Source organism: Streptomyces sp. Pv4-95 (assembly GCF_045782725.1).
GTDB lineage: Bacteria > Actinomycetota > Actinomycetes > Streptomycetales > Streptomycetaceae > Streptomyces.
Genome location: NZ_CP127172.1, coordinates 4,351,812 through 4,467,154 on the forward strand (window position 1 = coordinate 4,351,812; position 115,343 = coordinate 4,467,154).

Here is a 115,343-nt window from a genome sequence, read left to right on the forward strand (position 1 = left end):
CGACGAGGTCACCGAGCGGACCGCGCTGGCGCTGGTCAACCACGTCGACTACCGCACCGGCCGGCTCAACGACCTGCCCGGCATCACCGCCGCCCTGCACTCCGCGGGTGCGCTGGCGGTCTGGGACCTGTGCCATTCCGCCGGTGCGCTGCCGGTCGGCCTGGACGCGCACGGCGTCGACCTCGCCGTCGGCTGCACGTACAAGTACCTCAACGGCGGGCCGGGTTCGCCCGCGTATCTCTACGTACGCGAAAGCCTCCAGGAGCGGTTCGACTCGCCGCTGCCCGGCTGGAATTCGCACGCCGAGCCGTTCGGGATGGACCCCGACTACGCCCCGGCCGACGGCATCGTCCGCGGCCGGGTCGGCACCCCTGACATCCTGTCGCTGCTCGCGCTGGAGGCGGCGCTGGTGGCCTGGGACGGCGTCACCATCGAGGACGTCCGCGCCAAGAGCCTGGCGCTGACGGACTTCTTCCTCGACTGCGTGGCGGCGTACGCACCGCAGGGCCGGGTCCGCTCGGTCACCCCCGCCGAGCACCAGCGGCGGGGCAGCCAGGTGTCGCTGGCGTGCGCGGACGCGGGCGAGGTGATGGCGGGGCTGATCCGGCGGGGAGTGGTCGGCGACTTCCGCCACCCCGACGTCCTGCGCTTCGGTTTCACCCCGCTCTACACCTCCTTCGCGGACGCCGAACAGGCCGCCTGGGTGCTCGGCGAGGTGCTGCGGGCGCAGCCCGAGGTGGAGGCGGGGGCGACCGGGGGCCGCGGGTGAGCGCACCGGACGAGGAGACGGCGCTGCTGGGGCTCGCCCCGGTGGCGCCGGACCGGACGGTCGCGTACGGCCCGCATCCGGACCAGATCGTCGACTTCTACGCACCGCCGCCCGCCGCGGTCACCGCCCGGGCGGCGCGCTGCGGGCCGGTCGTGCTGCTGCACGGCGGGTTCTGGCGGGCCGCCTACGACCGGCGGCATCTCTCGCCGCTCGCCGCCGAACTGGCCCGGCAAGGGCTGCGGGTCGCCCTCGCCGAGTACCGCAGGGTCGGGGCGGGCGGTGGGGCGCCGCGCACCTTCGAGGACGTGGCGGCGGCCATCGGGACGGTCGTGGCCGAGACGGCCGGGCCGGGCACCGCGGACGCCGGCGGCCTCGTCCTGGTCGGGCACTCCGCGGGCGGCCATCTCGCGCTGCTCGCCGCCGCCCGCCCCGGCATCCCCGTGGGCCGGGTCATCGCGGTCTCCCCGGTCGCCGACCTCGCCCGCGCGCACGAGCTCGGCCTGAGCGATGGCGCGGTCGCCGAGCTGGTCGCGCCGCCGCCGGGGCAGGACGGCGAGGCTCCCGCGCTCGCGGAGCGGATCGCCGCGGCCGACCCCGCACGCCGCCCGCCGGCGGGCCTGCCCGTCACGATCCTGCACGGCACCGACGACCCCGACGTCCCGCTGGACATCTCGCGCCGTTATCTCGCCGCGGCCACGGCAGCGGCGGCGGACGGCGGTGCGGCCACCACGACGCTGCGCGAGCTGCCCGGCGTCGGCCACTACGCCCCCGTGACGCCCGGCACGACGGCGTACGGCATGCTGCTCGACGCGCTTCTCGGCGGGTCCGGCGCACCCTCCGACCTGCGCGGCGGCGTTCTCCCGCCGCGTAGTACCTGAGGGGGACGCCGAGAGATCCCCATTGGTGAGGACGCACGCACGGCCGGCACTGCCTACCGTTGTCCCGTGAACGAGACGACCCAGACGCAGGGCACCCTGCGCTCAGAGGCCCGGATAGCCCGTGGCGCCCTGCACCGACTGCGCCAGGACCTGTTCGTCGGGGCCTTCGCCTTCCGCCCGATGCCGCCGCTGGAGGACGCCAAGGTGGCCCGCTGGGTTCCCTGGCTGCCGCGGAAGATGCGGGGCTGGGCACGCTGGCTGCCGCACTCCGCCATCGGGTTCTTCTCGGCCTGCGTCTTCCTGGGGACGTTCGGCATGGTGTACGGCGGCCCGCTGCGCGGCGTGATCACCGTCGGCCTGTGCGCGCTGATCGCCGCCACGCCGATGCTCACCCTCTTCCGGCCGGTCGGCGCGTACTGGCTGTCGCTGGGCGCGTTCGTCGTCACGCTGATCGGCGCCTCGTACTTCGACACCTACGGCTTGGACCCGTGGGGGGCGGTGTTCCCCACGCACCTCGCGGTGATGACGCTGGTCGTGCTGCGCACCCGGCCGCGGCTCGCGGTGGAGATGTGGGTGGTCACCTTCGGCCTGGGGGCCGTGGTGTCGCTGTTCGACGGGTTCGAGTCGTCGAACTGGCCGCCGGTCGCGGTGTTCTCCGCGGTGGTGCTGGTCTCGGCCGCCGCGGTGCGGGCCTGGCGCGAGGAGCGCCGGCAGGTCGTCGAGACGCAGACCGTCACGCAGGAGGAGCGCTCCCGGCGCACGCTGCTGGAGGAGCGCGCCACCATCGCCCGCGAGCTGCACGACGTCGTCGCGCACCACATGTCCGTCATCGCCATCCAGGCGGAGGCCGCCCCGTACCGCGTCGAGAACACCCCGCCCGAGCTCGCCACGTCCTTCGCGACGATCCGTGAGAACGCCGTCGCCGCGCTCACCGAGCTGCGCCGCATCCTGGGCGTGGTCCGCTCCGAGGACCCGGACGCCTTCGTGGAGAGCGACCCCGAAGCCCCGCAGCCGACCCTCGCCACCCTCGACGCGCTGCTCACCAGCGTCCGGGGCGCGGGGCTGACCGTCGAGGCGGTGATCACCGGCGCCGCACGGCCGCTGCCGCAGGGCGTCGAGCTGTCGGCGTACCGCATCGTCCAGGAGGCGCTGAGCAACGCGTTGCGGCACTCGCCCGGAGCCGAGGCGCGGGTCGAGATCTCCTACGTCCTGGGCGGCATCGGCCTGCGCATCGTCAACGGCGTGCCGAGCCGGCTCGCCAAGCCGTCCCCGGGGGCGGGGCACGGCATGCTGGGGATGCGCGAGCGGGTGCAGATGCTGGGTGGCGAGATGACGGCCGACCACACCGCGGAGGGCGGCTTCGAGGTCGCCGCGTTCCTCCCGGTGACGAGCACGGCGGCAGGGGAGGGCACGGCATGATCCGGGTACTGATCGTCGACGACCAGGTCATGGTCCGCGAGGGCTTCTCGGTCCTGCTGAACGCCATGCCGGACATCGAGGTCGTCGGCGAGGCCGTAGACGGCCGCCAGGCGGTGCGCGAGGTGGCGCTGCGCAAGCCCGATGTGGTCCTGATGGACATCCGGATGCCGGTGATGAACGGCCTGGAGGCGACCCGGGAGATCGTCGCCGCCGACGCGGACGCCAAGGTGCTGGTGCTGACCACCTTCGACCTGGACGAGTACGTCTACCAGGCGCTGCGCTCCGGAGCCAGCGGCTTCCTCCTCAAGGACGCCTCGGCCGGCCAGCTCGCCGAGGGCGTACGGATCGTCGCCTCCGGCGAGGCGCTGCTCGCGCCGACCGTCACCAAGCGGCTGATTTCGGAGTTCTCCCGGCTGGGCACGCCCCGCGCGCCCGCCCAGGAACGCATCGGGGATCTGACGGAGCGGGAGACGGAGGTCCTGGTGCTGGTGGCGCAGGGGCTGTCGAACGGCGAGATCGCCGAGCATCTGGTCGTCGCGGAGTCGACGGTGAAGACGCACGTCAGCCGGATCCTGGTGAAGCTCGGGCTGCGGGACCGCACGCAGGCGGCGGTGTTCGCGTACGAGGCCCGGCTGGTCACGCCGGGCGGCTGAATTGTTTGTCCACAGCCTGTGGACAGTGATGCGGGTGCGACGCCTGCCGGTCACCGGCGCCGGCGCCGACCCCGCCCACTCCGGCGGCGCACAGCGGAAAGTGCGCCGCCGGAGTCCGCCACAGCTCCGGCGGCGCACGAGGAGGGGCGGCCGGCACGGTCCCGGCCGCCGGGTGTCAGCCCAGGTCGCGACGGCGGAAGCCGGTGAGCCCCGCGGCGGCGAAGAGCACGGCCAGGGCCGTCAGCCAGAGGAACGGGGCAGCGGTGGCCTCGGCGCCGGGCAGCTTGGGCAGATGGCCGAACGGCGAGAGGTCCATCACCAGCTGCGGGAACTCCAGGGTCGGTCCGATCCAGCCGATCGCGAGGCAGCCGCCCACCAAGGCCCAGACGGCGGTGGTCGCCTTCGGCAGCAGACCGAACAGCAGCACCGCCAGGCCGGCGAGCGTCCAGACCGCCGGGACCTGGGCGAGGGCCGCGCCGAGCACCGGAGCGACCCGGCCGCCGAGGCCGCCGGCCGTGACGCCGTAGCTGACGCCCAGTGCCAGGCCGCCGAAGGCCAGCACCACGACCGGGCCGAGGAACGCGACGACCAGGTGGCTGCACGCCCAGCGCAGGCGGCCGACGGCGGCGGCCAGCACCGGCTCGGCGCGGTCGTCGGTCTCCTCACCGCGCAGCCGGAGCACCGCGCCGGTCGCGAAGATCGCCGCGATCATGCCGAGCAGGCCGGTCATCGTGGCCAGGAAGGCGTCGGTCAGGCCCGCCTGGCCGCCCATCCGTTCGAAGATCTCGCGGGTCCGCGGGTTGTCGCCCACCATGTCGGCGGCGCCGTTCGCGATCCCGCCGAACACGGCGCCCGCACACACGAAGCCGAGCGTCCAGCCCAGCAGGGTGGTGCGTTGCAGCCGCCAGGCCAGGCCGAAGGGGCCGGCGAGGGACGCGGGTGCGTGGGCCCTGCCGGGACGGGCCGGCAGGAAGCTCATCCCGAGGTCGCGGCGGGCCGTCAGGGCGTACGCGGCGCAGACGGTGAGCGCCGTGCCCGCCAGGAAGAGCAGCGCCGTCCCCCAGCGCTCGCCCGCGTACGGGCGGACGTGCTCGGCCCAGCCGAGCGGCGAGATCCAGGTGAGGGGCGAGGAGGCATCGGTGGTGGCGACGTCCCCCGCGGCGCGCAGGGCGAAGAAGAGGCCCAGGACGGCGCCCGTCAGGCCCTTGGCCAGCCGGGCGCTCTCGGTGAACTGGGCGGCGATGGCGGCGAGTCCGGCGAAGAGCATGCCGGTGCCGCCGACGGTGAGGCCGAGGGCCAGGGAGCCGGCCACCGGGCGCCCGGTCCCGGCCAGCCCGCCGGTGATCAGCACGGCCAGGCCGGTGTTGGCGATCAGGGCGGTGAGCAGGGCCGCGGTCAGCGGCGCGCGGCGGCCCACCATCGCGGCCGAGAGCAGCTCCTGACGCCCCGTCTCCTCCTCCTCGCGGGTGTGCCGTACGACGATCAGCAGGCTCATCACCGCCGCGAGGACGGCGCCGAGGCCGGTCATCCGCCAGGCGACCAGCCCGCCGACGGAGTCGCTGAGGACCGGCCCGTACATCGCGCGCATCGACGCGTTGGCGGTCATCGAGGCCGCCAGGCCGGCGCGCTCGGCGGCGCCGTCGTAGAGCTTCTCGATGGACGACCCGGTGCCGGCGACGGTGAGGCCGAGCACCAGCACCCAGGCCGGGATCATCAGCCGGTCGCGGCGCAGCGCGAGGCGCAACAGGGCTCCGGTGCCCGCCAGATGGCGGGAGGGGCCGGGGGCGGCGGCCGCGGAGACGGTGGCGGTGGCGGTGGTCATCAGGCGCTCGCCTCTTCGGTGCGGACCTCGTCCTGGTAGTGGCGCAGGAAGAGTTCCTCCAGGGTGGGCGGGGTGCTGGTCAGGCTGCGGACGCCGGACGCGCTGAGCGACTGCAGCACGGCGTCGAGCTTGTCGGTGTCGGCCTGGAACCTGACGCGGTGGCTGCGGCCGCCGGCGAGCGGCTGGTGCGCGAGGCCGTGGACGCCGGGGAGGTGGGCGAGGCCGTTGGGCGCGCCCGTGAGTTCGGCGACGACGGAGGTGCGGGTGAGGTGGCGCAGCTCGCCGAGCGAACCGGACTCCACGGTGCGGCCCTTGCGGATGATGCTGACGCGGTCGCACAGCGCCTCGACCTCGGACAGCACGTGGCTGGAGAGCAGCACCGTACGGCCGCGGTCGCGTTCCTCGGCGACGCAGCTCTGGAAGACCTCCTCCATGAGCGGGTCGAGGCCGGAGGTCGGCTCGTCGAGGATGAGCAGGTCGACGTCGGAGGCGAAGGCGGCGACGAGGGCGACCTTTTGACGGTTTCCCTTGGAGTAGGTGCGTCCCTTCTTGGTGGGGTCGAGTTCGAAGCGCTCCAGGAGCTCGGCCCGGCGGGCGGTGTTCAGGCGCCCGCCGCGCAGCCGGCCGTAGAGGTCGATGACCTCGCCGCCGGAGAGGTTGCGCCACAGGGTGACGTCGCCGGGCACATAGGCGACGCGGCGGTGCAGCTCGACCGCGTCGCGCCAGGGGTCCTTGCCCAGGAGTTGTGCGCTGCCGCCGTCGGCGCGCAGCAGTCCGAGCAGGACCCGGATCGTCGTGGACTTCCCCGCGCCGTTGGGCCCGAGGAAGCCGTGCACCTCGCCGGCTTGGACGTCGAGGTCGAGGCCGTCCAGCGCGTGGGTGCGGCCGAACGACTTGTGCAGGCCGGCCACCCGGATCGCGGGAGAGTGGCACGAGGGGAACGTTGCCTTCGTCATGTTTTTGAAGCTACGCTCATTTCACAAATTTGTGAAGTTAAGAAAGCGTATAAAGTCGGGAGGGGCGGCTCTGATCAGGGGAGATGATGCGGACATGAGTGAGCAGCGACAGCCGGGCGCCGACGACCGGGACGACGAGGCGGTCTCGCAGTTCGTCGAGCGCTTCGCCGCCCAGCTGGTCGAGGCCGGGATGCAGCGGATGTCCGCCCGTGTCTTCGCCTGCCTGCTGGCCTCCGACTCCGGTGTGCTGACCTCCGCCGAACTCGGCGAGCGCCTCCAGGTCAGTCCCGCCGCCGTCTCCGGTGCGATCCGCTACCTCTCCCAGGTCGACCTGGTCAGCCGGGAGCGGGAACCGGGCTCCCGCCGCGACCGCTACCGGGTGCACAGCGACCAGTGGTACGAGGCGCTGGCCCGCCGGGACAGCGTCCTCAGCCGCTGGGAGACCACCCTCCGCGAGGGCGTCGGCAGCCTCGGTGAGGATTCCCCCGCCGGCCGGCGGATCCACGAGACGCTGGCCTTCTTCGAGTTCATCCAGCAGGAACTCGGCGGGATGATGGAGCGCTGGCGCGACCACCGGGACAAGGTGCGCGCCGAGTCGGGCGGCTAGGCCGTGTCCGAGGGCCTCGCGTCCGGATCTTGCCGGGCCCGCGCGCCCGGGGTTTCTACGGCCGAGGCAGCGTCAGCCGCCAGGCCGCCGGCTGCACCGTCCAGGTACGGGTCCTGACCGGGCCGCCCACCACCGCGTCCGCCCGGTAGTGGAAGTCCGCACCGGACACCGTCACCGCTCGCGCCTGTGCCCGTACGGGACGGTCCGAGCCGGGCCAGTGCACCACGACCTCGGCCAGCCCGCCCGCGTGGGCGACGCGGCGCTCGAAGACATCACCGTCGGGCCCCGTCCGGGCCGGTCCGGACGCCCCGCCCTGGCCGCCGGGCATCACCGAGACGCCCCGCACCGGGCGGTCCAGATCGGCCAGCATGATGCCGTCCGCCTCGATCCGCAGCCGCTGGGCCGGCACCCGCCCGCGCCGCCCGCCGATCCCGCAGGCAGGCGACGACAGCAGTGACAGTGCCGAACGCGCCGTCCGCGCCGCCGGCTCCCACCACGGCCGGTGCCCGCCCGCGGCCGCGCCGCCGGGCCGGCCGTCCCACGCGTCGGCCGGCGTGGCCGCGGGCGGCACATAGCGGCCGTTCCCGGCCCGCACCCCGGCCTCCCCGCCGGGGATGCGCAGCCCGCCCAGCACGATTCCGTCACTGTCGTCGGTCAGCAGGTCCATCGGCCGCTCGGCGCCGTCCAGGACGGCCCGCGCCGCGGCCACCGTGTCCGAGGGGACGCCCAGCGCACGGCTCAGCGCCACCGCCGCAGGGGCCCCCACCGGGACCATCGAGACCGTGACCCCCGCCAGCTCGCGCTCCTTGTGGAGCAGGCCCACGACCCGTAGCAGGGCGCGGTCGTCCCCGATGACCACCGGCCGCCGGTGGCCGCGGCGGGCCAGCGCCCGGGCGAATTCCTCCGGGTCCTGCGGCAGGCAGATTTTCGCTCCCGCGCGAGCGCACAGGACATCCTTCGCGATGCGTACGGATTCGCCGTCCGTACTGCGGGCGACCGGGTCGATGACCACGAGCAGGGGGTACCCCCGAACGGAGTCTGCGGGAGAGTGCCCAGAAGGCTGCGCCGACACCTCGGTCCTTCCTCAGGTAGCATCTCGGTGCAAGAGCCCCTTGCGCTATTGCGCCAGGGGCTTCGTCTATTCCGGGGCACCGGTCCAACGGATCCAGCGATGACGTGCGCGTGAACACGCATACGGACGTCATCCACGCACGTTGGTCCTGCCCCGCCCGGAAGGGGTGTACGCCTGTGCCCGCACTTGTGCTGCTCGGTGCTCAGTGGGGTGATGAAGGCAAGGGAAAGGCCACCGATCTGCTCGGTGGGTCTGTTGACTACGTGGTGCGCTACCAGGGCGGCAACAACGCCGGCCACACGGTCGTCGTCGGCGACCAGAAGTACGCGCTGCACCTTCTCCCTTCCGGAATCCTTTCGCCGGGGTGTACCCCGGTCATCGGCAACGGCGTCGTCGTCGACCCTGCGGTCCTGCTCTCCGAGCTGAGCGGACTCAACGAGCGCGGTGTCGACACGTCCAAGCTGCTGATCAGCGGTAACGCGCATCTGATCACGCCGTACAACATCACCGTCGACAAGGTGACGGAACGCTTCCTCGGAAAGCGCAAGATCGGCACCACCGGCCGTGGCATCGGCCCGACCTACGCCGACAAGATCAACCGCACCGGCATCCGCGTGCAGGACCTCTTCGACGAGTCGATCCTGCACCAGAAGGTCGAGGCGGCCCTCGACTTCAAGAACCAGGTGCTGGCCAAGCTCTACAACCACCGCGCCATCGTCGCGGACCAGGTTGTCGAGGAGATGCTGAGCTACGCGGACCAGCTCAGGGGCTTCGTCGCCGACACCACGCTGCTGCTGAACAACGCCATCGACGACGGCAAGGTCGTGCTGTTCGAGGGCGGTCAGGGCACGCTCCTGGATGTCGACCACGGCACGTATCCCTTCGTCACGTCCTCGAACCCGACCGCGGGCGGCGCCTGCACCGGTGCGGGCGTCGGACCGACGAAGATCAACCGCGTGATCGGCATCCTCAAGGCCTATACGACGCGTGTCGGCGCCGGTCCGTTCCCGACCGAGCTGTTCGACGACGACGGCGAGGCGCTGCGCCGGATCGGCGGCGAGCGCGGTGTCACCACCGGCCGTGACCGCCGCTGCGGCTGGTTCGACGCGGTCATCGCCCGCTACGCGACCCGCGTGAACGGCCTGACGGACTTCTTCCTCACCAAGCTCGACGTGCTCACCGGCTGGGAGCAGATCCCGGTCTGCGTGGCGTACGAGATCGACGGCAAGCGCGTCGAGGAGCTGCCCTACAGCCAGAGCGACTTCCACCACGCGAAGCCGATCTACGAGAACCTGCCGGGCTGGTCCGAGGACATCACCAAGGCGAAGACGTTCTCCGACCTGCCGAAGAACGCGCAGGCGTACGTCAAGGCGCTGGAGGACATGTCCGGCGCCCCGATCTCCGCGATCGGCGTCGGCCCCGGCCGCGACGAGACGATCGAGATCAACTCGTTCCTGTCGTAGCGCCTCGGGGGCCGCTGCCCCTCCCGCCCGGAAGGGCGCCTTCGCACCACCGGCCGTGGGCCTACTCCGCTCTGGAGTAGGTCCGCGGCTGTTTGTCGTCGCCCAGGAACTCGCGGCGCAGCGTGCCGTCGCCGTTGACCTGGAGGACCGAGGTGCTGCTCGGCGCGCAGCCGGGCGCCGCCCGGTCGATGACGGACGGCCCGACGGTCAGCCTGCCGTCGGCGGAGTAGAGGTCGGCGTGCGCGGTGCACCGCCCGCCGCTGCCCACGACGACGGTGGTGAGCACCGGGCTGCCGACGGGCGCCCGCTTGATGGTCAGCCGCTGCGTGCCGAAGCCGTCGGCGTTCGGCCGCTGCCAGGTGCCGAGGAAGGCGGCCGGTACCTGCTCGGCGGCGGGGGCGGTCCGGCGCAGCGTCGCGGTCCGGCCGGCCGCCGCCCAGGTGAGCGTGCCGGCGCCGCCCGGGCGCAGGGTGTGCTCGCCGAGCGCGGAGCAGCGGCCGGGCGGGACCGACTTCACGACCTTGGTGTCCAGCCGCAGCCCCGGGCTCCCGTCGCCGGCCGTGGCGGCGACCAGCTTGGCGTCGCTGCGGCATTCGTAGCTCGCGCCGAGGCTGGTGCTGTTCGCGACCACCTCGCCGACCTTGCCGTGCGAGATCACGAACCGGCGCTGCTGCCCGGTGGGGGTGCCGTCGCGCTGGACCGCGCCCGTCCAGGTGCCCACGTAGCGGGACGGGATGTCCGAGGGGCGGTCGTCGGGCCCGGCGCCACCGGTCAGCAGGGGTACGGCCACCGCGGTCGCGACGGCCGCGGTGACGGCCGTGGCCAGAAGGGGGAGCCACCGGCGCCGCGGGGGCGGAGCCTGCCGCGGGTCCGCCGGAGCCGCCTGCGGGGTGCCTTCGCCGCCGTCCGGCCGCGCCGTCAAGAGGGTCGTCGCGGTCTCGCCCGGCGGCCGGCCGTCCGTGCGACGGCGCGGCGGGGACCCGCCGGGCGGGGTGTCGGTGTCCAGCAGGCGTACGGCGTGCCGGCCCAGGCGCGCGATCAGCTCGGCCGGCAGCCAGGGGGACGCCGCCGCGCCACTGTTCACCGGGCCGAGCCGGGAGGCGATCTCCTCCGGCGCGGGCCGGGCCGCCGGGTCCTTGGCCAGGCAGTCGGCGATCAGCTCCCGCACGCCGTCGGGGATGTCGCCGAGATCGGGCTCCTCCTGGGCGATCCGGAACATCACGGCGTGCACGCCCGAGGCGACGCTGCCGAACGGCATCCTCCCGGTGGCCGCGTACGCCAGTACCGACCCGACGCAGAAGACATCGCTCGCGGGCCCGACGCGGTGGCCCTGGACCTGCTCGGGCGACATGAAGCTGGGCGAGCCGACCACCGTGCCCGTACGGGTCTGGGTCTGGTCGCCGACCGCGTCCAGGGCGCGGGCGATGCCGAAGTCGATGACGCGGGGGCCGTCGATGGTCAGCAGTACGTTGGACGGCTTGAGGTCGCGGTGCACCAGGCCCACGCCGTGGATGTCGAGCAGCGCGCAGGACAGGCCGTAGGCCAGGCGCCGCAGCGAGTACTCCGGCAGCGGGCCGTAGGTGCCGGACCGGCCGTAGGAGCCGCCGACGACCTCGCTGAGCGCCGGGCCCGCGATATAGCCGGTGGCGACCCAGGGCACGTCGGCCTCGGTGTCGGCGTCGAGCACCGGCGCCGTCCAGTGGCCGCCCACCCGGCGCGCGGCGGCCACCTCGGCGCGGAAGCGGTCCCGGAACTCCTCCTCGGCCGCCAGCTCGGTCTTCACCAGCTTCACGGCGACGGTCCTGCCGCCCTCGGAACGGGCGAGGTAGACCCGGCCCATCCCGCCGCTGCCGAGGCGGCTGAGCAGCCGGTAGTCCCCGATCCACTCCGGATCGCCGTCCGTCAGCCCGCGCAGGCCCTCCATCGGAGCCCTCCCCCGTGTCGTCCCGTGCCCGTCGTGCGGGTGACCGGTCTGCTCCCGCCGGCCGTGTGGCGTGCCGTTCCCTGATCGTCTTCGACGAGCCTAGGCTTCCGCCGGTCGCGCGACGGCAGAGGGATCGTCACGACGGGAGAACGATCGCCGGGCCGTTCGCGTACCGGACGCGGGCTCCCGCCGCGCGGGCGCGTCACCCGGCCCTGTCGTAGGTCAGGGGCGCCTTGCCGTCGTCGAAGGTGCGCCGCAGTTTGCCGTCCACCATCTCCAAGGTGCTCCGGGTGCCGGGCCGGCAGCTCGCGGCGGGGCCGGACGTCACGGTGGACGGACCCAGACGCACCGGCGGTCCGGCGCCGTCCAAAGTGGCAGCGAACTCGCAGTGGTAGGCGGGGCCGGTGGCCGTCATGGTGAGCACGGTGTCCCCGGTGCCGCCCTGGGTGAGCCGGAAGCGCCGGACGTCCGCGCTGCTGCCGCCGACCGTCGTCTCCCAGGTGCCGAGGTAGTCCGCGGGGATGCCGCCGTCCCCGGCCGGCTCCGGCGAACCCTGCTTTCCGCCGGCCGGTCCCTGCCCCTCCTCGCCCGTCCCGCCCTTGCCCGAGGGCCGGTCGTCCTTCGCCGACCGCACGCCGCCGCTCCCGCCCTCCAGCAGGACGTACGCGGTGGCCGCGCCCGCCCCGGCCAGGACGAGCGCCATCGCGACCATCAGGGCGGTGCCGGAGCCACGGCGGCGCGGCGCGTGTGCGGCCGTCGGGGTCGCCGGCCGGCCGGGTCCGTAGGGGCCGTGGCCCGGGTGAGCCGGGGAGGGTGTGCCCTGGCCGCCTACCGCGTAGGGATATCCGTACGCCGACGCGGGGGCCTGACCGGACGCCGGGCCCTGCGGCACCGGTGAGGGTGGTGGCGTGGCAGCGGCGGCGGACGGTGAGACCGTGGTGGGCAGGCCGTGCACCCCAGGGGCCGCCCCCACCTCCGGGGCCCCCGCCCGCGGCGGTTCCGGCGGCGCGAGCCGCGAACCGGCGCCGTCCGTACCGCCCTTGGGGTTCTCCGCCTCCAGCAGCTCCACGGCATGCCGCCCCAACTGCGCCACCAGCGCACCCGGAAGCCATGGCTCGTCCGCTGCCTCGTCCTCGCCGCCGCTGCCGTCCGCGGCCTCCGTCAGTGCCAACAGCTCGCTCGGCGTGGGACGTTGCGCGGGGTCCTTGGCCAGACACGCCGCGACCAGGTCGTGCAGACCCGGGGGGAGCGCCGTCAGATCGGGCTCCTCCTGCGCGATGCGGTACAGCATCGCGTGCACGCCGCTGTCCGCCGTCCCGAACGGCTGCCGGCCGGTGGCCGCGTACGCGAGGACCGAGCCGAGGCAGAAGACGTCGCAGGCCGGCGTGAGCGCTTCGCCCCGGACCTGCTCGGGCGCCATGAAGCCCGGTGAGCCGACCGCGGCGCCGGTGCGGGTCAGGCCGTTGCCCGTCACGGCTTCCAGCGCCCTGGCGATGCCGAAGTCGATGACCCGGGGGCCGTCGATGGTCAGCAGCACATTGGACGGCTTGAGGTCGCGGTGGATGATCCCGGCGGCGTGGATCGCCTGGAGCGCGCGGGCCAGTCCGGCCGCCAGGATCCGTACCGTCCGCTCGGGCAGCGGTGCGGCGCTCGCGGCGACGACCTGCTGGAGCGAGGGGCCCGCGATGTAGCCGGTGGCGACCCAGGGGGTCGCGGCCTCGGTGTCCGCGTCCAGCACCGGCGCGGTCCACTCGCCGCCGACCCGCAGTGCGGCCCGTACCTCCTGGCGGAAGCGCGCGCGGAACTCCTCCTGGTCGGCGAGTTCGGCGCGCACCAGCTTGACCGCGACGGTGCGCCCGCGGTCCGAACGGGCCAGGAAGACCTGCCCCATGCCGCCTTCCCCGAGCCGCCCGATCAGGCGGTACTCCCCGATGCGCTGCGGATCACGCTCCCGCAGTGGGGCGATCCCCCCGGACCGCCCCGTCCGTCCCTGCTGCCCAGCACGTCCCGGCTGTTGCACGATGCGCCGCCTTTCCCCCGGAATCCGCCTGCGGGAGAGTAGGCGCAGGCACGAACACTCGGGACGACGTCGGCCGTTCCGTTCCGGGTTCCCCGGCACGCTGCTCTTCCGTCGCGAGGATACCGAGGTCCGCTCAGCTCGCGGAGGGTCGCGGCAGCGTCTCCAGCGCGTCGGCCAGATCCTCCAGCGCCGTCATCACACGGTGGAAGTCGTCCGTGCCGCCGAGCCGTTCGCGCAGCAGATCGGCGAACTCCGCGTGTCCGGGGGTGATGCGGGCGATCGCGGCGCGGCCTTCCTCTGTGGGGGCGAGGAGTTTGGCGCGGCGGTGCGCCGGGTTGGAGTGGTAGGCGGCCAGACCGCGCTCCACCAGCAGATCGGCGATGCGCTGCACGCTCTGGCGGGTGATGCCCATGGCGCGGGCGATGCCGGCGACCGGCAGCGGCTCGTGCAGTACGGCGCCGAGCACCTGCCACCAGGCGGCGGTCATCCCGGCCGGCTTCGCCAGACCCTCCGCGACGGAGAGGAACCGGCCGTTGAGCCGGAAGACGGCGAGGGCCGTACGGCTGAGGAGTTCGGGGGCCGGTGGCGCCTCGGACGGCCGCGGGCCGTTGCCGGGCGCCGTCATGCGTCCTCGGCCCGTGAGCCCGCGCTGCCCGCCGTCATCAGGACGGGGAAGGCGGACGCGTCGGAGTGGGCGAACAGGCGGTACCAGGCGTCGAGGATCTGCGGCTCCATGACGTCCAGTTCGGCGAAGATCTCGCGGGCGAACGCCACCGCGTCCGTCGGCCCCGCCGTGATCAGGCCGTCGGCGCGGACGGCGTCGCTGTCGCGGTAGTGCTCGCCACCGCGGTAGCCGGGCTGGGCGGCGAGGTACGGGGCCGCGCCGCTGGTGTGCGGCCGGTCGTCGAGCAGGCCCTCCCGGGCGAGGCCGGCGGTCGCCCCGCAGATGGCGGCGACCGGCACGCCGGCGTCGAGGAACTCACGGGCCTTGCGGGCGAAGGGGGCCAACTCCTCGCCGGAGTCCCAGAGGTGGGCTCCGGGGAGGACCAGCAGCGCGCTGTCCTCGGGGCGCAGGGCGTCGAGCGCCAGGTCGGCGGGGACCCGCAGGCCGGCCATCGTCGTCGCCGGGCGGTCCGTCGAGGTGGCGACGGTGACCACGTCGTGGGCGGGGCGGTCGGCGCGGAAGTAGGCGCCCTGGCGGAGGTGGGCGGCGGCGTGGCCGAACTCCCAGTCCGCGAGCGTGTCGTAGACGGCGAGGTGGACGGTGCGGGGGCGGCTGCTGCGGGTCATGGCGTCTCCTCGGTCGGCTGAGCCACGATGCGTGTGACAGTATTCTGTCTTCTCGACAGGATGCTGTCAATGCTCTTCCGCGGCCTCGGTGAGCCGCGAAAAAGTGTCCGAGATGCATCTCTTGGCGGATATTCGATTCCGCTTTCCGGAACTTTCCCCGAGCGTGGGGCACAGGACGCGACGCACCGCCCCACGCGCCCCGGCCCCGCACGCTCGCCCGCCCCGACCGTCCGCCGAGGAGACCGAGTGATTCCCGCCGTACGAGCCATCGCCCGCGCCGCCATGGCGGCCCGCCCCGTGCCGCTCGCCGACGTCCAGGCCCGCGCGGAACTGCTGACCCGCGTCGACCGCGGCTACCTCGTCCCGGTCGAGGTCTTCGCCGCCCTCGCCGCCGAACTCACCGACCGCGGCCGGCCCGGCGGCCCCTTCGCGGCCCTGTGCGTCAACGGCCGCCGCTGGTTTCGCTACCGCAGCGTCCACTACGACACCTCCGACCTGCGCACCTTCCACGACCACCGGCGGCGCCGCCGACCCCGCTTCGCGGTCCGCGAGCGGCTCTACGAGGACACCGGCGAGCGGCAGTTGGAGATCGTGCTCCACGGGCGGCGCGCGGAGACCGTCAAGCGCCGGCGCCCGCTGCTGCCGGGCGAAGCGGCCTTCGGCCCGGCCGCGCGCCGCTTCCTCGCCACCGAGCTCGCCCGCTCCCACGGCATCGACGCCCCCGCCGCCCTGCGCCCCGTCCTCGCGGCCCACCATCAGCGCACCACCCTCGTCGCCGACGGCGAGCGGATCACCTGCGACGCCGCCCTGGTGTGCCACGACCCGGCGACCGGGCGGACCGTACACGCCGACGGCGGCCTCGTCCTCGTCGGGACAAGGAGCGCCGGCGGGCAGACCGCGGCGGACCTGCTGTTGCGTGGCCACGGGCTGCACGCCGCGGAATTCACCGCGTACAGCGCGGCGTTGGCGGCCCTTCGCCCGGACCTCGCGGCCGGCCGGTGGCGGCGCACGGTGCGGACGGCCTTCCCCTCGGCCGGCTGAGGGCCGCTGAAGAGGGGCGCTCCCCGGAGGAGGCGTCGCGCCCCGCCGCCACGTGCTGGAGCTTCCTACAGGACCGTCGACATTCTGTCCGTGCGGGTGGTGAGTGCCATACACACTGTCGGTACCGGTCAGCGGATCGTGATCCTTACGCTTGAGGCGTTCGCCGCGCCTGTCCCCGGCGGACCCGAGCGACCCGATCCGAGGTACTGACCGTGACCACGACGCATTCCGCCTCCGCCGCCGACCCTGCCGCCGGAGCGGCGGTCAAGGCCGACGACCGCGCGCATGTCTTCCATTCCTGGTCCGCGCAGGGCCTCATCGACCCGCTCCCGGTCGCCGGCGCCGAGGGTTCCTATTTCTGGGACTACGACGGCAACCGCTACCTCGACTTCTCCTCCCAGCTGGTCAACACCAACATCGGCCACCAGCACCCCAAGGTCGTCGCGGCCATCCAGGAGCAGGCCGCGAAGCTGTGCACCATCGCACCGGGCTTCGCCGTGGACGTGCGCTCCGAGGCCGCCCGGCTGATCGCCGAGCGCACCCCCGGTGACCTCGACAAGATCTTCTTCACCAACGGCGGCGCGGAGGCCGTGGAGAACGCGGTCCGCATGGCCCGGCTGCACACCGGCCGCGCGAAGGTGCTGTCCGCCTACCGCTCGTACCACGGCGCCACCGCCGCCGCGATCAACCTGACCGGCGACCCCCGCCGCTGGCCCTCCGACACCGCCTCGGCCGGCGTCGTGCACTTCTGGGGCCCGTTCCTCTACCGCTCCCCGTTCCACTCCGAGAACGAGGCGCAGGAGTGCGAGCGCGCCCTGGCGCACCTCGAACAGACCATCGCCTTCGAAGGCCCGCAGTCGATCGCCGGGATCATCCTGGAGACCGTCCCCGGCACCGCCGGGATCATGGTCCCGCCGCCCGGCTACCTCGCCGGCGTCCGCGAGATCTGCGACCGCCACGGCATCGTCTTCATCCTCGACGAGGTGATGGCGGGCTTCGGCCGCACCGGCCGCTGGTTCGCTGCCGACCACTTCGACGTCACCCCCGACCTGCTGACCTTCGCCAAGGGCGTCAACTCCGGCTACGTCCCGCTGGGCGGCGTCGCGATCAGCGCCGAGATCGCCGCCACCTTCGACCAGCGGCCCTTCCCCGGCGGTCTGACCTACTCCGGCCACCCGCTGGCCTGTGCCTCCGCCGTCGCCACGATCAACGCGATGGCCGAGGAGCGCATCGTGGAGAACGCCGCCGAGATCGGCGAGAGGGTCATCGGACCCGCGCTGCGCGAGATCGCCGAACGCCACCCCTCGGTCGGCGAGGTCCGCGGCATGGGCGTCTTCTGGGCCCTTGAGCTGGTCAGGAACAAGCAGACCCGCGAGCCCCTCGTGCCGTACAACGCCTCCGGTGCCGCCAACGCCCCGATGGCCGCCTTCGCCGCGGCCTGCAAGCGCGGCGGCCTGTGGCCCTTCGTGAACATGAACCGCACGCATGTCGTGCCGGCCTGCACGGTCACCGAGGCCGAGGCCAAGGAGGGCCTCACCGCCCTCGACGAGGCCCTGACCGCGGCGGACGCGCACACCGTCTGACGCCTTCGGCCGGGTGCCGCACCCGCGGGTGCGGCACCCGGTCCGCCGGGCCTCCCGGACGGACGCGCGGGGAGTGGCCGCGGCGGCCCTCGCCTATCGTGGGCGGGGGCCGCTTCCACCTGCGCGGTCATGGAGTCGTCGAAGGAGACGCACACGATGGCCGCCGGCGCAGACAACGGGTTCATACGGCGCAGCACGCTGCGTCAGCAGATCGCCGACGCGCTGCGCGACGAACTGCTGGCCGGCCGGCTGCCGTCCGGCCACCCGTTCACCGTCAAGGAGATCGCCGAGCAGTACGGCGTCTCGGCGACCCCGGTGCGCGAGGCGCTGCTCGACCTGTGCGCGCAGGGCCTCCTCGACGTCGAACAGCACCGCGGCTTCAAGGTGCACGCCTTCTCCGCCGACGACTTCCGGGCCATGGTCGAGGCCCGCACCCTGATCATCGAGGGCATCTTCCGCGGCGGCGCCGAACAGGCACTGCGCCAGGTCCCGCCCGAGGTACTGGTCTCCGTACGGCGCCGGGCCGACGAGGCCGAACGGGCCGCGCGAGCGGGTGACCTGGATGTGCTGATCGGCTACGACCTGAGGTTCTGGCGGGAACTCAGCAGCATCGTGGGCAACCCGTACATCACCGATTTCCTCGACCGGGTCCGCATCCAGACCTGGATGTTCGCGGTGCCGCTGCTGCGGTGCGAGGACGATCTCAAGGGCCACCTGTGGCACCACCACGGCGAGCTGGCCGACGCCCTGGTCCGCTACGACCTGCCGGCGGCCCAGCGCCTGATCGCGGAGTACAACGAGCACTCCCTCGCTCTCGTGGGAAAGCCCCGCTAGCACTACGCTGTCCCGACCATCGGCCGTAATGGGCCGTACCCGTGGCTGTACGTGCGCCGGTGTTCCCGTCCCCGACCGGAAGCGAGTCCTCACTCGTGGCATGTGACCTGTGGCTGGTACCCCTCGTCGATGTGCTGTGCCACAGCCCCGACAACCCCTTCTCGGAAGAGATCGCCACCTACGACAGGGCCCTGACGGACGCGGGCCTGCCGCCGGTCCCGGTCTTCAGCTACATGCCCGGCCTCTCCGGCGATGTCGCGCCGGTCGCGGGCTTCGACTACGACGCGCTGCACTTCCTGCGGCGCGCCTACCTCCTGCGCCTGTGCGGCCTGGAGGTCACCCCGGTGGACGAACTGGGCGGCGACTACGAGCAGTTGCTGGAGATGTTCGAGGCGACCGCGCAGCAGTCCCACCTGGTGTGGCACTACGACCACGCGGGCGCCTACGTTCCGGTGGACTTCCCGCACCCGCTCGCCGACGACGAACTGCTGGAGGGCGGCGGCCCGCTGGGCTCCTCGCACGGCCTGCTGCGCGACCTCGAACTCGTCGCCCCGTCGCTCGGCATCGATCCGGCCAACCCGCCGGCCGCGCCCGCACCGCCGGCCGGACCCACCTCCTTGGAGGAGCGGGCGAATGCCGTCCCCCTGGACGACAGTCCGTTCGCCCGTGAACGGCACGTGTGGCTCGGCCTGCACGCCGCCGCCACCCGGAGCCTGGGCCAAGGCTCCATGATCGTCTTTAGCTGACCGGTGCGCCGGGGGCCTCCCGCCCCCGGCGCCGCGCCGTCCGGGCCCCCGTCACGCGCTGCTCAGCGCGGCGATTCCGGCGGCCGCTGCCGCGGCATGTTCGGCCGGGCCGACGGCGGCAGGATGAACCGCGCGGGCGGTCCCGCGCTCTCCGGCCGGGGCGCCACCGTCCAGGGCAGCATCGACTGCGTCGCCGGTGGCACGGGCCCGGCCCGGAAGTCCGTCATCCAGTCGGCCGTCTCGGACCGTACGAGCTCCCCGATGTCCTCGTTGAACCGCCGCAGCACGCCCAGGCAGCGCTCCGCCGCCTCGCTCGCCGTGCCGTCCGCCGGACCGAGCACCTCGCGCACGCTCTCCGACGCCCAGTCGAACTGCAGCGTCTCCAGCCTGCGGTGAATGGCCTGGGCGGTGGCGAGATCGCGCATCCAGCCGGCCGTCACCCCGAAATACCGGTCGCACCCCACACACACCGCCGCGAGCAGCAGCGTCAGATAGCCCCAGGGCGTACCGCCGTGCCAGCCACCCGCCAGATCCAGCAGCGGCAGCACACCCCCCGCCGTGACCCCGGCCGCGGCGCCCAGCCGCAGTGCCCGCGCGCCGCGGCGCTTGGCCAGCCGGTCGTGCAGATACCAGTCGGCGGCGCGCAGCGCGCCTTCCTCGGTCCACAGATAGAGCGCGTCCAGCCGGTCGGCCGGCTCCCCCCAGTCGCCGAGCGGGAAGACCCGCCCCGCGAAGTCCCGCCGCCCCGGGGGCCGGTCCTGCCGGGGACGCCGGCTGCGGCGCCCGGGGCGCCGGAAGCGTCCGCCTTCGTCCCAAGGAGGTCCCTCGGGCTGCATCTCCGGCTGACTCACCCGTGGGCTCCCTCTTTACGGATACGTGCGGTGCGCGCCGGACCTGGAGACGGCCGATACGCGCAGCCCCTTCCTACCGCCGAACGGTTGGCCTTGCGCCCAAGATCGAGGGTTTTCCGCCCGGAAGTGGTGGCTGATCCGGTATAAGGACGCCGGGCATCTCACCCGAAAGAGTTGCCTCCGAGGCGGTGGCCGGTTTCCGGCCGTCCTCGGCCCGGCTGCCGCCGGTGCGTCCCGCCCGGGACGTCCCGTCCGACATCGACATCGGCATCGACGCCGACGCCGGAGCCGGCCGCCCACCGGGGCCGTGCAGCCCGTCCGGCGGGCGGCCGCCCCGGCCCGTGGCCCGTCCCGCCCCACCGGGCGACTAGGCTGCACCCGTGAAGGTCCTCGTCATCGGCGGCGGCGCCCGCGAACACGCCCTGTGCCGCTCTCTGTCCCTCGACCCCGACGTCACCGCGCTGCACTGCGCTCCCGGCAACGCCGGTATCGCCGAGGTGGCCGAATTGCACGGGGTCGACGCCCTCGACGGCACCGCCGTCGCCGAACTCGCCACCGGCCTGCAGGCCGATCTGGTCGTCGTCGGTCCCGAAGCCCCCCTCGTGGCGGGCGTCGCGGACGCCGTACGCGACCGTGGCATCCCGGTCTTCGGCCCCTCGGCCGAGGCCGCTCAGCTGGAGGGCTCCAAGGCGTTCGCCAAGGACGTGATGGCCGCCGCGGCCGTCCCCACCGCCCGCAGCTACGTCTGCACCAACGCCGCCGAGATCGACGAGGCGCTCGACGCCTTCGGCGCCCCCTATGTCGTCAAGGACGACGGCCTCGCGGCGGGCAAGGGTGTCGTCGTCACCGACGACATCGAGGCCGCACGCGCGCACGCCCTGGCGTGCGACCGCGTGGTGATCGAGGAATTCCTCGACGGCCCCGAGGTCTCGCTGTTCGCCGTCACCGACGGCCGGACGGTCGTGCCGCTCCAGCCCGCCCAGGACTTCAAGCGCGCCTACGACGGCGACGCCGGCCCCAACACCGGCGGCATGGGCGCGTACAGCCCGCTGCCCTGGGCCGACCCCAAGCTGGTCGACGAGGTCATGGATACCGTCCTGCAGCCCACCGTCGACGAGCTGCGCCGCCGTGGCACCCCGTTCTCCGGGCTGCTCTACGCGGGCCTGGCGATCACCTCGCGCGGCGTCCGCGTGATCGAGTTCAACGCGCGCTTCGGCGACCCGGAGACCCAGGTCGTCCTGGCTCGCCTCAAGACCCCGCTCGCCGGCCTGCTGCACGCCGCGGCCACCGGCACCCTCGCCGCCCTCCCGCCGCTGCGCTGGAGCGACGGCGCGGCGGTCACGGTCGTCATCGCCTCGCACAACTACCCCGACACCCCGCGGACCGGCGACCCCATCAAGGGTCTCGCCGACGTCGCCGAGCAGGACGCCCCCACGGCCTACGTCCTCCACGCGGGCACCAAGCGGGACGCCGCGGGCGCGGTGCTCAGCGCGGGCGGCCGGGTGCTGTCCGTCACGGCCACCGGCTCCGACCTCACCACCGCCCGCGGGCGCGCCTACCGTGCCGTCGGCCGGATCTCGCTCGACGGCTCCCAGCACCGCACGGACATCGCCGCCAAGGTCGCGGACCAGGCGGCCGGGCAGACCCCGGGCGAGGCGGCCCCGGAGGCATAGGGCCCGCGCCGGACGCCCGCCCACGGCCCCGCGGACCCGCCCCGAGTGGCGGTGTCCGCGGGGCCGTGGCGTACCGCCATACCGGTGACCTGGGTATTCGGGCCCCGGCGGGCACGGACCTGGCCGGGCAGCCACCAGTTCCCGGCTTTACCCAAAGCCATTCCATCGAGTGACGACCCCAGGTATCCGGCTGACGGGAGCGGAACCCCCAACTAGGGTGCCGCGCAAGCGCCCTGCGGACGCCGTGCCGTGCACCGGCACGGCTGCCGCGGCGGCGTCCGGCAAGTGGCTCACCGACATTGCGATGTCAGTGGCCGGTGCCACAGTGGTGAGGAGTGAGCAGCGATCACGGCGGACGCCCGCGTCCGCCCGCCCGTTGCGGCAACTCGCTCGTACCGCGCAGTTCCGTCCCGTGTTCTCTCCGTCGTTCTCTCCGTCCGTCTCCATCAGGACAGCAGGGGGTGTACAGGCTCGTGGCAGGTCCGGAAATTGGCGTCCTGGCGGCGCGTGCCCGCGCCCTCGCGGTGCTGCGGATCCGCGGCACCGCGTGGGCCGCTGCTCTGCTGCCCGCGGCCGTGGCCGTGGTGCTGCTCGTCGGCGCCGCGACCGGCCACTTCGGTACGGGCACCGGCTGGAGCGTGGCCCGCTGGACCGTCGGCGCCCTCGCGGTGGTGGCCCTGCTGCTCGCGGCGCTGGTCACCACCGTCGTCGCCCGCGCCAGACCCGCGCTCAGCCCTTCCGTGCCGATCTCCGAGAAATCGGCCCCCGACCTCTACCGCCTCGTGCGCGATCTCGCCGAGCGCCTGGAGGTCCCGGCGCCCTCCGCGATAGCGCTCACCCCGGACTGCGACAGCTGGCTGGAGGACCGCACGCACCGCGCCCACGGCCCGCCGCGCGCCGCCCGGCCCGCCGGCGGCGAGAGGCGCCGGACGCCCGAGGCACCGGTCCTCGTCATCGGCTCGCCCTTCCTGTGGTGGATGCGGGTCGCCGAGCTGCGCGCTCTGCTCGCCCCGGTCGTGGCCGGCACCGGCCCCTCGGCGCACCCCGACATAGCCGCCGCCCGGCGCTTCATCCGCGGCCTCGACGCCGCCGTCGCGGTCTCCGCCCGCGCCGACGGCCCGCTGCGCCGCCTCCCGCTCCGCTTCGTCGGCAAGGTGGCCCGCCTGCTGCTGCGCGCCTGCCGGGACCACGCCACGATCATGGAGCGCGGCGTCGCGGCCGCCGCGTCCGAACGCGCCCAGAACGTCGACTACGGCCTCCGGATCGTCGCCCAGGAGCAGGTCGGACTGGCCTACGCCGGCTGGGACCGGCTGCTGACCCGGGTCGCCCTGCCCGCGTGGCGGATGGGCCGCTGGCCCTCCCGCCTCGACGCCGGCGTGGTCTCCGCCCTCACCGAACTCTCCCGCCGCGACCGCCTCGCCGAGGGCTTCACCTCGCGCCTCGGGGAGCGGCCCGCCTGTGACCTGCTGGAGGAGCCGGGCGCCATCGACCGCGCCGCCTCCCTGCTGGCTGCCCGCCTCTTCCACGGCGGCCCGGCCGAACCGGGCCCCGACTGGTCACCGGTCGCCTGGAACCAGTACCCGGAGGAGGTCGTGGACCGTAAGTGGCGCCTGGAGGCAGCCCGCCTGCACCGCGTCCTGGACGACCTCCCGCCCGGCCCGGCCGCCCCCGGCGACGCGCCCGCGGGCACCGCACCGGCCCCCTCGACCGTTGCCGGTTCCGCGCCCCGCGCGTCGGAGCCGTCACCCGCAGCAACCTCCCCGACCGCGTCACCGCCGCCGTCCCACGCCACGGCCCGGCAGCCGGCCGCCTCCTTCCCGTACGCCCCCGCGGCGACCCGCACGGCCGCGGAGAACCACGCCGACGAGGGCGGGGCCCCGGCACCCGGACCCACCCTCGACCGGGTCATCGAGCGGCTGGCCCGCGACGACCGGGCCGGTGATCTCGTCGCCGCCCGGCTGGGCGCGGAGGTCGAGCGGGAGGAGCGCGAGGAGGCCGCCCGGCAGACCGCCCTCGGTGCCCGGGCGCAGGACGCGGCCGCCGGTGTGGCATGGGGCGACGGCCTGGTGGAGGGCGGTCTCCCGCTGTTCCCGCTCCAGCCGCCCCGCACGGGCCGGGAGCTCCTCGCCGACCACGTCACGGCCATGGTCTGCTGCGCCGCCGTCGACACCGCGGGCGCCGCCCCCGGCCTCGACTGGCTCGACGGCCCGGCCCTGCTGGTGGACGGCGCCCGCCGCTCCGACCTCGGCCGCACGGTGCTGAGCCTGGTGGACGACGGCGACGCCGCACCGCTGCGCGGCTGGCTGTCGACCGTCGGCGTCCGCGCGGAGAAGCCGGTCCGGTTGGTATGACCTGAATCCGCGCACGACCACAGGGGCCCTGCGGCACTCCGGTTCGGCACTCCGCACCGGGGCACCCGCGATGCCCCCTGCGCCCCAGGCGGCGCGCCCGTCGCGCTCCGCCCCCGGGCGGCCGTCCACGTCGCCGCCTCAGCACGCCGCAAACCCCCGGAACACCGGCTGAATGTTCCCTTCCAGTTCGTGTTTCGGGCAGCACGACCCCTGAATTCACGACGAAGGGTGACGAAGTGAGTGCGTAATGTGATGTGCTGGGGGGTGCCCGGGGTCCGACCGGCCGGACCCGACGGAGCCCGCCACCGCCCGAGCGGGCAGGCGGGGTGAAAAGAAACGGCCGTTCGGCCGCGGCCGAACGGGGGACGCGGGAGGGGAGTGGAAGGTGGCGACGGAACAGATCAGGCGCTGGGAGTCGGGCGCTCTCGCCCACGCGGTCACGGACCCGTTCGGCCAGGGGCCGCTGCCCTGGCTGCGCGGCAGCGAGAACTACTTCGACTCCGGCCAGGTCGTCCCCTGGTACGTCGATCCCGCGGTCGCCCAGGGCGACCCGCGCTTCCCCGCCCCCCACAAGCACAACGGCCCCCGCACCGCGGACGACGTCCGCCGGCAGATCAAGGGCTTCGCCAGCACCGGCGCGGTGGCACCGGGCGAGGCCATCGACTTCCGGGTCTCGGTCGACCCGCCCCAGCCGTTCAGCATCGACGTCTACCGCATCGGCCACTACGGCGGCGCCGGCGCCTCCAAGATCACCACCAGCCCGCGGCTGGCAGGCATCGTCCAGCCCTCCCCGCTCACGGCCGACCGCACGGTCTCCTGCCACCACTGGTGGCTGTCCTGGCGTCTGCAGGTGCCGGAGTACTGGAATCTCGGCGCGTATGTCGCCGTCCTCACCACCGCCGACGGCTACCGCAGCCACATCCCCTTCACGGTCCGCGACGACCACCCCGCCGACCTCCTCCTGCTGCTGCCCGACATCACCTGGCAGGCATACAACCTCTACCCGGAGGACGGCCGCACGGGCGCCAGCCTCTACCACGCCTGGGACGAGTCGGGCGCGCTCCTCGGCGAGCAGGACGCCGCCACCACCGTCTCGTTCGACCGCCCCTACGCCGGCGCCGGCCTGCCCCTCCATGTCGGCCACGCCTACGACTTCATCCGCTGGGCCGAGCGCTACGGCTACGACCTCGCCTACGCCGACGCCCGCGATCTGCACGCCGGCCGCGTCGACCCGACCCGCTACCGCGGCCTGGTCTTCCCCGGCCACGACGAGTACTGGTCGGTGCCCATGCGCCGCACCGTCGAACGCGCCCGCGACAGCGGCACGTCCCTCGTCTTCCTCTCCGCCAACACCATGTACTGGCAGGTCGAGCTGTCCCCGTCACCCTCCGGCCCGGACTCGCTGCTCAGCTGCCGCAAGCGCCAGGGCCCCGGGAAGCCGGTGCTCTGGCGCGAGGTGGGAGAGCCCGAACAGCGGCTGATGGGCATCCAGTACGCCGGGCGGGTCCCGGAACCGGCGCCCCTTGTGGTCCGCAACGGCAGCCACTGGCTGTGGGAGGCCACCGGCGCCCACGAGGGCGACGAAATCCCCGGCCTGGTCGCGGGCGAGGCCGACCGCTACTTCCCGCGCACCAGCCTCCCCGAGCACACCCACCGCATCCTGCTGGCGCACTCCCCGTACCGCGACAGCGACGGCGCCCTCCGCCACCAGGAGACCTCCCTCTACCGCGCCCCCAGTGGCGCCCTGGTCTTCTCGTCCGGCACCTTCGCCTGGTCCCCGGCGCTGGACCGCCCCGGCCATGTCGACCAGCGCGTCCAGCGCGCCACAGCCAACCTCCTCGACCGGATCTGCAAACGCGATTAGGGGCGCCCGGCCCGCGCGGCACCGGCCCGCCGGGCCGATGTCCGGCCGCCCCCACCCTGCGGCGACACCGCAATCCCGTATACGGGAGAATCGGACGGACTCCTGGATCAACCTACGCGGAGGCAGCGTGTCCGGTTTCGTAGAAAAGCCCGAGGCCGTGCAGGTCCCGGGTCTCACCCACCTGCACACCGGCAAGGTGCGCGACCTCTATCAGAACGCCGCCGGCGACCTGATCATGGTCGCCAGCGACCGCATCTCCGCCTATGACTGGGTGCTCCCCACCGAGATCCCGGACAAGGGCCGCGTCCTCACCCAGCTGTCCCTGTGGTGGTTCGAGCAGCTCGCGGACCTCGCGCCCAACCATGTCCTGTCCACCGACCTCCCCGACGGCGCCCCCGCCGACTGGGCCGGCCGCACCCTCGTGTGCACGTCCCTCGCGATGGTCCCGGTCGAGTGCGTGGCCCGTGGCTACCTCACCGGCTCCGGCCTCGCCGAGTACCGGCAGAGCCGTACGGTCTGCGGCCTGGCGCTCCCCGAGGGCCTGGTCGACGGCTCCGAACTGCCCGCGCCGATCTTCACCCCGGCCGCCAAGGCCGCCGTCGGCGAGCACGACGAGAACGTCTCCTACGAGGAGGTGGCCCGCCAGGTCGGCGCGGAGGTCGCGGCCCAGCTCCGGCAGCTGACGCTCGCCATCTACAGCAGGGCCCGCGACATCGCCCGCGAGCGGGGCCTCATCCTGGCGGACACCAAGTTCGAATTCGGCTTCAACGGCGAGGAGTTGACGCTCGCCGACGAGGTGCTGACGCCGGACTCGTCGCGCTTCTGGCCCGCCGACCAGTGGCAGCCGGGCCGTGCCCAGCCGTCCTTCGACAAGCAGTTCGTCCGTGACTGGTTGACCTCTCCGGCCTCCGGCTGGGACCGCGCGAGCGAGCAGCCGCCGTCGGCGCTCCCCCCGGAGGTCGTCGACCACACCCGCGCCAAGTACATCGAGGCGTACGAGCGCCTCACGGGTCTCGCCTGGTCGTGACCACGGCCGGACAAAAGAAGGCCCCGGACGGTGTCACCACCGTCCGGGGCCTTCTTTCGCGGAGCGGACGACGAGACTCGAACTCGCGACATCCACCTTGGCAAGGTGGTGCTCTACCAACTGAGCTACGTCCGCATGCTCCGTGCTGTCCGGCGAGGTCGCCGGTGCGCGGTGCGGGCACCACTATAGCCAACCCGGCAGGGTGGGATGCGCGCTGTCGCGCGTCCGGTCCTGCGCAGGTGCCTCGGGCGGGCCGGGGCAGCCGAGCGCCGCCGCCACCTTCGGCAGCACGCTCCGCGGCGCCGTCTGTGGCCTGGCCCCGACCTCGACCCACCGAGCCGGTCCTCAGGACTTCCGCCGCCCGCCCCCGGCATCGATTGCCTGCCCCTCAACTCCGTGGCGGCGCAAAGGTTTCCTCTGAGCGCCGGGGTGTGCCGTGTACGCGACCCGGACGACCGCACGTCCCCGCAGCCCGGCCGCGAGAGCCCCGGCCCACGGTGCACGCCGCTCGTGAGTGCCGCCGACGGACCGTCACTTCGGCCTGCGGCCGTCCCGCCCACAGTGTGTCCAGGACCACATCGGCCCGGCGGGAGGTGGGGAAGGGTAGGAGATCATTCCGGAAAAGCAAGAAGACCCGGGTCGCAATGACCAGGGTCTTCTTTATCTGAGCGGACGACGAGACTCGAACTCGCGACATCCACCTTGGCAAGGTGGTGCTCTACCAACTGAGCTACGTCCGCAGGCATCCACTCGGCTTTCACCGAGCGGCGCGACAGCTACTGTACCTGATCCAAAGGACCGGTTGAGCAGTCAGAGCGGGTGACAGGGATTGCACACTGCGCCTCCCTCTTGGAAAGAGGGCGCTCTACTACTGAGCTACACCCGCGTGACTCCGTGAGGTTCGGCTTTTCGGCCTGGCCCCTCGGCGTGCTCCAGACTCTAGCTGATCAGTAGGGGTGCTGTGCAAGTCGGCTGCCGCGGGCCGCGGGGTGCCGGCAAGTCGGCTAGTGGTTCGCCGCGTTGAAGGCCTCGTAGACCTTCTTGGGGATCCGGCCGCGAGGGGGGACGTCCATCTGGTTCGAACGGGCCCAGGCGCGGACGGCCGCCGGGTCGGCGTTCACCGCGGTCCGGTGGTAGGCCTTCCCGGACTTGGCACGCTTGCGGCCGGCGTCCACGAACGGAGCGAGGGCGCCGCGCAGTTTCTTCGCATTGGCGGGATTGAGGTCGATCTCGTACGACTTCCCGTCCAATCCGAAGGCGACCGTCTCGGCGGCTTCTCCCCCGTCGATGTCGTCGGAGAGCGTTACTACTACTCGCTGCGCCACGGATATCGGTCCTTTCGTGCAGCAACCCCGGTTTGACGTGGGGTGATGCTTCAGATCCGGCTGATTGGGATCAATGCTTTTTCATTTGTACAGCGATGGGCATTGCATTGTGAAGCCCAGTTAATTTTGTCAGCGTGTCATCCTGCAATCCGGACCCTAGATCTTTTCGAGGATTTTCCCCAGCACTCACTCCTGCCGATACCGGACCGTGATCGGCCTTCCGGATATCTATGCGCGTAGATTTTCGAACACGGTACTGTGAGTACACCGCCTTACGCACCACACCACCGGGAGTGCCAGTGGCACGCGTCGTAGTCGACGTCATGCTCAAGCCGGAGATCCTCGACCCGCAGGGCCAGGCGGTGCAGCGCGCACTGCCACGCCTGGGTTTCGAGGGGATCGCCGACGTCCGTCAGGGCAAGCGTTTCGAACTTGAGGTGGAGGGACCGGTCGACGACGCCGCCCTCGCCCGCATCCGTGAGATGGCCGAGACCTTCCTCGCCAACACCGTCATCGAAGACTTCACCGTTCGGGTCGGATCATGACCGCTCGTATCGGTGTCATTACTTTCCCCGGCACGCTCGACGACCGCGACACCCAGCGTGCGGTCCGTGTCGCCGGCGCCGAAGCCGTGCCGCTGTGGCACCGGGACAAGGACCTCAAGCAGGTCGACGCCGTGGTTCTGCCCGGTGGCTTCTCCTACGGCGACTACCTGCGGGCCGGGGCCATCTCCCGTTTCTCGCCGGTGATGGGGACCGTTATCGAGCAGGCCAGGGCCGGTATGCCGGTGCTGGGTATCTGCAACGGCTTCCAGGTGCTCACCGAGACGCACCTGCTGCCCGGCGCGATGCTGCGCAACAACCATCTGCACTTCATCTGCCGCGACCAGAAGCTGCGGGTGGAGAACAACCGGACCTCCTGGACCTCGGACTACGAGGCCGGCCAGGAGATCAGTGTTCCGCTGAAGAACATCGACGGCCGCTATGTCGCCGACGAGCGGACCCTCGACATGCTGGAAGCCGAGGGCCGCGTCGCGTTCCGATACCTCGACGTCAACCCCAACGGCTCGCTCCGCGACATTGCCGGCATCACCAATGAGGCGGGCAATGTCGTCGGCCTCATGCCGCACCCCGAGCACGCCGTCGAGCCGCTGATCGGTACGGGCCGTACCGACGGCCTCGGATTCTTCACCTCGATCTTGAAGAAGCTGGTCAACGCCTGATGACTCTGGACACCGTCAAGCACGCAGCCGAGACGCCGGATACCGACCAGCCGTGGGCCGAGCTCGGCCTGAAGCAGGACGAGTACGCGCGTATCCGGGAGATTCTCGACCGCCGTCCCACCGGCGCCGAGCTCGCCATGTATTCGGTCATGTGGTCCGAGCACTGCTCTTACAAGAGCAGCAAGGTCCATCTGAAGCAGTTCGGCGAGAAGGCGCCCGAGACCGACGCGCTGCTCGTCGGCATCGGGGAGAACGCCGGCGTCGTCGACGTCGGCCAGGGGTACGCGGTCACCTTCAAGGTGGAGTCGCACAACCACCCCTCGTACATCGAGCCCTACCAGGGTGCGGCCACCGGCGTGGGCGGCATCGTCCGCGACATCCTCGCGATGGGTGCCCGGCCGATCGCCGTGATGGACCCGCTGCGCTTCGGTGCGGCCGACCACCCCGACACCAAGCGGGTGCTGCCCGGTGTGGTCGCGGGTGTCGGCGGCTACGGCAACTGCCTGGGTCTGCCCAACATCGGCGGTGAGGTCGTCTTCGACCCCTGCTACCAGGGAAACCCGCTGGTCAACGCGCTGTGCGTGGGCGTCATGAAGCATGAGGACATCCACCTCGCCAAGGCGTCCGGCGCCGGCAACAAGGTGATCCTCTACGGCGCCCGCACGGGCGGCGACGGCATCGGCGGTGTGTCCGTCCTGGCGTCGGAGACCTTCGACTCGACGGGGCCCGCCAAGCGTCCCGCCGTCCAGGTCGGTGACCCCTTCCAGGAGAAGCTGCTCATCGAGTGCACCCTGGAGATCTTCAAGGAAGACCTCGTCGACGGCATCCAGGACCTCGGCGGCGCCGGGCTCTCCTGCGCCACCAGCGAGCTGGCCTCGGCCGGCTCCGGCGGTATGCGCGTCGAGCTGGACACCGTGCCGCTGCGTGACTCCTCCCTCTCGCCCGAGGAAATCCTCATGAGCGAGTCGCAGGAGCGGATGTGCGCGATCGTCGAGCCGGGCAAGGTCGACCGCTTCATGGAGATCTGCGAGAAGTGGGATGTGATCGCGACCGTCATCGGTGAGGTCACGGACGGCAGCCAGCTGGAGATCTTCTGGCACGGCGAGCAGATCGTGGACGTCCCGCCGCGGTCCGTCGCCCACGAGGGCCCGACCTACCAGCGGCCCTTCGCGCGCCCGGACTGGCAGGACGCCCTCCAGGCCGACGACGCGGGCAAGCTGGCACGGCCGGCGAACCCGGAGGAGCTGCGTGCGCAGGTCCTGAAGCTGGTCGGTTCGCCGAACCAGGCGTCCAAGGCATGGATCACCGATCAGTACGACCGCTTCGTGCAGGGCAACACCGTGCTCGCGCAGCCGGAGGACTCCGGCATGGTGCGCATCGACGAGGGCTCCGACCTCGGTGTCGCGGTGGCCACGGACGGCAACGGCCGGTACGCCAAGCTCGACCCGTACACCGGCGCGCAGCTGGCACTCGCCGAGGCGTACCGCAACGTCGCCGCCTCCGGCGCCAAGCCGCTCGCCATCTCCGACTGCCTGAACTTCGGCTCGCCCGAGGACCCGGCGGTGATGTGGCAGTTCGCCGAGGCCACCCGCGGTCTCGCGGACGGCTGCCAGACGCTCGGTACGCCCGTCACGGGTGGCAATGTCTCGCTCTACAACCAGACCGGTGACGTGGCCATCCACCCGACGCCGGTGGTCGCGGTGCTCGGCGTGATCGACGACGTCAACCGCCGTACGCCGATGGCCTTCTCGGACGAGGGTCACCTGATCTACCTGCTGGGTGACACCCGCGAGGAGCTGGGCGGCTCGGCGTGGTCCCAGGTCGTGCACGACCACCTCGGCGGAATGCCGCCGCAGGTGGACCTCGCCCGGGAGCAGCTGCTGGCGGAGATCCTGATCTCCGCCTCGCGCGACGGCATGGTCGACGCGGCGCACGACCTCTCCGACGGCGGACTGATCCAGGCGCTGGTGGAGTCGTGTCTGCGCGGCGGCAAGGGCGCCCGCGTCGTGGTGCCGGACGGCATCGACCCGTTCGTCCTGCTCTTCTCGGAGTCGGCGGGCCGGGCGATCGTCGCCGTGCCGCGCAGCGAGGAGCTCCGCTTCACCGACATGTGCGGTGCGCGGGGGCTGCCGGCCACCCGCATCGGTGTGGTCGACGGGACGGAGATCGACATCCAGGGGCAGTTCAGCATCGCGCTGAGCGAGCTGAAGGACGCCCACGAGGCCACGATCCCCGCCCTGATCGCCTAGGACGGCTGCCCGGGGCCCGACCCGGGATTCCGCAGTGCCGAAACGGCCCGTCAGAACATCTGGCGGGCCGTTTCGGCTGTCCGGGGGCGCGGAGCTCGGGGACGCGCGGCGTCGGTCTCCGGAGCGGTGGGTGCGCGAGGGCGTTCCGTGCGGGCATTGCCTGCGGTTACGTAATTACGTAATATCGCAGTCATGGATCTCGAAGGACGTGTGGCCGAGCTGGAACGGCGGCTGGCCGCGCTGGAGCAGTCGGCGGGCCGCACCGCGAGCCCGCCCGAGCGGGAGTCCGGCGACGAGCTGTGGGCGCTGCGCGGGCTGAAGGCCCAACTGGCCGAGCTGGGCGCGGAGAACGGCGGAGTGCTGTTCACCGGTGCCGTGCGGACCCCGGCCGGGCAGCGCTACGAGTGGCAGTACGGCCAGGTCACCGACACGGTGCTGGACGGCGACTGGACCGCGGCGGCGGAGTCGTTCGCTGCCCTGGGCCAGCCCGTCAGGCTGACGCTGCTGCGCGAGATCCTCGGCGGCCGCTGCACCGCCGCCGAACTCACCGAACTCGACGGGACGGGCACGTCGGGCCAGATCTACCACCACCTGCGCCAGCTGACCGCCGGCGGCTGGCTGCGCACGGCCGCGCGCGGCCGCTACGAGGTACCGGCCGACCGCGTCGTACCGCTGCTCGTGATGATCACCGCCGCCGGACGCTGACCGCCCGGCCCGACTCCAGGGGGAAGCCCATGAAGTCCACGCCCTTGCGAAAACTCCTCCAGATCGCCGCCCGCGTCTGCCTGCTCGTCTTCCTGGCGATGGTCGTGGCGGGGTTCTTCGTCGACTACCCCTACTGGTGGGGCTGGGTCCCCATCGGCCTCTGGGCGCTGATCACCTTCGGTGGCTGGACGGCCCGGGCGGAGGAGCGGCGCAAGGCCCCCGCCAGGACCGAGGCGGTCGAGGTCGGCGCTCCGGTCGACGGCCGCTGGAAGGCCATGAACAGCCCCGCCGACAAGGTCCCCAGCCACGGCACGCGGTCCTACGGCCAGGCGTACGCCATAGACATCGTGGCGGAGCCGACGCCGGACTCCCGGCCCGCCTTCGGCTGGTGGCCCCTGGCGCGCCGCAATGACGACTTCCCGGCGTTCGGAGCGCCGCTGCTCGCGGTCGCCGACGCCACCGTGGTGGCGGCCGAGGACCGCCAGCGGGACCACCTCAGCCGCACGTCCTGGTTCGCGCTCGTGTACCTCTTCGTCGTCGAGGGGCTCGTGCGCACCCTGGGCGGTGCCCGCCGCGTCGTCGGCAACCACGTGATCCTCGACCTCGGCGACGACACCTACGCGCTCTACGCCCACCTCCGGCACGGTTCGCTGACCGTCGGGCCGGGGGACCGGGTGACGGCCGGCCAGACGCTCGGCCGGTGCGGCAACTCCGGCAACAGCACGGAGCCGCACGTGCACTTCCAGCTGATGGACACCGCGGACCCGGACACGGCCGACGGAGTGCCGTTCACCTGGCGGGGCATCGGTGTGCCGCGCAACGAGGAGATATTCGTGGCCGGGTCGACGGACCGGACGACCACGAGCTGAACGTCTTCCGGACAGCCCCTGGCCCGTGGCGGTCAGGGGCTGTCCGGACGTCCGGGCCCGTTGTCAGAGGGCCCGCATACTCTGACCCGTATGCCTCCCGCAGTACGGAAGCCGCGCGCTCGCCGGTACGACCCGAAGAAGACCAGGGCCGCCGTCCCGGCCCAGTTCGGCCACCTCCAGAAGGCGGTGCGCGCCCTCACACCTGACCAGCTCGACGGGCCCGTACCGTCCGGTGGCGGGACGGCCGGCGAGCAGGCCGTCCGTGCCGCGCTGGCCCTGGAGGACGTGTGCCGGTCGCTTGGGCAGCCCGAGCCGCCGAGGCAGGAGATCGCCCTCGCCGACTGGCCGGCGGCCTCCGCCGGATCGCAGGGCGACGGGGTCGAGGAGGTGGTCCCGGAGCCGGCGGACCCTTCGGAGCTCGCCGTACTGCTGGACCGCGCCGCTGCCTGGTATGCCGAGCTGGTCCCCGCCGCGCCCGACGGCCGGCTGCTGGCGACCGGTGCCGGCGCGATGCGGCTGGACGACGCCCTGGTCACCTGCTGTGTTCGGCTGGTGCTGCTCACCGACGGCCTGGCACGCGCCACCGGCCAGGACATCCCCTTCGACCGGCAGGCACTCGCCACCACCACCCGGCTGCTCGCCGATGCCCTGGCCCACAAGGCCCCGGGCAATTCGGTCGAGGTCCGGGTGCCGCCGTTCGCCGTCGTGCAGTGTGTCGAGGGCCCCAAGCACACCCGCGGCACCCCTCCCAACGTCGTCGAGACCGACCCGCTCACCTGGCTCCGGCTCGCCACCGGGCGCACGACGTGGTCCGCCGCGCTGGATGCGGCCGCGGTCAGCGCGAGCGGTGAGCGGGCCGACATCGGCGGATATCTGCCCGTGCTGCACCGGTGACGCCGAGCGGCCGGGGGCGGACGCCACCCTCCCCGGCCGTCCGTCGCGCCGGTCAGCCCTGCGGATAGGCGAGCAGGGTGTCGTCCACCGCTTCCCAGGCGGCCTTGAGCCGTGCCAGCAGCCGTGGCTCGATCGCCGCCTTGTCCGCCTGCTCACGCGGGTCGTCGGTGAGGTGGAAGAGCTGGTCGGCGCCCTTCTTGCCCCGGTAGTACTTCCAGTCGCCCCGCCGCAGCGCCCGTTCGCCCCGCACCCGCCAGAACAGGTCGCGCTCGGCGAGCCGCTCACCGCGCAGCAGGTAGCCCGCGAGGCTGGTGCCGTCCAGCGGGTGGGCCCGGTCCGGGCGGGCGCCCGCGATCTCCAGCAGCGTCGCCGTCCAGTCCGGGGTGAACACCGGCTCATGACTGACCTGCCCGGCGTCGAGCCGCGACGGCCAGCGCACGATCGTCGGCACCCGGATGCCGCCCTCCTGGAGCGACGCCTTGTTCCCGGACAGCGGCCAGTTGTACGACCAGCGTTCGCCGCCGTTGTCACTCGCGAAGAAGACGAGGGTGTTCTCCTCCTGGCCGGAGCGCTTCAGCGCCGCCAGCACCTCGCCGACCGAGCGGTCCAGGTCCTCGACCATCTCCCGGTACTTCGCCAGCGAGCCGCCGTCCCGGTGCTGCAGGGCGCCCGGCTCACCGGCCTTGATCCGGCGGACGATCTCCGCGCTCTGCGCCGTGTCGCCATCGGCTATCCAGGGCCAGTGCGGAGTGGTGAAGTTCAGGTTCAGCAGCCACGGACGGTCCGTCCGCCGCCCGCCGGCGTGGTCCGCGCCGGACGTCCCGCCCCCGTCCGCAGCGGGACGGCCGCCGCCGGCACGGCCCTCGCCGGCCCGCCGCCCCGCCTCGGTCACGTGGTCCACGGCCCGCTCGGTGAGGATCCGCGTGTAGTAGCGCAGGTCCTTGTACTCGGCGTCGCCCTCGTAGAGGTCGTACTCCCCGGCGAGCCCCAGCTTCGAGTAGTACTCCAGTGCCCCGCCGAGGTTCCCGAAGAAGGTGTCCCAGCCGGATTTGGTGGGGCTGTAGTCCGGCAGGTAGCCGCAGTGCCACTTGCCGATCAGGGCCGTCGCGTAGCCCGCGTCGCGCAGCAGCGAGGCGAGCGTGGGGTGCCCCGGCTCCAGCCCGACGCTCCGGTCGGCGATCGGCTCGGCCAGGCCGCCCTCGGTACGGCCCGGGTAGCGGCCCGTGTACAGGGAGAAGCGGGTGGGCGAGCAGGTTGCCGAGCCCGAGTAGGACTGGGTGAAGCGGATGCCCTGGCGGGCGAGCCGGTCCAGGTGCGGGGTCCGGATCTCCGGTGCCCCGTAGGAGGACAGATCGGCCCATCCCAGGTCGTCGCCGAGGATGAACAGGATGTTGGGGCGCCGCGAGTGCCGGCCGGGCGTGGCCCGGAAGGGGCGCTCCCCGGGCTCCGGGGTCCCGGCCGCGGCGCCCGCCACGGTGCCGAGTGCGCCGAGCCCGCCGACCGCGGCAGCGGCGCCCACACCGGCCAGGCCGCCGAACGTCCGGCGGGAGAGCGAGGGCTCGGGGGAGGGAGTGGACGAATCGGGCGTGCCGGGGTCGACGGATGACATCGGTACGACTCTCCAAAGGGTTGATTCAGGACGCGAGGGCGCATAACGCCTCACGGGAGCGGCGTGAGGGCATGCGGGTCGCGTATCTCACACGGGTGCGGGTGGGCGGCCGCCCGGTATAAGCCGCAAGAGGTGCATCAGCGGCATACGGGGCGAACGTGGTAAGCGGCAGTCTCGACCGGGAAAGCGCAGCTCAGAAGCGGGAAACCGGAGGGGCCGGGTCAACTTGGACCGGCCCGCCGCTACGCGCGGTCGGCAGACTTATGCGCAGCGACACATGGCGCTGGCGACGCGACCGAGGTCGACGTGGCGGCGCCGCACGAGCGGCCGCGCGCGATGGGCCACTCGGCCACACACCAGGCGTGCCAAGGGCTGCGGGGTCTGCATGGTCGGGAATCCTGCTCGCAAAGCCGTGAGCACGTCAAGGACGCGCAACACTCCGTTCATGCACTCATCCAGAAACCGGGCCATCCCCGGTTCGGATGAATCCGCGACCTGCCCTAGACTCGGAGGCGTGCCACGTGGTGACGGACGACTCAACCACGACCTGCTCCCCGGCGAGAAGGGCCCCCAGGACGCTTGCGGCGTCTTCGGTGTCTGGGCTCCGGGTGAAGAGGTCGCCAAACTCACCTATTTCGGGCTGTATGCGCTGCAGCACCGTGGACAGGAGTCTGCGGGCATCGCAGTGAGCAACGGCTCGCAGATCCTCGTTTTCAAGGACATGGGCCTGGTTTCCCAGGTCTTCGACGAGACTTCGCTCGGCTCCCTCCAGGGCCATATCGCCGTGGGCCATGCCCGCTACTCCACCACCGGTGCCTCGGTGTGGGAGAACGCGCAGCCGACGTTCCGTGCGACCGCGCACGGCTCGATCGCGCTCGGCCACAACGGCAACCTGGTCAACACCGCCGAGCTGGCGGATCTGGTCGCGGCGCTGCCCCGTGAGGGCGGCCGCGCGACCCAGGTCGCGGCCACCAACGACACCGATCTCGTGACGGCGCTGCTCGCCGGCCAGGTCGACGAGGACGGCAAGCCGCTCACCGTCGAGGAGGCCGCACCCCGCGTCCTTCCCAAGGTGATGGGTGCCTTCTCCCTCGTCTTCATGGACGAGCACACGCTGTACGCCGCCCGCGACCCGCAGGGCATCCGCCCGCTGGTCCTCGGCCGCCTGGAGCGCGGCTGGGTGGTGGCCTCCGAGACCGCCGCCCTCGACATCTGCGGCGCCAGCTTCATCCGGGAGATCGAGCCCGGCGAGATGGTCGCCATCGACGAGGACGGCCTGCGCAGCAGCCGCTTCGCCGAGGCCCGCCCCAAGGGCTGCGTCTTCGAGTACGTCTACCTCGCGCGCCCGGACACCGACATCGCCGGCCGCAACGTGTACCTCTCCCGCGTGGAGATGGGCCGCAAGCTGGCCGCCGAGGCGCCGGCCGAGGCGGACCTCGTCATAGCGACGCCCGAGTCGGGAACCCCCGCTGCGGTCGGCTACGCCGAGGCCAGCGGTATCCCCTACGGCTCCGGCCTGGTCAAGAACTCCTACGTCGGCCGGACCTTCATCCAGCCCTCGCAGACCATCCGGCAGCTCGGTATCCGCCTCAAGCTCAACCCGCTCAAGGAAGTCATCCGCGGTAAGCGCCTGGTGGTCGTCGACGACTCGATCGTCCGCGGCAACACCCAGCGCGCCCTGGTGCGGATGCTCCGCGAGGCCGGCGCGCTGGAGGTCCACATCCGGATCTCCTCCCCGCCGATCAAGTGGCCCTGCTTCTTCGGCATCGACTTCGCCACGCGCGCGGAGCTGATCGCCAACGGGCTGAGCGTGGAAGAGATCGGCAAGTCGCTGGGCGCCGATTCGCTCGCGTACATCTCCATCGACGGCATGATCGAGGCGACCACCATCGCCAAGCCGAATCTGTGCCGCGCCTGCTTCGACGGCGAGTACCCGATGGATCTGCCCGACCCGGAGCTGCTGGGCAAGCACCTCCTGGAGTCGGAGACCGCCGGTCAGGCCAAGCCGGACCTGGACGGCGTCGAGACGCTGACGGCCGGTGTCGGCGGCGCCGACGCGCTGCGCCGCCCGTAGCTCGTACACACACGACACGAAAGTTCTGGGCCATGCCTACTGAGTCCTCCGAGCCTGCGCGATCCGCGGGCACCGGTGCCAGCTACGCGGCTGCGGGAGTCGACATCGAAGCGGGCGACCGCGCCGTCGACCTCATGAAGGAGTGGGTCAAGAAGGCCACCCGCCCCGAGGTCGTCGGCGGGCTCGGCGGCTTCGCCGGCCTCTTCGACGCGTCCGCGCTCAAGCGCTACGAGCGCCCGCTGCTGGCCTCGGCCACCGACGGCGTCGGTACGAAGGTCGACATCGCCCGCAAGATGGGCGTGTACGACAGCATCGGTCACGACCTCGTCGGCATGGTCGTCGACGACCTGGTCGTCTGCGGCGCCGAGCCGCTGTTCATGACCGACTACATCTGCGTCGGCAAGGTCTTCCCCGAGCGCGTCGCCGCGATCGTGAAGGGCATCGCCGAGGGCTGTGTGCTGGCCGGCTGCGCGCTGGTCGGCGGCGAGACCGCCGAGCACCCGGGCCTGCTGGGCGTGGACGAGTTCGACGTCGCCGGCGCCGGGACGGGCGTGGTCGAGGCCGACCGCGTGCTGGGTGCGGATCGCATCCGGACGGGCGACGCCGTCATCTCGATGGCGTCCTCCGGACTTCACTCGAACGGGTACTCCCTGGTCCGCCACGTGCTGTTCGACCGTGCCGGTCTCGCGCTGGACCGCGAGATTCCGGAGTTCGGCCGCACCCTCGGCGAGGAGCTGCTGGAGCCCACCAAGATCTACTCGCTGGACTGCCTGGCGCTGACCCGTACGACCGAGGTGCACGCCTTCTCGCACATCACCGGCGGCGGTCTGGCCAACAACCTCGCCCGGGTGATCCCGGACGGGCTGCACGCCACCGTGGACCGCTCCACCTGGACGCCGGGCCCGGTCTTCGACCTGGTCGGCTCGGCCGGCTCGGTCGAGCGCCTGGAGCTGGAGAAGACCCTGAACATGGGCGTCGGCATGATCGCCGTCGTCCCCCAGGAGTCGGTGGAGGTCGCACTGACCACGCTCGCCGACCGCGGTGTGGACGCCTGGGTCAGCGGCGAGATCTCCGAGCGCGGCGACCGTGCCGACGCGGTGACCCTGACCGGTGACTACGCGAGCTGATCCGAGTGGCCGCCGCTCATCCGGCGGCCACTTCGGTGCCCGCTCCGCGGCCACCCGGGCAGCACAGAACCCGGTCCTGGCACTGGCCTGGACCGGGTCCTCGATGCTGTCTGTTGTCAGAGCCTGGTACGCACAGGGCGTCAGGCGCGACGACGCTGGTCGGACGAGTCGCCCTCGTCCTCATCATCGTCGTTGTACCGATCCGCGTACTGTGCGTACGGGTCGTCGTCGTCCTCGTCATCCTCGAACGGTTCCCCGTTCGGAGGCTGCTGGTTCGACGGCGATGCACCCAGCTCGTCGGCCAGTCGTGAGAGATCCGTCCCACCGCTGCTGTACTTCAGCTGGCGGGCGACCTTTGTCTGCTTGGCCTTGGCCCGGCCGCGCCCCATGGGTCGACCCCCTCAATGACGGGGCTCGATGGCCCCAGAGTCTTGACACGCGTTCATGATTCAGAACGGACTCTCGACAGAGAGGCCGGTCTGTAGGGCTTTAACGGTACCTGCTTCCGCGGCCGTTCGGTACGTCGCCCGCATCACCCACTGCTCGGCACGACCCGCGAGGCACCCTTTTCCCGCTGGTCAACTGCGATTTTAACCTGTCCTGTACGGCGACCCGCCGACGGGTGGTGAGGGAAGTCTCCTCGATCACCCGTGGCGGGTCGCGCAAGGCCGTGTTTCCGGCCATGGGAGCGGCCCCGAAGCGCTCCCGGTCCCGTCAGGCGCGTCGGGCCTCGGCCATACGCGTTTCGGCCAGCCGGTCGGCCGCGGCGGCGGGCGGGATCCCGTCCGTCTTCGCACGAGCGAATATCGCCAGCGTGGTGTCGAAGATCTTCGTCGCCTTGGCCTTGCAGCGGTCGAAGTCGAAACCGTGCAGCTCATCGGCCACCTGGATGACGCCGCCCGCGTTCACGACGTAATCCGGGGCGTAGAGGATGCCGCGGTCGGACAGGTCCTTCTCGACGCCGGGGTGCGCGAGCTGGTTGTTGGCCGCCCCGCACACCACCTTCGCGGTCAGCACCCGCACCGACTCGTCGCTCAGCGCGCCGCCCAGGGCGCACGGCGCGTAGACGTCCAGGCCCTCGGTGCGGATCAGCGCCTCGGTGTCGGCGACGGCGGTCACCCGGGGGTGCCGCGCGAGGATGCGGTCCACCGACTCGCTGCGGACGTCCGTGATCACGACCTCCGCGCCGTCCTTGAGGAGGTGCTCGACGAGGTGGTGGCCCACCTTGCCGACCCCGGCCACGCCGACCTTGCGGCCGCGCAGCGTCGGGTCGCCCCACTGGTGCTGGGCCGAGGCGCGCATGCCCTGGTAGACGCCGAAGGCGGTCAGGACGGAGGAGTCGCCGGCGCCGCCGTTCTCGGGCGAGCGGCCGGTGGTCCACTTGTTCGTGCGGGCCACCACGTCCATGTCGGCGACGTAGGTGCCGACATCGCACGCGGTGACGTAGCGGCCGCCCAGCGAGGCCACGAAGCGGCCGTAGGCGAGCAGCAGCTCCTCGGTCTTGATCACGTCGGGGTCGCCGATGATCACGGCCTTGCCGCCGCCGTGCTCCAGGCCGGCCAGCGCGTTCTTGTAGGACATGCCGCGCGAGAGGTTGAGAGCGTCCAGCACGGCCTCCTCCTCGGAGGCGTAGGCGTGGAAGCGGGTACCGCCGAGGGCGGGGCCCAGGGCGGTGCTGTGGAGGGCGATCACGGCCCGGAGGCCGCTGGCGCGGTCCTGGCAGAGAACGACTTGCTCGTGGCCGCCCTGCTCCGATCGGAACAGGGTGTGCAGAACGCCGCCGTCGGCACTGACGGTGGCAGGACGTACGTCAGTCACTGTGGTGACTCCCATAAGTCGCGAAGGACGCCCTCGTGCGGGTGGGGAGGGCCGGTCGGGAAGAGCGTAAGACCTCGGGACCCGTTGACCGGTCAGGTGCCCCCGATCACCCTCGCGTGGGGGACGGGCATGGGACGATCTGCCCGTATCCCGGGCCGGGCGGAGGTGGGCAGCTCCTCCCGGAGGCGGACTTCCCTGAAAAGGAGCGGGCGTGGCCTTGGCGTCGTCGGTGATGGTCCCGTATGTGGCATATCTGCGGGTCTACGAGCCGCTGGCAGCGTTCCCGGAGCCGGAGCGCTCCCACTGGGCGCGGTACGCCGAGCGCGAGCACACCCCCACCGCCCAGGACGAGCAGCGCCGGGCCCTCGCCGACCTGCTGCCGACCCCGCCGGTACCGGTGCCGGTCCACGAGAGCGCGGACGCCTTCGTGGCCGTCGTCGACGGCGTCACGTGCGTGTGCCCGTGGCGTACCCGGCTGCGCGGCTGGCAGGCCCTGGAGGCGCTGGAGGAGCTGCTGCCGGCGCCCGTGCTGGACGCGGCGCTGCCGCCGGTCGTGCGGCGGCAGGCGGCCACCGACTACGAGCAGTGGCGGGAGCGCAACCCGGACGCCAGACCCTGGATCCGCGGTGCGACCTGGCACGTTCCGGTCCGCTGGTTCGTGCTCTTCGACGACGAGGAACGCGAGTACACGAAGAGTGACCAGGGGCCTCATTTGCGTTATCGGACGCCGATGGTGCAGGCGCGGCGCCGGGTCGCACGCGGACTGCGGACGCTGCGCGACACCTTGGAGGAGGGGCCGTTGATCGACGGCCTGGTAGATGTGGGGCGCTGGCTCGAGGAATTCCACCCGCGTTCGCTCGTGGAGCTGGACTACGGAGGCCTGGTGCACGCGGTGCCCGAGGAGCAGCTCGCCGAGGACCGCTCCGCCGCGGAAGTGGCGGAGGGGCTGGCGGCGCTGCGCGACGGGGACGGTGAACGGGCCGGCGTCGCGTACGAGAAGCTGTCCGACCGATGGCGTGCGGTGCGCGAACGTCAGTTCTCCAGCTGAGCGTCCGGAGCGGCGGTGTGACGCCGGACAGGGCCTGTCATCCAGGGCCTGACGGTGCGGGACGTAGGTCCCGATCCGGGCGATTGCCCCAAGCGTGACCTAAAGCACTGACTTCGGGTCTTGCTCCCAAGCCATACCCTCGTGCCAAAATAGGACAAGGAGCCTGACTGGGGCTCCTTCCGCCTAACTATGGGCGGATAGATCGGTATTGCGTTCCTTGAGGGTTTCCTGGCGTCTGATCCCGTTGTGACTGATCGTCACGGGGGTGTGACTGTCCGCTATGGCATGGTCCATCGGCTTCCGCCGAGGTTGAACACCTGAGAGGGCAATTCCATCGGTTTGGCCGACGTGGCTGGACGGATGGTGTAGTTGTAGTGCCGAGGACAAGCCGTTCGTCCTATAACCGACTCGGCCCGCGTCCGCCATTTCGGGCAACGTGGGTCAAGGTGCAGAATTTAGAGGAAAGAACCGTGATGGTTCGGTTCTCCCGAGGAGGCCGCTCATGACCGCTCGCACCCCTGACGCCGAGCCGCTGCTTACCCCTGCTGAGGTCGCCACGATGTTCCGCGTGGACCCGAAGACGGTGACCCGCTGGGCCAAGGCAGGCAAGCTCACGTCCATCCGCACGCTCGGAGGGCATCGGCGTTACCGCGAGGCTGAGGTCCGCGCACTGCTCGCGGGTATCCCGCAGCAGCGCAGCGAGGCCTGAACAACCGCATAGCCAGGCTGTTTTCGGGGCCCCCAACCCGAAAATGCCCGTTTTGGCACCACATAGCTCGACTGCTCCACCCAAGCTCCACAGCTCCACCGACGCGGGCGCCTGCCCCAACAGGCCCCACACCCGCTCCACCTGGGTACGTCACCGATCGCGCTGGACTCCGCCGGGTCCAGCGCGATTTTTTTTGTGTACGCCCGCTCCTCGGCCCGCCGGCCCGGCCGGGTCGACCCGGCGCCCGTGCCGCCCCGCGGGGCTCCCTGTGTGCCCCCAGGGGTCCTCTGAGGGGGTGTCTGCGTGGACCCTGCGGTCTCGTTCCGAAAGCACTGGAGGGGGAGTGCAATTGCACATATTAAATTGACAGGTTGTAGGGAGGGTGTAAGTTCCCTACTTCGCAAAAGTTGTTCGGTGACACCCGTCACATGGCGTGGTCCTTGAAGGCGGTACGGCCGCTGCGGTAGTGCACTTTCGCCGATTCCCGCTCAACAGCCTCCCACCGCACGGGCGGTGCGGGAGGCGACTTCGCTCAACGGGACGAGGGACTTTCGCCGTCCGTCCCCGAGGGCCCGCAGGCGGCCGGGGAGGAGGCGGCGCCGGCTTCGGGCGCCGAGGCCCCCCGGCGGGTCCTGTGCGGCTCCATGGCGAGCCGTAGCAGCCGGTGGCAGATGGGGCAGTGCCGCGTCAGATGGCGGTAGCCCGCGGCGGCCGACAGATGGGCGCGCAGCAGCGCCCTGGTCTCGTGCCTCGCCCGTGTCGTCATCGCACGTACCTCCCCGGCCCCGCGCCTCCTTTGTGAGTACCGGTGGCGTCCACGGCCGTCAAGACGGCAGCGGGCGACGGGCCCCGCCACCCGCGGCTTCGCGCCAACGTGGACGCGTCTTCCGGACAGGCAAGTGGACAGGTCATGCCGCTGCGGGGCGGTGGGCGCGGAGGGCGGCTTGCCTGCGGGGGATGTGGCGAAGGGCACGAGGGGGAGGCGGGGTTGCGAGGGTGCTCGTGGTGCGCCCCTGCGTCTCTGCGTCCGTGCGTGCGGTGCGTGCGGTGCGTGCGGTGCGGAAACCGCGGTTCCGGTCCGAGGTGCACTGGGGCACCCGCCCGAAACGCGTTACGGCCCGCATCCGAGACGGATGCGGGCCGTAAATGATGCGGTCCTGACGGGATTTGAACCCGCGGCCTCCACCTTGACAGGGTGGCGAGCACTCCAAACTGCTCCACAGGACCTTGCGTTTCGCTTTCCGCTTGCGGCGGGCTGCGAAGCAAGACTGTACAGCAGGTCAGGGGGTGCGGTCGAACTCGATGCCGGTGACCGCCCGCGGCTACGGCGCCGCGGCGTCCACGGCCTTCACGATGCGCTTGTCGGAGACCGGATAGGCGGTCCCCAGCGCGTGCGCGAAGTAGCTCACCCGCAGCTCCTCGATCATCCAGCGGATCTCCAGGGCCGCGGCCGGCACCGGGCGGCCCTGGGGGAACTGTTCCAGCAGCCAGGCGTATTCGTCCTGCATCTCCTTCACCTTCGCCATCCGGGTGCGATCCCGCTCGGCGTTGGTGGGCAGCTGTTGCAGGCGCCGGTCGATGGCCACCAGATAGCGCATCAGGTCCGGCAGCCGCTTGGCGCCGTGCGCGGTGACGAACCCCGGCTTGATGAGCGCCGCCAGCTGCTCCTTGACGTCCGCGAGCGACGGCAGCAGCGACGGGAACGTCGTGGCCTTCAGCCGGCGCTCACACGCCTGCCAGGCGGCCAGCACCTCCTGGGCCTGCTGGATGGTCTTCAGCGTCGCGTCCACCAGATCGGCGCGCACCGCGTCGAACAGCTTCCGGAAGGACTCCTCGTCCCACGCGGGACCGCCGCGCGCCGCGATGAGGCGGTCGGCGGCGGCCGTCACACAGTCCTCGAACAGCGCCGCGATGGAGCCGTGCGGATTGCGGGAGAGGGCGAGCTTCTGCTGGTTGCTCAGCTTGTCCTGCGCGAACTTCGCGGGGTTGGAGGGAACGTTGAGCAGGATGAGCCTGCGGGTGCCCGCCCACATGGCCTGCAGCTGCTCCGCCTCGGTGTCGAAGAGGCGTACGGCGACGCTGCTGCCCTCGTCCACCAGGGCCGGGTACGCCTTGAGCGGCTGGCCCCCGCGCCGGGTCTCGAAGGTGCGCGCGAGCGTGCCGATCGTCCAGGACGTCAGGCCGGTCCGCTGCTCCGGTCCGGCCGGCGCGGGGCCGTCGCCCTTGCCGCTCCTGCTGCCCTTGCCCTCCGCGGGCCGGTCCGCGGCCTGCTCGAACGCCTTGGAGATGGCTTCCCGGGTCTTCGGCTTCAGCTGGAGCCGCAGCGCTTCGAGATCCTTGGCCTCGGCGAGCTTGCGGCGCCGCTCGTCGACCACCCGGAAGGTGATCTTGAGGTGGTCGGGGACCTTGGCGGTGTCGAAGTCCGCCGCCTGGACCGGTACGCCCACCATCCGCTGGAGCCCCGCGGCCAGTGACGCGGTCAGGGCCCCCTGCAGCGGCACCGTGGAGTCGAGGAACCGGGCCGCGAAGTTCGGCGCCGGGACGTAGTTGCGGCGGATCGGCTTGGGCAGCGAGCGGATCAGCTCCGTCACCAGCTGCTCGCGCAGGCCGGGAATCTGCCAGTCGAAGCCCTCGGAGGAGACCTGGTTGAGGACCTGGAGGGGCACATGGACGGTCACGCCGTCCGCGTCCGCGCCGGGCTCGAACTGGTAGGTGACCTTGAACTTCAGCTTTCCCTGGCGCCAGGAGTCCGGGTAGTCGTCCTTGGTGACGGCTTCCGCGGATTCGTTGATGAGCATGGACTGCTCGAAGTTCAGCAGCTCCGGATCCGGGCCGTCGGCCTGGCCGCGCTTCTTCCACCACGCGTCGAAATGCGCCCCCGAGACGATGTCCGCCGGAATGCGCTGGTCGTAGAAGTCGAAGAGCGTCTCGTCGTCGACGAGGATGTCGCGGCGCCGCGCACGGTGCTCCAACTCTTCGACTTCGCCGAGGAGTTTGCGGTTGTCATGGAAGAACTGGTGATGCGTGCGCCAGTCGCCCTCCACCAGGGCGTTACGGATGAACAGGTCCCGTGAGGTCTCCGGATCGATACGGCCGTAGGTGATCTTCCGCTGGGCGACGATCGGCACGCCGTAGAGCGTCACCCGCTCGTACGCCATCACCGCCGCCATCTTCTGCTCCCAGTGCGGCTCGCTGTACGTGCGCTTCACCAGGTGCTGTGCCAGCGGCTCGACCCACTCCGGCTCGATCTTGGCGTTCACCCGGGCCCACAGGCGGGACGTCTCGACCAGCTCCGCGGACATGATCCAGCGCGGGGGCTTCTTGAAGAGGGCGGAGCCGGGGAAGACCGCGAACTTGGCGCTGCGGGCGCCCAGATACTCGTTCTTGGCGTCCGTGTCCTTGAGTCCGATATGCGAAAGCAAACCGGAAAGCAGGGAGGTGTGAATGTGGTCGGGCGCCGCATCCTCCTCGCTGAGGTGAATGCCCATGGTCTTGGCGACCGAGCGCAGCTGGGAGTAGATGTCCTGCCACTCGCGTATCCGCAGGTAGTTCAGGAACTCCGACCGGCACATACGCCGGAATGCCGACGACGACAGTGCCTTCTGCTGCTCGCGCACATAGCGCCACAGATTGAGGAAGGCCAGGAAGTCGCTGGTCTCGTCCTTGAAACGGGCGTGCTGCTGGTCGGCCTGCTGCTGCTTGTCCGAGGGCCGCTCGCGGGGGTCCTGGATCGACAGCGCCGCCGCGATCACCATGACCTCGCGGACGCAGCCGTTGCGGTCGGCCTCCAGCACCATCCGGGCCAGCCGCGGGTCGACCGGCAGCTGGGAGAGCTTGCGGCCGAGCGGGGTGAGCCGCTGGGCCCCCTTCTGGCCCGCCCGCCCGGAGCCGCCCGACTTCGGCTTGCCGTCCAGCGCGCCGAGCTCGTGCAGCAGATCGATGCCGTCCTTGATGTTGCGGCGGTCCGGCGGATCGATGAAGGGGAACTTCTCGATGTCGCCGAGGCCGGCCGCGGTCATCTGCAGGATGACGGAGGCGAGGTTGGTGCGCAGGATCTCGGCATCGGTGAACTCCGGGCGGCTGACGAAGTCGTCCTCGGAGTACAGCCGGATGCAGATGCCGTCGCTGGTACGCCCGCAGCGGCCCTTGCGCTGGTTGGCGCTGGCCTGCGAGACCGGCTCGATCGGCAGCCGCTGCACCTTGGTGCGGAAGCTGTAGCGGGAGATCCGGGCCATGCCCGGGTCGATGACGTACCGGATGCCGGGGACGGTCAGCGAGGTCTCCGCGACGTTCGTGGCGAGCACGATCCGGCGGCCGGTGTGCCGCTGGAAGACGCGGTGCTGCTCGGCGTGCGAGAGCCGGGCGTACAGCGGCAGCACCTCGGTGGACCGCAGGTTCTTCTTGTTGAGCGCGTCGGCGGTGTCGCGGATCTCGCGCTCGCCGGAGAGGAAGACCAGGATGTCGCCGGGCCCCTCGGCCTGGAGCTCGTCGACGGCGTCGCAGATCGCGGTGATCTGGTCGCGGTCGCCTTCCTGGCCGCCCTCCTCCAGCAGTGGGCGGTAGCGGACCTCGACCGGATACGTGCGCCCGGAGACCTCGACGATCGGGGCGCCGGCGGGCGCCGCACCGTCCTCCCGGGCCGTGCCCTCGGCCTCACGCGCGTCCACCGCGGTGAAACTGCCGAAGTGCCTGGCGAACCGCTCCGGGTCGATGGTCGCGGAGGTGATCACGACCTTCAGATCCGGGCGCTTGGGCAGCAGCTGCGCCAGATAGCCCAGGATGAAGTCGATGTTGAGGCTGCGCTCGTGTGCCTCGTCGATGATGATCGTGTCGTACTGGCGCAGCTCGCGGTCCGTCTGGATCTCGGCGAGCAGGATGCCGTCGGTCATCAGCTTGACGAGGGTGTCGCCGCCGACCTGGTCGGTGAAGCGGACCTTCCAGCCGACCGCCTCGCCCAGAGGCGTCCTGAGCTCCTCGGCCACCCGCTCGGCGACCGTACGGGCCGCGATCCGGCGGGGCTGGGTGTGCCCGATGAGGCCGCGGACGCCCCGTCCGAGCTCCAGGCAGATCTTGGGGATCTGCGTCGTCTTGCCGGACCCGGTCTCCCCGGCGACGATCACGACCTGGTGGTCGCGGATCGCGGCGAGGATCTCGTCCTTCTTCTGGCTGACCGGGAGTTCTTCCGGGTACGTGATGTCGGGCACCGCGGCGCGCCGCTGGGCAACGCGCAGCTCCGCCTCCTCGATGCCGTCGGAGATCTCGGCGAGCACGGCCTCTCGGGCCTCGGGCTTACGGATCCGGCGCGCGCCGTCGAGTCGACGCCCCAGCCGCTGCTGGTCGCGCAGCATCAGCTCGGGCAGTCGCTCCAGCAGGGCGGGCAGGGCGGGGGCAGGCTGACTGGACATACGTCCCCCAGGATCTCACCTCACGGATCGGACTGGCGAACCATTTGCGGGCGGCAACCGGGGCACCGGTGGCGCGGCGCCCTCGCGGCAGTGGCGGGAACCGGTCGATACGGGGCGAAGCCGTGGCTGCCGGGGCCGCCGCGCAGGGGGACCTGCGGGGGTATGTCCGTGATCATTGCTTTAGCGTGTTCACATGTCTGATCAGCACGGCGATCATGTTCCGCACGGTGCCCATGGAAGGCGTCCGACCCGGGCGGAGAAATGGGCGGCGTTCAAGGAATCACCGTTCCTCCCCGCCATCGTGCTGGTGTTCATCGTCGCGGCGGCCGCCGGGATGTTCGCCGGCTCGTACACCTCGACCATGGCCAGGCCGGCGCCGCGGCACATCCCGACCGCCGTGGTCGGCTCGCTCGACGACCCGCAGGAGAAGGCGTTCGCGGCGGGCATGGAGAAGGCGCTGAACGCCTCGCTGCGGCTGACCGGGTACGGCACCTACGGCGAGGCCGTGGAGGCCGTCGAGGAACAGCGGGAGTTCGCGATCCTGCGGCCGCGCGGCCGGGGCGTGGAGCTGGACGTGGCCGGGGCCTCGGGCGCGTCGGTGGCGCAGCTGCTGCGCGACGCGGGCGTGAAGGTCGGCAAGGCGGTCGGGGTGGACGTCCGGATCAAGGACATCAAGCCGCTGCAGGAAGGCGACCCGCGCGGGCTCGCGCTCTTCTACATCTCGCTCGCCGCGGTGATCATCGGTTTCGTGGGCGCCATCCAGCTCAGCGTGCACGCGCGCGCCCTCAACCCCGCGGAGCGGATCGCGTTCACCGCGGTGTACGCCCTGTTGGGCGGCTTCGCCATCGCCGCGGTGGTGGACTGGTGGCTGGGGGCGCTGGATCTGCCGTTCGTGGAGTCGTGGCTGATCCTGGCGCTGACGATGTTCACGTCGGGCATGGTCTTCACGATGTTCAACACCCTGATCGGGCGCTGGGCGATGATCCCCACCTGGGGGCTGATGGTGCTCCTCGGCAACCCGTCCTCGGGCGGCGCGGTGTCCTGGCCGCTGCTGCCGTCCGCACTGGGCCATATCGGCCGCTGGCTGCCGCCGGGAGGCTCGGTCAACGCCCAGCACACCGCCGTCTACTTCGGTAACCACCAGCATCTCTTTCCGTTCCTGGTGCTGGCCGGCTGGTCGGTGCTCTCGTGCACGGTCTTCTGGGTCTGGCGCCACCGTCACCCGGGTGGCCGCGAGACCGCCCCCGCACACGCGGAAGCCGCCGGCTGACGGCGCGGCCCGTGAGGCGATCACGGGATGGCGGCGTTCGGGTGGGGGCCCTGGGCGGCTGCCGGGGCGCACCTGCGGCCGTCTCCTGCCCGGCTCCTTCGCGGGGCGCCGTGCCCGCGCATACGAAGAAGACCCCGATCCAGAGGATCGGGGCCTTCTCCCAAAGGGTGTGGCTGGGGCCGGGGTCGAACCGGCGACCTATCGCTTTTCAGGCGATCGCTCGTACCAACTGAGCTACCCAGCCGCAGCGGTCCTGACGGGATTTGAACCCGCGGCCTCCACCTTGACAGGGTGGCGAGCACTCCAAACTGCTCCACAGGACCTTGCATTGTGCGAAAGCGGCGTGAACCAGTCTCGCACACGGTAATGCGTGCCCCCAACGGGATTCGAACCCGTGCTACCGCCTTGAAAGGGCGGCGTCCTGGGCCACTAGACGATGAGGGCTGATGGCCCACCTTGGCGTCGTTACCGGCGCCGTCGGGGACGTGAGAAGCATATGGGATGGGGGGACCGTTCGCCAAAACGGTTTACCCAGGGCTCTCCGAGGGGGACGTGGACGGCTCCACGGAGGGGCTCGGGGAGCGGGGCGGCCGGGGTGTGGCGCCGGGCTGGTTCTCCCGTGGGAGGTGCCGGCTCACCTCGGCGCGCGACAGGCCCAGGCCGCCGAGCGTGATCTCGTCCCACGCCTGGAGCCGCTTGGTCGTGCGGTCCATATAGAGCACCGAGGCGCGGACCTGCTCGGGCTTCTTGTTCTGCACCGCGCGCAGCCCCCCGCCGCCCGTGGAGCCCTCGACCATCAGGCGGGTGCCCTGGGGGAGCATCGTGTTCTCGCGGTGGTGGATGTGCCCGGCCAGGGCCAGCGGGGCCAGGCCGTCCGCCTCGGTCGCCGCGGTGGGGTTGTGCGCCAGCGCGATGTCGACGGGCGTACCGGCCAGCCGCTGGGTGCGCAGCGAGTCGGCGAGCTTGCCGCCCGCGGTCCGCTCGGAGGGGTCCCCGGCGGGCAGCACGGAGCGGTCGGGGGTGAACTGAGGGTCGCCCACGCCCGCGATGCGCAGCCCGGCGACCTGCGTGACCCTGCCGTCGTCGAGAACGGTGACGTGCTTGCGCCCGGTCAGGTACTTCTGGGTGGTCCGCGAGTCGTGGTTGCCGCGCACCCAGACGTACGGGGCGCCGAGGGTGGAGACCGGGTCCAGGAAGTGGTTCTCGGCGGCCGAGCCGTGGTCCATGGTGTCGCCGGTGTCGATGATCACGTCGATCCGGTACTGCTCGACCAGGGATTCGATGATCCGCCAGCTGCCGGGGTTGAGGTGGATGTCGGAGACGTGCAGCGCCCGGATGGTGGTGGGGTCCGGCTGGTACGTCGGCAGTGTCGAGGTGGCGTCGTAGAGCTTGGTGACGTTGGTGACCAGGCGCGCCAACTCCTGTTGGTAGACGTTGAATTCGCTGACGATGTTGCGTGCGTTGCCGACGACGGACGGGGCCGAGGAGAGCAGCCCGGAGAACTTCGGCTCCAGGACGGACTTCGGGTTCCAGGTGGCGTAGGCGGCCGCCCCGGAGGTGGCGAGGAGGGCCAGCGCCAGGCCGCCGGCGGCCAGGGCGCGGCGGGGCCTGCGGTAGACGGCCAGGCCCAGAGCGGTGGCGCCGAAGGCCACGGCGGCACAGGCGTTCAGGGCGAGCCCCGCGGTGCCGCGGGTGACGTCGTGGGTGACCTGCGCCTGCAGGCCGGCGAACCGCTCGGGGTGGTCGACCAGGTCCTGGGAGCGGACCGGGTCGAGTCGGTCGACGTCGACGTCGAGCCGTACGGGGCCGTGGTGGCTGCTGAGTTCCAGGTCGCCGAGCGGTGAGACGTTGATCCTGGTGCCGCCGGTCAGGGAGGGGCGCAGGGTCATGTGGGTGTCCATCGGGCCGACCGGTGCGTGGATGCCGCCGATGACGAGCAGCCCGAGCCAGGCGCCCAGCACGGTGACGCCCGCCAGGCCGAGGGCGCGGGGCCAGGGGTGCGACGACGGGACGAGGGCCGAGGTGGGGGCCGTACGGCGGGAGCGGTAGTGGCGGCGGACGGTTCCGGGCAGTCTCCGTACGCCGTCGAGCGTGGCTCGGAGCAGCCGGAGCGGGAGAGGTGCCGAGGGGGCGGTGGGCTGTGTCCGGGAGCGCGCTACGCGGGCCATTGGGCCCGTATGCCCCACCGCGGCGCCCGGTAAGCGGGGCGGGTTCCGGTCCATGGCGGGATGCCTGTCACGGGTCATGCGTGCGGGAGCGGTGGTGCGGGAAGGGAGCGTGGGGCCGGTGGTGCGGCCCGGGGACGCGCGCCGACCGCGGTCCTCGACGCCCGGTTCCGGGGCCGGGTAGCGGAGAATGGTGGTGTGCTGGAAATGACGCGCGAGGAGTTCGAGGAACTGGTCGCAGAGGCGCTGGACCGGATCCCCCCGGAGCTGACCCGGCTGATGGACAACGTGGCGGTGTTCGTCGAGGACGAGCCCCCGTCCGAGGACCCCGAGCTGCTCGGGCTCTACGAAGGGACGCCGCTCACCGACCGCGGGGAGTGGTACGCGGGCGTGCTCCCGGACCGGATCACGATCTACCGGGGGCCCACACTGCGGATGTGCGCGACGCGCGAGGACGTGGTCACCGAGACCGAGGTGACGGTCGTTCACGAGATCGCGCACCACTTCGGCATCGACGACGAGCGGCTGCACGCGCTGGGCTACGGCTGAGCCGATCCGGCCTGCGGTACGCGTGTCCTCAAGCCCGGGGCGGGAGTTGGGCAGGGCGTCCGTCGCCGCTGTCCCTGCGCTCCGGATCCGGAGGTCCCCGCCCGTGCGCCCGATCCCTTCCCGTCACCGCCCTGTTCCCGATCCCGTTGCCGGTCCCCCTGGCGGTTCCGTCGCCCGTCCCTCACCGACGCCGTCCCCGTCGGTGAGCGCCGCGCCGTCCCCCGCGCCGTCCGCCGTCCCCCGGCGCCCCGCCCGCTCCGCTCGCTCCGTCCCGGCCCCGTCCACGGGCCGGCCGCTGGCCCGGGTCACCGCCGCCGCGGTGACCGTCTCGGCGTTGGCCGCCTCGTTGGCCGGCTGCCTGAGCGTGAGTGACGCGGAGCCCCCGAAGCCGTCGGGCAGCACCGCCCGGCAGGACGGGAAGGACGCGGAGCCCGGACCCGGCGGGGTCACCGCCGACGGGCGCGGCGAAGGCCCCCGGCGGATGGGGCGTAACGGCGAAGCGCAGCGGATGGCCGGCGCCGAGGAGGCCGCGGAGCCTTCGGCGCGCGCGACGCCGAAGGCATCGGTGCCGGCGACGCCGAAGCATCCGGTGGAGCCGTCCGGTCCGGAGCCCGGCGCCGCCCATGGCGGGTCCGGTGGCAACCCGGACCCGGCGCCTTCGCACCCCGACCGGCCGTCCTCACCACCGCCCTCGACGCCCCCCAGCACGCCGCCCGCGGAACCCACTCCGCAGCCGAGCAGTCCGCCGCCCTCGGCGCAGGCGTCCGGCCTGTTCCCCTCCTCCCCGATGTCCTCGCAGGTCGACCCGGGCGCGTGAGCGGCGCGGCGAGGGCGGGAGCGGCCTTCGGGGGGCGTATTTGCCTTCCCGGGGGCGGAGTGCGTATGGTGGTAGATCGTTTGATCCCATTTGCCCGGCGCCAGAAAAGAAGCGCGCCGCGTGGCGCGTTCTCTCCCTTGCCGTGGCTGACCGCATAGAGGCGGTCTTTGTGAAACACACGGAGTTTGGGCGCGTGCCGAGACTCCGGAAGGTTTCGCATTTCGCATGTCAATTTCCACTGAGCAGTCCGTCATGCCCGCAGACGAGCAGACGGCTCCCGAGGCGATCGAGACGGCCGAGACGGCCGCCGCCCCGGTGATCGACGAGCCGGCCGAGCCGACCGTCACCTTCGACTCCCTGGGACTGCCCGAGGGCGTCGTCCGCAAGCTGGCCCAGAACGGCGTCACCACGCCCTTCCCGATCCAGGCCGCGACCATCCCGGACGCCCTGGCCGGCAAGGACATCCTCGGCCGTGGCCGTACCGGCTCCGGCAAGACCCTCTCCTTCGGTCTGCCGACGCTGGCGCAGCTCGCCGGTGGCCACACCGAGAAGAAGAAGCCCCGCGCGGTCATCCTGACCCCGACCCGTGAGCTCGCGATGCAGGTCGCGGACGCCCTCCAGCCCTACGGCGACGTCCTCGGGCTGAAGATGAAGGTCGTCTGCGGCGGCACGTCCATGGGCAACCAGATCTACGCCCTGGAGCGCGGTGTCGACGTCCTCGTCGCCACCCCGGGCCGGCTGCGCGACATCATCAACCGTGGCGCCTGCTCCCTGGAGAACGTCCAGGTCGCGGTCCTCGACGAGGCCGACCAGATGTCCGACCTGGGCTTCCTGCCCGAGGTCACCGAGCTGCTCGACCAGGTTCCGTCCGGCGGTCAGCGGATGCTGTTCTCCGCCACGATGGAGAACGAGATCGGCACGCTGGTCAAGCGTTACCTGACCGACCCGGTCAGCCACGAGGTCGACAGCGCCCAGGGCAACGTCACGACCATGACGCACCACGTCCTCGTCGTGAAGCCGAAGGACAAGGCGCCGGTCACCGCCGCCATCGCCGCCCGCAAGGGCCGCACGATCATCTTCGTCCGCACCCAGCTGGGCGCCGACCGCATCGCCGAGCAGCTCGTCGACGCGGGCGTGAAGGCCGACGCGCTGCACGGCGGCATGACGCAGGGCGCCCGTACGCGGGTCCTCGCGGACTTCAAGGACGGCTACGTCAACGCGCTCGTCGCGACCGACGTCGCCGCCCGCGGTATCCACGTCGACGGCATCGACCTGGTCCTGAACGTCGACCCCGCCGGTGACCACAAGGACTACCTGCACCGCTCGGGCCGTACCGCTCGCGCCGGCCAGTCCGGCACGGTCGTCTCGCTGTCGCTGCCGCACCAGCGCCGGCAGATCTTCCGCCTGATGGAGGACGCGGGCGTGGACGCCTCGCGCCACATCGTCGGCGGCGCCGGTGCCTTCGACGACGACGTCGCCCGGATCACCGGCGCGCGTTCGCTCACCGAGGTCCAGGCCGACGGTGCCAACAACTCCGCCAAGCAGGCGGAGCGCGAGGTGGCCGAGCTCACCCGTGAGCTGGAGCGCCTGCAGCGCCGCGCCACCGAGCTGCGCGAGGAGGCGGACCGGCTGACCGCCCGCGCCGCCCGCGAGCGCGGCGAGGACCCGGCCGAGGCGCTCGCCGCCGCTGCCGTGACCGAGGAGGCCGCCGCCGAGGCGCCCGAGGTCACCGTGCCGGCCCAGGCCACGTCGGACGATGCCCCGCGTCGCTCCTCCTCCTACGAGCGCCGTGACGACCGTCGTGACGACCGCGGCAACTTCGACCGCCGTGAGCGTCGTGATGACCGTTCCGGTGGCGGTTTCAACCGTGACCGTCGTGATGACCGGTCCGGTGGTGGCTTCAACCGTGACCGTCGTGATGACCGGTCGGGTGGTGGCTTCAACCGTGACCGTCGTGATGACCGTTCTGGTGGCGGTTTCAACCGTGACCGTCGTGATGACCGGTCGGGCGGTGGCTTCAACCGTGACCGTCGTGATGACCGGTCGGGTGGTGGCTTCAACCGTGACCGTCGTGATGACCGTTCTGGTGGCGGTTTCAACCGTGACCGTCGTGATGACCGCTCCGGCGGCGGCTTCAGCCGCGACCGCCGTGACGACCGCACCGGCGGCGGCTTCAACCGCGACCGCGGCGACCGTCCCAGCCGTCCGTTCAACCGCGACGACCGCTCCGGTGGGCGTCCGGCGTCCGGTGGCTACCGTTCCGGTGGCGGCGACCGCCCGTTCAACCGCGACGACCGCTCCGGTGGCCGTCCGGCGTCCGGTGGCTACCGCTCCGGTGGCGGCGACCGTCCGCACGGCCGTCGTGACGAGCACCGTGGCACCGGCACCGCGACCGGCTCCTTCGGCCGCCGTGACGACAAGCCGCGCTGGAAGCGCAACGGCTGACGGTTCCGTCTGACCGTGCCGGCCGATCACTTCGGGCGGCACGGTCGACAACTGAGGCAACGCAGGGCCCGTACGACACGCAAGTGCCGTACGGGCCCTGTGCGTTGGCCGGGGCAGGGCGGGTTGCCCGGCGCGTTGGCTCCCGGGTAGGGGACCTGGGTTGCGTGGTTCTCCGGGCGGCTCGGCAGGCGTGTGCGGGTGACCGGATTTTGGTCCGTGGGAGCTGTCGGCGGTGTGGTGGGAGTGGCTCGGGGAGGGCCCGGGCATGCGCGTCAGGACCGCTGATGCCCAATGGCTTCGGGCTGGGGCGCATGGTCGGGCTATGCTGCTCGGTGCGGGCCATTAGCTCAATTGGCAGAGCAGTGGACTTTTAATCCATTGGTTCAGGGTTCGAGCCCCTGATGGCCCACCGTTTCTGATGCCCCGTAAGGGGTTGACCAGCAATTTTGTGCCCCGGTGTGCGCGAGAGCGCCCCGGGGCGCAGCTGTGTCCGGGGGCGGGGCCGGCCGGGTGGTGTTCCCGGGGCGGTGGGTGCGGGGCCGGCGTGTGCGGTGCCGTCCGGCGGCCTTCGTCGTCCCGGTCGTCCCGTCAGGCCCCGGCGCCGGTCCCGGATTTGCCCGCTTTCGGGTGGTGGTCTCTTACGTGACGACCGTGACGGCTGCGACAACTGCGATGGCTGTGACGGCCACGACGGAGGCGCTACGGTCCGGGCCCGCACGCGTGACCCGTCCGGCCCCTGAGGACTCGCCCCTTCGCCCCGTAGCGGAAAGCCTTGGGTGAGCCGAGGGCGCCGCACACCATGGCCGACGACCGACGCCATGACCGATGCCGGCGCCGTGAGTGGCGGGCGGGAGCAGAGAGCCGGTGCGGGTACTGGGAAGCGGCAGGGCCCGCCCGGGCGACGAGGAGCGGCTGCCGCGCCGCGAGCGGATGTCGCCCTGGAGCCGCCGGCTGGCGCGCCGGCTGCCGCTCATCCTGATCGTCGGCGGCGTGGTCTTCGACATCGCGACGCCGGAGCAGTACACCGCCTCGCCGTTCTTCTCCGCCGCCCCGCTCGTCGCGGCACCGCTCCACTCGCTGCGCACCACGGCGATCGTCGCCTTGGCGGCCGTCGTCGGCGAGCTCTGGTCCGTCGTTTATCACGGCACCCAGGACACCCATGAGTCGGCCACCGAGGCCGTGACCGTGGTGATCGTCGCCGTGCTGGCTCTCGGCATCAACCGCGCCGTCCGCAGGAACGATGCCCGGCTCGCCTCCGTACGCGATGTCTCCGAGGCCGTCCAGCGGGCCGTCCTGCCGCCGCCCGCGGAGCGGATCGGCGGCCTCGCGGTCGCCGCGCGCTACGTGGGGGCGCGGGCGGACGCCAGGATCGGGGGCGATCTCTATGCCGTGCAGGACACTCCGCACGGCGTACGGCTGATCGTCGGCGATGTGCGCGGCAAGGGGCTGGAGGCGGTGGAGGCCGCGGTGGTCGTCATCGGCGCCTTCCGGGAGGCGGCGGAGCAGGAGACCTCGCTGGAGGCGGTGGCGGGCCGGCTGGAGCGGGCGCTGCAGCGCGAGGGCGGGAGACGCGACGGGCTGGACCAGTTCGAGGGGTTCACCACGGCCGTCCTGGCGGAGGTTCCCTCCAAGGAGCACGCCGTGCTGCGCGTCCTCAACCGCGGCCACCCGCCCCCGCTGCTGCTCGCCCCGGACGGCGGCCTGCTGGAACTGGCCCCTTCGACGCCGGCGCTGCCGCTGGGGATGAGCGAGGTGGCGGGGTGGCCGGACCGGGCGGACGAGACGTTCTTCCCGGCCGGTTCGCTGCTGCTGCTGTTCACCGACGGGGTGACCGAGGCCCGCAACCTGGCCAACCGGTTCTACGACCCGTCGGCCAAGTTGCGCGGCCGCCATTTCAACGGCCCGGCGGACCTCCTCGACCTGCTGGTGAAGGACGTCGCGCGGCACACGGGAGGGGCGCCCGCCGACGACATGGCGCTGCTCGCGCTGCAGCGGCCGCTGGGGGTATAGGCGGCGGCTCCGCCTCCGGCGCGTCCGGCCAGGGCCGTCATCGCGCCCCGAGGACGGGTTCCCGGAGCCAGTGCAGGATCTGTCCGTGCGGGCCGGTGAGGGCGACCGGTTGTTCGTCCAGCGACAGGGTCAGCAGATGCGCGTACTCGGGCGGCAGGGCATCGTGCGCCGGGTCGGTGATCCAGGGCAGCTCGGTGTGGTGCTCGTTGGAGATCCAGTGCCCTGGACCGCCCCGCTCGGCCAGGACGGACCGTACGAGCCGGGCGAACTCCGCACGGCGGGCCGGCGGCAGATACATCAGAGCGACGCTGTGGAAGATGACCAGCGTCGCCTCCCGCGGGGCCGCCGCGGCCAGCGCCGGCAGCTCGTCGACGAGATCCCCGCGGACGAGCGTGGGCCGGGGCGCGTCCCGTACCGCTTCGACGGCGGCCGCGAGCCGGTCCGCGCGCGCCCGCTGCCCGGGCCAGACCAGGGCCTGCAGCCAGCGGTGGTCGTCGGGCCGGGTGACCGGGTCAAGCGGGTCCAGATCGATGCCCGCGCGCCAGACGACCTCCGGCAGCGCGGTGGGCGCGGGCGGCGCGTCCGCCGGCGGGGGAGTCGCCCGGCTCGTGCGGCACGTGAACGTCACCGGGCTGCCCGGGGCGCCCACTTCCTGGGTGCCGTGGCCGCCTCCCTCGGCGCCGCCCTCGTAGCGGTAGCGGTAGCGGTCGGGGTGCAGGCACAGCCCGGCCGACGTGCCGACCTCGAGCAGTGCCAGCGGCTGCGGCAGCCGGGCGAGCAGCGGGAGCAGGGTGGCGCAGCGGGCGGGCTCGTTGGTCTGGGTGGCGCGCTGCATGATCACGGCGCGGACCTCGTCCCAGTGCCGGATCGTCCACTCCCGCCAGCGTCCGTACGCGGCCTCACCGTGCGGGCCCTGTTCGGCGTGCGGACCGTCGAGATAGCGGACGGCGGCGAGGAGGAGATTGGGCTGCTGCTTGTTCCCCGCGGGCAGCGACCCCGCGAGCACGTCGCAGAACTCGGCGTCCTGACTGATCCGCGCGGTCAGCTCCTCGTGGGCGTCGGACTGCCCCCGCGCCTGCTGCCAGGAGAACTCCCGGTACCGATCGGCCACTGTCTGCGCGCTGTTGACGACGTTGACGACCATGATCCGACGTTACTGCTCTCACGCTCCGTGATGGTCGGGCACCCCTCCGCATAACGACTGGCGCACGATCGTCGGGAGATCGTTTGGAGCCGGTTGGTCAACTCGCCCGGATTGGGGCGCTCGTGGGTGAAAAAGTCCACGCCAAAGCTCCTACGGAGCACATACGGATTCCCGGGAACGCTTGGAATTCAGTGGCCATCTCTATTACTGTCCGATAACGCAGCGCGGTCGTCCCAGCCGTCGCAAGTGGCGGCACCGCGCGCCGACGCCGAATCCCGTAAGCGCACTTCACGCACTCCCGTACCTCCAGCACTCCCGGCAATGCCGCACCCTCCGTATCTCCACCCTCGCTTCGAACTTCACGTAACTCCCGCACTTCACGCACCTTCTGCACGTCGCGCACGCCGCCACCGCATCTCGCACCGGCCGGCCGCACGGCCTGCTCCGGCGCACCGAAGAGCCCCGAGTCGCGCCGAAGCCCCGAAGCCGTCGGCCGGAGCCGCGGAACGCACCGGCCCTGCCGAGTCTGCCGAAGGCGCACCGAACCGCACCGAACTGCACCAAGGGAACCGGGGAACCACCACCTTGGGGTGAATCGGACGCCCTCGTCAGAGGGTGCCCGTAGGAGACCTTCCTGCTCCGAACCCGTCAGCTAACCCGGTAGGCGAGAAGGAAGGAAAGGAGTGCGCCCCCGTGGCGTCCAACAGGCCTGCCCCCGAGGTTCCGTCCGCCTACGACCTCGACGACCGGAGTGTCTTCGACGGGCCCGGCCCCCTCGACGACCCGGGTTCCCCTGACGGCCCAGCGGCCTTCGGTGGCCAGAGATTCCCTGAACACCGAGGTCACCTCGACGGGCGGGACTCCGGATTCGGATTCCCCGCCGCCGACCGTGACGGCGACGGGGAGTGGGAGGAGTGGAATCCCACCGAGGAGTCCATCCGCCCCGTCCGCGGCAAGCACCGGGTGGCCAGACAGCGCGGCGGCGGACTCGCCCGCAGCAGCACCGTCCTGGGCGTCGGCGTGATCGCCGCGGTCGGTGCCGGCGGGATGGCCACGGCCGAGGGCCGGCCGCCGGTCCCGATCTCGATGCCGGACGTCGGCGGCATGGCCGACGACCTCGCCGAGAAGCTGCCGGACGCCAAGTCGCTCCCCGGCATCGGCGGCCTCATATCCGACTCCGACGCCGACCAGAGCTCCGATTCCGCCGCATCGGCAGCGGGCGGCGCGGACTCCGCGGTCGCCGGCGCCCCCCTCGCCTCCCAGGGCAAGGACGCGGGCGAGACGCTGCGCAACCGCATCCTGCAGCAGGCCGATGCCCAGCAGGGCGCCGGTGAGCAGCAGGCGCGCGATGCCGCCCAAGACGCGGCCATCGAGAAGGCCGAGGAGGCCGCGGCCGAGCACCAGAAGGTGGCCGAGAAGGCTGCCGAGGCCAAGAAGGCCGCGGAGCTGGAGGCCAAGCGCGAGGCGGCGGAGGCCGCCCGCGAGAAGGCGGAGGCCGAGCGCCTCGCCAAGCTGGCGCGGAGCTTCATCGCCCCCGTCTCCTCGTACACCCTCACCGCGAGCTTCGGGCAGGCCGGCGACCGCTGGTCCGCCGACCACACCGGTCAGGACTTCGCCGCACCGACCGGCACTCTCGTCAAGGCCGTGCACTCCGGCACCATCACCCAGGCCGGCTGGGCCGGCTCGTACGGCTACCGCATCGTCCTGACCATGGACGACGGCACCGAACTCTGGTTCTGCCACCTGTCGTCCATGGTGAAGACCTCCGGCGAGGTCAAGGCCGGTGACGTCATCGGCCGCGTCGGCGCCACCGGCAACGTCACCGGCCCGCACCTCCACCTGGAGGTCCGCCCGGACGCCGGCGACCCCATCGACCCGATGACGTGGCTGCGCGACCACGGGGTGAGTGTCTGAGAGGCGCGTGAGGCGGCAGCGGGGGCGCGATCCGGTGGAGGGTTCGCCCCGGCAGCCGCGCGAGCCGTTGTGCTGGAGGCCGCGTCCTGAGGGGCGGGGACGAGGTTCGGGCTCGGCGGGGGAATTTTCCCTTCCGAACCGACGCTGCAACCACGCATGACCGCGACACACAAGACCCTCGGCTCGCTCTCCGTCTCCCCTCTGTCCCTCGGCGGCAATGTCTTCGGCTGGACGGCGGACGAAGCCGAGTCCTTCGCCGTGCTCGACGCGTACGTGGCGGGCGGCGGCAACTTCATCGACACCGCAGACGTCTACTCGGCCTGGGTGCCGGGCAACAAGGGCGGCGAGTCCGAGACCGTGATCGGCAACTGGCTGGCCGCCCGCGGCAACCGCGAGGACGTCGTCATCGCCACCAAGGTCGGCGCCCACCCCGACCACAAGGGCCTGTCCGCCGCCACCATCAAGGGCGCCGTCGACGAGTCCCTGACCCGCCTGCGCACCGACTACATCGACCTCTACTACACCCACTACGACGATGAGTCGGTCGAGGTCTCGGAGTTCCTGACCGCGCTCGACGACCTCGTACGGGCCGGCAAGGTCCGCGAGATCGCCGCGTCCAACATCTCCGCGCGGCGCCTGGAGGAGTCCCTGGCCTTCTCCACGAGCGAGGGCCTGGCCCGCTACGTCGCCCTGCAGCCGCACTACAACCTTGTCTCCCGCGAGACCTACGAGGGCGAACTCGCCGACGTCGCCGCCCGCAACGGCCTGTCCGCGGTCCCGTACTACGCCCTCGCCTCGGGCTTCCTGACCGGCAAGTACCGCCCCGGCGCGAGCGTCGACAGTGCCCGCGCCGAAGGCGCCGCCAAGCACCTGACGACCGACCGGGGCCGCCGTGTCCTCCAGGCCCTCGACACCGTCGCGGTCGCCCACGAGGCCGAGATCGCCACCGTCGCCCTCGCCTGGCTCGCCACCCGCCCCACCATCGCGGCCCCGATCGCCAGCGCCCGCACGGTGGCCCAGCTCCCGGCACTCCTCGCGGTCGGCGAACTCACCCTGACCGACGAAGACCTGACCCTCCTCACAGAGGCATCGGCCTGAGGGCCATCCCTTCCGGCACCATCACTGAGGGCGGCAGCGCGTGGGTGCGCGGCCGCCCTCAATGCGTGCAGCCCGTGCCCAGACCGTGGGGGAGGCCCTGCTCCTACGCCGGGGCGTCCGCTGGTTCGTCTACTTCTACTTCCGCTACTTCCGTCGATCGACCGTCACCCACGAGGCGAGCGCGACCCCACCGGCCACTGTGAACACAGAGGGCCACGCCCCGATCTTCTTCGCCAACGGATGCGACCCGGCAAACGCGGCCACATAAGCCCCACTCAACGCCGCAGCCGTCGCCCCACCGGCCTTCCGCTGCCACTCCCGCGCCGCCACGGCGCCGGCCGCAGCCAGCGCCACCCCACCAAGCGGCCGCTTCTTGGTCCAACGCGCGACGGCGTAGCCAGCCACAAGACCAGTTCCAGCCACCACACTTGTCGGTACGCGGGACATCGCATGAACCTCCAGATGAGAGACAACTCCCCGGAGGCTACGCCCGTGTCCATGCGGAAACGGAGGCGGTATTCCGATCATCTGGACTCGGCGGCCTGTGTGAGACACCACAGTCTGGTCACGTAAGGCATGCAGTGATCGCAGAGTTGGCATCATTCGCGCATGGCGAAGGCGAGAGCAGCAAACCCCGTTACGTTCGGTACACCACCAGGTGTACACGAAGGGCAACACTTCAAGGGGCACGCGGAGTTGCACGCCGCGGGAGTCCACCGTCAATTAGGAATGGGAATCTCGGGGACCGCAGCAAAGGGCGTAGATTCCATTGTGCTCTCCGGCGGATACCTCGACGATGCGTACGGCGAGACCGAGATCATCTATACGGGTGAGGGTGGTCGCGACCGGAACACGAAGTGCATGGTTGCTGATCAGACCATGGACTCGCGAGGAAACGCCGGCCTTCTGTTGAACCAGGCGCTGGGGAACCCCGTACGGGTCATTCGCGGGTTGAAGATCAGTTCGGCGCGGCGGCAGCCCACTGGCGGCTACCAATACTGCGGTCTGTTCCGTGTGGCGGAACACTGGATGACCATAGGCAAAGAAGGGTTCCGCGTCTGCCAGTTTCGTCTCCTTAAGATGGAACCGGGCGAGAAGGCGAAGCCCCAGCCGGTGGCGCCGGACGAGGATGCAGCCACCGACCTAGAGGAGCAGGTGCGGCGTACCGTCACGTACGAGCGCCGTCTGCGCGATTCCAAGGTTGTCCAAACCGTCAAAGAAATGTACGACAACACCTGCCAGATGTGTGGCCTTCGCTTGGTGGTTTCGCCAGATGGAAATGCCATTAGCGAGGCGGCTCATATCCAGGCGTTGGGGGCGCCGCACAACGGTCCGGACAAGGTGGAGAACATCCTGTGTCTCTGTCCCAACTGCCATGCGCTCTTTGATCGTGGTGCTCGTCACATCACGGATGGGTTCGATGTGATCGACGGGCTGACGCAGAAGTTCATCCGCGCATTGCAGCGGGTCAAGGACCATCAAATAGATGTGGATCGGGTACGTCAGCACCGAAGTCGTTGGGAGGGGCGAACGGTCTCCCCGGACCTTTTCGGCGACCGGGCGTAGATAATCCGAGGCTTCCTGGTGATGCCCGTCTGATCTCCGGCGAATGCAGATCGATGTGGGTCACCAGGGGCTGGGATCGGTGGACGAACGATCAGCGTACGAGCCATTTGCTGGCGGGGGTGCGGCCGTCGGCGCCGGCCACCCAGGTGCCACCGGCCGATGCGTAGTGACCAATGCCTGGGCCAGTGCCGGGTGGGCCCAGGGGCGGTAGCGCGTGAGTTGGTGGAGGAGGTCGGCTTCTCGGGTGGTGAAGTCGGGGGTGGGGCCGGTGAGGTGGGCGCGGCGGCGGTGGAAGGAGAGAGCCGTGGCGAGGGTGGTGTATTCGGTGACGGCGCGGGCGGCGGCGGGGCCCTGGGCGCGGCGGGCTATGTTGCGGGCCAGCGTGCGGGTCTTGAGGGAGGACAGGGCGGTCGGTTCGGCGGGGGCGAGCCAGCCGGCGGCGGCGTAGGGGGCGAGGTAGCCGCGCAGGGAGAGGAGTTCCTGTCGGCGGGCCCATATGGCCAGCCAGGTCACGGTGATGAACACGGGGACCATGAACAGGCCGTAGATCGTGAGGAAGCCCAGGTCGCCGAGGGACGAGGCGCTGTTCCAGATGGAGTGCAGCAGTACGGCGGTGAGCAGGCCGAGTACGGGCAGTGCGGTCCTGGCGGCGCGGCGGCGGGGATAGCGGACGGCGGCTATGCCGAAGGCCAGGCCGGTCAGGGTCGTGAAGAGCGGATGCGCGAACGGGGACACGACGACGCGGATGAAGAAGGTGCCCGCGGTGGCCGAGTCCAGGCCGGAGTGGCCCAGGGACTGGTCCTGGCCGAAGGCGCTGCCCAGGTAGAGGATGTTCTCGGTGAAGGCGAAGCCGGTGGCGGTGATGCCGGCGATGACGATGCCGTCCGTGATGCCGTCGAAGTCGCGTCGGCGGAAGCGGTAGAGGAGGAGGACGGCCGCTGCCTTGACCGACTCCTCGACGACCGGGGCGATGACGGTCGCCCCCCAGGTCTCGGCGTCCGACGCGGACGTGGCGGCGACGTTGGCGGCCAGCCAGTCGGTGGCGAAGCCGTTGGCCAGCACCGCGACGAGGGTGGCCGCGCAGGCACCCCAGGCGAAGGCGAAGGCGAGGTTGCGCCACGGCTCGGGTTCTATGTGATCGAGCCAGCAGAACGCCGCGATCAGCGGCGGCACCGGGAAGACGGCGAGTCCGAGCCCGACCAGAAAGCCCTCCGTGCCGGTCTGCCCGCGGACGATCCCGATGATGACCACGCCGCACAGCGCGAGGAGCGAGACAAGCGCGATGGCGCGCACGGTCTTGCTGTGCCAGGGCGCCGGTCGGCGATGCGCGGGCGCATGGCCGAGGGCGGGGCCGTGGGCCGGTGGGCGTGAGTGGGGCGCGTACGCCGGGCGGGGCGGAAGCGGGGGCGGCTGGGACGGAGACACCCAAGGACCCTAACCAGGCCCGCGCTCGCTACACCGCCCGGCGGCGGAAGAGCAGGTCGTGGACGACGTGCCCCTTGTCCAGGCCCTGTCCCTCGAACCTGGTGAGCGGGCGGAAGTCCGGCCGGGGCGCGTAGGAGGGGTGGAGGTTCTCCAGCGTCGGTTCGGCCGAGAGGACCTCCAGCATCTGCTCGGCGTACGGCTCCCAGTCGGTCGCACAGTGCACCAGGGCGCCCGGTGCGAGCCGGGTGGTCGCCAGCGTGAGGAACTCCGGCTGGATCAGCCGGCGCTTGTGGTGGCGCTTCTTCGGCCAGGGGTCGGGGAAGTAGACACGTAGGCCGGCCAGGGAGCCGGGGGCGAGCATCTCGCGCAGGAGGATGATCGCGTCGCCGTTGGCCACCCGGACGTTGGTCAGCCCGTTGCGCTCCGCGAGACCGAGCAGATTGCCCTGCCCGGGGGTGTGGACGTCGCAGGCGAGGATGCCGGTGGCGGGGTCGGCGGCAGCCATCTGGGCCGTTGCCTCACCCATGCCGAAGCCGATCTCCAGGACGACCGGCAGCCCGTCGAAGAACGCGTCGAGGTCGATACGGGAGAGGCCGTCGATGTCCAGTCCCCACGTCGGCCACAGGCGGCGCAGCGCGTCGGCCTGGCTGGGCGAGACGCGGCTGCGGCGGGGCTGGAAGGAGCGGATGCGGCGCTCGTGGTGCGAGCCCGCGGGGTCGGCGGCGGGGCCGGTCCCGTCGGGGAACATCGGCCCACCGCGGCGGGAAGCGGAAGCGCTGCCGGAAACGGTCGAACCGCCGGCGTCCGGGGCGACCGCGGGCGGGGCGCCATCGGTCGCGGGGGCGTCGGGTGCGGGGGTGAGGGGGTTCTCGGACACAGTGTGACGATTCTACGGATGGACGGCGGGGGAACTCCCACGCGGCCGTCTCACCGTAGGGCCGCAGGCTCCAGCCGCCGTGTTTCCCTCATTTCTCCAGCACCCCCAGCACCCGCAGCACCCGCCGCGCCACCTCGCGGCCGATGGGGAGGGAGGCCGTGGCGGCGGGGGACGGGGCGTTGAGGACGTGGACGATGCCGGGGGACTCGGCGAAGAGGAAGTCGTCGACGAGGGTGCCGTCGGGGAGGACGGCCTGGGCGCGGACGCCGGCCGGGGAGGGCACGAGGTCGTCCTCGCGGGCGGCCGGGAGGAGGCGGCGGACCGCGTCGGTGAAGGCGCGGCGGGACAGGGAGCGGCGCAGCTCGCCGGCGCCGTAGCGCCAGTGGCGGCGGGCTATCCGCCAGGAGCCGGGGAAGGCGAGGGTGCCGGCCAGCTCCGCGGGGCGCACGGTGCCCCAGTCGTAGCCCTCGCGGGCCAGGGCGGGGATGGCGTTCGGGCCGATGTGGACGGCGCCGTCGATGCCGCGGGTGAGGTGGACACCGAGGAAGGGGAAGGCCGGGTCGGGGACGGGGTAGACCAGGCCGCGGACGAGGTCGGCGCGCTCCGGGGCGAGGGTGAAGTACTCGCCGCGGAACGGGACGATCCGCATGCCCGGCGGGTCGCCCGCGAGCCGGGCGATGCGGTCGCACTGCAGACCGGCGCAGTTGACGAGGGCGCGGGCGCGACGGACCGTGCCGTCGGCCGTGCGGACCGCGACGCGGCCGGGCCGGCGGCCGATGGTGGTGACCTCCGCGCCGTAGGCGATCTCGGCGCCGGCGTCCGTGGCGAGCCGGGCGAAACGGCGGGCCACCGCACCGAAGTCGCACACCCCTGTCGTGCCGACATGGATGGCGGCCAGGCCGCGCACCTCGGGTTCGTACTCGGTTATCTGGGCGGGGCCCAGTTCGCGCACCGGCAGGCCGTGTTCCCGGCCGCGCTGGATCAAGCCGTGCAGTCGGGGCAGCTCGCTGCGCTCGGTGGCGACGATCAGCTTGCCGGTGACGTCGTGGGGGATGTCGTGTTCCGCGCAGAACTTGACCATCTCCGCCGAGCCCTGGAGGGCGAAGCGGGCCTTGAGCGAGCCGGGCGGGTAGTAGATGCCGCTGTGGATCACGCCGCTGTTGCGCCCGGTCTGATGGCGGGCGGGACCGGGCTCCTTCTCCAGCACCACGACGCGGGTGCCGGGTGCGGCACGCGTGATCGCATAGGCCGTGGAGAGCCCGACGATGCCGGCACCGATCACCAGTACATCGCAGTCGTACGCCGCCACTGCACCTCCCCAACCGCATGACCGCAGGTCCGCCCATGGCCGCGGCCCCGCGCATCATCGCCGACGACGTACTCCATCATGACGGGCGGCACTGACAATCCGGCAACCGCCGGCCGGGCGTGTGGACGGCGGGGCGGCCGGGCGGAGGGACCGACGGAAAGCACAGGGGCGACGAAACGGGTAAGGCCGACGGGGCGGATCGACGGGACACCCCGCCCCTGCCCGCGCCCGCCCCACGCCCCGCCGCCCTATGCCGGTGCCGCCAGCAGCGGTCTGGCGCGTTCGCGGAGTTCCACCACGCGGGGCTCGTTGCCGTACGGCTCCAGGCGGTGCAGGAGGTCGCGGACGTATTCGGTGGTGCGGGCGGAGGAGATCCGGCCCGCCACCTCCACGGCGCGGGTGCCCGCGGCGCAGGCCGCGTCCAGATTGCCCGACTCCAGTTCGGCGACCGCGGACACCACCAGCCGCAGGCCGTGCGAGCGGACGAATTCCTCGGTGGGGCGGGAGAGCGCCTGCTCGGTGAAGCGGCGGACCTGGCGCGGCAGGCGGAGGTCGCGGTAGCACTCGGCGGCGTCCGCGGCGAAGCGTTCGTAGGAGTAGAAGTCCAGCCACGCCGGGTCGGGGTCGCCGCCCCGCGAGCGCTCCAGCCAGCCCTCGGCGGCCTTCAGCGCCACCTCGCAGGCGCGAGCCTCGCCCGCCTTGGCCTGGGCGCGGGCCTCGACCAGCCGGAAGAAACTCATGGTGCGGGCCGTCGCCAGGCCGCGGTTGCGTTCCAGGGCGGCCTGCGCGAGATCCACGCCCTCGTCGGCGAAGCCGCGGTACGTCGCCTGGAGTGACATCGAGGCCAGGACATATCCCCCCAGCGGTACATCGGCGGCGGCGCGGGCGAGCCGCAGTGCCTGGATGTAGTACCGCTGCGCGGCTTCCTGCTGGCCGGTGTCGAAGGCCATCCAGCCGGCGAGCCGGGTGAGTTCGGAGGTCGCCCCGAACAGCGCGCGCCCCACCTCGTCGCTGTAGGAGGCGAGGAGTAACGGCGCCGCGTCCACCCGCAGGCACTCCGGCACCATCGACGAACGCCAGTCGCCGCCGCCGTACTTGGAGTCCCAGCGGCGCGCGTCCTCCGCCGCCTCGCGCAGCTTGGTGACGTCGCTGTGGCCGACGTGCTGCGGGATCCCCGCGTCGCCGGCCGCGGCCGCGTCGCGGTCGCGGGCCTCGGCCGCCTCCCGCGCCACCGAACTGTCGGCGGGGGATATCAGCCAGCGCGAGGCGGGCGTCGCGTACGCGCTGACGGCGAAGGATCCGGCCAGGCTCTGCCAGATTCCGCCTCCCCCCGCCCGCCGTCCGGCCAGATCCAGCCGGTACAACTCGGTCGCGGAACGCACCGCTGCGCCCACATCGCGGGGAAATGCCAGGCCCACCTCGGGTGCCGGGTCCGCGTCGGCGAGCCCGATCTCGTGCAGCGGCACCGGCCGGCCGAGCTTGCTGCCGATCGCGGACGCGATCAGATGGGGCGCGGCGCCTTGGGGCACCATGCCCTTGGAAACCCACCGGGCCACCGACGTCTTGTCGTACCGAAGCGTCAGTCCGCGCTGCGCACCGAGGTCGTTGACCCGGCGTGCCAGTCCGGCATTGCTGATACCCGCGAGGGCGAGAACGGTGCCGAGCTTCTCGTTCGGCCCGCGTATATCCCTGGACATTGCGCACCCCTCGACACAGCGACGGCCGCCCCGGTACCCCGGGGCATGCGTCCACCCAGAGTAGTTCGCCGGATCCCTACCGTTAAGGGCCGGTGTCCCGGATGGCGAGATTCGTGTTCAAACTGGGGTGCGGGAATTGGCATGTGCTCCGGGTACGTGTGCCCGTGCGCCCGTCCGTGCGCGCTGGCCGCTCTCCGGCGGGAGCGCTTCGATGAGTTCTGCGTGGGTCGGCCCGCTGCACTGGATCCAGTGGGCTGGGGGATACCGTCACCTCATTCCCCGCGGGTGGCGGTCCGGTCCGGGGGGCGTAGCCCGCCTCCCGGACCGTCGCACGGACCGGTCACCGACCGGTCGCCTCACCGGTTGACGCGGTACCCGATTCCGTCAACCGGGCAGTACGGAACGGACTTTGGCTGAAATGCGGCGTGCGATGCTTTCGCGCCGCCACTCGCTCGGGGGCTGTCCCGGGGGCCACACGGGGGGCCACCCGGGGTGGACGGCACGACCCCGGCACCCGGCGCCCCGGAGCGCCACGCCGGCGTCCCGCAGCCGGCCCGTTCCGCCGCCGCGGCCGGTCCGCGGCATGAACCGCCCGCATACGGGCCCTCTTTGACACCTCCCGCGCGCCCCTGTCGTGGCAGCATGGTCCGCACAACAGCTTGGCAATCCGCTGTACGGGCGGCCGTTGGCCCCTCGGCGGACGGGGAATCGGGTGGAGGCGGCGATGCGCTGGTTGGTGGGGTGGAGCAGTGCCGCCACGAGACCGGCCGCCGACGGGGGGAGCCGGACGGTGCTGCCCGTCGGCGCCCAACTCCTCTGGAACGACCCGGATCCGCTGTGGGCGGTCGGCGACTGGCGGCCCGACGAGGTCCGGGTGGTCCAGGCCGACCCGGAGACCCGGCTCGCCGTCTTCGGTGTCTGCGGGGCGACCGACGACCAGCTGCGCGTCGGGCTGTTCGCGGCCCGCGGCGGGGCGCTGCGCCACCTCACCGCGTGGCCGGGCAGCTACACCGCCGTCGTGCAGGTGGGCCGGCGCATCACGGTCACCGGCGACCTGGCGGGCGCCCGCCCCGTCTTCCACACCCCCTGGGCGGGCGGCACCGCGTACGCCACCGCCGCGCTCCCGCTCGCCGACCTCGTGGAGGCGGCCCTCGATGTCGGCCATGTCGCCGCGATGCTGGCGTGCCCGGACGTGCCCGAGGCGCTCGGCTCCGGCACACCGTACGAAGGGGTCCGCCGGATCCCGCCGGGCCACGCCTTGGTGCTGCGCGGCGGCGCCGGCGAGATCGCCTCCTTCGAGCCCACCGCCTCGCTCGCCGTCGCAGCGCCCCAACTGCCCCCGGAACAAGCGGTGAACGGCGTACGGGACGCCCTGATCGAGGCCGTCCGCACCCGGCTCGCCGCCCCGCGGCATGCCCCCGACCCGGACGGACGGGACGGCCTGGACCCCGGACCCGTCCCGGGCATGGGTCCCGCCGAGCGGCGCGCCGCCCGTGGCGGACCGGCACCCGGCATCGGTGCCGACCTCTCCGGAGGCAGCGCGTCCGGAACGCTCGCCCTCCTGGCCGCGGGCCTGCCCGGCCAGCCAGGGACGCTCGACGGGCACGGCGAACGCCTGCTCGCCGTCACCTTCAACGACCGTGCCACGAACGGCGGACAGCCCTATCGCACGGCGGAGTTGGAGCGCGCCCGCAGCATCGCCGACAACCCGCGGCTGCGGCACGTCGTCGTCGCTGCCGGCGAGGAGGCGCTCCCGTACGCCGACCTCGGCAGCGGCCCGCTCACGGACGAGCCCGGGCCCTCCCTGATCACCGCCGGGCGCCACCGGCGGCGGTTGCTGGCCGGCAGCGCGGACCACTTCGTCGGGGACGGCGCCCGACAGGTGCTCGACGCCCATCCGGCCCGGCTGGCCGACCTGCTCATGGACCGCCGCCGACGGCATCTGCTGCGCCCCGTCACCGCGCTCGCCAAGGCCGACGGGCCGTCCGCACAGTCCGTCCTGGTCCCCTTCACGGTCTACCGCGCCGCCCGCAAGCTCGCCCGCACGCCCTACGGGGCCGGCATCACCGAGGCGGCGCGCCGGCTCATGGAGCGGCAGTTCGCCGAGGCCCCGGTGACGGGCGGGGCGGTGGACGCCTCCCTGGCCGCCCTCGCCTGGTGCCGGCCCGGCCCGGCGGCGCGCTGGCTCACCGGTGAGGCGCTGGCCGAAGTATCGGTTCGGCTGGGGGACGCGGCGAGCCGTTCGCCGGCCGTGGGCCGCCCGGGGGAGCGGCGGGCGCGCGCCGCGCTGACCCGCCACGCCGCGGACCACCGCGTCTTCGAGCAGGCGGCCGAGGTCCGCAATCAGCGGCTGCACGCGCCTTTCCTCGACAACCAGGTGGTGCTCGCCTGCCGTGCGCTGCCGGACACCCTCCGGGTGCAGCCAGGGGCGCGCGCCGCGGTCCTGCGTGCGGTGCTCGCGGGGGCCGGCGTACGCGACCTGCCACCGGGTTGGGGTGCCACCTCCCACGTCGCCCACCTGGCCGCGGTACGCGCCGGGCTGCGCAGCGCCATCGGCGACCTGGTGACGCTCTTCGACGCGCCCCTCCTGGCCGACGCCGGGTTGATCGAGGCGCGTGTGGTGCGCAAGGCCCTCCGCGCGGCGGCCGAGGGCGCCGAGCTCCCCCTCGACGGCCTCGCCGAACTGGTCTCCACCGAGCTGTGGTTGCGCCGGCTGCTCGCCCGCCGCGGGACGTGCTGGACGGGCGCTGCGGCTCCGCGGCAGCGGGCGGTCGCGGGCGGGGTGGTGCCGCGCGCCCAGTTGTGAGCCGGGCGGCGGGGAGAGGGAGCGGCGTGCCACCGGTCGTACGGGCGCGGGCCCGGTTGTCCGCGGCCGGACGTGGCTACGTCCGGGAGGCGGTTACGTCCCGGCCATGCCCACGGTCCGAACCGGCCGATGTCCCGGACCTGGCTACGTCCCGGACCTGGCTACGTCCCGGCGGCGCGTACGTCCGAGTGCGTCCGGTGCGCCGGCCCGGTCTGTGCGCCCAGCGGAACGGCGCAGGCGACGGCGCGTGGATGACGCCTCACGCCTCCCGAGCGCCGGCCGCCCCCGGGCCGTCCCTCCGGCCGCGCCCCGTTCTCACCGGCAGCTGACCTGCGACTGCGCCCAGGTCCCCAACGCCACCACACCCGTGGCGGATTGCGGCTCCACCACCAGCCGCAGCGTCTTCCGGCCCGCGAGCGGTACGTGGACCGGCACCGCGCGGTCGCCGCCGTGCAGCACATCCGAGCGCCACAGTCGCACCCCGTCCGCGTAGACGGAGAAGCGCAGTGCGCCCAGCCCCAGGCTGAGGTCGTCGACACCGACGACCGCGTCGTAGGCGGTGCAGGGGCGGTTGAGATCGATGAGTACCGAGGACGGGCCGTGAACGCTCACGCCGTGCGCGTACTTCGTGCCCCCGACGCCCGGACTGTTCCGCTGCCACAGCCAACTGCTGCCGAACGTGCGCACCTCGGGCTCGGAGCCGTTGCCCGCGAGGTCGTACGCCAGCGCGTTGATCCGGTACGGGGTCGGCGCCGGCGCGGGGGGAGGCGGTTTCGGGGTGGGCGTGGGCGAAGGTGTGGGCGGTGCCGGTTCGTCGGTCGGCGCGGGCTTCGGCGGAGCCGGCTTCGCGCTCGGCTTCTCGGAGGGCGCGGGCGACGGCTCCTGCTCGGCCGGGGCCGACGGCGGCGCAGGTGGCTTCGGCGCGGGCTTCGCGGGCTCCCCCGGCGTTTCCGGGGACGGCTTCCGCGGCGCGGACGGCGCGGGCCGTTCCGGTTTGGCCTGCGGTTCCGGCGCGGGCTTGGGGTCTCCGGCGAGCGCGAACGCCAGGGCCGCGCCCGCCACCACCGTCGCGCCGACGCCGATACCGATCTTGACCGGCGCACCGAGGCCCTCGCTCGCGGCGGCGCCACCGGCGCTCCCCGCGGCGCCGGATCCGCCGCCCCCGGCAGCCGCCGCCGCGCCGGCTCCCGCCGCGGCCCCCGCTCCCGCGGCACCGGCCACCGCGGCGGCCGTCTTGACGGCGTACCCGGCGGCGAACCAGCCGATGACCGCGACCGGCAGCACCGCACCGATCCGCTCGTTGACGTCCGCGACCTCCAGCGCGGCCGTGCGGCAGCGTGCGCACTGGTCGAGGTGCTTGCGCAGACCGCGTTCGGCCCGCATCCGCAGACCGCCGCGGGCGTACGCGCCGAGCCGGTCGGCGTACCGGGCGCAGTCGCCGCCGGCGGTCAGCGACTGGCTGACATGCGCCTGCAGATACGCCTGCTTGAGCCCCTCACGGGCACGGTGGGCCAGGACGGCGGTGGCGTTGGCGGTCAGTCCGAGCAGCGGCGCGACCTCGCTCGGCGACTCGTCCTCGATGGTGGTGTGCCACAGCACCGTCTGATAGCGCTCGGGCAGGCTGCGGAACGCCTGGACGGCCATCGACTGCTCGGCTTCGTGCATGGCGCGGACGTCCGCGCCCAGATCGAGGGTGTCGTCGTCCATCGACGAACCCGCGGAGGACACCGCGAACACCGCGAAATCCTCGACGAGTTGCTCCCGTCGCGCGGTCTTCGCCCAAGAGGCTGCGACCCGGCGGACGGTCGTCAGCAGATACGCGCGAACCGCCGAATCCGGTCCCGCGCCGCCGCGTACCGCCTGCAGCGTGCGGGCGAAGACCTCGCCGGTCAGGTCCTCGGCTGTGTGCGCGTCCCGACAGCAGCTGCGGGCGTAGCGGCGCACTGCCTCGGCGTGCCTGCGGTACATCTCCTCGTACGCGCTGTCGTCGCCCGCGCGCATATTGGCGATCAACTGGCCGTCGGAGGGCGGTAGTTCGCCGGTCTCGGAGTCCGATCCGGATGCGCCCGCCGCGCTGTCCGCGGGGCCTTCGCCGATCGCCTCGCCGGACGCTGCGGGACCGCCCGGCGGCCGCGCGTGACGGCCGGAGCCTGCGGAGCGGCGGGAACCGGCGGCCGGTCCGGTGGCGCGGCCGCGCTGCGCCGGCACACTCGGGTCGGAGCCCTGGGGGCCCGGGGAACCCGGAGTGCCCGCCGGGCTGTCGGCGCGGTCGTGCCGCTCGGTGGGGCCGGCCGCAGGGGGCGCCGAGTCCCGTGGCCCCGGCTGGCCGGGGACCTGCGGGGACGGCTCCCCCTTGGAGGCACCCGTCCCGGCCGCGCCGGCCCTGCCGCCGCGCTGCTCGTCCCGTCCGTCAACACCCATCGCCGAGGCCCCCGAACACACCGTCACACCGGAACACGCGCAAGCGTGCCACACCGGGCACCTACGCTTCAGGGCCCTTCGGGGCATCCACTCATCCGGGGCGAGTTCTCCGCACAGCGGCATCTGCCTTCACCCGGACGGGGCACACTGCGCGCGAGAGCGGCGCACGGCCCGGCGTACACCGGCTCACGGCGCAGCGCGCCCTTGCCGGACCGCCCCGCCCGGCCGTCCGGCGCCCCCTCACGAAGGCCCCGGACGGATGAACTCCCGACGAGCTCCTGCTGAACTCCCGGCCGGTCGGATGAACTCCCGGCCCGTCCTCAGCGGGCGGGCCGCGAGCGCAGTCCTTCCAGCAGGATGTCCAACAGCCGTGCGGAAGCGGCCTGTTGCTGGGACGGGTCCGGCAGCGACGGCGCGCTCGTGGCGATCACCAGCAGCACATCGGCGACCGTCACATCCGCGCGCAGCTCACCGGCCGCCCGCGCACGCTCCACCAGACGCCCGACGACTTCCAACAGGGCCTGTGCGCCCACGGTCTCCTCGATACCGTTCGGGCCGCCCTCCGGGGCGCCCGCGGTGACCGCGCCTTCGGCCTCGCCGCGCGGGGCGACCAGGCGCAGATCCGCCGGTGCGTCCGGACCGGGCGCTATCCGCTGCTGCGGCACCCGTGCCTCGGTCACGCCGTCCATCGGCCGTTCCGTGTTCGCGCTCACCCGCAGGATGCCCGGCGGCAGCAGCCGCCCGGCGCCCGAGGCGACCGACGTCCGAAGGAAGCGCGACAGCGCCGACCACGGGTCGTCCTCCTGGCCCAGCGCCGTGCGCGCCTGCTCCGTCAGCCGGGAGGTCTCCTCCTCGGCTATCCGGCGTACGAGGACGTCCTTGCTCGGGAACCGGCGGTAGACCGTGCCGACACCGACGCGCGCCCGCCGGGCCACGTCCTCCATGGGAGCGCCGTACCCCAGCTCGCCGAAGACCTCGCGCGCGGCGCGCAGTACGTGTTCCAGATTGCGCTGGGCGTCCACCCGCAGCGGTGTGCTGCGGCCGCCGGCGACCCCGAAGCCGCCGTGCGCGCTCACGCCGTTGGTGCTCGCACCGCTGCCGTTCGCGCCGTTGCTGCTGCCGGTGCCGCCGCCGGTGCCGTCCGACACCTGGGTCGTGGCGACGGCTGTCGGCCATTGAGAGCCCTGAATATGCATATTGATCCCCCGGTAATGACGTCTCCCCCCGGAGACTCCCCGCCCTGACGGTCGGGGTGTACCGACGAGAGGGTGCACCCCAACGAGATACGAACATAGTTGAGCCCAGGTCAAGAATGAAGGGGGCAGTTCCGCACAGTGCGCCCCCCGATCGGAGTACGGACCCGATCCGCCCTGATTGTGCACCGGCCCTCCTGCCGCGACCCGCCCGCTGACCTGCGCTCCTCCGCTCCCGTGGGCGGAAGGCGACCCTCCGTCACAGTGAGCATGCCCGGTCATACATTTCGACGAGCCTGTGGACAAAGCCGTTCCGGGGGTGCGTCATGGAACAGTGCTGTGCTTTCCCGGGGGTGCGGCACCCGAGGTGGCCGTGCCGCCGGCCGACCTCCGGAGCGGTGCCGCCCCGGGGCTGGTCGACATCGCGAGGAGTACCTCTGTGAAGACTGTGTCTTCGAAGTCTTCGAAGGACGACCCGGCGCGCATTCTCGTGGTCGGCGGCGGCTACGTGGGGATGTACACCGCCCTGCGGCTGCAATCGAAGCTGAAGCAGGAACTGCGGCAGGGCACGGTCGAGGTCGTCGTGGTCGACCCCGAGCCCTATATGACGTACCAGCCGTTCCTGCCGGAGGCGGCGGCCGGCTCCATCTCCCCGCGCCACGTCGTCGTACCGCTGCGCCGGGTGCTGCCGCAGTGCCGGGTGGTCATCGGCGAGGTCACCGCGATCGACCACAGCGAGCGGACGGCCACCATCACGACGCTCGCCGCGGAGGAGACCGGCGACGGCGCCGTGGTGGTCGGATACGACGAACTCGTCCTCGCGCCCGGCTCGGTCTCCCGCACCCTCCCGGTCCCGGGCCTCGCGGAGGTCGGGATCGGCTTCAAGACCGTCGAAGAGGCCATCGGGCTGCGCAACCACGTCCTCGAACAGCTCGACATCGCCTCCTCCACCCGCGACCCCGCGGTCCGAGACGCGGCGCTGACCTTCGTCTTCGTCGGCGGTGGCTACGCGGGCGTGGAGGCCCTGGCCGAGCTGGAGGACATGGCCCGCTACGCCGCCCGGTACTACCACAACATCAAGCCCGAGGACATGAAGTGGATCCTGGTCGAGGCGACCGGGAAGATCCTGCCGGAGGTGGGCCCCGAGATGGGCCGGTACGCCGTCCGCGAGCTGCGCGGCCGCAACATCGACGTACGCCTCGACACCCGCCTGGACTCCTGCGAGAACCGTGTCGCGGTGCTCAGCGACGGCTCCCGCTTCCCCAACCGGACCCTGGTGTGGACGGCGGGCGTCAAGCCGCATCCCATCCTCGCCGCCACAAAGCTGCCGCTGACCCCGCGCGGACGGCTCCAGTGCACCGCCGCGCTCCAGGTGGACGGCGTCGAACACGCCTGGTCCGCCGGTGACGCGGCCGCCGTCCCGGACCTGACCGCGGAACCGGCCGGCCCCGGCGAGCCCCGCCCGGAGTGCGCGCCCAACGCCCAGCACGCCGTGCGCCAGGCCAAGGTGCTCGCCGAGAACGTCGCGGCGGCCGTCCGCGGTGGCCCGATCGTGGACTACGCCCACAAGTACTCCGGATCGGTGGCTTCGCTGGGCCTGCACAAGGGCGTCGCGCACGTCTACGGACGGAAGCTGAAGGGCTATCCGGCGTGGTTCATGCACCGCGCCTACCACCTCAGCCGGGTGCCCACCTTCAACCGCAAGGCGCGGGTATTGGCCGAATGGACCCTCGCGGGCCTGTTCAAACGCGAGATCGTCTCGCTCGGCTCGCTGGAGAACCCGCGTGCCGAATTCGAACTCGCGGCGGGCACGGGACGCCACAACGAAGCCAGTTGACGACCCCGCCCCACCAGGAGCGTTGGTGCACCGCCCGGCGCCGGTGCGGCCGAACGGGCGATGGCGTGCAACTGAGCTCCGGTCCACGGCGTCTGACGGATGTCAGTCCGGTCGGTCACACTGGACGTGTGACCATGGGTGGGCTCGTATCTGCAAAGAGTGACAATCACGAGGATTCTGGACGTTTGCTGCATTCCGCCAGAGGGTGCCGAGAGTGCCCCCAGCCGACACTCCCCCCGCCTCCGGCCGGGCGGTTCCCCCATGCCGACGGCCCGAGCCCGCGCGACGACGCGAAGTAAGAGGTACACCTCCGTGATCTTCACGCGCTGGAGCGCCAAGCTCCCCGGCACACAGCGGCGTGCAGCCGCGCGGTCCGACCGCGCGACTCCGCCCGCGTCCGCCGCGCCCGCCGCGCCGACGTCCGCCGCGCCCGCGGTTCCGCCCACCACACCCCAGGCGACGGAGCCCGCACCGGCCGCCCTCCCCGCGGACCCCGGCGCCGTACCCGCGGCTCGCGCGGAGCAGACCGAAGCGGCCGGCGCCGAGGTGTCCACCCCCGTGTCCCTGCCGCCGACCGTCGACGCGCTGTCCGTCCACGACATCCTCGGCACCATCCCCGCCCTGGTGGCCGTCGTCTACGGCCCCGAGCACCGCATCGCCTACGTCAACGGCGCCTACGCCGCCGTCTTCGGGCCCCGCCCCGCCGGCCACACGGCCCGCGAAGCCCTCCCCGAGCTCGACGAACTGGGGCTGCTCCCGCTGATGGACCAGGTGCTGCGCAGCGGCAAGCCCCGCACGGTCAAGTCCCGCCGCGTCCCGGGCGGCGCGGGCCAGGACCGCACCCGCGACGGCTACTACACCTTCACCTGCACCCCCATCGAGGTCGCGGCCAGCGGTCCGGCCCCCGACCCCGAGGTCGCGTGCGTCGCCCCGCACCACGGCGTACTCGTCTTCGGCGCGGACGTCACCGACCAGATCGAGTCGGCCGAGCGGCTGCGGGCCAGCGAGGCCCGCCAGCGCGAGGCCGCGGTCACCCTCCAGCGCTCCCTGCTGCCCCAGGAGCTGGAGCAGCCCGACGACCTCCGGGTGGCAGCCACCTACCAGCCGGGCGGCACCGACGCGGCCGTCGGCGGTGACTGGTACGACGTCATCACCCTCGGCGCCGGCCGCACGGCCCTGGTCATCGGCGACGTCATGGGCCGCGGGGTGCGCGCCGCCGCCGTCATGGGCCAGCTGCGCACCGCCGTACGCGCCTACGCCCGCCTGGACCTGCCGCCCCACGAGGTGCTGCAACTCCTCGACGGCCTCGCCGCCGAGATCGACGCCAGCCAGATCGCCACCTGCGTCTACGCCGTCCACGACCCGAACGAAGGCCGCCTGGTCTACGCCTCGGCCGGCCATCTGCCCATCCTCGTCCGCGACCCGGACGGCGCGGTCCGCCGCGCCGCCGAGCCGACCGGCCCGCCCCTGGGCACCGGCGGCTGGCTGCACACCTCCGGTTCGGTCCCGCTCGGCCCCGGCTGCAGCGCCGTCCTCTATACGGACGGTCTGGTCGAGCGCCGTGACAAGGACATCGACGACGGCGTCGAGGCCCTGGAGCGCGCCTTCGCCGGCGCCACCGGAGCACCCGACATCGTCTGCGACCGGCTGCTGCGCTCCCTCGGCATCACTGCCACCCATGACGACGACGTCGCGATCCTCGTCCTCCAGCACCCGGCGCGCACCGGCCACGACGCCGAGCTGTTCCACAACGCCGCCCTGGAACTCCTCGGCGGCATCGAAGCGGCCCCGCGTGCCCGCGCCTTCGCCTCCGGCGTCCTCGCCTCCTGGCGGTTCTCCCCCGAGCTGCACGACCTCGGCGTGCTCGCGGCCAGCGAACTGGTCGCCAATTCCCTGCAGCACGGCACCCCGCCGATGCGCCTGCGGCTGCGCCGCACGGACCGCCGCCTGATCGTCGAGGTCACCGACGGCGACGACCACCTCCCGCGCCGCCGCCGCGCCGAACCGGTCGACGAAGCGGGCCGCGGCATCTCCATCGTCGCGACCATCGCCTCCTCCTGGGGCTCGCGCCGCACCCCGGGCGGCGGCAAGGCCGTCTGGTGCGAATTCGCCCTGCCGCGCCCCTAGGGCGGGCGGCGAAGAAATTCGGCCCCGTTTCCCGTGATCACAAAACACACGACCACAAAGCACTGGTCCCGCGGCCGAAAGACCGCGGGACCGGTGACCTGAATCGAGGGACGGGCAAGAGCAGGGACGCAGGAGGACGGCGGCCGGCGACAGAAGCGGTCGCCCCTGCCGTCAGACCGCGGCGCCCACCGGCTCCGACTGCTCCACCGGCTCGGCCGGTGAGACCCGCGCGGCGGGCACGACCGGGGCCGACCGGTGCGGGTTGTCCTGCTCGGGGCCGAGCATCCGCCCCAGCCGCAGCGCCAGGGCCGTGATCCCCAGCGCGCAGCACACCAGCATCCCGATGTACGCCACGGACATCCCATGGCCCACCATCAGCGCGCCCACAGCCGGGCCGACCGCCAGCGCCAGCTGCTTGACCAGCGCGAACGCGGAGTTGTACTGCCCGATCAGCGAGGCCGGCGCCAGATCCGCCACCAGGGGCGAGACCGTCGGCGACAGCATCGACTCGCCCACACCGAACAGCGCGTACGTGGAGATCAGCAGCGTCGTCGCCACGGCCTGCGCGCCGTGCACCAGCCCGGACAGACCGGCCGCCAGCCAGGCCACCGTCCATATCGCCCCGACCAGCGCGATGACCCGGCTGCGTCGCCGCCGCTCGACGAGCTTCAGCACCACGAACTGCGCCGCCACAATGGCCGCGGTGTTCGCCGCGAGAGCGATGCCCAGCGTCGCCGGCGCGATCCGGGTGACCTCGGTGGCGTAGGCGGCGAGGCCCGACTCGAACTGGCCGTAGCAGGCGAAGAACAGCACAAAGCCCAGCACGCACAGCCACACCATCCGCCGGTCGGCGAACATGACCCGCCAGGCGCCCTCGGCACGCTCCTCCGTCGGCACCGTGCCCTCGACCTTGGGCGTACGCGGCAGCCGTACGGAAGCGATCGCCACTCCCAGAACCAGGAACATCACGGCCTCGATGGCGAACAGCCGCACGAAGCTCTCCGCATGCGACTCGTCGACGAGCAGCCCGCCGACCAGCCCGCCGACGCCCAGCCCCAGGTTGTTCAGGAAGAACTGGGTGGCGAACGCCCGCGACCTGGTCACCGTCGTCGAGCACCACACGATCAACGTGGCGAGCGCCGGCTGGATCACCGCGATCCCCGCTCCGAGCGCGATGGCGGACGCGATGACCAGCGGCTCGGTCGCGGACAGTCCGAGACCGAGCGCACCGACGGCGGCCGAGACCGTACCGGCGACGGCCACCGGGAGGGGGCCCCGCCGGTCGATGACCCGACCGGTCAGCGGCAGGACGACCAGCGCAGCCACCGCCAGCATCGCCAGCACCACACCGGCCGTACTCGCACCGAGATCCCGGACCTTCGCCACATAGACGTACAGATACGGAACCGTGAAGCCGTTGCCGAACGCGCTCAGGGCGTTCCCCAACTGGATCCGGCGCAGCGCGGCGCCCATCGCCGTGGTCACACTCACCTACCTAGGTCATGTCGTAAGGACGGAAGAAGAACCGGCCAGGAAGCCCAGGACGACCGAGCGGCCGGGCCGCGCAGGCGGACCGGCGAGCGGAACGGGCGGACCCGAACAGTCAGAAGCTGAAGACTTCGAAGCTAAAGTTCGAAGCTAAAGAGTACATGGCGAAGGACTTCAACGCCAATGAGTTACGTGCCATACTGCGCCGCATGCCTGAGCCCTCCGATGCGGCCGCCGACGCGACCGAGCCGAGCCTTGAGGAACAGATCGCGGCCTACCAGCGCGAGTTCCAGGACCTCGACCCCCAGGTGGAACAGGTCGTCTCCGCACTTCAGCGCCTCAACCGCCGCATGAACGTCGCCTACGGGCGGCAGACGGCAACCCTCGGCCTGAGCAATGCCGAATGGGAGGTGCTCAAGGCGCTCGTCGTCTCCGGAGCCCCCTATCAACTGGGCCCCGGCGAACTCGCCAAGCGCCTCGGCCTCACGCCGGCCGCCATGACCCACCGCATCGACCGCATGGCGAGCGAAGGTCTGGTCACCCGCGACCGCGACGAGAACAACCGCGTCCGCGTCATCGTCGAGCTGACGGACGAGGGCCGCGAGAAGTGGCTCGCCGCGATGCGCCTGGCCTCCGTCTTCGAGGAAGACCTCCTCCAGGACCTCTCCGGCGACGAACGCCAGCTCCTGGGCGGCGTGTTGACCCGCCTGCTGCGCCGCGTGGAGGATGCCCAGCCGGACGCCGATGGCCGCCTCAACGACCTCGACTGACCCAAGTTGACACGGGTCTGCCCGATCCGTAGTGTTCTCCGAGTTGCCACAGAGCCGGAACGGTTCTGCGGCGGCCATCCCGCCGCTTCAGCGGCACACCACTACTGCACGGCCTCCTCACCGGGAAGCATTTCGGCATGCCGAAATTCGGACCATGACTCGATTATGAGTCACCGAGGAATTCCGCTAAAGTAGTGATCACGCCGAAAGGCGCGAACAACCCCCTCCGACGGGGAATCGGAAACAAATTCGGACCGGAAACGGAACGGACTGGATCTGATAGAGTCGGAAAGCGAAAGCAAGAAGGCCAACCCCGCTCCAACAGGGGGCCGGAGACGGAAACGGATCTGGTAAGGTTGGAATCGCGAAGAGGCCGAAAGGCCGAATCGCACCGGCGAAAATCAGGACCGCGAGGATCTGATAGAGTCGGAAACGCAAGACCGAAGGGAAGCGCCCGGAGAGCCTGGTGAAACAGGCACAAAGGAAGCGTCCGTTCCTTGAGAACTCAACAGCGTGCCAAAAGTCAACGCCAGATATGTTGATACCCCGTCCACCTCGGTGGATGAGGTTCCTTTGAAAAGTCCATCCCGTCCACGTGACGTGGATGGCACACACAGCGAGGACGCTGTGAACGAGCAGACTTATTCCGTCCGCTCGTTCCGCTCTCGTGTGTGTTTCGCCGGATTACCGGCAAACATTCACGGAGAGTTTGATCCTGGCTCAGGACGAACGCTGGCGGCGTGCTTAACACATGCAAGTCGAACGATGAACCTCCTTCGGGAGGGGATTAGTGGCGAACGGGTGAGTAACACGTGGGCAATCTGCCCTTCACTCTGGGACAAGCCCTGGAAACGGGGTCTAATACCGGATACGACTACCGACCGCATGGTCTGGTGGTGGAAAGCTCCGGCGGTGAAGGATGAGCCCGCGGCCTATCAGCTTGTTGGTGGGGTGATGGCCTACCAAGGCGACGACGGGTAGCCGGCCTGAGAGGGCGACCGGCCACACTGGGACTGAGACACGGCCCAGACTCCTACGGGAGGCAGCAGTGGGGAATATTGCACAATGGGCGAAAGCCTGATGCAGCGACGCCGCGTGAGGGATGACGGCCTTCGGGTTGTAAACCTCTTTCAGCAGGGAAGAAGCGAAAGTGACGGTACCTGCAGAAGAAGCGCCGGCTAACTACGTGCCAGCAGCCGCGGTAATACGTAGGGCGCAAGCGTTGTCCGGAATTATTGGGCGTAAAGAGCTCGTAGGCGGCTTGTCACGTCGGATGTGAAAGCCCGGGGCTTAACCCCGGGTCTGCATTCGATACGGGCAGGCTAGAGTTCGGTAGGGGAGATCGGAATTCCTGGTGTAGCGGTGAAATGCGCAGATATCAGGAGGAACACCGGTGGCGAAGGCGGATCTCTGGGCCGATACTGACGCTGAGGAGCGAAAGCGTGGGGAGCGAACAGGATTAGATACCCTGGTAGTCCACGCCGTAAACGTTGGGAACTAGGTGTGGGCGACATTCCACGTCGTCCGTGCCGCAGCTAACGCATTAAGTTCCCCGCCTGGGGAGTACGGCCGCAAGGCTAAAACTCAAAGGAATTGACGGGGGCCCGCACAAGCAGCGGAGCATGTGGCTTAATTCGACGCAACGCGAAGAACCTTACCAAGGCTTGACATACACCGGAAACGCCTGGAGACAGGCGCCCCCTTGTGGTCGGTGTACAGGTGGTGCATGGCTGTCGTCAGCTCGTGTCGTGAGATGTTGGGTTAAGTCCCGCAACGAGCGCAACCCTTGTTCTGTGTTGCCAGCATGCCCTTCGGGGTGATGGGGACTCACAGGAGACTGCCGGGGTCAACTCGGAGGAAGGTGGGGACGACGTCAAGTCATCATGCCCCTTATGTCTTGGGCTGCACACGTGCTACAATGGCCGGTACAATGAGCTGCGATACCGCGAGGTGGAGCGAATCTCAAAAAGCCGGTCTCAGTTCGGATTGGGGTCTGCAACTCGACCCCATGAAGTCGGAGTTGCTAGTAATCGCAGATCAGCATTGCTGCGGTGAATACGTTCCCGGGCCTTGTACACACCGCCCGTCACGTCACGAAAGTCGGTAACACCCGAAGCCGGTGGCCCAACCCCTTGTGGGAGGGAATCGTCGAAGGTGGGACTGGCGATTGGGACGAAGTCGTAACAAGGTAGCCGTACCGGAAGGTGCGGCTGGATCACCTCCTTTCTAAGGAGCATTTCTTACCGACTTCGGTTGGTCAGAGGCCACTTCGTCGGCAAATGTTCGACGGTGGTTGCTCATGGGTGGAACGTTGACTATTCGGCACATTCGGTTGGTTGTCATTAGTACTGCTTCGGCGTGGAACGTGAGGATGGATCGGGTGGGCCGGGCACGCTGTTGGGTATCTGAGGGTACGGACTTTCGAGTCTGGACCTTCGTGATGCCGGCCCCAGTGAACTCGCCTTGTGTGGCGGGGTGATGGGTGGCTGGTCGTTGCTTGAGAACTGCACAGTGGACGCGAGCATCTGTGGCCAAGTTTTTAAGGGCGCACGGTGGATGCCTTGGCACCAGGAACCGATGAAGGACGTGGGAGGCCACGATAGGCCCCGGGGAGCTGTCAACCAAGCTTTGATCCGGGGGTGTCCGAATGGGGAAACCCGGCAGTCGTCATGGGCTGTCACCCGCTGCTGAACACATAGGCAGTGTGGAGGGAACGCGGGGAAGTGAAACATCTCAGTACCCGCAGGAAGAGAAAACAACCGTGATTCCGGGAGTAGTGGCGAGCGAAACCGGATGAGGCCAAACCAGTCACGTGTGATACCCGGCAGGGGTTGCGTGGTTGGGGTTGTGGGAGTTCTCTTTCATCGTCTGCCGGCGATGAGGCAAGTCAGAAACCGTTGGTGTAGGCGAAGGGCATGCGAAAGGCCCGGCGTAGAGGGTAAGACCCCCGTAGCTGAAACATCAACGGCTTGCTTGAGAACCACCCAAGTAGCACGGGGCCCGAGAAATCCCGTGTGAATCTGGCGGGACCACCCGTTAAGCCTAAATATTCCCTGGTGACCGATAGCGGATAGTACCGTGAGGGAATGGTGAAAAGTACCGCGGGAGCGGAGTGAAATAGTACCTGAAACCGTGTGCCTACAAGCCGTGGGAGCGTCGCTGTATGTGCTTGCACATGCAGTCGTGACTGCGTGCCTTTTGAAGAATGAGCCTGCGAGTTTGCGGTATGTTGCGAGGTTAACCCGTGTGGGGAAGCCGTAGCGAAAGCGAGTCCGAATAGGGCGTTGAGTAGCGTGCCCAAGACCCGAAGCGGAGTGATCTAGCCATGGGCAGGTTGAAGCGGAGGTAAGACTTCGTGGAGGACCGAACCCACCAGGGTTGAAAACCTGGGGGATGACCTGTGGTTAGGGGTGAAAGGCCAATCAAACTCCGTGATAGCTGGTTCTCCCCGAAATGCATTTAGGTGCAGCGTCGTGTGTTTCTTGCCGGAGGTAGAGCACTGGATAGGCGATGGGCCCTACCGGGTTACTGACCTTAGCCAAACTCCGAATGCCGGTAAGTGAGAGCGCGGCAGTGAGACTGTGGGGGATAAGCTCCATGGTCGAGAGGGAAACAGCCCAGAGCATCGACTAAGGCCCCTAAGCGTGTGCTAAGTGGGAAAGGATGTGGAGTCGCAGAGACAACCAGGAGGTTGGCTTAGAAGCAGCCATCCTTGAAAGAGTGCGTAATAGCTCACTGGTCAAGTGATTCCGCGCCGACAATGTAGCGGGGCTCAAGCACACCGCCGAAGTCGTGTCATTGCAGTACATACCCCCAACGGGGACTGTGATGGGTAGGGGAGCGTCGTGTGCCGGGTGAAGCAGCCGTGGAAACGAGTTGTGGACGGTTCACGAGTGAGAATGCAGGCATGAGTAGCGATACACACGTGGGAAACGTGTGCGCCGATTGACTAAGGGTTCCTGGGTCAAGCTGATCTGCCCAGGGTAAGTCGGGACCTAAGGCGAGGCCGACAGGCGTAGTCGATGGACAACCGGTTGATATTCCGGTACCCGCTTTGAAGCGCCAAACATTGAATCAGGCGATGCTAAGTCCGTGAAGCCGGCCTGGAGTCTTCGGACAAAGGGACGTGGTGGAGCCGACGAACCAGACTTGTAGTAGGTGAGTGATGGGGTGACGCAGGAAGGTAGTCCAGCCCGGGCGGTGGTTGTCCCGGGGTAAGGGTGTAGGCCGTGTGGTAGGTAAATCCGTCACACGTTAAGGCTGAGACCTGATGCCGAGCCGATTGTGGCGAAGTGGATGATCCTATGCTGTCGAGAAAAGCCTCTAGCGAGTTTCATGGCGGCCCGTACCCTAAACCGACTCAGGTGGTCAGGTAGAGAATACCGAGGCGTTCGGGTGAACTATGGTTAAGGAACTCGGCAAAATGCCCCCGTAACTTCGGGAGAAGGGGGGCCATTTCTGGTGATCCGATTTACTCGGTGAGCTGGGGGTGGCCGCAGAGACCAGCGAGAAGCGACTGTTTACTAAAAACACAGGTCCGTGCGAAGCCGTAAGGCGATGTATACGGACTGACGCCTGCCCGGTGCTGGAACGTTAAGGGGACCGGTTAGTCACATTTCGGTGTGGCGAAGCTGAGAACTTAAGCGCCAGTAAACGGCGGTGGTAACTATAACCATCCTAAGGTAGCGAAATTCCTTGTCGGGTAAGTTCCGACCTGCACGAATGGCGTAACGACTTCTCGACTGTCTCAACCATAGGCCCGGTGAAATTGCACTACGAGTAAAGATGCTCGTTTCGCGCAGCAGGACGGAAAGACCCCGGGACCTTTACTATAGCTTGATATTGGTGTTCGGTTCGGCTTGTGTAGGATAGGTGGGAGACTTTGAAGCAGCCACGCCAGTGGTTGTGGAGTCATTGTTGAAATACCACTCTGGTCGTGCTGGATGTCTAACCTGGGTCCGTGATCCGGATCAGGGACAGTGTCTGGTGGGTAGTTTAACTGGGGCGGTTGCCTCCTAAAGAGTAACGGAGGCGCCCAAAGGTTCCCTCAGCCTGGTTGGCAATCAGGTGTTGAGTGTAAGTGCACAAGGGAGCTTGACTGTGAGACTGACGGGTCGAGCAGGTACGAAAGTAGGGACTAGTGATCCGGCGGTGGCTTGTGGAAGCGCCGTCGCTCAACGGATAAAAGGTACCCCGGGGATAACAGGCTGATCTTCCCCAAGAGTCCATATCGACGGGATGGTTTGGCACCTCGATGTCGGCTCGTCGCATCCTGGGGCTGGAGTCGGTCCCAAGGGTTGGGCTGTTCGCCCATTAAAGCGGTACGCGAGCTGGGTTTAGAACGTCGTGAGACAGTTCGGTCCCTATCCGCTGTGCGCGTAGGAGTATTGAGAAGGGCTGTCCCTAGTACGAGAGGACCGGGACGGACGAACCTCTGGTGTGCCAGTTGTCCTGCCAAGGGCATGGCTGGTTGGCTACGTTCGGAAAGGATAACCGCTGAAAGCATCTAAGCGGGAAGCCTGCTTCGAGATGAGTACTCCCACCCCCTTTGAGGGGTTAAGGCTCCCAGTAGACGACTGGGTTGATAGGCCAGATATGGAAGACCGGTAACGGTTGGAGTTGACTGGTACTAATAGGCCGAGGGCTTGTCCTCAGTTGCTCGCGTCCACTGTGTAGGTTCTGAAGTAACGACCTGTGTTTTTGCCGGGTTGGTTAACTTCATAGTGTTTCGGTGGTCATTGCGTTAGGGAAACGCCCGGTTACATTTCGAACCCGGAAGCTAAGCCTTTCAGCGCCGATGGTACTGCAGGGGGGACCCTGTGGGAGAGTAGGACGCCGCCGAACAATCTTTGTGTGTAAGCCCCGTGGGAACTTCGGTTCCTGCGGGGCTTACACGCGTTTCCAGCACGCTCGCTACCCTCGGGGTATGCGCTACGACCTGGTCATATTCGACAACGACGGCGTGCTCGTGGACAGCGAGCCCCTTTCCAACCGGACTCTCGCCGCGTACCTCACCGAAGTGGGCCACCCCACCACCTACGAGGACTCGTTGCGCGACTACATGGGCTCCGCCATGCACCGCATCCACGAGATCGTCCTCGAACGGTCGGGCCGGCGGCTGCCGGCGGACTTCGACGAGATCTTCCATTCGCGGGTGTTCGAGGAATTCCGCCTCCACCTGGAGCCGGTACCGGGTGTCAGCGAGGTCCTGGAGAAGCTCGCGGCGGACGGGGTGCCTTACTGCGTCGGCTCGTCGGGGAGTCACGAGCGCATCCGGGTGGCCCTGCACAAGACGGGGCTGTTCGCGCGGTTCGGGGACGAGCGGATCTTCTCGTCGCAGGATGTCGGGCGGGGCAAGCCGGAGCCGGACCTCTTCCTTTACGCCGCGCGGCAGATGGGTGTGCCGCCCGAGCGGTGTGCGGTCGTCGAGGACAGCCCGTTGGGGGTGCAGGCGGCCGTCGCGGCGGGAATGGACGTCTACGGTTTCACGGCGATGACGTCAGGGGCGAAGCTCGCCGGAGCCACCGCGCTGTTCTCCGACATGGCGGAACTGCCGCACCTGCTGGCGTAGCCGCGCGGGCGACCGCCTCGGACGACCGTCGGCTCACCCGTCGTGCGTCAGTCGGAATTGGTGAAGTGATCCATCTACCCAGCGGTAGCGGGGAGTTCTAGGCTGAGCGGCCATGACGGCCCCTCGGGTACCAGGAGCGCAGCTGCGGCACGGCCGGATCTCGCTCGCTCTGAGCTTTTTCATCCAGGGGGCGGTCTTCGCCCTCCTCGTGACCCGAATACCTGCGATCCAGGACCGCTACGGCATCTCGGACGGGTTGTTGCCGGCGTTCCTGGCGGCTGTGCCGGTGCTGGCCGGGGTCGGCAGTGTCGCCACCGAGCACCTGGTGAAGCGGGTCCGGCCGAGTGTGGTGCTGCGGAGCGCGCAGCCCGTGGTGTGTCTGGCGCTGCTGGCCGCCGGGTCCGTCGGCTCGATGGGGCAGGTCGCGGTGGCGCTGGCGGTGTTCGGGCTGTCCGTGGGGGCGTTGGACGCCTCGATGAACATGCTCGGGGTGAGCCTGCAGCGGGCGTACGGGCGGAGCATCATGCTGGGCTTCCACGCCGCGTACAGCCTGGGCGGCATCGTGGGGGCCTCGCTGGCCTGGGCCGGGGCGTACTGGCAGCTGTCGCTCGCGGTCCTCTACGGGCCGGTGGTGGCCGTTCTGGTGCCGCTCGCGCTGGTCGTGGGCCGGTGGTTCGTGGACCGGGAGGGTGCCGGACCCGATCCGGGGACGGATGTCCCTCCGGCGTCCGGTGCCGCGTCGTCCGGCGGGCCGGTCGCGATGAGGTTGCTGTGGCCGCTGTGCATGGTGATGGCGTTCGCGTACATCGGGGATTCGACGGTCTCCAACTGGAGCGCGAAGTATCTGCAGGACGTGCTGGGCGGCTCCGAGCAGCTCGCCACCGTCCCGTACAACGTCTACATGGTCACCACCCTGCTGGGACGCGCGGTCGGCGACCTGGGGGTGCGGCGGTTCGGGGCGGCCGCGGTGGTGCGGACCGGGGCCGTGGTGGCCGCGGCCGGGTTCGCGGTGGTGGCGGGCGCGCCGGGGGCGTGGGCCGGCATGGCGGGATTCACACTGTTGGGCCTGGGGCTCTGTGTGATTGTGCCGCAGACGTTCGCGGCGGCGGGGCGGCTGTTCCCGGGGGCTTCGGATACGGCAGTCGCCAGGCTGAACATCTTCAACTATGTCGGTTTTCTGGTCGGTTCTCCTTTGGTGGGGGCTCTGGGCGATGCCTGGAGCTATCGCGGGGCCATGCTCGTCCCGATGGCTCTCGTGCTGGTGACGCTCGTGTATGCCCGTTCGTTCGGTTCTCAACAGGCCCGATACGGTGACAGGCATGAGCGGCCGTGCACAGCTGATGTGGGACGAGGCAGTAACGAGCTATAACTTCGGGCCCGGGCACCCCATGGACCCGGTCCGGCTCGCGCTGACCATGCGCCTGGTGGAGGCGTACGAGCTCGACCGAGGGCCTCTGGAGGTGGTTGCCGCCAAGCCCGCCGGGCAGTCCACCCTGCGGCTGGTGCACCGGGAGGACTACATCGCGGCGGTCCGGGCCGCCTCGGCCGACCCGTCCGTCGCGGATACCGCGTACGGCTTGGGCACCGAGGACGATCCGGCCTTCGCCGGTATGCACGAGGCGTCGGCGCTGATCGCCGGGCAGTCCGTGGGGGCGGCCGAGGCGGTCTGGCGCGGTGACGCGCTGCACGCGGTGAACTTCAGTGGTGGGCTGCACCACGCCATGCCGGGCGGCGCGGCCGGCTTCTGCATCTACAACGACGCCGCGCTGGCGATCGCCCGGCTGCTGGAGCTGGGCGTCGAGCGCGTCGCCTACGTGGATGTGGACGTGCACCACGGCGACGGCGTTCAGGCGGCGTTCTGGGACGACCCGCGGGTCCTGACGATCTCGCTGCACGAGCATCCGCGGACGCTCTTCCCGCAGACCGGCTGGCCGGAGGAGACCGGTGGCGAGGGCGCGGAGGGCAGCGCGGTCAATGTGGCGCTGCCGGCCGGAACCGGGGACGAGGGCTGGCTGCGGGCCTTTCACGCGGTGGTGCCGGAGCTGCTGGGCGCGTTCCGCCCGCAGGTGCTGGTGACGCAGCACGGCGCGGACACCCACTTCGAGGATCCGCTGGCACATCTGGCGGTGAGCCTCGACGCACAGCGGTCGGTGGCGGAGTCCTGCCACGACCTGGCGCACAAGCACGCGGACGGCCGCTGGGTCGCCCTGGGGGGCGGCGGCTACGAGGTGGTGGACGTGGTGCCGCGCAGCTGGACGCATCTGACGGCGATCGCGGCGGGCCGGCCGATCGAGCCGACCTCGATGGTGCCGGAGTCGTGGCGGCACGAAGTGTTCCGCAGGACCCGTCAGTTGGGGCAGCTGCGGATGACGGACGGGCGTACGCCGCAGTGGCGGGACTTCGCCGACGGTGGATACGACCCGGCGGACCGCCTGGACCAGGCGGTGCTGGCGACCCGCCGGGCGGTGTTCCCTTCGCACGGGCTGCTGCCCTGAGGGCTGCCGCCGGAGGGACGGCCGGGTGCCGGCCGTTCACAAGGAGGAGAGCGGGCCCTGCCCGTAGCGCGTGGGCGGCATGGGCGGGCCGGGTACGCGTCCGCGTGCGCTCGGATGTGTGACTACCCGCCGGTTAGGGCATCCGGTAGCCGACCAACGGACCAGCATGAGCGATGTGTTGGGCACCGGGGCGCTGCGCGCGCACCTCATCGAGGCGCGGCTCGCGGGCACGATCGCGACCCTGCGCGAGAAGAGCCTGAGCCGGTACCGGCTCTTCTCGGCGCGTGACCCGCGGGTGCTGCTCGGGCTGGATCCCGTGGGGGACTGGCCGGTTGCGGAAGTACTGCGACTGATGGGGCAGAAGTGCGGTGTTTCGGTCGATCCCGCGCACACTTCCGGCCCCGACATGATCGATCCCGATCGGACGATCGCGGGGTTGGACGGCTTCGCCGACCGGATCGGTGAGGCGGCGGGCAGGCGGACGCCGGTGCTGATCGGCACGGGGCATCCGCACCGTCTGCTGGAGTTCTACGCCGCCCTCGCAGACGCCCTCTCGGCGGCAGGCTGTCCCGTACTCACCCCCGCGTATGGCTGCCGTGTCGACATAGCGACCCGGTTCGGCGTACGTACGCACGCCCTCTCATACGTACGGGGAGTCGCGCTGATGCGCGAGACCGGCGTGCGGGGCGCACCTGGTGAGGGGGGCGTGCACACCCATTCCCCGTTGCCGGTGCGTACCGCTCTCGCGGCCGCGGCGGATGCCGGGGGGCAGCTGCCGGGGCTGGTGATCGGGGATCACGGATGGGTCTGCGGAGCAGGTCAACTGGGCATCGAGGCGATCGGACTGGCGGACACCGACGATCCCGCGCTGTTCGTCGGGCAGGCCGAGGGGCGGGTGTCCGCGGTGGTGCCGCTCGATGACGCCGTGCGGTCCGCGCACTACCGGCCCTTGACGCGCTATGTACTCAATCGGGCGTGTCTGTCACAGTAGGCGCGCTTCGCTGCTCCTCTTCCCCACTCGCATCACCCGCCCCTAAATTGGGGAGTGAGCGCATAGCGACGAAGAGTCACCGGAGGGGAAGCCGGTGCCCGTCTTGTGCGGAAGGTGCAGGTGTGTCATGGCCGCAGACCAGAGGCCTCTGAACGAGGTCGTGTTTCTGACAGTGGCGGAAGTCGCCACGGTGATGCGAGTGTCGAAGATGACCGTGTACCGCTTGGTGCACAGCGGTCATCTGCCGGCGATCCGGGTGGGCAGGTCCTTCCGGGTTCCGGAGCAGGCGGTGCACGACTACCTCCGTGAGTCCTATGTGGGGGTGGAATCGGCCTGAGGGGCCCCCTCGGACCCTCGGATTACGCCGTACGCCCGGCGCCGGGTAGGCTGGCCCGATGTAGGTAGTGTGGGCTCGGACGCCCCGCACCGAGTGATTCGAAGTTAGCGAGGGTAGTCGTGGGCTCTGTTATCAAGAAGCGGCGCAAGCGGATGGCCAAGAAGAAGCACCGCAAGCTGCTCAAGCGCACCCGTGTTCAGCGTCGTAACAAGAAGTAAGCGACGCTGATCGCGAATTCGCAGCCCCCCACCACACACCTGTGGTGGGGGGCTGCGGTGCTGTGTGGGCCGTACGGGCGGTGCTCGGGGCGGGAAATGTGGTGGACGGCATCGTGGGGTCATCACAGCGCAACACCGACCCGATAGCGTGGCGCGTACAACTCGGCTCAGGCGGACGTCGAGGGGCGAAGGAAGGGCTGATCTTGGGCAAGGTCGTGCTCGTCACGGGAGTCGCGCGGCAGTTGGGCGGCCGGTTCGTACGCCGCATCCAGCGTGATCCCGACGTCGACCGGGTGATCGGGGTCGATGCCGTGGCACCGGAGCACCATCTGGGCGGCGCCGAATTCCTCAAGGCCGACATCCGGCATCCGGCGATCGCGAGAGTCCTGGCCGAGACGGGCGTCGACACCGTGGTGCACATGGACATCAACGGCACGCCGCTGGGCAGCCGTGGTGGCCGTGCCTCGGTGAAAGAGACCAATGTCATCGGGACCATGCAGCTCCTCGGAGCCTGCCAGAAGGCCCCGAACGTGCGGCGGCTGGTCATCAAGTCCACCACCAGCGTCTACGGCTCCGCGCCCCGCGACCCGGCGGTGTTCACCGAGACCACACCGCCCAAGTCGCTGCCGAGCGGCGGCTTCGCCAAGGACGCCGTGGAGGTCGAGGGGTACGTACGGGGCTTCGCGCGGCGCCGGCCCGATGTGGCGGTGTGCGTGCTGCGCTTCGCCAACATCCTTGGGCCGTCGGCGGACTCCCCGCTCGCCGAGTACTTCTCGCTGCCGGTCCTGCCCACGGTTTTCGGCTACGACCCGCGGCTGCAGTTCCTGCACGAGGACGACGCCATCGAGGTGCTGCGCATCGCGGCCTCCGAGCCGCTTCGTGGCACGCTCAACAGCGGCACGTTCAACATCGCCGGAGCGGGCGTCCTGCTGCTCTCGCAGACCTCACGGCGTCTCGGGCGGCCCACGCTGCCGCTGTTCCTGCCGACGGTGACGTGGGCCGGTACGGCGCTGCGCTCCGTCGGTATCACCGACTTCTCCCCGGAACAGATCCGGATGCTGACGCACGGCAGAGTCGTCCAGACGACGCAGATGCGCGAGACACTGGGGTTCCACCCGCAGTACACGACGGCGGAGACCTTCGCGGAATTCGCCCGCAGCCGCGGACCCGGGCTGGTGCCGCCCGAGTCCCTCGCCCGCACCGTCGACCGGCTCGCCGGCGTGCTGCCCGCACGCGGCGGCCCGACCCAGTGAGGAGTTCACCCACCATGGCGGACGCCAAGGTCATTCCTTTCGGCGAGGAGCCTCGGGCGCGCAGAAAGGCCAGGCGAGCCGTGCGCGAGGGGCGTAAGGCGGGCCTGGTGCCCGTGCCGGAGGCGCGGTCCGGTCCCGAGGGGCCGGTGCCGCCCGAGCGGCCCGCCGTCGCGCGGACGCTGGACGAGCGGATCGCGGGCGGGCTGAACTTCCTGCGCCGGCGGATCACGGGCGACTACGAGGTCGACGACTTCGGCTACGACGAGGAACTCACCGACCAGGTGCTGATGTCGGTGCTGCGGCCGCTGGCCGACAAGTACTTCCGGGTCGAGGTGAAGGGCATCGAGAACATCCCGTCCGAGGGCGGGGCGCTCGTCGTCGCCAACCACTCCGGGACGCTGCCGCTGGACGGGCTGATGCTGCAGGTCGCCGTGCACGACAACCACCCGGCCCGGCGCCACCTCCGTCTCCTGGCCGCCGACCTGGTGTTCGTGCTGCCGGTGATAAACGAGCTGGCCCGCAAGGCAGGGCACACCCTCGCCTGCGCGGAGGACGCGCAGCGGCTCCTGGAGCGCGGTGAGATCGTCGGGGTGATGCCGGAGGGCTTCAAGGGCATCGGGAAGCCCTTCGCGGACCGCTACAAGCTCCAGCGCTTCGGGCGGGGCGGCTTCGTCTCGACGGCGCTGACCGCAGGTGTGCCGATCGTGCCGTGCTCGATCGTGGGTGCGGAGGAGATCTATCCCATGATCGGCAACGCCAAGACCCTGGCGCGGGTGCTCGGGCTGCCGTACTTCCCGATCACGCCGACGTTCCCGTGGCTGGGCCCGCTCGGGGGCGTGCCGCTGCCGACGAAGTGGACGATCCAGTTCGGTGAGCCGATTCCGACGGACGGCTATCCGCCGGAGGCGGCCGACGATCCGATGCTGATGTTCAACCTGACCGATCAGGTGCGCGAAACGATTCAGCACACGCTGTACAAGCTGCTCGTGCAGCGACGCTCGGTGTTCTTCTAGGAAGTCGAAGAACACCGAGCGCCGGCTCGGGGACTTGCCGGGGCCCGCTCCGCGCGGACCCGCCGGGGCGGACCTCTTACTTCGGGAGGTCCTCGCCGTCGATGCCCAGGCCGGGAAGGAGCCCTGGGATCAGCGGCGGGAGGGTGACATCGGGCGCGTCGGGCGCGTCCTTGCCGTTGCCGTCGGGGCTGGGGCTGCCGCCCTTGGACGGCCGGCCCAGCAGGCCGCCGGTGTTGCCGCCGAGCAGGCCGTCGTCCTCGGACGGTGAGGCCGACGGGCGCGGAGCGTGGCCACCGCTGCCGTGCTTGCCGGAGGCGGATTTGCTGCCCGAAGGAGCCGGCCGGTCGCTGTGGTCCGATCCGGTGCCCGAGGTGCCGGGCGCCTCCTTGTGCGGATGCTTGCCGCCCGGGGTGGCCGGCAGCAACGAGCGCAGCGGTCCGACCTCTTCGTCTATGGCGTCGAAGACCGAGCTGACCTGATCGCGGACATCCGTGAGCTGAACCGGGAGCCGGTCGCGCAGCCGCGACCAACTGTCGCGATGCGACTTGGTGAAGGAGTTCAGCGCCTGGATGGGGCCGAGCGAGCCGTCGCGCTCGTAGGCGGCGTGCAGCAGGCGATGTCCCTCCCCGGCGTCGTGCCGGACCCCGGAGAGTGCCTTGCGGACCTCGCCGATGGACTCGTGGTCGAGGTCGGCGACCCGTCCGCGCTCCATCAGGCGCCGGGCCTCCATCATGCGTGTCGACGCCTGGTCGAGGTAGAGCTGTCCGCGGTCGGACTCCTCCTCGGTCATGCCGAGTTTGAGGTCCTCCATTCCGCGTTTGAGGCCGTAGAGCGAATCGCCCGGTAGGGCGTCCGAACTGGCCGCCGCGACGCCGCCGAAGGCTCCGGCGGCGACGCCGACCGTCAGTCCGCCCGCGGCCAGCCCCTTGGAGAGGCGGGAGCGCGGGCGCAGCCGGCCGATCGACGGGGCCGCGCGGTGCGCCCCCTTGGAACTGCGCTGCTCGGGCACCCTGGTGTCGTCGGACGGAGCGCCTTCGGCGAAGGCGGCCTCCATCGCGGCGACGAGTTGGGCGCGCTGGACAGTCTTGACCTCGGTTGCCATCTCCGGCTTCGGGAGTTCCCCGAGGCCGTCGGCAACCGCCAACAGTCGTGCTTCTCCCGGCGTTTGCGCCGGATTGTCGACCTGGTCCTCGGCCGCCGCGCCCTCAAGGACCTGCTCCTCCAGGGCCTGGGCGAAGGCGTTGGCCCGCCGGTGCACCGAGACATTCGCGATCACGGGCGGCACCTCCTCTCGTCATCCCGCTCGACTCCCCGGACTGGCTTTGACTGTCCAGACGGACCGGACGGTTGCACGCCGATATCCGCGGCCACTCGAACGAGTGAGAGGCAGCGGGCATGGCGTGACCGCATGGAGCCTGCATCCCGCACAACGAGCGGCGCGGCACTCGGGTTACGCACTCACGATGATGTGACCGACCGGTCATGATAGGTCACGGAACGTGAGGGCAGGTGGGCGTGCGGGGGGTCGGTAAAGGATGGTTTGTCGGGGTCAGCGGGCGTCTTCGGGGAGCAGTCGGGCGAGGGTGCGGACCGCACGGTATTGGAGCGTCTTGATCGCCCCCTCGTTCTTGCCCATGACGCGGGCGGTCTCGGCGACCGAGAGGCCCTGCAGGAAGCGAAGCGTGACGCATTCCTGTTGTTGGGGGTTGAGCTTGCGTACCGCCTCCAACAGGGCGGCGTTGGAAAGGGATTCGAGGACCGAGTCCTCGGGGCTGCGCTCGACCTCGTTGGCGTCGAGCATCTCCCCGGTGGTGACTTCCAGGCGGAAACGGGAGGACTTGAAGTGGTCGGCCACGAGGTTGCGGGCGATGGTCACCAGCCAGGCGCCGAAGTCACGGCCCTGCCAGGTGAAGGTGCCGATACGGCGCAGGGCGCGCAGGAACGTCTCACTGGTGAGGTCCTCGGCCGTGGCACGGCCGCCCACGCGGTAGTAGATGTAGCGGTAGACCGTGTCGGCGTACTGGTCGTAGAGCCGGCCGAAGGCCTCGGCCTCGCCGGCCTGGGCTCGTTCGACAAGATCCATCATGCGACGGCTGTCGCTGTCGGCGGGGCGACGGGCGGTGGTCGTGCCGGCGCCGGAACGGCGGGTTCTGCCGGCGGCCTTGCCGACCGCAGCACTCCCGTCGGCCAAGGCGTAGCAGGGGCCGGCGGGGACGGCTGAGGCGAATGCGGGGACGGCGTACGCGGTGGGGACAAAACTGCGCAGGTGGTCGACGACTGTCGTACGCAGCGTAGCCAGGCCCGAGGCGTCAACCCCGACGTGTGGGTACACGGGACTCCCAGAGGCAGAGCTTCCATCACGTGCAGTGCGGAACCGTTCACTCGTCGTAGGGACGTGTGGGTTCCGGATTGCGTCTGAGGAGAATAACGCTTCGTACAGGCAGCGCTACACCCAGTTGCTCAAATCATCGATTACTTACGGTCCGTGCCGGGTTGGTGGCAGATCAAGTATCGAATATTGAGCAGCTTTTGATCGGAAGGGAACGCAATCTGCCTGGTTGGAGGGCGTGTTGTGGCTGAGCCGCGGCAATCGGACTGCCCGGGGCGCGGCGGGGGTAGGTGACGAGGATGGCCGCCGCGCCGATTCGTGATCAGGCCTGGTCAGCGGCGGCGGCGTTGCAGCGCGACAGCGGCCGCGGCACCGCCCGCGAGGGCGCCCACGCCGGCCGCCGCCGGGATTCCGATCTTGACCGCCTTGCGGCCTGTTCGGTAATCACGCAGCCGCCAGCCCTGTTCGCGGGCGTGCTTGCGCAGCCGGCTGTCCGGATTGATCGCGTAGGGGTGCCCCACGAGCGACAGCATCGGGATGTCGTTGGCGGAGTCGCTGTAGGCGGCGCAACGCGCGAGGTCGAGCCCTTCGGCGGAGGCGAGGGCTCGGACGGCCTCGGCCTTGGCCGGGCCGTGCAGCGGTTCGCCCACCAATTTGCCGGTGTAGACACCGCCGACGGACTCGGCGACGGTGCCCAGCGCGCCGGTCAGGCCGAGCCTGCGGGCGATGATCGTCGCGGTCTCCACGGGGGCCGCGGTCACCAGCCAGACCTTCTGGCCCGCGTCGAGGTGGGCCTGGGCCAGGGCGCGGGTGCCCGGCCAGACGCGCTCGGCCATGTACTCGTCGTAGATCTCCTCGCCGATGGACATCAGTTCGGCGACGCGGTGGCCCTGGACGATGGACAGCGCGCTGTTGCGGACGTCCGCCATGTGCTCGGGGTTCTCCGAGCCGGCGAGGCGGAAGTAGATCTGCTGCCAGGCGAAGCGGGTCAGATCGCGCTTGTGGAAGAAGTGCCGTTTGTACAGGCCGCGGCCGAAGTGGAAGAGGGCGGCGCCCTGCATGACGGTGTTGTCGAGGTCGAAGAAGGCGGCGGCGGCGACATCCCCGACGACCGGGAACTCGGGCTCTTCCGGTGTCTCCTCGACCTCGGGCAGCTCCTGGGAGGTCTTGCGGGCGGCCTCGGCCGCGGCCTCGCCGGCCAGCACGCTGCGGGCGGTGGCGGCTCGTTTGCGGCGGGTGAACCATCCCGTGGGGAAGTGCATCCCGGAGGAGCTCCTACCGGGGCGGTGGGCGGGCGACGGGTGGGCCATGCGGCTAGCCTAGCCAGTTTGTTCGGTGCAGCCGGTTACGCCTGCATGTCAGGCAAGCACGTCGTCGTCGACGGGCGCGTTAAGGCCATTGCCGGCGGCGCTCCGGAGGGCCGTCCCGGGGGCCGGCACCGGGGGCCGCGGGCGGGGTGGGGCCGTCAGGCGCCCAGGGCGGCGCGCAGACGCGCCGGGTCGACCCGCCAGAAATCGTGCTGGGCGCCGTCGACGAGAACGACGGGAATCTGCTCCCAGTATTTGCGGTGCAGTTCGGCGTCCTCGGTGATGTCCTTCTTCTCCCAGGACGCGCCGGTCTCCGCGCACACGGTCTCGATCACTTTCTGTGCGTCGTCGCACAGATGGCAGCCGGGCTTGCCGATGAGGGTGACCGTGCAATCGGCCGGATTCTTGCGGGTGCGGCGGCTGAAGAGAGGTGCCATGAGGCCATTGTGCCCGGCCTCACGGCGGTTTTGGCGCGTCGTCCGGTCGATTACGATCGGTGGGCGATTTGTAGGTTTCCGGGGGCATGACGGTGAGGAGTGAGGGTGCGTGCTCCCGTCTGTATTGCCGCGATATGAGGGCTGCGCGGGCGAACGGAGTGCCGTGGGAGTTGGTTCCGCGCACACCGGGAAAAGCCGCGTGACCCCGGTCACTTTGGGCGGACAAAACGGACACCATCTTTGTGCACGCGTTCACAAAGACATAGCCTGCTGTGGACGGGGCGGTCGGGGGACGTACGGCCGCCCGCAGCCCCGCTCTACCCGCAGGAGCACCGTGGCAACTGGCCGAACTCACCGACCGGCGACCCGAAGCCGAGGCATCCCCGAGGCCACCGTCGCCCGGCTTCCGCTGTATCTGCGCGCCCTGACCGCGCTCTCCGAGCGTTCGGTCCCCACGGTCTCGTCCGAGGAGCTGGCGGCCGCGGCGGGGGTCAACTCCGCGAAGCTGCGCAAGGACTTTTCCTACCTCGGCTCCTACGGGACGCGCGGCGTCGGCTACGACGTGGAGTACCTCGTCTACCAGATCTCGCGCGAGCTGGGACTGACGCAGGACTGGCCCGTCGTGATCGTCGGTATCGGTAACCTCGGCGCCGCGCTCGCCAACTACGGCGGCTTCGCCTCCCGCGGATTCCGGGTGGCCGCGCTGATCGACGCCGATCCGGCCATGGCGGGCAAGCCGGTCGCCGGCATCGCGGTGCAGCACACCGACGAGCTGGAACACATCATCGACGACAACGGCGTCTCGATCGGCGTCATCGCGACGCCGGCGGGCGCGGCCCAGCAGGTCTGCGACCGCCTGGTCGCCGCCGGGATCACGTCGATTCTGAACTTCGCGCCGACCGTGCTGACCGTCCCGGACGGGGTGGACGTGCGGAAGGTCGACCTGTCCATAGAGCTGCAGATCCTCGCCTTCCACGAGCAGCGCAAGGCGGGCGAGGACGCCGCGCAGGACGGTGGCCCGCCGGCCCCCGTCTCGCGCGCCGCCGCCGCGGCCGACCGCAAGGGACCGGACGGGGACGTGCCCGCCGTGATGCCGGCATGAGCGAGCGCAACGAGCGACTGAGGGAAACGCGCGGCACCGGCGAGAGCTGTACCGCGCGGGGTGAGGTGCGAGCATGAGCCTCCTTGTTGTCGGGCTGAGCCACCGCAGCGCGCCGGTCAGCGTGCTGGAGCGGGCCGCGCTCGCCCCCGAGGCGCGCGGCAAGCTGCTGCAGGACGCGGTGTCGACCGAGCCGGCCGGCGAGTGCGCGGTGCTCTCCACCTGCAACCGCATCGAGCTCTACGCCGACGTGGACAAGTTCCACGCCGGGGTCGCCGAGCTGTCCACCCTGCTGGCCCGCCACAGCGGCGCCGGTCTGGAGGAGCTCACCCCTTATCTGTACGTCCACTACGAGGACCGCGCCGTCCACCACCTCTTCTCGGTGGCCTGCGGCCTGGACTCGATGGTCGTCGGCGAGGGCCAGATCCTCGGCCAGATCAAGGACGCGCTGGCCGTCGCCCAGGAGCAGCACACGGCCGGCCGCCTGCTGAACGACCTGTTCCAGCAGGCCCTGCGGGTCGGCAAGCGCGCCCACAGCGAGACCGGCATCGACAAGGCCGGCCAGTCGCTGGTCACCTTCGGCCTGGAGCAGCTCGCGGGCGGCACGGACGTCGAGACGTGGGCCAAGGGCAAGCGGGCGCTGGTGATCGGCGCCGGTTCGATGTCCTCGCTGGCCGCCACCACCCTCGTACGCGCCGGCATCGGCGACCTCGCGGTCGCCAACCGGACCGTGGAGCGCGCCGAGCGGCTCACCCAGATCCTGACCGAGCCGGGCGGCCCCGGTGCCGCGAACGGCCTGACCGCGCGCGCCGTGGCGATGACCGCCGTCGAGGACGAGCTGTCCCGGGCCGACGTCGTCGTCTCCTGCACCGGCGCCACCGGCCTGGTCCTCGCCGGCCTCGTGGTCGCCGCCGCGCTCGCCGAGCGGGAGGCCCCGCTGGCGCTGCTGGACCTGGCGATGCCGCGCGACATCGACGCCGCCATCCACCGGATCGACGGCGCGCACCTCGTCGACATCGAGTCGCTGGCCGACGCGTCCGCGGACGCGCCGATGGCGGCCGACGTGGACCAGGTGCGCGGCATCGTCTCCGACGAGGTCGCCGCGTTCGGCGCCGCGCAGCGGGCCGCGCACATCACCCCCACCGTGGTCGCGCTGCGCACCATGGCGGCGGATGTCGTCGCGGGCGAGATCGCCCGGCTCGACGGCCGCCTCCCCGACCTTGACGACAAGCAGCGCGCGGAGATCACCCAGACCGTGCGCCGCGTCGTCGACAAACTCCTGCACGCGCCCACCGTGCGGGTCAAGCAGCTCGCGAGCGAGCCCGGCGGTGCCGGGTACGCGGACGCGCTGCGGGAACTCTTCGACCTCGACCCCCAGACGGTCGCCGCCGTCAGCAGGGCCGACACGCGGGCCGACAGGCACGATGCAGCACGGGAGCGGGCATGACTGACAGCACTATGAGGGCCCTGAGACTGGGCACGCGGCGAAGCAAGCTCGCGATGGCCCAGTCCGGACAGGTCGCCGAGGCGGTGCGCGAGCTGACGGGTCGCCCCGTCGAGCTGGTGGAGATCACCACCTACGGCGACACCTCCCGCGAGCACCTCGCGCAGATCGGCGGCACCGGCGTGTTCGTCTCCGCCCTGCGCGACGCACTGCTCGCAGGGGAGATCGACTTCGCCGTCCATTCGCTCAAGGACCTGCCCACGGCGCAGCCCGAGAACCTGACCCTGGCCGCCGTTCCGGTGCGCGAGGACCCCAGGGACGCGCTGATCGCCAGGGACGGGCTGACCTTCGAGGAACTCACCGCGTCCCCGGACCGGGTGGCACGGATAGGCACCGGCTCGCCGCGCCGCATGGCGCAGCTCAACGCCTGGGCCAGGTCGCTCGGCCGGCAGGTGGAGACGGTGCCGATACGCGGCAACATCGACACCCGGATCGGCTTCGTCACCAAGGGCGAGCTGGACGGTGTCGTACTGGCCGCCGCCGGACTCACCCGGATCGGCCGGATCGACGAGGCGACGCAGCTGCTGTCGCCCGACGTGGTTTTGCCCGCCCCCGGCCAGGGGGCACTGGCGATCGAGTGCGCTGCGTCCAACGCAGACCTCGCCGCCCTGCTCGCCGAGCTCGACGACCCGTTCACCCGGGCCGCCGTGACCGCCGAGCGTTCCCTGCTCGCCGCCCTGGAGGCCGGCTGCTCCGCACCTGTGGGTGCGCTGGCCGACCTTTCCCCAAGCTCTCGACTTCGTTCGAGCAGGGGAGACCCCAAGGCTGACGAGCAGGCTGTCACCGAAATGCACCTGCGCGGCGTCGTCGGCACGACCGACGGCAGCGCGCTGGTGCAGCTGTCCACCACCGGGCACGTACCCGCCTCTCCCGACGATGTGTCGACCCCGCAGGACATGGGTCGCGAACTCGCCGCCGAGATGCTCGCAAAGGGTGCGGCCGGTCTTATGGGGGAGCGAGCACTTTGAACCCCACCGCCCCGAACCACTCCGCCTCCGGTCAGGTCACCTTCCTGGGTGCCGGGCCGGGAGACCCGGGTCTGCTGACGCTGCGTGCCGTGGAGGCGCTGGCCACCGCGGACGTGCTGATCGCCGACCCGCAGGTGCTGGACGTCGTCCGCGTGCATGCGCGGGCACAGGTCGACACACCACTGCAGACGTCAGCTGACGAGGCATCAATTACCGGCGCCTCCACCGACGTTTCGCCCCTGCGGGACACCGCCAATCTTGTCATGGCGGCCGCCCGCGCGGGCAAGCGGGTGGTGCGAGCCGTCGCCGGTGACCCCGGCCTCGACGGGTACGTCGCCGAGGAGATGCTGGCGTGCGCCGCCGAGGGCATCGTCTTCGAGGTCGTGCCCGGCGTCGCCGCCGCGGTCGGCGTGCCCGCGTACGCCGGTGTGCCGCTGCGCGACGCGCAGGGCACGGACGTGCGCTTCGTCGACGCCCGCAGCGCCGACGACCGCTGCTGGACCGAGCTCGGCGCCAGCGACGCGACCGCGGTCGTCACCACCACGCTGGACTCGGTGGCCGCGGCCGCCGGGGAGCTGGTGGCCGCCGGGCGCAAGCCCGACACCCCGCTGACCGTCACGGTCGCCGGCACCACCACCCGGCAGCGCACCTGGAACGCGACCCTCGGGTCCGTCGCACAGGTGCTCAAGGCCGCCAAGGTGCTGCCCTCGCCCGACGGCGGCCAGCCGGTCATAGCCGTGGTCGGTGAGCGCAGCGCCGCAGCGCAGCGTGACCAGCTGTCGTGGTTCGAGTCCAAGCCGCTCTTCGGCTGGCGGGTGCTCGTGCCGCGGACGAAGGAGCAGGCCGCGTCGCTCTCCGACCAGCTGGTCTCCTACGGCGGGGTGCCGCACGAGGTGCCGACGATCGCCGTGGAGCCGCCGCGCACCCCGCAGCAGATGGAGCGCGCGGTCAAGGGCCTGGTCACCGGCCGCTACGAGTGGATCGCCTTCACCTCGGTCAACGCCGTCAAGGCCGTCCGGGAGAAGTTCGAGGAGTACGGCCTGGACGCCCGCGCGTTCGCCGGGATCAAGGTCGCCGCGGTTGGCGAGCAGACCGCCAAGGCGCTGGTCGCCTTCGGTGTGAAGCCCGACCTGGTGCCCTCCGGCGAGCAGTCGGCCGCCGGCCTCCTGGAGGACTGGCCGCCCTACGACCCGGTCTTCGACCCGATCGACAGGGTGTTCCTGCCGCGCGCCGACATCGCCACCGAGACCCTGGTGGCCGGTCTGATCGAGCTGGGCTGGGAGGTCGACGACGTCACCGCCTACCGGACGGTGCGCGCGTCGCCGCCGCCGGCCGAGACCCGCGAGGCGATCAAGGGTGGCGGTTTCGACGCGGTGCTCTTCACGTCGTCGAGCACGGTGCGCAACCTCGTCGGTATCGCGGGCAAGCCGCACAACGTGACGGTGATCGCCTGTATCGGTCCGGCCACGGCGAAGACCGCCGAGGAGCACGGGCTGCGCGTGGACGTCATGTCGCCGGAGCCTTCGGTGCACAAGCTGGCCGAGGCCCTCGCGGACTTCGGTGCGGCGCGGCGCGATGCCGCGATCGACGCCGGGGACCCGGTCACCCGGCCCAGCGAGCGGCGGCCCGGGTCGCGGAGACGCGCCCGTAGCTGAGTCAGGACGTTCGGTTCTCGTCAGAAGGGCGCCCCTTGGGGGCGCCCTTCTGCGTCACCGCTCGGCGGCGTACGGGATGAATTCGGCCCAGGCGGCGGGGGCGAAGGCGAGCCGGGGGCCGTCGGGGGTCTTGGAGTCGCGGATGTGGACCCGGCCAGGGGACTTCGCCATCTCAACGCACTCGCTGCTGTTGCTGCTGTCGCTGTAGCTGCTCTTGAACCAATGCAGCGCGGCGGCGCCTCCGGCAGATGCTTTGCGCATCATGTCTCTCCCAGCACTCGCTCGATGTAGGCCCGTGACTCCCTGGGCGTGAGAGCCTGGGCCCGGATCATGCCATACCGCAGCTCAAGGATCCGGAGCTGTTTCGGGTCGGAGATGGCGCGACCGGCGAATGCCCCTTCGCAGCGCCCCATCGCCGATCCGTCCCCGAACTTCAGCACCTGTGTCTCTCCCTGCATTCCGGCGTGCTCCTCGCGGGCGGTCGGCATGATCTGGATCGTGACGTTCCGCAACTGCCCCACTTCCAGGAGGCGTTCGAGCTGTCGCCTTAGCACCATTCTGCCCCCGAGGGGGCGGCGCAGCGTCACCTCTTCTTGGACAAAGCTCAGCGCAGGAGAGGGGGATCGATCGAAGATTGACCGCCTGGCTACGCGGCCGGCGACCGCCCTTTCGATCTCGTCCTGCTCGTACGCGGGCTGCCGCATCTCGAAGAGTGCTCGCGCATATTCATCCGTCTGCAAAAGCCCGTGCAGATTGTGGTCTCCGTACGCAAGTAGCTCGACCGCCTTGGCCTCCAGCTTCGCCAAGTCCCGCACCTTCTTCGGGTACCTGGCCTCCGCCACATCCCGTTTCATGGCGGCCAACTTGCCGCCCGCCCGCAGCACTTCGTCCGCCCTGTCCAAGAGCTCCGGCCGGGGGATCCGGCGTCCGCCTTCCACCTTGTAGATCAGGTCTTCCCCGTACCCGATCGCCGCTCCGAGTTCGCAGGCCCGCAGGCCGGCCGCCTCGCGCCATGCCTTGAGCTGGCGGCCGACCGTCGCGACCACCGCCGCCCCCGACTCGTCGTCCGGATCGACGTCCCAGCCCGGCTCGTCCGCCCCGCTCTCCGTGTTCTCGCCGCCCACGCCGTCCACGCTGTCCACGCCCATCCGCGACCACCTCCGAGATGCCGTTCCCGTTCAACTCCCACCCGCCGTGCAGCGTCACTCCGGACAGCCGGGACAGCGCTGGACAAGCCCGGGACAGTCTCCGTACGCACGGGCGTCAGCGCTTCTCAGTGTGCACAGGAGTCGCCACGCTGAGTGACATGAAGCAAGAAGTCGCCGTATCCGGCACCAGTACGCGGCAGTTCGCCGTCCAGCTCTCCGCCACCCGCAGAGGTGCCCGGCTCGCCCGGCTGCTCGCCACGGAGCAACTCCGCTCCTGGGGGCTCCCGTTGGAAGCCGCCGCCCTTGTCGTCGCCGAACTCGCCGCCAACGCCGCGCTCCACGGACGCGTACCGGGGCGGGACTTCCGGCTCAGGCTCGCCGTCCACGGCCACACGCTCCGTATCGAGGTGACCGACGCCCGAGGTGACCGGCTGCCTGTCCGTCCACCGGTCACCTGCGGCTGTCCGGCAGAGTCCGGCTACGGGCTGCTGCTCGTGGCGGAGTTGGCGGACCGGTGGGGTGTCGAGGACGGGCCGGGGCCGTGCAAGACGGTCTGGGCGGAACTCGATTTCGGCCCCGGTCTCTGACCGTCCGGCCGGAGGCCGGAAACCCGGGATCCGGTGGTCCGGGCGGCGGCAGGGCGGGCGGTCAAGAAGAAAGAACCAGGGGAAAGAACCTTCCAAACCAACCAAACCCCGGATTCGTCACCCATGGGGGTGAACCGGCTCAACTCGGCTGGCGCGGCGGAGGTTTGGGCGGGCAGGGTCGCTCCTGACAACCACAGACATGCGACGGCCCCCGCCGGGACTGGCATCCCAGTGCGAGGGCCTGACCTCCAGAGGAAGCAGAACCTTCCCTGATGGCTGAGAAGAAGCCTAGCGCCGCTGTGCGCGCCCATCCCCGTGTTCGGCGAACTGCCACCCACGCCGGGGTCACCCACATCACGCGACATCAGCCCGATCGCTACACGATCATCGGCAATCACCTCGCCCAGCACCGCGAGCTGTCGCTGACGGCGATCGGGGTGGGTACCCACATCCTGTCGCTGCCCGAGGGCGCGTCCGTCGATATCCGCACCCTCGCCGCTCGTTTCCCCGAGGGGCGTGACCGGATCGCCTTCGCGCTGCGGGAGCTGGAGGCGCACGGCTACATCGAGCGGGTACGGGAACGCGTCCCGGGCGGCCGCGTCATCACTCGGACCTACGCCCACAACGCCCCAGGCGGCGCCCAGGGCCATGGCGGCACCCAGGGCCGTACGGTGATCGGCCGCGGCCAGGAGGCGAAGCCCCCGTCGCCACCAGCTCCGACACCCGCTCCGGCCGAGCGCTGCCCCCTAAGTCCGGTCGCAGCCGTGCCACTCGTGCCACCCGTGCCGCAGGTGTCGCCCGCGCCCGCGGACGCGCCTCGCAGCGAGCACCAGGATGCAGCCGTCGCCCTCCTCGCAGCCCTGCGTCGCACCGACGACCGGCTCACTCTCTCCGCACGGGACGTACGCCGCCTCACCCCCGACGTCATCGCATGGTTCGACAGCGGCGCCACGAGCGCGGCCGTCCATCGCACTCTGACCGCGAACCTCCCGTCCGAGGTGGAGAGCCCGGCCGGGCTGCTCGCCCACCGTCTCCGGGAGCTGCTTCCGCCACCCCTTCCCGCAGGGCCCACGGCCTCAGCGGGCCCCGCCGCAGACGCTCGTCCCCGTCCGCACCCACTGCAGACCTGCGACGGCTGTGACCGCGCCTTCCGCGCCGAGCAGCCGGGGCGCTGCCGCGACTGCCGCTCCGAGCCGACGGCCGGAGGCACCGTTCTCGTAGCCTGACCCGTCCGACGCCCAGTCGGCAAAGGCAGGGGTGGGGCGGGCGTAGCGTTGCTGTATGACGAAGTACGGAAGCTTCCCCGGGGCGCGGCCGCGTCGGCTGCGCACCACCCCCGCCATGCGGCGGATGGTCGCGGAGTACCGCCTGCATCCGGCGGACCTGATCCTCCCGGCGTTCGTCCGCGAGGGCATCTCGGAGCCGGTGCCGATCTCCGCGATGCCGGGCGTCGTCCAGCACACCCGCGACACGCTGCGCAAGGCAGCCGCGGAAGCGGTCGAGGCGGGGGTCGCCGGGATCATGCTCTTCGGGGTGCCGGAGGACGAGAAGAAGGACGCGGCCGGTACGGCGGGCACGGACCCGGACGGCATCCTCCAGGTCGCCATCCGGGACGTACGGGCCGAGGTGGGCGACGATCTCGTGATCATGTCGGACCTGTGCCTGGACGAGTACACCGATCACGGCCACTGCGGTGTGCTGGACTCCGACGGCCGGGTCGACAACGACGCGTCGCTGGAGCGGTACGCCGAGATGGCGCAGGTCCAGGCCGACGCGGGCGTCCACGCGGTGGGCCCCAGCGGCATGATGGACGGTCAGGTCGGGGTGATCCGGGACGCGCTGGACCAGACCGGCCACGAGGACGTCTCGATCCTCGCCTACACCGCGAAGTACTCCTCGGCGTTCTACGGGCCGTTCCGCGAGGCCGTCGGCTCCTCGCTCAAGGGCGACCGCAAGACCTACCAGCAGGACCCGGCCAACCTCCGCGAGTCGCTGCGGGAGCTGGCGCTCGACCTGGAGGAGGGCGCCGACATGGTCATGGTCAAGCCGGCGCTGCCGTACCTCGACGTCCTGGCGAAGATCGCGGACGCGGTGGACGTGCCGGTCGCGGCGTACCAGATCTCCGGTGAGTACGCGATGGTCGAGGCCGCCGCCGAGAAGGGCTGGATCGACCGCGACAGGGCGATCCTGGAGACGCTGACGGGTATCAAGCGGGCGGGCGCCAACATGATCCTGACCTACTGGGCGACGGAGGTCGCGCAGGGTCTTTGAAGTGTGCGGGGCGGGTGCCGGCGCGGTGCCCGCCCCGCTGTGGCTCCCGTTCCCGGGCAACCGGGGGCGGGAGCTTCGTCGTGGAGCGCTTCATCGCGGCGGGTTTCGCCCGGTGGGTCCCGGGCACGCGCCCTGATGTCAAGGAAGACCCCGACCGATCGAGGAGAGGGAACACCATGACTGCCAAGCGCACGATGCAGGCCAAGGGCGCGCAGGCTCGCGGCACCGTCAAGGAAGCCGCCGGCCGAGCGATGGGCAACCGTCGGATGCAGGCGGAGGGCCGGGCGGAGAAATCCGCGGGCCACTCGCTGGACTCCGCGCAGAAGGCCAAGCACACGATGCGAGGGCATTGACGCACAGCGCCCCCGTCCGGCTCCGGCCGGGCGGGGGCGACGTGTGTCCGGGCGCCGGCGGGGCGAAGCCGCCGGCGGTTGCCGTCAGAGGCGCTCGGGGGTGCGGATGCCGAGCAGCGCCATGCCCTGGTGCAGGGTGCGGGCCGTCAGGTCGCACAGGAACAGCCGGTTGGCGATCTGGTCCGGGCCGCCCTCGGCCTTCAGGACCGGGCACTGGTCGTAGAAGGTCGTGTAGAGGGACGCGAGCTGGTAGAGGTACGCGGCGAGCTTGTGCGGCTCGAAGGAGCCGGCGACCTCGGCCAGGACCTCGGAGAACTGGTCGAGGTGCAGGCCCAGCGCCCGCTCGGCCGGGGCGAGTTCGAGCTCGGGGTGGGCCGCGGGCCGGGCGTCGCCGCTGAGCCGCAGGATCGACTGGATACGGGCGTACGCGTACTGGAGGTACACCGAGGTGTCGCCGTTGAGCGAGACCATCTGGTCCAGGTCGAACTTGTAGTCGCGGGAGGCGGACGTCGAGAGGTCGGCGTACTTCACCGCGCCGATGCCGATCTGGACACCGTTCGCGACGATCTCCTCCTCGGTGAGCGCGATCTTCTCGTTGTTCTTCTCGCGCACGACCGTCGTCGCCCGCTCGATCGCCTCGTCGAGGAGATCCACCAGCCGCACCGTCTCGCCCTCACGGGTCTTGAACGGCTTGCCGTCCTTGCCGAGGACCGTGCCGAATGCGAGCTGGACGGCGTCGACCTTGTCGCCCAGCCAGCCGGCCCGGCGGGCGGTCTCGAAGACCATCTTGAAGTGCAGCGACTGGCGGGCGTCGACGACGTACAGCAGGGTGGACGCGCCGAGGTTCTGGACGCGGTCGCGGATCGCGGAGAGGTCGGTGGCGGCGTAGCCGTAGCCGCCGTTGGACTTCTTGACGATCAGCGGGGTCGGATTGCCGTCCGGGCCCTTCACATCGTCGAAGAAGACGCAGAGCGCACCGTCGGAGCGGACCGCGACGCCGGTCTCCTCCAGGATGCGGCAGGTCTCCTCCAGCATGTCGTTGTAGCCGGACTCGCCGACCACGTCGACATCGCGGATCTCCATGTCGAGCTTGTTGAAGACCGAGTAGAAGTAGATCTTCGACTCGTCGACGAACCGCCGCCACAGGGCGAGGGTCTCCTCGTCCCCCGCCTGGAGGTCCACGACCCGGCGGCGGGCCCGCTCCTTGAACTCCTCGTCGGAGTCGAAGAGGCCGCGCGAGGCCTTGTAGAGCCGGTTGAGGTTGGACATGGCCTCCTCACCGGAGACCGCGCCGCCCTCGTGGTCCAGCTCGTGCGGGTGCTCGATGAGGTACTGGATGAGCATGCCGAACTGGGTGCCCCAGTCGCCGATGTGGTGCCTGCGGACGACCTTCTCGCCGGTGAACTCCAGGATCTCGGTCATCGCGGCGCCGATCACGGCGGACCGCAGATGGCCGACGTGCATCTCCTTGGCGACGTTGGGCTGCGCGTAGTCGATGACGGTGGTGCCGGGCGCCGTGGCGTACGGCACGCCGAGGCGGTCGTCGGCGGCGCGCTCGGCGAGCGTCTTGATGATCGCCTCGTCCGCGACGGTGATGTTGAGGAAGCCGGGCCCGGAGACCTCGACCTCCTTGATCACCGCGCCGTCGCCGGCCGGGATGCCCTCGACGACCTGCGCGGCCAGCTCCCGCGGGTTGCCCTTGAGCTTCTTCGCGAGCGCCAGCATGCCGTTGGCCTGGAAGTCGGCCCGGTCGCTTCGTCGCAGCAGCGGGTCGGCGGCGCCGGCCTCCGGCAGGGCTGCCGAGAGGGCGTCCGCGACGCGCTGGTGTACCGAAGCTGCGAGCGAGGTGACCGAGGCCATGGAGAAGAGCCGTTCCGTTGGAGTGGAAAGGGTTTGCCAACGAGTATCCCACGGCACTACCACTGAATTTCCGCCCGGAGGACGTCTGGGAGAATGGGTGCCGTCAGGCTTTTGTGCGCCGGACGGCGCAAAAGGAAGAGGAAGGGCCGATCGTGGCTCAGCAGAGCACCGAGACCGACTGGGTCTCCAGGTTCGCGGACGAGGTCATTGCCGAGGCGGAGCGCCGCGCTCCCGGCAAACCGATCGTCTGCGCCTCGGGTCTGAGCCCGTCCGGCCCCATCCACCTCGGCAACCTCCGCGAGGTCATGACGCCGCACCTCGTCGCCGACGAGATCCGGCGCCGCGGCTACGCCTGCGAACACATCCTGAGCTGGGACGACTACGACCGGTACCGCAAGGTCCCGGCCGGCGTCGACCCCTCGTGGGCCGAGCACATCGGCAAGCCGCTGACGTCCGTGCCCGCCCCGCCCGGCAGCCCGTACGGCAGCTGGGCCGAGCACTTCAAGGTGGCCATGGAAGCCGCCCTGCAGGAGATGGGCGTCGAGTACCGCGGCATCAGCCAGACCGAGCAGTACACCTCCGGCGCCTACCGCGAGCAGGTCCTGCACGCGATGAAGCACCGCTCGGAGATCGACGGCGTGCTGGACCGCTACCGCACCAAGGACAAGGCGACCGGCGCCCCCAAGAAGCAGGGCCAGAAGCAGCAGAAGCCGGTCGACGAGGCGGAGCTGGAGGCCGCGGAGGGCTCCGGCGCGGCGAGCGAGGACGACGGCAGCGCGGGCGGCGCGGGCTACTTCCCGTACAAGCCCTACTGCACGGTCTGCGAGAAGGACCTGACCACGGTCACCTCCTACGACGACGAGAGCACCGAGCTGGCCTACAGCTGCACCGCGTGCGGCCACGCCGAGACCGTCGTGCTGCGGGAGTTCGACCACGGCAAGCTGGTCTGGAAGGTCGACTGGCCGATGCGCTGGGCCTACGAAGGCGTCGTCTTCGAGCCCAGCGGCGTCGACCACAGCTCGCCCGGCTCGTCGTTCGTCGTCGGCGGCCAGATCGTGCGCGAGATCTTCGGCGCCGATCAGCCGATCGGCCCGATGTACGCCTTCGTCGGCATCAGCGGCATGGCCAAGATGTCCTCCTCCAAGGGCGGTGTGCCCACCCCGGGCGACGCCCTGAAGATCATGGAGGCGCCTCTGCTGCGCTGGCTGTACGCCCGTCGCCGCCCCAACCAGTCCTTCAAGATCGCCTTCGACCAGGAGATCCAGCGGCTGTACGACGAGTGGGACGCCCTGGAGCGGAAGATCGCGGACGGCACGGTGCAGCCGGCCGACGCCGCGGCCTACGCCCGCGCCATCGGCACCGCCGCGGGCGAGCTGCCCAGGACGCCCCGCCCGCTGCCCTACCGCACCCTGGCCTCGGTCATGGACATCACCGCGGGCCACGACGAGCAGACGTTGCGCATCCTGGGCGAACTCGACCCGGAGAACCCGGTGACCTCGCTGGAGGAGACCCGGCCGCGGCTCGACAGGGCCGAGTACTGGATCACCACCCAGGTCCCTGCCGAGCAGCGCACCATCGTGCGGGACGAGCCGGACGAGGAGCTGCTCGGCTCCCTCGACGACGAGGCGCGCGCCTCGATGCGGCTGCTCCTCGACGGGCTCGACGAGCACTGGTCCCTGGACGGCCTGACCGCGCTGGTCTACGGCGTCCCGAAGATCCGCGCGGGCCTCGCACCGGACGCCAAGCCCACCCCGGAGCTGAAGGTCGCCCAGCGGCAGTTCTTCGCGCTGCTCTACAAGCTGCTCGTCAGCCGGGAGACCGGGCCGCGGCTGCCCACGCTGCTGCTGGCGGTCGGCGCGGACCGGGTGCGCAAGCTGCTCGGCGGCTGAATCGCGGGCGGTGGTCGCGGGACGCGAGGCGTAGGGCCCCGCGCGCGACTGCGACTTCGGAGTGACACGGGTTCGGCCCCAGGGAGGAGGATCCCCGGGGCCGGGCCCGTCACGCTGGAGGCATGAGAGGTTTCTTCGGCTTCATCGTCATGCTTCAGGGGGCTCTGGGCTTCATCGGCCAGGTGTTCTTCGACGGCGCCTGGGGTCTGCTGCCCCACTGGTTCGCGCTGCCGTCGGTCGCCTACGTCGGCATCTTCGCGGCCGGCGTCGCGCTGATCGCCTGGGAGGAGACGGACAAGAAACGCAAGAAGGCGCGGTCGGGGGGCGAGGCGGTCTAGGGCCTGCCGTCCGGACCCTGCCGGGCTCGCGCGCGGCGCCGCCCGGCACGGGTGCGGGCTACGGAATGTGCTCGGTCTCCATCTCCATGCGGAGCCGCAGCCGGAAGTCCCGTACGAAGCCCCGCAGATAGCCCTCGGACAGTGGGCCGCCGTCCCGGCCGGTCACGCCGTAGAAGTCCAGGAGATACCGGCCGAACTGCCGGGAGTCGGGGAACCCGTTCTTCTCCGCGACATAGGCGCGGAAGGCGGTGAAGTACGCCTCGTCCCGCGGGACGTCGTCCGGCAGCGAGCTGAGCGGCGGCAGCTGCCCGGGGTCCGGGGCGAAGCCGGCGGCCGGGTCGGCGGGCTCGGCGTACGCCTCGGGTTCGGGCGCCGCGGCCGGTACGGGCCCGGCCTCGTCGACCGGACCGCCGCCGCGCTGCTCGGGGATCGGCAGCGCACCACCGGCACTGCCCAGCGGTCGGCTGCGGCCCGGACCCACCGGAACGGTCAACTGCGGTGCCGCGGCGTCCTGTCCGGCCTCGGGCGCGGACGGTTCCTCGGACAGCGCATGGCTGATCTCCGGTTCGGCGGCGGCCGTACGGGGCGGCGCGGTCTCGGCATCCGTGCGGTCGGTGAGGGCGGCGGCCGTCTCCTGCGGCGGCCCCGCGGCGTCGCCCGGCCCGGGGGCCACCGGCGGGACGGGCGCGAACCGGTCCTCCGTGGCCGTGCCCGAGGGCATCAGGGCCGCCGGCGCGATGCCGGCCGCGGCGAGGCCGGCGGGCGCGGTCCTGGCCAGCGGTACGCCGTAACGCGCCAGCCGCAACGGCATCAGCGACTCGACAGGTGCCCGGCGGCGCCACGCCCGCCCGTAGCGGGCCCGCAGCCGCGCCTGGTAGACCAGCCGGTCCTGCTCCAGCTGGATGACCTGCTCGTAGGAGCGCAGCTCCCACAGCTTCATGCGGCGCCACAACCGGAACGTGGAGGGGAAGGCGAGCAGCCAGCGGGTCAGCCGGACGCCCTCCATGTGCTTGTCGGCGGTGATGTCCGCGATGCGCCCGACGGCGTGCCGGGCGGCCTCGACGGCCACCACGAACAGCAGCGGGATCACCGCGTGCATGCCGACGCCGAGCGGGTCGGGCCAGGCGGTCGCGCCGTTGAACGCGATGGTCGCCGCGGTCAGCAGCCACGCGGTCTGGCGCAGCAGCGGAAACGGGATGCGGATCCACGTCAGCAGCAGATCCAGGGCGAGCAGCACGACGATCCCGGCGTCGATGCCGATGGGGAAGAAGACCGAGAAGCCGCCGAAGCCCTTCTTCTCGGCCAGCTCGCGCACCGCCGCGTAGGAGCCCGCGAATCCGATGGCCGCGATCAGCGCAGCCCCGGCGATGACCACACCGATCAGGATGCGGTGGGTACGAGTCAACTGCGCCGTCTGCGTCGCGGACACCCGCGGTCCCTCCCGGCCTCGGCGACATGACGCGCCTAGGGTGGCACACCTGTTCGCCGGCCGCCGCCGCAGGTGCCCCCGGCGGGGCCGGGGGCCGTCAGGGACGCGGTGCGGTCAGCGGGACGTCAGCTGTTCGCCTTGATGGCCGCGGTGACCGCTTCCTTGGCGGCGGCCTGGGCCTTCTTCAGCAGGTCGTCGGACTTGGGGGTGTCGCCGCCGGCCAGGCCCGCGCCGTTGTAGTTGAGGGTCACCACGATGTTGGCCGTACGGGCGACCACCGTCGTGTTCTTGAAGTCGTTGTCGTCCTTCTTCAGGTCGTAGGTGACCGAGGTCGCCTCGTCGCCGGTACCGGAGGACTGGACCGTCTTGACCTTCTTGGCGTTCTCGGTCGTCTTCGCGCCGGCGACCTGCTTGCCGTAGAACTCCCGGGCGCGCTGCTCGCCGGAACCGAGCGACGCCTCGGAGTCGTAGCGCTGGTAGCCGATGTCCAGCCAGCGGAACTGGGTGCCGTCGACGCCCTGGGCGTCCGAGCTGTTCCAGGCGCAGGTGCCGTGCGCGGAGTTGTCGTTGGACTTGCCCCGCTCCCCGGACTCGTCCTTCACCTCGGGCAGCAGCTTCTTGACGGTGTCCTTGGAGAACGCCTCGCACGGGTTCGGCAGCTTCTTGTACTTCGCGGCCGCGACGGTCGGCGAGGGGCTGCCCGCCTTGCCGGCGGTGTCCGAGGAGGCGGAGTCGCCGGAGTCCTTGGAGTCCGAGCCGGAGCAGCCGGCGACGAGCATCACCGGTACTGCGGCGCAGGCGAGAAGGCTGGCGAGTCGCTTGGCTGAACGGTGCATGGTTCCTTCGCTGTTCGTCGTCGTGAAGTCGGCGCGGTGCGACCGTGGGGGTCGCCCGTGGCGGCGAGCTCTGCCGCACACGCAGGGCAGGGCTAGACGGCACGGTACGCGGCGGAACGGGCCGGGTGGCCGATTCGTGTCGTTTGCGACATCGGACAAAGGGGATTCACTCGCCACTAAGGGGTGAATGGTCCTATCCGGACTCAAGGGACTATTCGTTGAACCGCTCGACCAGCTCGCCGGCCAGCGAACGGGCCCTGTCCTGCAATTCCTGGCTCTCGGGCAACATCGACTTGTCGGTGGACCACTGGTCGTACCCGATCGTCACAATCACATTCGACGTGCGGAAGACCACAGTCACATCTCGGTGCACACCGGAGTCCGCGGTGATCAGTTTGTCGTTGAGGAACGCCGCGTCGCCGAGGTCGTCCAGCACGCGCGGAGCGATGGAGCTGTCCGGGGCCGTGCTCGTGTCGGAGGACGTCGAGGGGTCGGCGGACGTCTTGCCGGCGTCGTCGGGGGCCTTGCCCGCCGCGGAGCCCTTGCCCGCTCCGGCCCCGTCGGCCGCTCCGGTCGCCTTGCCCGTCCCGGCTCCCTTGCTGTTCGTCGCGGACGGGGACGCGGGCGGGGAGGTCGGCGCGGTCGAGCCGGCGTCGCCGGACGGGATGTCCGCGGCCAGCTCCTTGTCCGCGTAGATCTCCTGCGCCTTGTCGTCGTCGCTGACGGCGGCGTCGTAGGAGACCACCCGCTGGATGTCCAGGCTCAGATGGCGGGTGCCCGCGGCGGTCTCGCGCTTCCAGCGGCAGCCGACGCGGCGGTCGGTGTCGTAGGTGATGTCGGCCTCGCCGCCGTAGATCTTCTCCGCCTCGGCCTGCGAGGGCTGCCGGCCGTCGCCGGGCAGCATGCCCCGGACCGTGCCGCGGGCGGGCAGGCCGCACGCCTCCGGGAGGGTCTGGTAGCGGCCGGGCTCGGCTGCCTGGCTCGACGAGCTGGCGCCGCCGGCCTTGGCGTCGGCGGCGTCGTCATCGGTGCTGGAGCCGCCGGTGCAGCCGGCGAGGCCGACGGTCAGGGCCGCGGCGGCCACCAGTGCGGCGCCGGGTACGAACGACTTGCGTGGCATCGTTCGCGGCTCCTTCCCTGCGAAATGCGGTTGCCGCCGGGCGGCGGGCGATGGACACAATGTGTACCGCACGTCTTGCCGCGAACGCCGGTCCACCGTCCTACATGGGATGAGTTGTCCGCCTTTTGCGTTTTATGTTTTTTCGGGGGAATGGGGGAGTCATGTCGTACACCGAGGTGCCTGGTGCACAGGTGCCGATCCGGATGTGGGCGGACCCGTCCACGGTCGAGGGTGTCGCCATGCAGCAGCTGCGCAATGTCGCCACGCTGCCGTGGATCAAGGGCCTCGCCGTGATGCCGGACGTGCACTACGGCAAGGGGGCCACCGTCGGCTCGGTGATCGCGATGCACGGCGCGGTCTGCCCGGCGGCGGTCGGCGTCGACATCGGCTGCGGGATGAGCGCGGTGAAGACCTCGCTCACCGCGGAGGATCTCCCGGGTGATCTCTCCCGGCTCCGCTCCAAGATCGAGGAGGCCATCCCGGTCGGCCGCGCGATGCACGACAGTCCGG

Annotated in this window: 90 protein-coding genes, 8 tRNA genes, 3 rRNA genes and 1 riboswitch (2 of these 102 cut by a window edge); of the genes, 59 read left to right on the plus strand and 42 right to left on the minus strand. The window is 71.1% G+C overall.

Annotation, left to right across the window (positions count from 1 at the left end):
* The 4 genes from kynU to QOM21_RS19065 all read left to right on the plus strand — a co-directional run.
* On the plus strand, positions 1-769 hold the 3' portion of the coding sequence (kynU, locus tag QOM21_RS19050) for a kynureninase (protein WP_407551671.1). 503 nt of this gene lie to the left of the window's left edge; 769 of the gene's 1,272 nt are visible here — the last part of the coding sequence; the start codon falls outside the window, past its left edge; it ends in the stop codon at positions 767-769.
* Positions 766-1,647, plus strand: coding sequence for an alpha/beta hydrolase family protein (locus tag QOM21_RS19055; RefSeq protein WP_407551673.1), 882 nt, complete (start codon positions 766-768; stop codon positions 1,645-1,647). The genes kynU and QOM21_RS19055 overlap by 4 nt, the downstream gene beginning before the upstream one ends.
* Positions 1,648-1,713: 66 nt before the next feature.
* On the plus strand, positions 1,714-3,066 hold the full coding sequence (locus QOM21_RS19060; protein WP_407551674.1) for a sensor histidine kinase: 1,353 nt from the start codon (positions 1,714-1,716) through the stop codon (positions 3,064-3,066).
* Positions 3,063-3,719: a response regulator gene (locus QOM21_RS19065; protein WP_407551676.1), complete on the plus strand. Its 657-nt coding sequence runs from the start codon at positions 3,063-3,065 to the stop codon at positions 3,717-3,719. The genes QOM21_RS19060 and QOM21_RS19065 overlap by 4 nt, the downstream gene beginning before the upstream one ends.
* 175 nt (positions 3,720-3,894) lie before the next feature.
* Here the strand turns inward: QOM21_RS19065 and QOM21_RS19070 are convergent, their stop codons facing one another.
* Positions 3,895-5,541, minus strand: a complete 1,647-nt coding sequence (locus QOM21_RS19070) for an ABC transporter permease (protein WP_407551678.1) — start codon at positions 5,539-5,541, stop codon at positions 3,895-3,897.
* A complete protein-coding gene (locus QOM21_RS19075; protein WP_407551680.1) occupies positions 5,541-6,497 on the minus strand; it encodes an ATP-binding cassette domain-containing protein in 957 nt (318 codons plus the stop codon). Before QOM21_RS19075 ends, QOM21_RS19070 begins: the two co-directional genes overlap by 1 nt.
* Before the next feature lie 94 nt (positions 6,498-6,591).
* Between QOM21_RS19075 and QOM21_RS19080 the strand changes: the two genes are divergently transcribed.
* Entirely contained in the window at positions 6,592-7,104 is a 513-nt protein-coding gene (locus QOM21_RS19080; RefSeq protein ID WP_407551682.1) for a GbsR/MarR family transcriptional regulator, read from the plus strand.
* Positions 7,105-7,159: 55 nt separating this feature from the next.
* On the opposite strand, the gene QOM21_RS19085 is transcribed toward QOM21_RS19080, so the two are convergent.
* Positions 7,160-8,116 carry a hypothetical protein gene (locus tag QOM21_RS19085; protein ID WP_407551684.1) on the minus strand — a complete coding sequence of 319 codons (957 nt, stop codon included), beginning with the start codon at positions 8,114-8,116 and terminating at the stop codon, positions 7,160-7,162.
* Positions 8,117-8,352: 236 nt separating this feature from the next.
* On the opposite strand from QOM21_RS19085, the gene QOM21_RS19090 reads away from it, so the two are divergent.
* Positions 8,353-9,639 carry an adenylosuccinate synthase gene (locus QOM21_RS19090; protein WP_407551686.1) on the plus strand — a complete coding sequence of 429 codons (1,287 nt, stop codon included), beginning with the start codon at positions 8,353-8,355 and terminating at the stop codon, positions 9,637-9,639.
* 61 nt (positions 9,640-9,700) lie between these two features.
* Here the strand turns inward: QOM21_RS19090 and QOM21_RS19095 are convergent, their stop codons facing one another.
* The 4 genes from QOM21_RS19095 to QOM21_RS19110 form a co-directional block, all read right to left on the minus strand.
* Positions 9,701-11,563 (minus strand): serine/threonine-protein kinase, encoded by a 1,863-nt coding sequence (locus QOM21_RS19095; RefSeq protein WP_407551688.1) that lies wholly within the window; start codon positions 11,561-11,563, stop codon positions 9,701-9,703.
* A gap of 202 nt (positions 11,564-11,765) precedes the next feature.
* Positions 11,766-13,529, minus strand: a complete 1,764-nt coding sequence (locus QOM21_RS19100; RefSeq protein WP_407555722.1) for a protein kinase domain-containing protein — start codon at positions 13,527-13,529, stop codon at positions 11,766-11,768.
* 187 nt (positions 13,530-13,716) lie between these two features.
* Positions 13,717-14,208 carry a MarR family winged helix-turn-helix transcriptional regulator gene (locus QOM21_RS19105; RefSeq protein ID WP_407551690.1) on the minus strand — a complete coding sequence of 164 codons (492 nt, stop codon included), beginning with the start codon at positions 14,206-14,208 and terminating at the stop codon, positions 13,717-13,719.
* Entirely contained in the window at positions 14,205-14,873 is a 669-nt protein-coding gene (locus tag QOM21_RS19110) for a DJ-1/PfpI family protein (protein WP_407551691.1), read from the minus strand. The genes QOM21_RS19105 and QOM21_RS19110 overlap by 4 nt, the downstream gene beginning before the upstream one ends.
* A gap of 246 nt (positions 14,874-15,119) precedes the next feature.
* On the opposite strand from QOM21_RS19110, the gene QOM21_RS19115 reads away from it, so the two are divergent.
* The 4 genes from QOM21_RS19115 (at position 15,120) to QOM21_RS19130 (ending at position 19,077) form a co-directional block, all read left to right on the plus strand.
* Entirely contained in the window at positions 15,120-15,914 is a 795-nt protein-coding gene (locus tag QOM21_RS19115) for a VTC domain-containing protein (RefSeq protein ID WP_407551693.1), read from the plus strand.
* A 212-nt stretch (positions 15,915-16,126) separates the two neighbouring features.
* Entirely contained in the window at positions 16,127-17,497 is a 1,371-nt protein-coding gene (locus QOM21_RS19120; protein ID WP_407551695.1) for an aspartate aminotransferase family protein, read from the plus strand.
* 156 nt (positions 17,498-17,653) lie between these two features.
* Positions 17,654-18,331, plus strand: a complete 678-nt coding sequence (locus QOM21_RS19125; protein WP_407551697.1) for a GntR family transcriptional regulator — start codon at positions 17,654-17,656, stop codon at positions 18,329-18,331.
* A gap of 95 nt (positions 18,332-18,426) precedes the next feature.
* Positions 18,427-19,077: a hypothetical protein gene (locus tag QOM21_RS19130; RefSeq protein WP_407555723.1), complete on the plus strand. Its 651-nt coding sequence runs from the start codon at positions 18,427-18,429 to the stop codon at positions 19,075-19,077.
* Between the two features lie 62 nt (positions 19,078-19,139).
* Here the strand turns inward: QOM21_RS19130 and QOM21_RS19135 are convergent, their stop codons facing one another.
* The gene (locus QOM21_RS19135) at positions 19,140-19,928 is read right to left on the minus strand and encodes an SLATT domain-containing protein (RefSeq protein WP_407551699.1); all 789 of its coding nucleotides are present in this window, start codon (positions 19,926-19,928) and stop codon (positions 19,140-19,142) included.
* 380 nt (positions 19,929-20,308) lie between these two features.
* Here QOM21_RS19135 and purD point away from each other — a divergent pair, with 380 nt between their 5' ends.
* The 4 genes from purD (at position 20,309) to QOM21_RS19155 (ending at position 26,843) form a co-directional block, all read left to right on the plus strand.
* Positions 20,309-21,601 carry a phosphoribosylamine--glycine ligase gene (purD, locus tag QOM21_RS19140; RefSeq protein WP_407551701.1) on the plus strand — a complete coding sequence of 431 codons (1,293 nt, stop codon included), beginning with the start codon at positions 20,309-20,311 and terminating at the stop codon, positions 21,599-21,601.
* A 473-nt stretch (positions 21,602-22,074) separates the two neighbouring features.
* A complete protein-coding gene (locus tag QOM21_RS19145) occupies positions 22,075-23,952 on the plus strand; it encodes a hypothetical protein (protein ID WP_407551703.1) in 1,878 nt (625 codons plus the stop codon).
* A 385-nt stretch (positions 23,953-24,337) separates the two neighbouring features.
* Positions 24,338-25,816, plus strand: a complete 1,479-nt coding sequence (locus tag QOM21_RS19150) for a N,N-dimethylformamidase beta subunit family domain-containing protein (protein WP_407551705.1) — start codon at positions 24,338-24,340, stop codon at positions 25,814-25,816.
* Positions 25,817-25,943: 127 nt separating this feature from the next.
* Positions 25,944-26,843: a phosphoribosylaminoimidazolesuccinocarboxamide synthase gene (locus tag QOM21_RS19155; protein WP_407551707.1), complete on the plus strand. Its 900-nt coding sequence runs from the start codon at positions 25,944-25,946 to the stop codon at positions 26,841-26,843.
* A gap of 62 nt (positions 26,844-26,905) precedes the next feature.
* Here the strand turns inward: QOM21_RS19155 and QOM21_RS19160 are convergent.
* The 4 genes from QOM21_RS19160 to QOM21_RS19175 form a co-directional block, all read right to left on the minus strand.
* Positions 26,906-26,978: transfer RNA gene (locus QOM21_RS19160), tRNA-Gly, on the minus strand.
* A gap of 532 nt (positions 26,979-27,510) precedes the next feature.
* Positions 27,511-27,583 (minus strand) — tRNA-Gly (locus QOM21_RS19165).
* Positions 27,584-27,657: 74 nt separating this feature from the next.
* Positions 27,658-27,729 (minus strand) — tRNA-Gly (locus QOM21_RS19170).
* Between the two features lie 118 nt (positions 27,730-27,847).
* Entirely contained in the window at positions 27,848-28,168 is a 321-nt protein-coding gene (locus QOM21_RS19175; protein WP_393893225.1) for an Lsr2 family protein, read from the minus strand.
* A gap of 299 nt (positions 28,169-28,467) precedes the next feature.
* Here QOM21_RS19175 and purS point away from each other — a divergent pair, with 299 nt between their 5' ends.
* From purS to QOM21_RS19205, 6 genes are all read left to right on the plus strand, one after another.
* A complete protein-coding gene (gene purS, locus QOM21_RS19180; protein ID WP_393893226.1) occupies positions 28,468-28,713 on the plus strand; it encodes a phosphoribosylformylglycinamidine synthase subunit PurS in 246 nt (81 codons plus the stop codon).
* A complete protein-coding gene (gene purQ, locus QOM21_RS19185) occupies positions 28,710-29,390 on the plus strand; it encodes a phosphoribosylformylglycinamidine synthase subunit PurQ (protein ID WP_407551709.1) in 681 nt (226 codons plus the stop codon). The genes purS and purQ overlap by 4 nt, the downstream gene beginning before the upstream one ends.
* Complete coding sequence (purL, locus tag QOM21_RS19190) at positions 29,390-31,639, plus strand: phosphoribosylformylglycinamidine synthase subunit PurL (protein WP_407551711.1); 2,250 nt, start codon at positions 29,390-29,392, stop codon at positions 31,637-31,639. Before purQ ends, purL begins: the two co-directional genes overlap by 1 nt.
* Positions 31,640-31,831: 192 nt before the next feature.
* Positions 31,832-32,344 (plus strand): ArsR/SmtB family transcription factor, encoded by a 513-nt coding sequence (locus QOM21_RS19195; RefSeq protein ID WP_407551713.1) that lies wholly within the window; start codon positions 31,832-31,834, stop codon positions 32,342-32,344.
* Between the two features lie 29 nt (positions 32,345-32,373).
* Positions 32,374-33,213, plus strand: a complete 840-nt coding sequence (locus QOM21_RS19200) for a M23 family metallopeptidase (RefSeq protein ID WP_407551715.1) — start codon at positions 32,374-32,376, stop codon at positions 33,211-33,213.
* Between the two features lie 90 nt (positions 33,214-33,303).
* Complete coding sequence (locus QOM21_RS19205; protein WP_407551717.1) at positions 33,304-34,107, plus strand: sterol carrier family protein; 804 nt, start codon at positions 33,304-33,306, stop codon at positions 34,105-34,107.
* Between the two features lie 52 nt (positions 34,108-34,159).
* Here QOM21_RS19205 and QOM21_RS19210 read toward each other — a convergent pair whose 3' ends face one another.
* Both QOM21_RS19210 and QOM21_RS19215 read right to left on the minus strand, forming a co-directional pair.
* Positions 34,160-35,716: a sulfatase gene (locus QOM21_RS19210; RefSeq protein ID WP_407551719.1), complete on the minus strand. Its 1,557-nt coding sequence runs from the start codon at positions 35,714-35,716 to the stop codon at positions 34,160-34,162.
* A 261-nt stretch (positions 35,717-35,977) separates the two neighbouring features.
* Entirely contained in the window at positions 35,978-36,187 is a 210-nt protein-coding gene (locus QOM21_RS19215) for a putative leader peptide (protein WP_407551721.1), read from the minus strand.
* A gap of 43 nt (positions 36,188-36,230) precedes the next feature.
* Between QOM21_RS19215 and purF the strand changes: the two genes are divergently transcribed.
* Positions 36,231-37,790, plus strand: a complete 1,560-nt coding sequence (gene purF, locus QOM21_RS19220; RefSeq protein ID WP_393893234.1) for an amidophosphoribosyltransferase — start codon at positions 36,231-36,233, stop codon at positions 37,788-37,790.
* 32 nt (positions 37,791-37,822) lie between these two features.
* A complete protein-coding gene (gene purM, locus QOM21_RS19225; protein ID WP_407551724.1) occupies positions 37,823-38,917 on the plus strand; it encodes a phosphoribosylformylglycinamidine cyclo-ligase in 1,095 nt (364 codons plus the stop codon).
* Between the two features lie 140 nt (positions 38,918-39,057).
* Here the strand turns inward: purM and QOM21_RS19230 are convergent, their stop codons facing one another.
* Complete coding sequence (locus QOM21_RS19230; protein ID WP_393893236.1) at positions 39,058-39,306, minus strand: DUF3073 domain-containing protein; 249 nt, start codon at positions 39,304-39,306, stop codon at positions 39,058-39,060.
* A 325-nt stretch (positions 39,307-39,631) separates the two neighbouring features.
* Positions 39,632-40,750: a Leu/Phe/Val dehydrogenase gene (locus QOM21_RS19235; protein ID WP_393893237.1), complete on the minus strand. Its 1,119-nt coding sequence runs from the start codon at positions 40,748-40,750 to the stop codon at positions 39,632-39,634.
* Between the two features lie 196 nt (positions 40,751-40,946).
* Between QOM21_RS19235 and QOM21_RS19240 the strand changes: the two genes are divergently transcribed.
* Both QOM21_RS19240 and bldC read left to right on the plus strand, forming a co-directional pair.
* Positions 40,947-41,783, plus strand: coding sequence for a hypothetical protein (locus tag QOM21_RS19240; RefSeq protein ID WP_407551726.1), 837 nt, complete (start codon positions 40,947-40,949; stop codon positions 41,781-41,783).
* 502 nt (positions 41,784-42,285) lie between these two features.
* Complete coding sequence (bldC, locus tag QOM21_RS19245) at positions 42,286-42,492, plus strand: developmental transcriptional regulator BldC (protein ID WP_003949541.1); 207 nt, start codon at positions 42,286-42,288, stop codon at positions 42,490-42,492.
* A gap of 532 nt (positions 42,493-43,024) precedes the next feature.
* Here the strand turns inward: bldC and QOM21_RS19250 are convergent.
* From QOM21_RS19250 to hrpA, 3 genes are all read right to left on the minus strand, one after another.
* Entirely contained in the window at positions 43,025-43,258 is a 234-nt protein-coding gene (locus QOM21_RS19250) for a DUF6274 family protein (protein WP_407551728.1), read from the minus strand.
* Between the two features lie 386 nt (positions 43,259-43,644).
* Positions 43,645-43,719: transfer RNA gene (locus QOM21_RS19255), tRNA-Asp, on the minus strand.
* 95 nt (positions 43,720-43,814) lie between these two features.
* Positions 43,815-47,897 carry an ATP-dependent RNA helicase HrpA gene (gene hrpA, locus QOM21_RS19260; protein WP_407551729.1) on the minus strand — a complete coding sequence of 1,361 codons (4,083 nt, stop codon included), beginning with the start codon at positions 47,895-47,897 and terminating at the stop codon, positions 43,815-43,817.
* 193 nt (positions 47,898-48,090) lie between these two features.
* On the opposite strand from hrpA, the gene QOM21_RS19265 reads away from it, so the two are divergent.
* Positions 48,091-49,167, plus strand: a complete 1,077-nt coding sequence (locus QOM21_RS19265) for an ABC transporter permease (protein ID WP_407551731.1) — start codon at positions 48,091-48,093, stop codon at positions 49,165-49,167.
* Between the two features lie 170 nt (positions 49,168-49,337).
* Here the strand turns inward: QOM21_RS19265 and QOM21_RS19270 are convergent.
* The 4 genes from QOM21_RS19270 to QOM21_RS19285 form a co-directional block, all read right to left on the minus strand.
* A tRNA-Phe gene (locus QOM21_RS19270) sits at positions 49,338-49,411 on the minus strand.
* 4 nt (positions 49,412-49,415) lie between these two features.
* Positions 49,416-49,490, minus strand: a tRNA-Asp gene (locus tag QOM21_RS19275).
* 48 nt (positions 49,491-49,538) lie between these two features.
* Positions 49,539-49,611, minus strand: a tRNA-Glu gene (locus QOM21_RS19280).
* Between the two features lie 83 nt (positions 49,612-49,694).
* A complete protein-coding gene (locus QOM21_RS19285) occupies positions 49,695-51,335 on the minus strand; it encodes a metallophosphoesterase (protein WP_407551733.1) in 1,641 nt (546 codons plus the stop codon).
* A gap of 195 nt (positions 51,336-51,530) precedes the next feature.
* Here QOM21_RS19285 and QOM21_RS19290 point away from each other — a divergent pair, with 195 nt between their 5' ends.
* The 5 genes from QOM21_RS19290 to QOM21_RS19310 all read left to right on the plus strand — a co-directional run bounded on the left by QOM21_RS19290 (position 51,531) and on the right by QOM21_RS19310 (position 57,153).
* Positions 51,531-51,881 carry a metallopeptidase family protein gene (locus tag QOM21_RS19290; RefSeq protein WP_393893243.1) on the plus strand — a complete coding sequence of 117 codons (351 nt, stop codon included), beginning with the start codon at positions 51,531-51,533 and terminating at the stop codon, positions 51,879-51,881.
* Between the two features lie 202 nt (positions 51,882-52,083).
* Positions 52,084-52,698, plus strand: a complete 615-nt coding sequence (locus tag QOM21_RS19295; RefSeq protein WP_407551735.1) for a hypothetical protein — start codon at positions 52,084-52,086, stop codon at positions 52,696-52,698.
* 225 nt (positions 52,699-52,923) lie between these two features.
* Complete coding sequence (locus tag QOM21_RS19300; RefSeq protein WP_407551737.1) at positions 52,924-55,143, plus strand: DEAD/DEAH box helicase; 2,220 nt, start codon at positions 52,924-52,926, stop codon at positions 55,141-55,143.
* 336 nt (positions 55,144-55,479) lie between these two features.
* Positions 55,480-55,552 (plus strand) — tRNA-Lys (locus tag QOM21_RS19305).
* A gap of 521 nt (positions 55,553-56,073) precedes the next feature.
* On the plus strand, positions 56,074-57,153 hold the full coding sequence (locus QOM21_RS19310) for a PP2C family protein-serine/threonine phosphatase (RefSeq protein ID WP_407555724.1): 1,080 nt from the start codon (positions 56,074-56,076) through the stop codon (positions 57,151-57,153).
* Positions 57,154-57,190: 37 nt separating this feature from the next.
* Here QOM21_RS19310 and QOM21_RS19315 read toward each other — a convergent pair whose 3' ends face one another.
* Positions 57,191-58,297: a DUF2332 family protein gene (locus QOM21_RS19315; RefSeq protein ID WP_407551739.1), complete on the minus strand. Its 1,107-nt coding sequence runs from the start codon at positions 58,295-58,297 to the stop codon at positions 57,191-57,193.
* A 538-nt stretch (positions 58,298-58,835) separates the two neighbouring features.
* A riboswitch (cyclic di-AMP (ydaO/yuaA leader) is annotated at positions 58,836-58,979 on the plus strand.
* 11 nt (positions 58,980-58,990) lie between these two features.
* Between QOM21_RS19315 and QOM21_RS19320 the strand changes: the two genes are divergently transcribed.
* Both QOM21_RS19320 and QOM21_RS19325 read left to right on the plus strand, forming a co-directional pair.
* Positions 58,991-60,211 (plus strand): M23 family metallopeptidase, encoded by a 1,221-nt coding sequence (locus QOM21_RS19320; protein ID WP_407551740.1) that lies wholly within the window; start codon positions 58,991-58,993, stop codon positions 60,209-60,211.
* A 156-nt stretch (positions 60,212-60,367) separates the two neighbouring features.
* Positions 60,368-61,309 (plus strand): aldo/keto reductase, encoded by a 942-nt coding sequence (locus QOM21_RS19325; protein WP_407551742.1) that lies wholly within the window; start codon positions 60,368-60,370, stop codon positions 61,307-61,309.
* A gap of 144 nt (positions 61,310-61,453) precedes the next feature.
* Here the strand turns inward: QOM21_RS19325 and QOM21_RS19330 are convergent, their stop codons facing one another.
* The gene (locus QOM21_RS19330; RefSeq protein WP_407551744.1) at positions 61,454-61,756 is read right to left on the minus strand and encodes a hypothetical protein; all 303 of its coding nucleotides are present in this window, start codon (positions 61,754-61,756) and stop codon (positions 61,454-61,456) included.
* A gap of 162 nt (positions 61,757-61,918) precedes the next feature.
* Between QOM21_RS19330 and QOM21_RS19335 the strand changes: the two genes are divergently transcribed.
* Positions 61,919-62,875 carry a YDG/SRA domain-containing protein gene (locus QOM21_RS19335; protein WP_407551746.1) on the plus strand — a complete coding sequence of 319 codons (957 nt, stop codon included), beginning with the start codon at positions 61,919-61,921 and terminating at the stop codon, positions 62,873-62,875.
* A 60-nt stretch (positions 62,876-62,935) separates the two neighbouring features.
* Here QOM21_RS19335 and QOM21_RS19340 read toward each other — a convergent pair whose 3' ends face one another.
* From QOM21_RS19340 to QOM21_RS19355, 4 genes are all read right to left on the minus strand, one after another.
* Complete coding sequence (locus QOM21_RS19340; protein WP_407551748.1) at positions 62,936-64,300, minus strand: PrsW family intramembrane metalloprotease; 1,365 nt, start codon at positions 64,298-64,300, stop codon at positions 62,936-62,938.
* A gap of 28 nt (positions 64,301-64,328) precedes the next feature.
* Positions 64,329-65,177: a tRNA (guanosine(46)-N7)-methyltransferase TrmB gene (trmB, locus tag QOM21_RS19345; RefSeq protein ID WP_407551750.1), complete on the minus strand. Its 849-nt coding sequence runs from the start codon at positions 65,175-65,177 to the stop codon at positions 64,329-64,331.
* Positions 65,178-65,265: 88 nt separating this feature from the next.
* Complete coding sequence (gene lhgO, locus QOM21_RS19350; protein WP_407551751.1) at positions 65,266-66,486, minus strand: L-2-hydroxyglutarate oxidase; 1,221 nt, start codon at positions 66,484-66,486, stop codon at positions 65,266-65,268.
* Between the two features lie 248 nt (positions 66,487-66,734).
* On the minus strand, positions 66,735-68,183 hold the full coding sequence (locus QOM21_RS19355; protein WP_393893254.1) for an MFS transporter: 1,449 nt from the start codon (positions 68,181-68,183) through the stop codon (positions 66,735-66,737).
* Between the two features lie 724 nt (positions 68,184-68,907).
* Between QOM21_RS19355 and QOM21_RS19360 the strand changes: the two genes are divergently transcribed.
* Complete coding sequence (locus QOM21_RS19360) at positions 68,908-70,989, plus strand: asparagine synthase-related protein (protein WP_407551753.1); 2,082 nt, start codon at positions 68,908-68,910, stop codon at positions 70,987-70,989.
* A 315-nt stretch (positions 70,990-71,304) separates the two neighbouring features.
* Here QOM21_RS19360 and QOM21_RS19365 read toward each other — a convergent pair whose 3' ends face one another.
* Complete coding sequence (locus QOM21_RS19365) at positions 71,305-73,410, minus strand: sigma-70 family RNA polymerase sigma factor (RefSeq protein WP_407551755.1); 2,106 nt, start codon at positions 73,408-73,410, stop codon at positions 71,305-71,307.
* Positions 73,411-73,730: 320 nt separating this feature from the next.
* A complete protein-coding gene (locus QOM21_RS19370) occupies positions 73,731-74,606 on the minus strand; it encodes a TetR/AcrR family transcriptional regulator (protein ID WP_407551756.1) in 876 nt (291 codons plus the stop codon).
* 511 nt (positions 74,607-75,117) lie between these two features.
* On the opposite strand from QOM21_RS19370, the gene QOM21_RS19375 reads away from it, so the two are divergent.
* Both QOM21_RS19375 and QOM21_RS19380 read left to right on the plus strand, forming a co-directional pair.
* Positions 75,118-76,440: an NAD(P)/FAD-dependent oxidoreductase gene (locus tag QOM21_RS19375; RefSeq protein WP_407555725.1), complete on the plus strand. Its 1,323-nt coding sequence runs from the start codon at positions 75,118-75,120 to the stop codon at positions 76,438-76,440.
* Between the two features lie 312 nt (positions 76,441-76,752).
* Positions 76,753-78,567 carry a SpoIIE family protein phosphatase gene (locus tag QOM21_RS19380; RefSeq protein WP_407551758.1) on the plus strand — a complete coding sequence of 605 codons (1,815 nt, stop codon included), beginning with the start codon at positions 76,753-76,755 and terminating at the stop codon, positions 78,565-78,567.
* A gap of 171 nt (positions 78,568-78,738) precedes the next feature.
* Here the strand turns inward: QOM21_RS19380 and QOM21_RS19385 are convergent, their stop codons facing one another.
* Complete coding sequence (locus QOM21_RS19385) at positions 78,739-80,052, minus strand: MFS transporter (protein ID WP_407555726.1); 1,314 nt, start codon at positions 80,050-80,052, stop codon at positions 78,739-78,741.
* Positions 80,053-80,264: 212 nt separating this feature from the next.
* Here QOM21_RS19385 and QOM21_RS19390 point away from each other — a divergent pair, with 212 nt between their 5' ends.
* The 12 genes from QOM21_RS19390 to QOM21_RS19445 all read left to right on the plus strand — a co-directional run bounded on the left by QOM21_RS19390 (position 80,265) and on the right by QOM21_RS19445 (position 93,703).
* Positions 80,265-80,825 carry a MarR family winged helix-turn-helix transcriptional regulator gene (locus QOM21_RS19390; protein ID WP_407551760.1) on the plus strand — a complete coding sequence of 187 codons (561 nt, stop codon included), beginning with the start codon at positions 80,265-80,267 and terminating at the stop codon, positions 80,823-80,825.
* Positions 80,826-81,522: 697 nt separating this feature from the next.
* A 16S ribosomal RNA gene (locus QOM21_RS19395) occupies positions 81,523-83,051 on the plus strand.
* A gap of 303 nt (positions 83,052-83,354) precedes the next feature.
* Positions 83,355-86,478 (plus strand): 23S ribosomal RNA (locus QOM21_RS19400).
* A 74-nt stretch (positions 86,479-86,552) separates the two neighbouring features.
* Positions 86,553-86,669, plus strand: a 5S ribosomal RNA gene (gene rrf / locus QOM21_RS19405).
* The 16S, 23S and 5S rRNA genes sit together here, the layout of an rRNA operon.
* Positions 86,670-86,751: 82 nt before the next feature.
* Positions 86,752-87,396, plus strand: coding sequence for an HAD family hydrolase (locus QOM21_RS19410; protein ID WP_407551762.1), 645 nt, complete (start codon positions 86,752-86,754; stop codon positions 87,394-87,396).
* A gap of 112 nt (positions 87,397-87,508) precedes the next feature.
* Positions 87,509-88,765, plus strand: a complete 1,257-nt coding sequence (locus QOM21_RS19415) for an MFS transporter (RefSeq protein WP_407551764.1) — start codon at positions 87,509-87,511, stop codon at positions 88,763-88,765.
* Complete coding sequence (locus QOM21_RS19420) at positions 88,716-89,891, plus strand: acetoin utilization protein AcuC (RefSeq protein ID WP_407551766.1); 1,176 nt, start codon at positions 88,716-88,718, stop codon at positions 89,889-89,891. Before QOM21_RS19415 ends, QOM21_RS19420 begins: the two co-directional genes overlap by 50 nt.
* 175 nt (positions 89,892-90,066) lie before the next feature.
* On the plus strand, positions 90,067-90,882 hold the full coding sequence (locus QOM21_RS19425) for a phosphatase (protein WP_407555727.1): 816 nt from the start codon (positions 90,067-90,069) through the stop codon (positions 90,880-90,882).
* Positions 90,883-91,009: 127 nt separating this feature from the next.
* The gene (locus QOM21_RS19430) at positions 91,010-91,219 is read left to right on the plus strand and encodes a helix-turn-helix domain-containing protein (RefSeq protein WP_014144137.1); all 210 of its coding nucleotides are present in this window, start codon (positions 91,010-91,012) and stop codon (positions 91,217-91,219) included.
* A gap of 119 nt (positions 91,220-91,338) precedes the next feature.
* Positions 91,339-91,437: a 30S ribosomal protein bS22 gene (locus QOM21_RS19435; protein ID WP_003948845.1), complete on the plus strand. Its 99-nt coding sequence runs from the start codon at positions 91,339-91,341 to the stop codon at positions 91,435-91,437.
* A gap of 203 nt (positions 91,438-91,640) precedes the next feature.
* Positions 91,641-92,690 (plus strand): NAD-dependent epimerase/dehydratase family protein, encoded by a 1,050-nt coding sequence (locus QOM21_RS19440; RefSeq protein WP_407551767.1) that lies wholly within the window; start codon positions 91,641-91,643, stop codon positions 92,688-92,690.
* Positions 92,691-92,704: 14 nt separating this feature from the next.
* Entirely contained in the window at positions 92,705-93,703 is a 999-nt protein-coding gene (locus QOM21_RS19445) for a lysophospholipid acyltransferase family protein (protein ID WP_407551769.1), read from the plus strand.
* Between the two features lie 76 nt (positions 93,704-93,779).
* Here QOM21_RS19445 and QOM21_RS19450 read toward each other — a convergent pair whose 3' ends face one another.
* From QOM21_RS19450 to QOM21_RS19465, 4 genes are all read right to left on the minus strand, one after another.
* Positions 93,780-94,979, minus strand: coding sequence for a DUF5667 domain-containing protein (locus QOM21_RS19450; protein ID WP_407551771.1), 1,200 nt, complete (start codon positions 94,977-94,979; stop codon positions 93,780-93,782).
* 273 nt (positions 94,980-95,252) lie between these two features.
* Positions 95,253-96,035 (minus strand): ECF subfamily RNA polymerase sigma factor, BldN family, encoded by a 783-nt coding sequence (locus tag QOM21_RS19455; RefSeq protein ID WP_407551773.1) that lies wholly within the window; start codon positions 96,033-96,035, stop codon positions 95,253-95,255.
* A 329-nt stretch (positions 96,036-96,364) separates the two neighbouring features.
* Positions 96,365-97,294 (minus strand): HAD family hydrolase, encoded by a 930-nt coding sequence (locus QOM21_RS19460; protein WP_407551775.1) that lies wholly within the window; start codon positions 97,292-97,294, stop codon positions 96,365-96,367.
* Positions 97,295-97,497: 203 nt separating this feature from the next.
* Positions 97,498-97,776 (minus strand): glutaredoxin family protein, encoded by a 279-nt coding sequence (locus QOM21_RS19465; RefSeq protein ID WP_407551777.1) that lies wholly within the window; start codon positions 97,774-97,776, stop codon positions 97,498-97,500.
* 334 nt (positions 97,777-98,110) lie between these two features.
* Between QOM21_RS19465 and QOM21_RS19470 the strand changes: the two genes are divergently transcribed.
* The 4 genes from QOM21_RS19470 (at position 98,111) to QOM21_RS19485 (ending at position 103,002) form a co-directional block, all read left to right on the plus strand.
* Positions 98,111-98,878 (plus strand): redox-sensing transcriptional repressor Rex, encoded by a 768-nt coding sequence (locus QOM21_RS19470; protein WP_407551779.1) that lies wholly within the window; start codon positions 98,111-98,113, stop codon positions 98,876-98,878.
* A gap of 73 nt (positions 98,879-98,951) precedes the next feature.
* Complete coding sequence (locus QOM21_RS19475; protein ID WP_407551780.1) at positions 98,952-100,322, plus strand: glutamyl-tRNA reductase; 1,371 nt, start codon at positions 98,952-98,954, stop codon at positions 100,320-100,322.
* Positions 100,319-101,347 carry a hydroxymethylbilane synthase gene (gene hemC / locus QOM21_RS19480; RefSeq protein WP_407551782.1) on the plus strand — a complete coding sequence of 343 codons (1,029 nt, stop codon included), beginning with the start codon at positions 100,319-100,321 and terminating at the stop codon, positions 101,345-101,347. The genes QOM21_RS19475 and hemC overlap by 4 nt, the downstream gene beginning before the upstream one ends.
* Entirely contained in the window at positions 101,344-103,002 is a 1,659-nt protein-coding gene (locus tag QOM21_RS19485) for a uroporphyrinogen-III synthase (RefSeq protein WP_407551784.1), read from the plus strand. Before hemC ends, QOM21_RS19485 begins: the two co-directional genes overlap by 4 nt.
* A gap of 54 nt (positions 103,003-103,056) precedes the next feature.
* Here QOM21_RS19485 and QOM21_RS19490 read toward each other — a convergent pair whose 3' ends face one another.
* Positions 103,057-103,266 (minus strand): DUF397 domain-containing protein, encoded by a 210-nt coding sequence (locus QOM21_RS19490; RefSeq protein ID WP_407551786.1) that lies wholly within the window; start codon positions 103,264-103,266, stop codon positions 103,057-103,059.
* Positions 103,263-104,150, minus strand: coding sequence for a helix-turn-helix domain-containing protein (locus QOM21_RS19495; protein WP_407551788.1), 888 nt, complete (start codon positions 104,148-104,150; stop codon positions 103,263-103,265). Before QOM21_RS19495 ends, QOM21_RS19490 begins: the two co-directional genes overlap by 4 nt.
* Before the next feature lie 158 nt (positions 104,151-104,308).
* Between QOM21_RS19495 and QOM21_RS19500 the strand changes: the two genes are divergently transcribed.
* The 4 genes from QOM21_RS19500 to QOM21_RS19515 all read left to right on the plus strand — a co-directional run bounded on the left by QOM21_RS19500 (position 104,309) and on the right by QOM21_RS19515 (position 107,361).
* Entirely contained in the window at positions 104,309-104,737 is a 429-nt protein-coding gene (locus QOM21_RS19500; RefSeq protein WP_407551791.1) for an ATP-binding protein, read from the plus strand.
* Between the two features lie 272 nt (positions 104,738-105,009).
* Positions 105,010-105,963, plus strand: coding sequence for a helix-turn-helix domain-containing protein (locus QOM21_RS19505; RefSeq protein WP_407551793.1), 954 nt, complete (start codon positions 105,010-105,012; stop codon positions 105,961-105,963).
* Between the two features lie 55 nt (positions 105,964-106,018).
* Positions 106,019-107,008 (plus strand): porphobilinogen synthase, encoded by a 990-nt coding sequence (gene hemB, locus QOM21_RS19510; protein WP_407551794.1) that lies wholly within the window; start codon positions 106,019-106,021, stop codon positions 107,006-107,008.
* Positions 107,009-107,184: 176 nt separating this feature from the next.
* Positions 107,185-107,361 (plus strand): CsbD family protein, encoded by a 177-nt coding sequence (locus tag QOM21_RS19515; RefSeq protein WP_398553455.1) that lies wholly within the window; start codon positions 107,185-107,187, stop codon positions 107,359-107,361.
* Between the two features lie 84 nt (positions 107,362-107,445).
* Here the strand turns inward: QOM21_RS19515 and argS are convergent, their stop codons facing one another.
* Positions 107,446-109,221 (minus strand): arginine--tRNA ligase, encoded by a 1,776-nt coding sequence (argS, locus tag QOM21_RS19520; protein ID WP_407551795.1) that lies wholly within the window; start codon positions 109,219-109,221, stop codon positions 107,446-107,448.
* Positions 109,222-109,373: 152 nt separating this feature from the next.
* On the opposite strand from argS, the gene lysS reads away from it, so the two are divergent.
* Together lysS and QOM21_RS19530 are read left to right on the plus strand one after the other, a co-directional pair.
* Positions 109,374-111,110, plus strand: a complete 1,737-nt coding sequence (gene lysS / locus QOM21_RS19525; protein WP_407551797.1) for a lysine--tRNA ligase — start codon at positions 109,374-109,376, stop codon at positions 111,108-111,110.
* A gap of 122 nt (positions 111,111-111,232) precedes the next feature.
* The gene (locus tag QOM21_RS19530) at positions 111,233-111,448 is read left to right on the plus strand and encodes a hypothetical protein (protein WP_407551799.1); all 216 of its coding nucleotides are present in this window, start codon (positions 111,233-111,235) and stop codon (positions 111,446-111,448) included.
* 58 nt (positions 111,449-111,506) lie between these two features.
* On the opposite strand, the gene QOM21_RS19535 is transcribed toward QOM21_RS19530, so the two are convergent.
* The 3 genes from QOM21_RS19535 to QOM21_RS19545 all read right to left on the minus strand — a co-directional run bounded on the left by QOM21_RS19535 (position 111,507) and on the right by QOM21_RS19545 (position 114,833).
* Entirely contained in the window at positions 111,507-112,877 is a 1,371-nt protein-coding gene (locus tag QOM21_RS19535) for a DUF2637 domain-containing protein (RefSeq protein WP_407551801.1), read from the minus strand.
* 125 nt (positions 112,878-113,002) lie between these two features.
* Positions 113,003-113,713 (minus strand): DUF3558 family protein, encoded by a 711-nt coding sequence (locus tag QOM21_RS19540; RefSeq protein ID WP_407551803.1) that lies wholly within the window; start codon positions 113,711-113,713, stop codon positions 113,003-113,005.
* Positions 113,714-113,924: 211 nt separating this feature from the next.
* A complete protein-coding gene (locus QOM21_RS19545) occupies positions 113,925-114,833 on the minus strand; it encodes a hypothetical protein (RefSeq protein ID WP_407551805.1) in 909 nt (302 codons plus the stop codon).
* Positions 114,834-114,994: 161 nt separating this feature from the next.
* Between QOM21_RS19545 and QOM21_RS19550 the strand changes: the two genes are divergently transcribed.
* A protein-coding gene (locus tag QOM21_RS19550; protein ID WP_407551806.1) for an RtcB family protein crosses the window boundary here: on the plus strand, positions 114,995-115,343 show its 5' portion. Its footprint extends 845 nt past the window's final position; only the first 349 of its 1,194 coding nucleotides appear in the window; its start codon is at positions 114,995-114,997; the stop codon falls past the right edge of the window.

Coding starts and splice junctions, on each gene's coding strand:
- QOM21_RS19065 (WP_407551676.1), top strand. CDS start 3,063: ATGATCCGGGTACTGATCGTCGACGACCAGGTCATGGTCCGCGAGGGC.
- QOM21_RS19070 (WP_407551678.1), bottom strand. CDS start 5,541: ATGACCACCGCCACCGCCACCGTCTCCGCGGCCGCCGCCCCCGGCCCC.
- QOM21_RS19075 (WP_407551680.1), bottom strand. CDS start 6,497: ATGACGAAGGCAACGTTCCCCTCGTGCCACTCTCCCGCGATCCGGGTG.
- QOM21_RS19080 (WP_407551682.1), top strand. CDS start 6,592: ATGAGTGAGCAGCGACAGCCGGGCGCCGACGACCGGGACGACGAGGCG.
- QOM21_RS19095 (WP_407551688.1), bottom strand. CDS start 11,563: ATGGAGGGCCTGCGCGGGCTGACGGACGGCGATCCGGAGTGGATCGGG.
- QOM21_RS19105 (WP_407551690.1), bottom strand. CDS start 14,208: ATGACGGCGCCCGGCAACGGCCCGCGGCCGTCCGAGGCGCCACCGGCC.
- QOM21_RS19110 (WP_407551691.1), bottom strand. CDS start 14,873: ATGACCCGCAGCAGCCGCCCCCGCACCGTCCACCTCGCCGTCTACGAC.
- QOM21_RS19125 (WP_407551697.1), top strand. CDS start 17,654: ATGGCCGCCGGCGCAGACAACGGGTTCATACGGCGCAGCACGCTGCGT.
- purQ (WP_407551709.1), top strand. CDS start 28,710: ATGACCGCTCGTATCGGTGTCATTACTTTCCCCGGCACGCTCGACGAC.
- purL (WP_407551711.1), top strand. CDS start 29,390: ATGACTCTGGACACCGTCAAGCACGCAGCCGAGACGCCGGATACCGAC.
- QOM21_RS19195 (WP_407551713.1), top strand. CDS start 31,832: ATGGATCTCGAAGGACGTGTGGCCGAGCTGGAACGGCGGCTGGCCGCG.
- QOM21_RS19200 (WP_407551715.1), top strand. CDS start 32,374: ATGAAGTCCACGCCCTTGCGAAAACTCCTCCAGATCGCCGCCCGCGTC.
- QOM21_RS19205 (WP_407551717.1), top strand. CDS start 33,304: ATGCCTCCCGCAGTACGGAAGCCGCGCGCTCGCCGGTACGACCCGAAG.
- QOM21_RS19210 (WP_407551719.1), bottom strand. CDS start 35,716: ATGTCATCCGTCGACCCCGGCACGCCCGATTCGTCCACTCCCTCCCCC.
- QOM21_RS19215 (WP_407551721.1), bottom strand. CDS start 36,187: ATGGCCCGGTTTCTGGATGAGTGCATGAACGGAGTGTTGCGCGTCCTT.
- purM (WP_407551724.1), top strand. CDS start 37,823: ATGCCTACTGAGTCCTCCGAGCCTGCGCGATCCGCGGGCACCGGTGCC.
- QOM21_RS19230 (WP_393893236.1), bottom strand. CDS start 39,306: ATGGGGCGCGGCCGGGCCAAGGCCAAGCAGACAAAGGTCGCCCGCCAG.
- QOM21_RS19235 (WP_393893237.1), bottom strand. CDS start 40,750: ATGGGAGTCACCACAGTGACTGACGTACGTCCTGCCACCGTCAGTGCC.
- bldC (WP_003949541.1), top strand. CDS start 42,286: ATGACCGCTCGCACCCCTGACGCCGAGCCGCTGCTTACCCCTGCTGAG.
- QOM21_RS19250 (WP_407551728.1), bottom strand. CDS start 43,258: ATGACGACACGGGCGAGGCACGAGACCAGGGCGCTGCTGCGCGCCCAT.
- hrpA (WP_407551729.1), bottom strand. CDS start 47,897: ATGTCCAGTCAGCCTGCCCCCGCCCTGCCCGCCCTGCTGGAGCGACTG.
- QOM21_RS19265 (WP_407551731.1), top strand. CDS start 48,091: ATGTCTGATCAGCACGGCGATCATGTTCCGCACGGTGCCCATGGAAGG.
- QOM21_RS19285 (WP_407551733.1), bottom strand. CDS start 51,335: ATGGCCCGCGTAGCGCGCTCCCGGACACAGCCCACCGCCCCCTCGGCA.
- QOM21_RS19300 (WP_407551737.1), top strand. CDS start 52,924: ATGTCAATTTCCACTGAGCAGTCCGTCATGCCCGCAGACGAGCAGACG.
- QOM21_RS19310 (WP_407555724.1), top strand. CDS start 56,074: ATGTCGCCCTGGAGCCGCCGGCTGGCGCGCCGGCTGCCGCTCATCCTG.
- QOM21_RS19315 (WP_407551739.1), bottom strand. CDS start 58,297: ATGGTCGTCAACGTCGTCAACAGCGCGCAGACAGTGGCCGATCGGTAC.
- QOM21_RS19325 (WP_407551742.1), top strand. CDS start 60,368: ATGACCGCGACACACAAGACCCTCGGCTCGCTCTCCGTCTCCCCTCTG.
- QOM21_RS19330 (WP_407551744.1), bottom strand. CDS start 61,756: ATGTCCCGCGTACCGACAAGTGTGGTGGCTGGAACTGGTCTTGTGGCT.
- QOM21_RS19335 (WP_407551746.1), top strand. CDS start 61,919: ATGGCGAAGGCGAGAGCAGCAAACCCCGTTACGTTCGGTACACCACCA.
- QOM21_RS19355 (WP_393893254.1), bottom strand. CDS start 68,183: ATGTCCAGGGATATACGCGGGCCGAACGAGAAGCTCGGCACCGTTCTC.
- QOM21_RS19360 (WP_407551753.1), top strand. CDS start 68,908: ATGCGCTGGTTGGTGGGGTGGAGCAGTGCCGCCACGAGACCGGCCGCC.
- QOM21_RS19365 (WP_407551755.1), bottom strand. CDS start 73,410: ATGGGTGTTGACGGACGGGACGAGCAGCGCGGCGGCAGGGCCGGCGCG.
- QOM21_RS19370 (WP_407551756.1), bottom strand. CDS start 74,606: ATGCATATTCAGGGCTCTCAATGGCCGACAGCCGTCGCCACGACCCAG.
- QOM21_RS19375 (WP_407555725.1), top strand. CDS start 75,118: ATGTACACCGCCCTGCGGCTGCAATCGAAGCTGAAGCAGGAACTGCGG.
- QOM21_RS19390 (WP_407551760.1), top strand. CDS start 80,265: ATGCCTGAGCCCTCCGATGCGGCCGCCGACGCGACCGAGCCGAGCCTT.
- QOM21_RS19410 (WP_407551762.1), top strand. CDS start 86,752: ATGCGCTACGACCTGGTCATATTCGACAACGACGGCGTGCTCGTGGAC.
- QOM21_RS19415 (WP_407551764.1), top strand. CDS start 87,509: ATGACGGCCCCTCGGGTACCAGGAGCGCAGCTGCGGCACGGCCGGATC.
- QOM21_RS19420 (WP_407551766.1), top strand. CDS start 88,716: ATGAGCGGCCGTGCACAGCTGATGTGGGACGAGGCAGTAACGAGCTAT.
- QOM21_RS19430 (WP_014144137.1), top strand. CDS start 91,010: ATGGCCGCAGACCAGAGGCCTCTGAACGAGGTCGTGTTTCTGACAGTG.
- QOM21_RS19445 (WP_407551769.1), top strand. CDS start 92,705: ATGGCGGACGCCAAGGTCATTCCTTTCGGCGAGGAGCCTCGGGCGCGC.
- QOM21_RS19460 (WP_407551775.1), bottom strand. CDS start 97,294: ATGCACTTCCCCACGGGATGGTTCACCCGCCGCAAACGAGCCGCCACC.
- QOM21_RS19465 (WP_407551777.1), bottom strand. CDS start 97,776: ATGGCACCTCTCTTCAGCCGCCGCACCCGCAAGAATCCGGCCGATTGC.
- QOM21_RS19475 (WP_407551780.1), top strand. CDS start 98,952: ATGAGCCTCCTTGTTGTCGGGCTGAGCCACCGCAGCGCGCCGGTCAGC.
- hemC (WP_407551782.1), top strand. CDS start 100,319: ATGACTGACAGCACTATGAGGGCCCTGAGACTGGGCACGCGGCGAAGC.
- QOM21_RS19490 (WP_407551786.1), bottom strand. CDS start 103,266: ATGATGCGCAAAGCATCTGCCGGAGGCGCCGCCGCGCTGCATTGGTTC.
- QOM21_RS19495 (WP_407551788.1), bottom strand. CDS start 104,150: ATGGGCGTGGACAGCGTGGACGGCGTGGGCGGCGAGAACACGGAGAGC.
- QOM21_RS19500 (WP_407551791.1), top strand. CDS start 104,309: ATGAAGCAAGAAGTCGCCGTATCCGGCACCAGTACGCGGCAGTTCGCC.
- QOM21_RS19505 (WP_407551793.1), top strand. CDS start 105,010: ATGGCTGAGAAGAAGCCTAGCGCCGCTGTGCGCGCCCATCCCCGTGTT.
- hemB (WP_407551794.1), top strand. CDS start 106,019: ATGACGAAGTACGGAAGCTTCCCCGGGGCGCGGCCGCGTCGGCTGCGC.
- QOM21_RS19515 (WP_398553455.1), top strand. CDS start 107,185: ATGACTGCCAAGCGCACGATGCAGGCCAAGGGCGCGCAGGCTCGCGGC.
- argS (WP_407551795.1), bottom strand. CDS start 109,221: ATGGCCTCGGTCACCTCGCTCGCAGCTTCGGTACACCAGCGCGTCGCG.
- QOM21_RS19530 (WP_407551799.1), top strand. CDS start 111,233: ATGAGAGGTTTCTTCGGCTTCATCGTCATGCTTCAGGGGGCTCTGGGC.
- QOM21_RS19540 (WP_407551803.1), bottom strand. CDS start 113,713: ATGCACCGTTCAGCCAAGCGACTCGCCAGCCTTCTCGCCTGCGCCGCA.
- QOM21_RS19545 (WP_407551805.1), bottom strand. CDS start 114,833: ATGCCACGCAAGTCGTTCGTACCCGGCGCCGCACTGGTGGCCGCCGCG.